130 protein-coding genes, 2 tRNA genes and 2 riboswitches (1 of these 134 running past the window's edge) are annotated in these 112517 nt (G+C 53.5%); of the genes, 94 read left to right on the top strand and 38 right to left on the bottom strand.

Annotation, left to right across the window (positions count from 1 at the left end; genetic code table 11):
• The first annotated feature begins 1 nt into the window (after window position 1).
• From KNO58_RS12040 to KNO58_RS12140, 21 genes are all read left to right on the top strand, one after another.
• Window positions 2-76, top strand: a tRNA-Gly gene (locus KNO58_RS12040).
• 15 nt (window positions 77-91) lie between these two features.
• Window positions 92-167, top strand: a tRNA-Ala gene (locus KNO58_RS12045).
• A gap of 199 nt (window positions 168-366) precedes the next feature.
• Entirely contained in the window at window positions 367-1269 is a 903-nt protein-coding gene (gene rocF / locus KNO58_RS12050; RefSeq protein ID WP_214754206.1) for an arginase, read from the top strand.
• A gap of 141 nt (window positions 1270-1410) precedes the next feature.
• The gene (gene sigW / locus KNO58_RS12055) at window positions 1411-1986 is read left to right on the top strand and encodes an RNA polymerase sigma factor SigW (RefSeq protein ID WP_021065187.1); all 576 of its coding nucleotides are present in this window, start codon (window positions 1411-1413) and stop codon (window positions 1984-1986) included.
• Complete coding sequence (locus KNO58_RS12060; protein WP_214754208.1) at window positions 1983-2618, top strand: hypothetical protein; 636 nt, start codon at window positions 1983-1985, stop codon at window positions 2616-2618. The genes sigW and KNO58_RS12060 overlap by 4 nt, the downstream gene beginning before the upstream one ends.
• 135 nt (window positions 2619-2753) lie before the next feature.
• Entirely contained in the window at window positions 2754-3614 is an 861-nt protein-coding gene (gene cdaA / locus KNO58_RS12065; RefSeq protein WP_024372448.1) for a diadenylate cyclase CdaA, read from the top strand.
• On the top strand, window positions 3615-4895 hold the full coding sequence (locus KNO58_RS12070) for a CdaR family protein (protein ID WP_214754210.1): 1281 nt from the start codon (window positions 3615-3617) through the stop codon (window positions 4893-4895).
• Between the two features lie 35 nt (window positions 4896-4930).
• Entirely contained in the window at window positions 4931-6289 is a 1359-nt protein-coding gene (glmM, locus tag KNO58_RS12075) for a phosphoglucosamine mutase (protein WP_021065183.1), read from the top strand.
• 359 nt (window positions 6290-6648) lie between these two features.
• Window positions 6649-8445 (top strand): glutamine--fructose-6-phosphate transaminase (isomerizing), encoded by a 1797-nt coding sequence (gene glmS / locus KNO58_RS12080; RefSeq protein ID WP_214754212.1) that lies wholly within the window; start codon window positions 6649-6651, stop codon window positions 8443-8445.
• A 217-nt stretch (window positions 8446-8662) separates the two neighbouring features.
• Window positions 8663-9844, top strand: a complete 1182-nt coding sequence (locus tag KNO58_RS12085; RefSeq protein ID WP_214754214.1) for an MFS transporter — start codon at window positions 8663-8665, stop codon at window positions 9842-9844.
• 143 nt (window positions 9845-9987) lie between these two features.
• A complete protein-coding gene (locus tag KNO58_RS12090) occupies window positions 9988-10548 on the top strand; it encodes a YdhK family protein (RefSeq protein ID WP_214754216.1) in 561 nt (186 codons plus the stop codon).
• A 113-nt stretch (window positions 10549-10661) separates the two neighbouring features.
• The gene (locus KNO58_RS12095) at window positions 10662-11141 is read left to right on the top strand and encodes a DUF2975 domain-containing protein (protein ID WP_214754218.1); all 480 of its coding nucleotides are present in this window, start codon (window positions 10662-10664) and stop codon (window positions 11139-11141) included.
• Between the two features lie 10 nt (window positions 11142-11151).
• Window positions 11152-11358, top strand: a complete 207-nt coding sequence (locus tag KNO58_RS12100; RefSeq protein WP_214754220.1) for a helix-turn-helix domain-containing protein — start codon at window positions 11152-11154, stop codon at window positions 11356-11358.
• Window positions 11359-11453: 95 nt separating this feature from the next.
• Complete coding sequence (locus KNO58_RS12105) at window positions 11454-12143, top strand: DUF975 family protein (protein ID WP_214754222.1); 690 nt, start codon at window positions 11454-11456, stop codon at window positions 12141-12143.
• A gap of 68 nt (window positions 12144-12211) precedes the next feature.
• Window positions 12212-13141: an NAD(P)/FAD-dependent oxidoreductase gene (locus tag KNO58_RS12110; RefSeq protein ID WP_251026240.1), complete on the top strand. Its 930-nt coding sequence runs from the start codon at window positions 12212-12214 to the stop codon at window positions 13139-13141.
• 72 nt (window positions 13142-13213) lie between these two features.
• Window positions 13214-13687: a YfbM family protein gene (locus tag KNO58_RS12115; protein ID WP_214754226.1), complete on the top strand. Its 474-nt coding sequence runs from the start codon at window positions 13214-13216 to the stop codon at window positions 13685-13687.
• Window positions 13675-14178, top strand: a complete 504-nt coding sequence (locus tag KNO58_RS12120; RefSeq protein WP_214754228.1) for a GNAT family N-acetyltransferase — start codon at window positions 13675-13677, stop codon at window positions 14176-14178. The genes KNO58_RS12115 and KNO58_RS12120 overlap by 13 nt, the downstream gene beginning before the upstream one ends.
• Window positions 14179-14264: 86 nt before the next feature.
• Window positions 14265-14708, top strand: coding sequence for a MarR family winged helix-turn-helix transcriptional regulator (locus KNO58_RS12125; RefSeq protein ID WP_214754230.1), 444 nt, complete (start codon window positions 14265-14267; stop codon window positions 14706-14708).
• A 3-nt stretch (window positions 14709-14711) separates the two neighbouring features.
• Window positions 14712-17366 (top strand): MMPL family transporter, encoded by a 2655-nt coding sequence (locus tag KNO58_RS12130; RefSeq protein ID WP_214754232.1) that lies wholly within the window; start codon window positions 14712-14714, stop codon window positions 17364-17366.
• Window positions 17367-17465: 99 nt separating this feature from the next.
• A complete protein-coding gene (locus tag KNO58_RS12135) occupies window positions 17466-17750 on the top strand; it encodes a putative quinol monooxygenase (protein WP_214754234.1) in 285 nt (94 codons plus the stop codon).
• 14 nt (window positions 17751-17764) lie between these two features.
• Complete coding sequence (locus tag KNO58_RS12140; protein WP_214754236.1) at window positions 17765-18649, top strand: VOC family protein; 885 nt, start codon at window positions 17765-17767, stop codon at window positions 18647-18649.
• Window positions 18650-18668: 19 nt separating this feature from the next.
• Here the strand turns inward: KNO58_RS12140 and KNO58_RS12145 are convergent, their stop codons facing one another.
• Both KNO58_RS12145 and KNO58_RS12150 read right to left on the bottom strand, forming a co-directional pair.
• Window positions 18669-20498, bottom strand: coding sequence for an LTA synthase family protein (locus KNO58_RS12145; protein ID WP_214754237.1), 1830 nt, complete (start codon window positions 20496-20498; stop codon window positions 18669-18671).
• A 112-nt stretch (window positions 20499-20610) separates the two neighbouring features.
• Window positions 20611-21009, bottom strand: a complete 399-nt coding sequence (locus KNO58_RS12150) for a VOC family protein (protein WP_214754239.1) — start codon at window positions 21007-21009, stop codon at window positions 20611-20613.
• 176 nt (window positions 21010-21185) lie between these two features.
• On the opposite strand from KNO58_RS12150, the gene KNO58_RS12155 reads away from it, so the two are divergent.
• Entirely contained in the window at window positions 21186-21665 is a 480-nt protein-coding gene (locus tag KNO58_RS12155; protein WP_214754241.1) for a GNAT family N-acetyltransferase, read from the top strand.
• Here the strand turns inward: KNO58_RS12155 and KNO58_RS12160 are convergent.
• The 3 genes from KNO58_RS12160 to KNO58_RS12170 all read right to left on the bottom strand — a co-directional run bounded on the left by KNO58_RS12160 (window position 21660) and on the right by KNO58_RS12170 (window position 22987).
• Window positions 21660-21926 (bottom strand): hypothetical protein, encoded by a 267-nt coding sequence (locus KNO58_RS12160; protein WP_214754243.1) that lies wholly within the window; start codon window positions 21924-21926, stop codon window positions 21660-21662. The genes KNO58_RS12155 and KNO58_RS12160 overlap by 6 nt on opposite strands.
• Window positions 21927-21989: 63 nt before the next feature.
• Window positions 21990-22478 carry an energy coupling factor transporter S component ThiW gene (gene thiW, locus KNO58_RS12165; protein ID WP_128123693.1) on the bottom strand — a complete coding sequence of 163 codons (489 nt, stop codon included), beginning with the start codon at window positions 22476-22478 and terminating at the stop codon, window positions 21990-21992.
• Window positions 22479-22543: 65 nt separating this feature from the next.
• Window positions 22544-22642, bottom strand: a riboswitch (TPP riboswitch).
• 24 nt (window positions 22643-22666) lie between these two features.
• Window positions 22667-22987, bottom strand: coding sequence for a hypothetical protein (locus tag KNO58_RS12170; protein ID WP_214754244.1), 321 nt, complete (start codon window positions 22985-22987; stop codon window positions 22667-22669).
• Between the two features lie 42 nt (window positions 22988-23029).
• Between KNO58_RS12170 and KNO58_RS12175 the strand changes: the two genes are divergently transcribed.
• Entirely contained in the window at window positions 23030-23998 is a 969-nt protein-coding gene (locus tag KNO58_RS12175; RefSeq protein ID WP_214754247.1) for an aminoglycoside phosphotransferase family protein, read from the top strand.
• Between the two features lies 1 nt (window position 23999).
• Here KNO58_RS12175 and KNO58_RS12180 read toward each other — a convergent pair whose 3' ends face one another.
• Together KNO58_RS12180 and KNO58_RS12185 are read right to left on the bottom strand one after the other, a co-directional pair.
• The gene (locus KNO58_RS12180; protein ID WP_214754249.1) at window positions 24000-24746 is read right to left on the bottom strand and encodes a hypothetical protein; all 747 of its coding nucleotides are present in this window, start codon (window positions 24744-24746) and stop codon (window positions 24000-24002) included.
• Window positions 24747-24838: 92 nt separating this feature from the next.
• On the bottom strand, window positions 24839-25534 hold the full coding sequence (locus KNO58_RS12185; RefSeq protein ID WP_214754251.1) for a hypothetical protein: 696 nt from the start codon (window positions 25532-25534) through the stop codon (window positions 24839-24841).
• Window positions 25535-25632: 98 nt separating this feature from the next.
• Between KNO58_RS12185 and KNO58_RS12190 the strand changes: the two genes are divergently transcribed.
• The 11 genes from KNO58_RS12190 to KNO58_RS12240 all read left to right on the top strand — a co-directional run bounded on the left by KNO58_RS12190 (window position 25633) and on the right by KNO58_RS12240 (window position 34610).
• Window positions 25633-26553 carry an AAA family ATPase gene (locus tag KNO58_RS12190; RefSeq protein WP_214754254.1) on the top strand — a complete coding sequence of 307 codons (921 nt, stop codon included), beginning with the start codon at window positions 25633-25635 and terminating at the stop codon, window positions 26551-26553.
• 2 nt (window positions 26554-26555) lie between these two features.
• A complete protein-coding gene (locus KNO58_RS12195) occupies window positions 26556-27608 on the top strand; it encodes a DUF58 domain-containing protein (protein WP_214754256.1) in 1053 nt (350 codons plus the stop codon).
• Between the two features lie 64 nt (window positions 27609-27672).
• On the top strand, window positions 27673-28212 hold the full coding sequence (locus tag KNO58_RS12200; RefSeq protein WP_214754258.1) for a ribonuclease FAU-1 family protein: 540 nt from the start codon (window positions 27673-27675) through the stop codon (window positions 28210-28212).
• Window positions 28213-28261: 49 nt separating this feature from the next.
• Entirely contained in the window at window positions 28262-29389 is a 1128-nt protein-coding gene (locus tag KNO58_RS12205) for a tetratricopeptide repeat protein (RefSeq protein WP_214754260.1), read from the top strand.
• A 10-nt stretch (window positions 29390-29399) separates the two neighbouring features.
• Window positions 29400-29834 (top strand): GNAT family N-acetyltransferase, encoded by a 435-nt coding sequence (locus KNO58_RS12210; RefSeq protein WP_214754262.1) that lies wholly within the window; start codon window positions 29400-29402, stop codon window positions 29832-29834.
• 131 nt (window positions 29835-29965) lie between these two features.
• A complete protein-coding gene (locus KNO58_RS12215; RefSeq protein WP_214754264.1) occupies window positions 29966-30400 on the top strand; it encodes a MarR family winged helix-turn-helix transcriptional regulator in 435 nt (144 codons plus the stop codon).
• 35 nt (window positions 30401-30435) lie between these two features.
• Window positions 30436-31428, top strand: coding sequence for a ring-cleaving dioxygenase (locus tag KNO58_RS12220; RefSeq protein ID WP_214754267.1), 993 nt, complete (start codon window positions 30436-30438; stop codon window positions 31426-31428).
• Complete coding sequence (locus tag KNO58_RS12225) at window positions 31425-32054, top strand: NADPH-dependent FMN reductase (RefSeq protein ID WP_214754269.1); 630 nt, start codon at window positions 31425-31427, stop codon at window positions 32052-32054. The genes KNO58_RS12220 and KNO58_RS12225 overlap by 4 nt, the downstream gene beginning before the upstream one ends.
• Before the next feature lie 129 nt (window positions 32055-32183).
• Window positions 32184-33251, top strand: coding sequence for a saccharopine dehydrogenase family protein (locus tag KNO58_RS12230; RefSeq protein WP_214754271.1), 1068 nt, complete (start codon window positions 32184-32186; stop codon window positions 33249-33251).
• Complete coding sequence (locus KNO58_RS12235) at window positions 33248-33748, top strand: NUDIX hydrolase (RefSeq protein ID WP_214754273.1); 501 nt, start codon at window positions 33248-33250, stop codon at window positions 33746-33748. Before KNO58_RS12230 ends, KNO58_RS12235 begins: the two co-directional genes overlap by 4 nt.
• Before the next feature lie 67 nt (window positions 33749-33815).
• Window positions 33816-34610: a GNAT family N-acetyltransferase gene (locus KNO58_RS12240; RefSeq protein ID WP_214754275.1), complete on the top strand. Its 795-nt coding sequence runs from the start codon at window positions 33816-33818 to the stop codon at window positions 34608-34610.
• A gap of 32 nt (window positions 34611-34642) precedes the next feature.
• Here the strand turns inward: KNO58_RS12240 and KNO58_RS12245 are convergent, their stop codons facing one another.
• Complete coding sequence (locus KNO58_RS12245; RefSeq protein WP_214754277.1) at window positions 34643-35428, bottom strand: SDR family oxidoreductase; 786 nt, start codon at window positions 35426-35428, stop codon at window positions 34643-34645.
• A gap of 85 nt (window positions 35429-35513) precedes the next feature.
• Window positions 35514-35828 carry a hypothetical protein gene (locus KNO58_RS12250; RefSeq protein ID WP_214754280.1) on the bottom strand — a complete coding sequence of 105 codons (315 nt, stop codon included), beginning with the start codon at window positions 35826-35828 and terminating at the stop codon, window positions 35514-35516.
• Between the two features lie 147 nt (window positions 35829-35975).
• On the opposite strand from KNO58_RS12250, the gene KNO58_RS12255 reads away from it, so the two are divergent.
• The 4 genes from KNO58_RS12255 (at window position 35976) to KNO58_RS12270 (ending at window position 38630) form a co-directional block, all read left to right on the top strand.
• Window positions 35976-36281: a hypothetical protein gene (locus KNO58_RS12255; RefSeq protein WP_214754282.1), complete on the top strand. Its 306-nt coding sequence runs from the start codon at window positions 35976-35978 to the stop codon at window positions 36279-36281.
• A 66-nt stretch (window positions 36282-36347) separates the two neighbouring features.
• A complete protein-coding gene (locus tag KNO58_RS12260; RefSeq protein ID WP_214754284.1) occupies window positions 36348-37361 on the top strand; it encodes a S66 family peptidase in 1014 nt (337 codons plus the stop codon).
• A complete protein-coding gene (locus KNO58_RS12265; RefSeq protein WP_214754286.1) occupies window positions 37358-37951 on the top strand; it encodes an NUDIX hydrolase in 594 nt (197 codons plus the stop codon). Before KNO58_RS12260 ends, KNO58_RS12265 begins: the two co-directional genes overlap by 4 nt.
• Window positions 37952-38042: 91 nt before the next feature.
• Window positions 38043-38630, top strand: a complete 588-nt coding sequence (locus KNO58_RS12270; protein WP_214754288.1) for a GNAT family N-acetyltransferase — start codon at window positions 38043-38045, stop codon at window positions 38628-38630.
• Here KNO58_RS12270 and KNO58_RS12275 read toward each other — a convergent pair.
• Window positions 38611-39075 (bottom strand): GNAT family N-acetyltransferase, encoded by a 465-nt coding sequence (locus KNO58_RS12275; RefSeq protein WP_214754290.1) that lies wholly within the window; start codon window positions 39073-39075, stop codon window positions 38611-38613. The genes KNO58_RS12270 and KNO58_RS12275 overlap by 20 nt on opposite strands.
• A gap of 72 nt (window positions 39076-39147) precedes the next feature.
• Between KNO58_RS12275 and KNO58_RS12280 the strand changes: the two genes are divergently transcribed.
• The 3 genes from KNO58_RS12280 to KNO58_RS12290 all read left to right on the top strand — a co-directional run bounded on the left by KNO58_RS12280 (window position 39148) and on the right by KNO58_RS12290 (window position 41299).
• Complete coding sequence (locus KNO58_RS12280; RefSeq protein WP_214754292.1) at window positions 39148-39945, top strand: GNAT family N-acetyltransferase; 798 nt, start codon at window positions 39148-39150, stop codon at window positions 39943-39945.
• Window positions 39945-40124: a hypothetical protein gene (locus tag KNO58_RS12285; RefSeq protein WP_214754294.1), complete on the top strand. Its 180-nt coding sequence runs from the start codon at window positions 39945-39947 to the stop codon at window positions 40122-40124. Before KNO58_RS12280 ends, KNO58_RS12285 begins: the two co-directional genes overlap by 1 nt.
• Window positions 40125-40306: 182 nt before the next feature.
• Complete coding sequence (locus KNO58_RS12290; protein WP_214754296.1) at window positions 40307-41299, top strand: M23 family metallopeptidase; 993 nt, start codon at window positions 40307-40309, stop codon at window positions 41297-41299.
• Between the two features lie 17 nt (window positions 41300-41316).
• Here the strand turns inward: KNO58_RS12290 and KNO58_RS12295 are convergent, their stop codons facing one another.
• Together KNO58_RS12295 and KNO58_RS12300 are read right to left on the bottom strand one after the other, a co-directional pair.
• Complete coding sequence (locus KNO58_RS12295) at window positions 41317-41796, bottom strand: helix-turn-helix transcriptional regulator (protein ID WP_214754298.1); 480 nt, start codon at window positions 41794-41796, stop codon at window positions 41317-41319.
• Window positions 41797-41935: 139 nt separating this feature from the next.
• The gene (locus tag KNO58_RS12300) at window positions 41936-42478 is read right to left on the bottom strand and encodes a TraR/DksA C4-type zinc finger protein (RefSeq protein WP_214754300.1); all 543 of its coding nucleotides are present in this window, start codon (window positions 42476-42478) and stop codon (window positions 41936-41938) included.
• Window positions 42479-42632: 154 nt separating this feature from the next.
• Between KNO58_RS12300 and KNO58_RS12305 the strand changes: the two genes are divergently transcribed.
• Genes KNO58_RS12305 through KNO58_RS12320 form a run of 4 tightly spaced genes read left to right on the top strand, consistent with a single transcriptional unit; the run spans window position 42633 to window position 44358 of the window.
• Window positions 42633-43157 (top strand): GrpB family protein, encoded by a 525-nt coding sequence (locus KNO58_RS12305; RefSeq protein WP_214754302.1) that lies wholly within the window; start codon window positions 42633-42635, stop codon window positions 43155-43157.
• A 56-nt stretch (window positions 43158-43213) separates the two neighbouring features.
• Window positions 43214-43531 carry a hypothetical protein gene (locus KNO58_RS12310; protein ID WP_214718957.1) on the top strand — a complete coding sequence of 106 codons (318 nt, stop codon included), beginning with the start codon at window positions 43214-43216 and terminating at the stop codon, window positions 43529-43531.
• Window positions 43531-43995: a GNAT family N-acetyltransferase gene (locus KNO58_RS12315; RefSeq protein WP_214754304.1), complete on the top strand. Its 465-nt coding sequence runs from the start codon at window positions 43531-43533 to the stop codon at window positions 43993-43995. Before KNO58_RS12310 ends, KNO58_RS12315 begins: the two co-directional genes overlap by 1 nt.
• A gap of 60 nt (window positions 43996-44055) precedes the next feature.
• Window positions 44056-44358 carry a hypothetical protein gene (locus tag KNO58_RS12320; protein ID WP_214754306.1) on the top strand — a complete coding sequence of 101 codons (303 nt, stop codon included), beginning with the start codon at window positions 44056-44058 and terminating at the stop codon, window positions 44356-44358.
• A 25-nt stretch (window positions 44359-44383) separates the two neighbouring features.
• On the opposite strand, the gene KNO58_RS12325 is transcribed toward KNO58_RS12320, so the two are convergent.
• The 3 genes from KNO58_RS12325 to KNO58_RS12335 form a co-directional block, all read right to left on the bottom strand.
• Window positions 44384-45241, bottom strand: a complete 858-nt coding sequence (locus KNO58_RS12325; protein ID WP_214754308.1) for a pirin family protein — start codon at window positions 45239-45241, stop codon at window positions 44384-44386.
• 124 nt (window positions 45242-45365) lie between these two features.
• Window positions 45366-46640 carry a hypothetical protein gene (locus tag KNO58_RS12330; RefSeq protein ID WP_260570847.1) on the bottom strand — a complete coding sequence of 425 codons (1275 nt, stop codon included), beginning with the start codon at window positions 46638-46640 and terminating at the stop codon, window positions 45366-45368.
• Between the two features lie 286 nt (window positions 46641-46926).
• Window positions 46927-47823 carry an aldo/keto reductase gene (locus KNO58_RS12335; protein WP_214754310.1) on the bottom strand — a complete coding sequence of 299 codons (897 nt, stop codon included), beginning with the start codon at window positions 47821-47823 and terminating at the stop codon, window positions 46927-46929.
• 153 nt (window positions 47824-47976) lie between these two features.
• Here KNO58_RS12335 and KNO58_RS12340 point away from each other — a divergent pair, with 153 nt between their 5' ends.
• The 4 genes from KNO58_RS12340 to KNO58_RS12355 all read left to right on the top strand — a co-directional run bounded on the left by KNO58_RS12340 (window position 47977) and on the right by KNO58_RS12355 (window position 50026).
• Window positions 47977-48588 (top strand): protein kinase family protein, encoded by a 612-nt coding sequence (locus tag KNO58_RS12340; RefSeq protein ID WP_214754312.1) that lies wholly within the window; start codon window positions 47977-47979, stop codon window positions 48586-48588.
• Between the two features lie 81 nt (window positions 48589-48669).
• On the top strand, window positions 48670-48996 hold the full coding sequence (locus KNO58_RS12345) for a four-helix bundle copper-binding protein (protein ID WP_021065908.1): 327 nt from the start codon (window positions 48670-48672) through the stop codon (window positions 48994-48996).
• Between the two features lie 112 nt (window positions 48997-49108).
• A complete protein-coding gene (locus tag KNO58_RS12350) occupies window positions 49109-49621 on the top strand; it encodes a GNAT family N-acetyltransferase (RefSeq protein ID WP_214754314.1) in 513 nt (170 codons plus the stop codon).
• A gap of 66 nt (window positions 49622-49687) precedes the next feature.
• Complete coding sequence (locus tag KNO58_RS12355) at window positions 49688-50026, top strand: zinc ribbon domain-containing protein YjdM (RefSeq protein WP_214754316.1); 339 nt, start codon at window positions 49688-49690, stop codon at window positions 50024-50026.
• A 44-nt stretch (window positions 50027-50070) separates the two neighbouring features.
• Here the strand turns inward: KNO58_RS12355 and KNO58_RS12360 are convergent, their stop codons facing one another.
• Complete coding sequence (locus tag KNO58_RS12360) at window positions 50071-51528, bottom strand: aldehyde dehydrogenase family protein (protein ID WP_214754318.1); 1458 nt, start codon at window positions 51526-51528, stop codon at window positions 50071-50073.
• A 170-nt stretch (window positions 51529-51698) separates the two neighbouring features.
• Here KNO58_RS12360 and KNO58_RS12365 point away from each other — a divergent pair, with 170 nt between their 5' ends.
• Genes KNO58_RS12365 through KNO58_RS12380 form a run of 4 tightly spaced genes read left to right on the top strand, consistent with a single transcriptional unit; the run spans window position 51699 to window position 54144 of the window.
• Window positions 51699-52052, top strand: coding sequence for a PadR family transcriptional regulator (locus KNO58_RS12365; protein WP_029594492.1), 354 nt, complete (start codon window positions 51699-51701; stop codon window positions 52050-52052).
• Window positions 52027-52782: an HAAS domain-containing protein gene (locus KNO58_RS12370; protein ID WP_214754320.1), complete on the top strand. Its 756-nt coding sequence runs from the start codon at window positions 52027-52029 to the stop codon at window positions 52780-52782. The genes KNO58_RS12365 and KNO58_RS12370 overlap by 26 nt, the downstream gene beginning before the upstream one ends.
• Window positions 52782-53138, top strand: a complete 357-nt coding sequence (locus tag KNO58_RS12375; protein WP_214754322.1) for a hypothetical protein — start codon at window positions 52782-52784, stop codon at window positions 53136-53138. Before KNO58_RS12370 ends, KNO58_RS12375 begins: the two co-directional genes overlap by 1 nt.
• Before the next feature lie 58 nt (window positions 53139-53196).
• Window positions 53197-54144: an alpha/beta hydrolase gene (locus KNO58_RS12380; protein WP_214754323.1), complete on the top strand. Its 948-nt coding sequence runs from the start codon at window positions 53197-53199 to the stop codon at window positions 54142-54144.
• 12 nt (window positions 54145-54156) lie between these two features.
• On the opposite strand, the gene KNO58_RS12385 is transcribed toward KNO58_RS12380, so the two are convergent.
• Window positions 54157-54999: a GNAT family N-acetyltransferase gene (locus KNO58_RS12385; RefSeq protein WP_214754325.1), complete on the bottom strand. Its 843-nt coding sequence runs from the start codon at window positions 54997-54999 to the stop codon at window positions 54157-54159.
• Between the two features lie 71 nt (window positions 55000-55070).
• Here KNO58_RS12385 and KNO58_RS12390 point away from each other — a divergent pair, with 71 nt between their 5' ends.
• Window positions 55071-55781, top strand: a complete 711-nt coding sequence (locus KNO58_RS12390; protein ID WP_214754327.1) for a YjjG family noncanonical pyrimidine nucleotidase — start codon at window positions 55071-55073, stop codon at window positions 55779-55781.
• Here KNO58_RS12390 and KNO58_RS12395 read toward each other — a convergent pair.
• Complete coding sequence (locus KNO58_RS12395) at window positions 55752-56198, bottom strand: NUDIX hydrolase (protein WP_214754329.1); 447 nt, start codon at window positions 56196-56198, stop codon at window positions 55752-55754. The two genes, KNO58_RS12390 and KNO58_RS12395, sit on opposite strands and share 30 nt — an antisense overlap.
• 53 nt (window positions 56199-56251) lie before the next feature.
• On the opposite strand from KNO58_RS12395, the gene KNO58_RS12400 reads away from it, so the two are divergent.
• The 17 genes from KNO58_RS12400 (at window position 56252) to KNO58_RS12480 (ending at window position 72414) form a co-directional block, all read left to right on the top strand.
• Window positions 56252-56854, top strand: coding sequence for a pentapeptide repeat-containing protein (locus KNO58_RS12400; protein WP_214754331.1), 603 nt, complete (start codon window positions 56252-56254; stop codon window positions 56852-56854).
• Window positions 56851-57690 (top strand): aminoglycoside 6-adenylyltransferase, encoded by an 840-nt coding sequence (locus KNO58_RS12405; protein WP_214754333.1) that lies wholly within the window; start codon window positions 56851-56853, stop codon window positions 57688-57690. Before KNO58_RS12400 ends, KNO58_RS12405 begins: the two co-directional genes overlap by 4 nt.
• A gap of 48 nt (window positions 57691-57738) precedes the next feature.
• A complete protein-coding gene (locus tag KNO58_RS12410) occupies window positions 57739-57891 on the top strand; it encodes a hypothetical protein (RefSeq protein ID WP_214754335.1) in 153 nt (50 codons plus the stop codon).
• A 220-nt stretch (window positions 57892-58111) separates the two neighbouring features.
• A complete protein-coding gene (locus KNO58_RS12415; protein WP_260570907.1) occupies window positions 58112-58939 on the top strand; it encodes a glycoside hydrolase family 191 protein in 828 nt (275 codons plus the stop codon).
• A 160-nt stretch (window positions 58940-59099) separates the two neighbouring features.
• Window positions 59100-60269 carry a GAF domain-containing protein gene (locus tag KNO58_RS15475; protein WP_214754337.1) on the top strand — a complete coding sequence of 390 codons (1170 nt, stop codon included), beginning with the start codon at window positions 59100-59102 and terminating at the stop codon, window positions 60267-60269.
• Window positions 60270-60273: 4 nt separating this feature from the next.
• Complete coding sequence (locus tag KNO58_RS12425) at window positions 60274-61212, top strand: tetratricopeptide repeat protein (protein ID WP_214754339.1); 939 nt, start codon at window positions 60274-60276, stop codon at window positions 61210-61212.
• Window positions 61194-63041, top strand: a complete 1848-nt coding sequence (locus tag KNO58_RS12430; protein ID WP_214754341.1) for a DUF2194 domain-containing protein — start codon at window positions 61194-61196, stop codon at window positions 63039-63041. The genes KNO58_RS12425 and KNO58_RS12430 overlap by 19 nt, the downstream gene beginning before the upstream one ends.
• On the top strand, window positions 63038-64456 hold the full coding sequence (gene pelF / locus KNO58_RS12435; protein WP_214754343.1) for a GT4 family glycosyltransferase PelF: 1419 nt from the start codon (window positions 63038-63040) through the stop codon (window positions 64454-64456). The genes KNO58_RS12430 and pelF overlap by 4 nt, the downstream gene beginning before the upstream one ends.
• Window positions 64437-65885, top strand: coding sequence for an exopolysaccharide Pel transporter PelG (pelG, locus tag KNO58_RS12440; protein WP_214754345.1), 1449 nt, complete (start codon window positions 64437-64439; stop codon window positions 65883-65885). The genes pelF and pelG overlap by 20 nt, the downstream gene beginning before the upstream one ends.
• A gap of 61 nt (window positions 65886-65946) precedes the next feature.
• Window positions 65947-66051: riboswitch (TPP riboswitch) on the top strand.
• An 80-nt stretch (window positions 66052-66131) separates the two neighbouring features.
• The gene (gene tenA, locus KNO58_RS12445) at window positions 66132-66806 is read left to right on the top strand and encodes a thiaminase II (RefSeq protein WP_214754347.1); all 675 of its coding nucleotides are present in this window, start codon (window positions 66132-66134) and stop codon (window positions 66804-66806) included.
• Window positions 66803-67591 (top strand): hydroxyethylthiazole kinase, encoded by a 789-nt coding sequence (gene thiM, locus KNO58_RS12450; RefSeq protein ID WP_214754349.1) that lies wholly within the window; start codon window positions 66803-66805, stop codon window positions 67589-67591. The genes tenA and thiM overlap by 4 nt, the downstream gene beginning before the upstream one ends.
• Complete coding sequence (gene thiD / locus KNO58_RS12455; protein ID WP_214754351.1) at window positions 67591-68427, top strand: bifunctional hydroxymethylpyrimidine kinase/phosphomethylpyrimidine kinase; 837 nt, start codon at window positions 67591-67593, stop codon at window positions 68425-68427. The genes thiM and thiD overlap by 1 nt, the downstream gene beginning before the upstream one ends.
• On the top strand, window positions 68399-69037 hold the full coding sequence (thiE, locus tag KNO58_RS12460) for a thiamine phosphate synthase (RefSeq protein WP_214754353.1): 639 nt from the start codon (window positions 68399-68401) through the stop codon (window positions 69035-69037). Before thiD ends, thiE begins: the two co-directional genes overlap by 29 nt.
• Before the next feature lie 23 nt (window positions 69038-69060).
• Complete coding sequence (locus KNO58_RS12465; protein WP_214754355.1) at window positions 69061-69696, top strand: SDR family oxidoreductase; 636 nt, start codon at window positions 69061-69063, stop codon at window positions 69694-69696.
• 134 nt (window positions 69697-69830) lie between these two features.
• Window positions 69831-71396, top strand: a complete 1566-nt coding sequence (locus tag KNO58_RS12470; protein ID WP_214754357.1) for a diguanylate cyclase domain-containing protein — start codon at window positions 69831-69833, stop codon at window positions 71394-71396.
• Between the two features lie 45 nt (window positions 71397-71441).
• Window positions 71442-71891, top strand: coding sequence for an OsmC family protein (locus KNO58_RS12475; RefSeq protein ID WP_214754359.1), 450 nt, complete (start codon window positions 71442-71444; stop codon window positions 71889-71891).
• Window positions 71892-71976: 85 nt separating this feature from the next.
• Window positions 71977-72414 (top strand): GNAT family N-acetyltransferase, encoded by a 438-nt coding sequence (locus tag KNO58_RS12480; RefSeq protein ID WP_312845868.1) that lies wholly within the window; start codon window positions 71977-71979, stop codon window positions 72412-72414.
• Between the two features lie 3 nt (window positions 72415-72417).
• Here KNO58_RS12480 and KNO58_RS12485 read toward each other — a convergent pair whose 3' ends face one another.
• A complete protein-coding gene (locus KNO58_RS12485) occupies window positions 72418-72864 on the bottom strand; it encodes a DUF4385 domain-containing protein (RefSeq protein ID WP_214754362.1) in 447 nt (148 codons plus the stop codon).
• A gap of 67 nt (window positions 72865-72931) precedes the next feature.
• On the opposite strand from KNO58_RS12485, the gene KNO58_RS12490 reads away from it, so the two are divergent.
• The 7 genes from KNO58_RS12490 to rbsB all read left to right on the top strand — a co-directional run bounded on the left by KNO58_RS12490 (window position 72932) and on the right by rbsB (window position 79228).
• The gene (locus KNO58_RS12490) at window positions 72932-73483 is read left to right on the top strand and encodes a GNAT family N-acetyltransferase (RefSeq protein ID WP_214754364.1); all 552 of its coding nucleotides are present in this window, start codon (window positions 72932-72934) and stop codon (window positions 73481-73483) included.
• A gap of 100 nt (window positions 73484-73583) precedes the next feature.
• Window positions 73584-74567 carry a LacI family DNA-binding transcriptional regulator gene (locus tag KNO58_RS12495; RefSeq protein ID WP_214754365.1) on the top strand — a complete coding sequence of 328 codons (984 nt, stop codon included), beginning with the start codon at window positions 73584-73586 and terminating at the stop codon, window positions 74565-74567.
• The gene (rbsK, locus tag KNO58_RS12500; RefSeq protein ID WP_214754367.1) at window positions 74564-75448 is read left to right on the top strand and encodes a ribokinase; all 885 of its coding nucleotides are present in this window, start codon (window positions 74564-74566) and stop codon (window positions 75446-75448) included. The genes KNO58_RS12495 and rbsK overlap by 4 nt, the downstream gene beginning before the upstream one ends.
• Window positions 75448-75837, top strand: coding sequence for a D-ribose pyranase (gene rbsD, locus KNO58_RS12505; protein WP_214719034.1), 390 nt, complete (start codon window positions 75448-75450; stop codon window positions 75835-75837). The genes rbsK and rbsD overlap by 1 nt, the downstream gene beginning before the upstream one ends.
• Window positions 75838-75848: 11 nt before the next feature.
• A complete protein-coding gene (locus tag KNO58_RS12510) occupies window positions 75849-77327 on the top strand; it encodes a sugar ABC transporter ATP-binding protein (protein WP_214754369.1) in 1479 nt (492 codons plus the stop codon).
• 1 nt (window position 77328) lies between these two features.
• A complete protein-coding gene (locus tag KNO58_RS12515; protein ID WP_021065942.1) occupies window positions 77329-78294 on the top strand; it encodes an ABC transporter permease subunit in 966 nt (321 codons plus the stop codon).
• Window positions 78295-78316: 22 nt separating this feature from the next.
• Window positions 78317-79228 carry a ribose ABC transporter substrate-binding protein RbsB gene (rbsB, locus tag KNO58_RS12520; protein WP_214754371.1) on the top strand — a complete coding sequence of 304 codons (912 nt, stop codon included), beginning with the start codon at window positions 78317-78319 and terminating at the stop codon, window positions 79226-79228.
• A gap of 39 nt (window positions 79229-79267) precedes the next feature.
• On the opposite strand, the gene KNO58_RS12525 is transcribed toward rbsB, so the two are convergent.
• Window positions 79268-80665 carry a 6-phospho-beta-glucosidase gene (locus KNO58_RS12525; RefSeq protein ID WP_214754373.1) on the bottom strand — a complete coding sequence of 466 codons (1398 nt, stop codon included), beginning with the start codon at window positions 80663-80665 and terminating at the stop codon, window positions 79268-79270.
• Window positions 80666-80868: 203 nt separating this feature from the next.
• On the opposite strand from KNO58_RS12525, the gene KNO58_RS12530 reads away from it, so the two are divergent.
• Window positions 80869-81738, top strand: coding sequence for a MurR/RpiR family transcriptional regulator (locus KNO58_RS12530; RefSeq protein ID WP_214754375.1), 870 nt, complete (start codon window positions 80869-80871; stop codon window positions 81736-81738).
• A 30-nt stretch (window positions 81739-81768) separates the two neighbouring features.
• On the opposite strand, the gene kynB is transcribed toward KNO58_RS12530, so the two are convergent.
• Genes kynB through kynU form a run of 3 tightly spaced genes read right to left on the bottom strand, consistent with a single transcriptional unit; the run spans window position 81769 to window position 84535 of the window.
• Window positions 81769-82392, bottom strand: coding sequence for an arylformamidase (gene kynB, locus KNO58_RS12535; RefSeq protein ID WP_214754377.1), 624 nt, complete (start codon window positions 82390-82392; stop codon window positions 81769-81771).
• Between the two features lie 14 nt (window positions 82393-82406).
• Window positions 82407-83246: a tryptophan 2,3-dioxygenase gene (gene kynA / locus KNO58_RS12540; protein WP_214754379.1), complete on the bottom strand. Its 840-nt coding sequence runs from the start codon at window positions 83244-83246 to the stop codon at window positions 82407-82409.
• An 11-nt stretch (window positions 83247-83257) separates the two neighbouring features.
• Window positions 83258-84535 carry a kynureninase gene (gene kynU, locus KNO58_RS12545; protein ID WP_214754381.1) on the bottom strand — a complete coding sequence of 426 codons (1278 nt, stop codon included), beginning with the start codon at window positions 84533-84535 and terminating at the stop codon, window positions 83258-83260.
• Between the two features lie 192 nt (window positions 84536-84727).
• On the opposite strand from kynU, the gene KNO58_RS12550 reads away from it, so the two are divergent.
• Together KNO58_RS12550 and KNO58_RS12555 are read left to right on the top strand one after the other, a co-directional pair.
• Window positions 84728-85582: an HAD family hydrolase gene (locus KNO58_RS12550; protein ID WP_214754383.1), complete on the top strand. Its 855-nt coding sequence runs from the start codon at window positions 84728-84730 to the stop codon at window positions 85580-85582.
• A gap of 777 nt (window positions 85583-86359) precedes the next feature.
• Window positions 86360-86521, top strand: coding sequence for a hypothetical protein (locus KNO58_RS12555; RefSeq protein WP_214754385.1), 162 nt, complete (start codon window positions 86360-86362; stop codon window positions 86519-86521).
• A gap of 17 nt (window positions 86522-86538) precedes the next feature.
• On the opposite strand, the gene abc-f is transcribed toward KNO58_RS12555, so the two are convergent.
• The gene (abc-f, locus tag KNO58_RS12560; RefSeq protein WP_214754387.1) at window positions 86539-88386 is read right to left on the bottom strand and encodes a ribosomal protection-like ABC-F family protein; all 1848 of its coding nucleotides are present in this window, start codon (window positions 88384-88386) and stop codon (window positions 86539-86541) included.
• 326 nt (window positions 88387-88712) lie between these two features.
• On the opposite strand from abc-f, the gene KNO58_RS12565 reads away from it, so the two are divergent.
• Window positions 88713-89630 carry a DMT family transporter gene (locus KNO58_RS12565; protein ID WP_214754389.1) on the top strand — a complete coding sequence of 306 codons (918 nt, stop codon included), beginning with the start codon at window positions 88713-88715 and terminating at the stop codon, window positions 89628-89630.
• Window positions 89631-89667: 37 nt separating this feature from the next.
• Here the strand turns inward: KNO58_RS12565 and KNO58_RS12570 are convergent, their stop codons facing one another.
• The 5 genes from KNO58_RS12570 to KNO58_RS12590 form a co-directional block, all read right to left on the bottom strand.
• The gene (locus KNO58_RS12570) at window positions 89668-89853 is read right to left on the bottom strand and encodes a hypothetical protein (protein WP_021065953.1); all 186 of its coding nucleotides are present in this window, start codon (window positions 89851-89853) and stop codon (window positions 89668-89670) included.
• A 15-nt stretch (window positions 89854-89868) separates the two neighbouring features.
• Window positions 89869-90780 carry a Gfo/Idh/MocA family protein gene (locus tag KNO58_RS12575; protein ID WP_214754391.1) on the bottom strand — a complete coding sequence of 304 codons (912 nt, stop codon included), beginning with the start codon at window positions 90778-90780 and terminating at the stop codon, window positions 89869-89871.
• 84 nt (window positions 90781-90864) lie between these two features.
• On the bottom strand, window positions 90865-91578 hold the full coding sequence (locus KNO58_RS12580) for an anti-sigma factor (protein WP_214754394.1): 714 nt from the start codon (window positions 91576-91578) through the stop codon (window positions 90865-90867).
• Complete coding sequence (locus KNO58_RS12585; RefSeq protein WP_214754396.1) at window positions 91575-92135, bottom strand: RNA polymerase sigma factor; 561 nt, start codon at window positions 92133-92135, stop codon at window positions 91575-91577. The genes KNO58_RS12580 and KNO58_RS12585 overlap by 4 nt, the downstream gene beginning before the upstream one ends.
• Window positions 92136-92248: 113 nt before the next feature.
• Window positions 92249-92500 carry a hypothetical protein gene (locus KNO58_RS12590; protein ID WP_214754398.1) on the bottom strand — a complete coding sequence of 84 codons (252 nt, stop codon included), beginning with the start codon at window positions 92498-92500 and terminating at the stop codon, window positions 92249-92251.
• A 64-nt stretch (window positions 92501-92564) separates the two neighbouring features.
• Between KNO58_RS12590 and KNO58_RS12595 the strand changes: the two genes are divergently transcribed.
• Window positions 92565-93353, top strand: a complete 789-nt coding sequence (locus KNO58_RS12595) for an HAD family hydrolase (protein ID WP_214754400.1) — start codon at window positions 92565-92567, stop codon at window positions 93351-93353.
• Between the two features lie 6 nt (window positions 93354-93359).
• Here KNO58_RS12595 and KNO58_RS12600 read toward each other — a convergent pair whose 3' ends face one another.
• Both KNO58_RS12600 and KNO58_RS12605 read right to left on the bottom strand, forming a co-directional pair.
• Window positions 93360-93632 (bottom strand): RNA polymerase sigma factor, encoded by a 273-nt coding sequence (locus KNO58_RS12600; RefSeq protein ID WP_214754402.1) that lies wholly within the window; start codon window positions 93630-93632, stop codon window positions 93360-93362.
• Between the two features lie 165 nt (window positions 93633-93797).
• Window positions 93798-94013: a hypothetical protein gene (locus KNO58_RS12605; protein WP_214754404.1), complete on the bottom strand. Its 216-nt coding sequence runs from the start codon at window positions 94011-94013 to the stop codon at window positions 93798-93800.
• Between the two features lie 129 nt (window positions 94014-94142).
• Between KNO58_RS12605 and KNO58_RS12610 the strand changes: the two genes are divergently transcribed.
• From KNO58_RS12610 to KNO58_RS12625, 4 genes are all read left to right on the top strand, one after another.
• Window positions 94143-94376 carry a hypothetical protein gene (locus KNO58_RS12610; protein ID WP_214754406.1) on the top strand — a complete coding sequence of 78 codons (234 nt, stop codon included), beginning with the start codon at window positions 94143-94145 and terminating at the stop codon, window positions 94374-94376.
• Window positions 94373-94573 carry a helix-hairpin-helix domain-containing protein gene (locus tag KNO58_RS12615; protein ID WP_214754408.1) on the top strand — a complete coding sequence of 67 codons (201 nt, stop codon included), beginning with the start codon at window positions 94373-94375 and terminating at the stop codon, window positions 94571-94573. Before KNO58_RS12610 ends, KNO58_RS12615 begins: the two co-directional genes overlap by 4 nt.
• Before the next feature lie 155 nt (window positions 94574-94728).
• The gene (locus KNO58_RS12620) at window positions 94729-96189 is read left to right on the top strand and encodes a UDP-N-acetylmuramoyl-L-alanyl-D-glutamate--2,6-diaminopimelate ligase (RefSeq protein WP_214754410.1); all 1461 of its coding nucleotides are present in this window, start codon (window positions 94729-94731) and stop codon (window positions 96187-96189) included.
• A gap of 96 nt (window positions 96190-96285) precedes the next feature.
• A complete protein-coding gene (locus tag KNO58_RS12625) occupies window positions 96286-96630 on the top strand; it encodes a YflT domain-containing protein (RefSeq protein ID WP_214754412.1) in 345 nt (114 codons plus the stop codon).
• 60 nt (window positions 96631-96690) lie between these two features.
• Here KNO58_RS12625 and KNO58_RS12630 read toward each other — a convergent pair whose 3' ends face one another.
• The gene (locus tag KNO58_RS12630) at window positions 96691-97686 is read right to left on the bottom strand and encodes an MDR family oxidoreductase (RefSeq protein ID WP_214754414.1); all 996 of its coding nucleotides are present in this window, start codon (window positions 97684-97686) and stop codon (window positions 96691-96693) included.
• A 146-nt stretch (window positions 97687-97832) separates the two neighbouring features.
• Between KNO58_RS12630 and KNO58_RS12635 the strand changes: the two genes are divergently transcribed.
• A complete protein-coding gene (locus KNO58_RS12635; RefSeq protein WP_021065966.1) occupies window positions 97833-98264 on the top strand; it encodes a hypothetical protein in 432 nt (143 codons plus the stop codon).
• A 19-nt stretch (window positions 98265-98283) separates the two neighbouring features.
• Here the strand turns inward: KNO58_RS12635 and KNO58_RS12640 are convergent, their stop codons facing one another.
• From KNO58_RS12640 to mgtE, 6 genes are all read right to left on the bottom strand, one after another.
• A complete protein-coding gene (locus KNO58_RS12640; protein ID WP_214754416.1) occupies window positions 98284-98490 on the bottom strand; it encodes a hypothetical protein in 207 nt (68 codons plus the stop codon).
• Window positions 98491-98628: 138 nt separating this feature from the next.
• On the bottom strand, window positions 98629-99282 hold the full coding sequence (locus KNO58_RS12645) for an SDR family NAD(P)-dependent oxidoreductase (protein WP_251026241.1): 654 nt from the start codon (window positions 99280-99282) through the stop codon (window positions 98629-98631).
• A gap of 11 nt (window positions 99283-99293) precedes the next feature.
• On the bottom strand, window positions 99294-99680 hold the full coding sequence (locus tag KNO58_RS12650; RefSeq protein ID WP_214754418.1) for a GNAT family N-acetyltransferase: 387 nt from the start codon (window positions 99678-99680) through the stop codon (window positions 99294-99296).
• Window positions 99677-100705, bottom strand: coding sequence for a serine hydrolase domain-containing protein (locus KNO58_RS12655; RefSeq protein WP_214754420.1), 1029 nt, complete (start codon window positions 100703-100705; stop codon window positions 99677-99679). The genes KNO58_RS12650 and KNO58_RS12655 overlap by 4 nt, the downstream gene beginning before the upstream one ends.
• Before the next feature lie 107 nt (window positions 100706-100812).
• The gene (locus KNO58_RS12660) at window positions 100813-102594 is read right to left on the bottom strand and encodes a solute:sodium symporter family transporter (RefSeq protein ID WP_031199960.1); all 1782 of its coding nucleotides are present in this window, start codon (window positions 102592-102594) and stop codon (window positions 100813-100815) included.
• 144 nt (window positions 102595-102738) lie between these two features.
• Window positions 102739-104097 carry a magnesium transporter gene (gene mgtE, locus KNO58_RS12665; protein ID WP_214754423.1) on the bottom strand — a complete coding sequence of 453 codons (1359 nt, stop codon included), beginning with the start codon at window positions 104095-104097 and terminating at the stop codon, window positions 102739-102741.
• 342 nt (window positions 104098-104439) lie between these two features.
• On the opposite strand from mgtE, the gene arcA reads away from it, so the two are divergent.
• From arcA to KNO58_RS12695, 6 genes are all read left to right on the top strand, one after another.
• Window positions 104440-105669: an arginine deiminase gene (arcA, locus tag KNO58_RS12670; RefSeq protein WP_214754569.1), complete on the top strand. Its 1230-nt coding sequence runs from the start codon at window positions 104440-104442 to the stop codon at window positions 105667-105669.
• A gap of 16 nt (window positions 105670-105685) precedes the next feature.
• Complete coding sequence (argF, locus tag KNO58_RS12675; protein WP_214754425.1) at window positions 105686-106714, top strand: ornithine carbamoyltransferase; 1029 nt, start codon at window positions 105686-105688, stop codon at window positions 106712-106714.
• A 54-nt stretch (window positions 106715-106768) separates the two neighbouring features.
• Window positions 106769-108244 carry an arginine-ornithine antiporter gene (gene arcD, locus KNO58_RS12680; protein ID WP_214754427.1) on the top strand — a complete coding sequence of 492 codons (1476 nt, stop codon included), beginning with the start codon at window positions 106769-106771 and terminating at the stop codon, window positions 108242-108244.
• 15 nt (window positions 108245-108259) lie between these two features.
• Window positions 108260-109222 carry a carbamate kinase gene (arcC, locus tag KNO58_RS12685; RefSeq protein ID WP_214754432.1) on the top strand — a complete coding sequence of 321 codons (963 nt, stop codon included), beginning with the start codon at window positions 108260-108262 and terminating at the stop codon, window positions 109220-109222.
• A gap of 179 nt (window positions 109223-109401) precedes the next feature.
• Window positions 109402-111744, top strand: a complete 2343-nt coding sequence (locus KNO58_RS12690; RefSeq protein WP_214754434.1) for a glycoside hydrolase family 31 protein — start codon at window positions 109402-109404, stop codon at window positions 111742-111744.
• Window positions 111745-111876: 132 nt separating this feature from the next.
• Window positions 111877-112517: the 5' portion of a Crp/Fnr family transcriptional regulator gene (locus tag KNO58_RS12695; protein ID WP_214754436.1), read on the top strand. 46 nt of this gene lie beyond the right edge of the window; 641 of the gene's 687 nt are visible here — the first part of the coding sequence; the start codon lies at window positions 111877-111879; the stop codon falls past the right edge of the window.

Below are 112517 nucleotides of genomic sequence, written 5' to 3' on the forward strand. Positions count from 1 at the left end.
TGCGGAAGTAGTTCAGTGGTAGAATACGACCTTGCCAAGGTCGGGGTCGCGGGTTCGAATCCCGTCTTCCGCTCCATATTATTCCCTTGACGGGGCCTTAGCTCAGCTGGGAGAGCGCCTGCCTTGCACGCAGGAGGTCAGCGGTTCGATCCCGCTAGGCTCCACCATTTGTTTTTTTCTTAAGTTACTTATGACTTAAGTTTTTTTTTGCCTAAATCCATGAACCATTCACTTGAGAGTACAGAGAAAGGCAGCCTGCCACCATTCAGGCTGCCTTTTTGTATGTTTATTCATCATTGTGTGAAGTTGAACCACGAGTTTGGTAGCGTTTACAATGGAAGTATAAACGTTCAAGGGGGAATGGGGATGAATTGGTCATATATTGAAGTACCGTTACGTTATGGACAGGGGAAACATGGCGTAGAGCAAGGTCCATCAAAATTACGGGCGCTCGGTTTGGAAACACTGTTGCCAGCAGAAACGAAGCAACAGACGATTCGTGTCTTACCTGAATCTGAAATGATTAACAGTGAAGAGCATTTGAAGCGGGCAGATGGGGTCTTATACACCGTCCAAGAACTCGCGGAGGTCGTCGATGCAGACATTCAAGCGAAGCGATTCCCGTTGATCGTTGGGGGCGATCACAGCATGGCAATCGGAACGCTAGCGGGTCTTGCTAAAACAGGACCATACGGCGTCATCTGGGTCGATGCGCATGCTGACTTGAACACAGGTGAGACCTCACCGTCGGGCAATATTCACGGGATGCCACTTGCTGCGGCGATGGGGATGGGGGATATCCGTTTGACCGAGGTCGGTGGACGTGAACCGAAACTCGCGCCCGAACATTTGGTGTATATGGCACTTCGGGATATCGATGAAGGTGAGATGCGAGAAATCAATCGACTCGGCATTAAAGTGATTACGGTCGAAGAGATTCGGACACGGGGCGTCGACGTCATGATGGACGAAGCGCTCGCTTATTTGCGTGCACGTGTGGATCGCTTCTATCTCAGTTTTGATATGGACAGCTTGGACGCGAAACTGGTTCCAGGTACCGGCACACCGGTCGATCAAGGGTTGACCGCTGAAGAAGGCAAAGCCATCTTGGCTGAAGTGATGAAGGCTGACGATTTGATTGCGATTGAACTCGTAGAATTAAATCCGTCGCTCGACCATGATAACACAACGGCCCAGCTGGCGTTCGAGTTATGTAAGACAATTTTGAAATCCAAAGAAAACCTGTTATTGGAAAGTGAAACTGTCTGACGACCTTACAGTTTCCAAGTCTGTTTGCTACAATGGACTTGGAAACTTTTTTTATTGTCGTGCGATTTTAATGAAACCTACATAGAGATCAATCCGTATAGAAGGATGACCGCATAGGTTGCGGAGAGGGGAAGTGGACTGATGGAACGGCTGACCACCCGTTTAGTCGACGAATTAAGGTCGGGGAATCATGATTCGTTTGCTGAGCTGGTAGAACTGTACAAGGATGGTGTCTTTGCTGTCGCTTATAAGATATTATATGATCGAGGCGAAGCAGAAGATGCTGCCCAGGAGACGTTTATTCGGGCATACACCCGAATCGATACGTACGATCCCCAGTACAAGTTCAAGACGTGGATTTACCGGATTGCGACAAACGTGGCAATCGACCGTCTGAGAAAGCGAAAGCCGGAGTACTCAATGGATGCTGAGATTGCGGGCACCGATGGCTTGACCTATCAGGACCACTTGGCTGATGAAGCACCCCAACCCGACGCCCAAGTCGTTCATCGCGAAATTCGAGGCGAGATGCATGAAGCGATTAAACAGCTGCCCGACAAGTATCGGATCCCATTGCTGTTGAAATACGTGGATGACTTATCGCTTAAGGAAATTAGCGTCATGATCGATATGCCGGTTGCTACGGTTAAAACAAGGATCTTCCGGGGAAGAGAAATGTTAAAGACAATCTTTCAAAACAGGGAGGGGTTCAATTGACTCCTGAAGAAAAAGTACAACAATATTTGGAAGATGGCATCCTGCCCGAAGAATCTGACGAACTACGTCAATTGTTGGAGGACGACGAATTATATGAAGCATACCTCCACTACGAACGAATAGATGCCGAACTGAAGGCCTTACCACGGCCTAAACTATCCGATGATTTTACAGCCCGTGTCATGGCGTCCTTGCCGGATGCGAAAGCACGGGTCGAGGTCATACCGGTGACTCGATTTGAAGACAAAGTCCGGACAAAACGAAAGCCACAATCCAAATGGATGACGTGGTTCCGTAAGCACCCAGGATTGATGGCGGCCGCTCTCTTTTTTAGCTTGATGTCGAGTGCGACACTCGGTCTATGGAACGAATCGACGGAAACGATGACGTACACGAAAGTGCCGGGCATCGTTGTAACATCGAACGAAGTGGTCGTCCCACAAGGCGTTACCGTCGAGCGGGATATCACGGTCCAAGGCGGTGACCTTCGGATTGAAGGGACAGTCAACGGGAACGCGACGGCCGTACATGGTCGGGCTTATCTGGCTAGTGCTGGCGAAGTCACAGGAGAACTCGAGCAAATCGATCGGATGTTTGAGTGGATGTGGTATTCGTTCAAACAAATCTTCTAAAAGAAGGCGCCGGAGACGGCGTCTTTTTTGTTCGTTTCAATCTGGTTTCGTTTTATCGTCTGGCGATGCGCGGTTTCGGAAATGTGATATAATGTAACTTGCACGAATTGGCTAGGTAGTTGAGGAGGGGAGCATTTGCCGCTACTTGAACAGGTTTCATTCTTATCATTCTTTAGTCTTTCAGAGAACGTACATTGGTACGATTATTTGAATGACGTTTTAGATATTGTCGTCGTCACGTATGTCATCTATAAGTTGATGATGATTGTACGCGGGACAAAAGCGGTCCAATTGATTAAAGGGATATCCATCATCCTTGTCAGCTGGTTCCTCAGCGGATTCTTTGGGTTGAAGACGTTACAGTTCTTATTGAACCAGGTCATCACCTACGGGTTACTTGGGATTATCATCATCTTCCAACCGGAACTGCGACGTGGGCTCGAGCATCTAGGACGAACGAGTAACTTGTTCGGTCGCACGAGCACGAGTGACGAGGATAAACAGCGTCAAATGATCGAGGCGATTGTCAGCTCGGCACAATATATGTCAAAACGTCGCATCGGTGCGCTGATTGCGATTGAACGCGATACGGGCTTGAATGAATATGTCGAGACCGGGATCCGGATGGATTCACACATCACGTCACAACTGATTATCAACTTGTTCATTCCGAACACCCCGCTCCACGATGGGGCGATGATTATCCAAGACGGGAAAATTGCGGCAGCCGCCTGTTATTTGCCATTGTCGGAAAGTCCACATATCGATAAAGCGTTAGGCACCCGACACCGGGCCGCCATCGGGGTCAGTGAAGTGACGGATAGCGTGACCCTCACCGTCTCTGAGGAAACAGGTGCCGTGTCGCTCGCGATTGCGGGTCGTCTGTATCGAGAGTTGGATGAGGAGGCGCTTCGCAATAAATTGATCCAAGAACTCGTTATTGAAGAAAAAGAGACGACACTCTCGTTCTTCAATAAAAAAGGGGGGGACAAGTAAGTGATTGATCAGTGGTTACAACATAAATGGTTTCTCCGCGTCATCGCACTTGCTTTAGCCATCCTGCTTTATTTCATGGTCGCCGAGACGAGCTCGTCGACCAACTCCACGAACGCGCTCCCGATTGTCGGACAAAGTTCGATGACGCTCGACGTTCCCGTCGAAGTGTTTTTCGATGAGGTGCAGTACGTGGCATATAATGTCCCAGAAGACATGAGCGTCGAGCTGCAAGGTCCGTCCAGCAGTTTGACGATGACTAAATTGGTGAAAGATTATCAAGTCTTCGTCGATTTAACGAACCTGGGGACAGGCTTCCATCGCGTTCCGGTCGAAGCACGCGGCTTTGGCGGAGACGTCAACGTCGAACTCGAGCGGGATACGGTGGAAATCTATATTGACCGCAAACAGACGGTCGAAGTCCCAGTCTCGGTCAACTTATTGAATAAAGATCAATTGCCGGAAGGCAAAGTGGTCGGCGACGCCGACATCGAACCGACGACGGTGAAAGTGTCGGGCGGTGCCAGCCGGATTCAAAACGTTCAAGAAATCACGTTGAACGTCGATGTCGCCAATCAAAGTCAAACGTTCACGCGGGAATTGACGCCTACGATTTTAGACGCCAATGGCAATCCGCTCAACGTGACCGTCGAACCGAACATCATCAGTGTGTCGGTCCCGGTCTATGAACAGAGCGCCGTCTTCCCGATTGAAGCGGTGACGACGGGTGACGTGGCCGATGACTTCAGACTCGTCGACACGTTGCTCGAAGAGACGGAGGTCCGTGTCTTTGCGCCGCAAGACGTGCTCGATGCGATTGACACCGTGGAAACGGAGCCAATCGATTTGGACGGCATCGATAAGACCGGAAAAGTGACCGCGACGCTCGCTGTGCCGGACGGCGCCTCATCGCTTGAGACGAAGCAAGTAGAAGTCCAATTGCTCGTTCGAGCGGCGGATGAGACGCGAGACGACACGGGTGAATTGACGGAACGGGTCCGTTTGACCGTGCCTGTCACCGTACGAGGGTACGACCGGACGAACTTTACGCTCCAAGCGCCTGAAGTCATCGGGGTCACCTTGTCCGGAAAACGTTCCCTCTTAGAGAGCATCACGTCGAACAGTGTGCGCGTCACATTAGATTTGACGGGCCTCCCGAGCGGGTTACACGGGGTCGACGTCGACTATGAAGTACCAAAAGGTGTGACTGTCATCTCACCGAAGACAATCGACATCGAGTTAACGAGCGTCGATGAACAAACCGAAACGTCCTCGATTCAATGAGGCGTTCAATCATACAAAAGTGAGGAATTGAATTTATGGGTAAATATTTTGGAACTGATGGAGTCCGCGGTGTCGCGAACTCAGAATTGACAGCAGAATTAGCTTATCGCTTAGGTCGTGCGGGCGGTTACGTGTTATCGAAACACTTGCCAGCCGGCGAACAGCCAAAAGTATTGATTGGCCGTGACACACGTATTTCAGGTCATATGCTTGAAGGCGCGCTCATCGCGGGTCTCTTATCAATCGGAGCCGAAGTGATGCGTCTCGGCGTCATCTCGACGCCAGGTGTCGCTTATTTGACGAAGTCGCTCGATGCGACGGCCGGTGTCATGATCTCGGCGTCACATAACCCGGTCGCGGATAACGGCATCAAGTTCTTCGGTAGCGACGGCTTCAAACTCGACGACGCAACAGAAGCGGAAATCGAAGCGATTTTGGATGCGGCGGAAGACACGTTGCCACGTCCGGTCGGCAAAGACCTCGGCTTCGTCTCAGACTACTATGAAGGCGCACAAAAATACCTTCAAATGTTGAAACAGACGGTCGACGAAGATTTCGACGGTCTCCATATCGCCCTCGACTGCGCTCACGGTGCGACGAGCGGATTGGCAGCACGTCTGTTTGCTGACCTCGAGGCGAACGTCTCGACGATCGGTAACTCGCCGAACGGCTTGAACATCAACGAAGGTGTCGGCTCGACACATCCTGAGCACTTGGCACAGTTCGTTCGTGAAAAAGGAGCGGACATGGGTCTCGCCTTTGACGGCGACGGCGACCGCTTGATTGCGATCGATGAGAACGGTGATATCGTCGACGGCGATAAAATCATGTACATCTGCGGGAAGTACTTGAGCGAGAAAGGCCGTCTTAAAGACAACACGATCGTCGCGACGGTCATGAGTAACCTCGGCTTCCATAAAGCGGTTGAAGATGCTGGTATGACGGCGCTTCAGACGGCGGTCGGTGACCGTTATGTCGTCGAAGAGATGAAGAAACACAACTACACACTCGGTGGTGAACAGTCGGGTCACTTGATCTTCCTCGACCACTCGACGACAGGAGACGGCATGCTCTCTGGCGTTCAACTCGCCCAAATCGTGAAGACGACAGGCCGCAAGCTGTCAGAACTCGCGGCTGAGATGCCGGTCTACCCACAAAAACTCGTCAACATCCGTGTCACGGACAAAAACGAGGCGATGAACGGCGACCGCGTCCTCGCGACGATTCAAGAAGCGGAAGCTGAAATGAACGGCAACGGCCGCATCCTCGTCCGCGCTTCTGGTACGGAGCCGCTCGTGCGTGTCATGGCGGAAGCACCGACATCAGAAGAGTGTGACCGTTATGTCGAACGAATTGCACAAGTTGTCCGCGAAGATTACGGCGTAGAAGGATAATTTTGTCGAAATAGGGAATAAAACAAGGGAATCCGTCTGCGGGTTCCCTTTTTGTTTCCGTTTTGTCACTGTGAAATTATGTGATTTTCTTGACGAATGGAGGTGTGATTTGTACTATTAAGAGCGTGCCCTTAGAAACGGAAGGACACCAAGTACGAAACAAGCGCCAGAACTCTTCGGAGTTGACGAGGTTGGAGGTTATCGAGTTTTCGGCGGATGCCTCCTAGTCGCCTGTCACGACTACAAGCAAACCCTAAAAACGCCTGGGCGACCGGACGGCCAAAGGGGAGCGCGATGACAGCTCTTAGAAAAAGCCCGTTTCCTTTTTCGAGAAATCGAAAATAAAGGGAGAATTTTGTATGTGTGGAATTGTAGGAATGATTGGGAACACCGGAGCGAAGGAAATCCTTCTCAAAGGTCTTGAAAAACTCGAGTACCGTGGTTATGACTCGGCAGGTCTTGCTTTGATGCATGATAACGTGAACGTGCATAAAGAAGTCGGCCGGATCGCCGCGCTACGCGAAGTCGTCCCAGCAGAAGTAGATGGCACGATCGGAATCGGTCACACACGTTGGGCAACACACGGCGTGCCGAGCGTCCCGAACGCACACCCGCACCAGAGCACGACGGGCCGTTTCACGCTCGTCCACAACGGTGTCATCGAGAACGACGAGCAAATCAAAGCGACACTCGACGTCCCGTTCTTGTCAGAGACGGACACGGAAGTCATCGTCCAGTTGATGGAGAAGAACTTCGTCGAACTCGGCGACGTCGAGGCGGCGTTCCGCAAGACGTTGGCTGAGCTCCACGGCTCGTATGCGATTGCGATGATCGACTCAGAGGACCAAGAGCGCCTCTACATCGGTAAGAACAAGTCACCGCTCCTCGTCGGACTCGGCGACGGCACGTTCAACGTCGTGGCGTCTGACGCGATGGCGATGCTCCAAGTGACGGACCAGTACCTCGAGCTCCACGACGGCGAAATCGTCATCTTGACGCGCGAATCTGCGACGATCAAGACGCTCGACGGCGAGATCCTCGAGCGTGCGCCGTACACGGCCGAGATCGATGCGTCAGACATCGAGAAGGGCACGTACGCGCACTACATGTTGAAGGAGATGGACGAGCAACCGGCCGTCATCCGCAACATCATCCAGCACTACCAGAACGAGAACGGTGACATCGAGCTCACGGAAGGCGTGCGCTCGCTCGTCTCGGAAGCCGACCGCATCTATATCGTCGCCTGCGGTACGAGCTACCACGCCGGTCTCGTCGGCAAGCAATTGATTGAGCGCGTCGCAGGTGTGCCGACAGAAGTACACGTCGCTTCGGAGTTCGGTTACAACATGCCACTCCTCACAGAGAAGCCGTTGTTCCTCTTTATCTCACAATCAGGTGAGACAGCGGACAGCCGTGCCGTCCTCGTCGAAGTGAAGAAGCGCGGCTACAAGGCGCTCACACTCACGAACGTTGCCGGTTCAACGCTCTCGCGTGAAGCGAACGAGACGATGCTCCTCCACGCCGGCCCGGAAATCGCGGTCGCGTCGACGAAAGCATACACGGCCCAAATCGCCGTGCTCGCGATTCTCGCCTATGACATCGCACGTGCGAACGGCAAGAAGCTTCCGTTTGACCTCATGACAGAGCTCGCGCGCATCGCGACAATCATGGACTCGGTCATGGCTCAAAAAGAAATCTTTGAGCAGTTGGCGGACAAGTTCTTAAAAGAGTCACGCAACGCGTTCTTCCTCGGTCGTGGTATGGATTCATACGTCGGTCTCGAAGGAGCCCTCAAGCTCAAAGAGATCTCGTATATCCAAGCAGAAGGCTACCCAGGTGGAGAGCTCAAGCACGGACCGATCGCCTTGATTGAAGACGGTACACCGGTCATCACACTCGTCTCGCAACCGAACACGCACCTCAACATCCGTGGAAACATCAAGGAAGTTGTCGCTCGTGGTGCCGTTGCCTGCACGATCTCGATGGAAGGCATGGAACACGAGAGCGATGCTTTCGTCTTGCCACGTGTTGAACCACTCCTTACACCGCTCGTGACAGTGTTACCACTTCAGCTCATCTCGTATTACGCGGCACTTGCGCGTGATTGCGATGTTGACAAGCCACGTAACTTGGCGAAGTCGGTTACAGTCGAATAAATGACAGGCCAAGATCTTTCGGGATCTTGGCCTTTTTTGTTGTGATTTACGTCATGCGAACCGGCTTGTATACTGAAGGTATTACGACTAAGGAGAGAACGCCATGCAAATCCAACTACTTGACACATTCATCCTGCCGGAGGACGTGCGTTCATAAGTTGGCCACCTCCTCCGATGATGCACTGTATCGGAATAAACTATCGGAGGAACCATACCATTGAAGATTCAACAGCTGTATTATGCGGTCACGAGTTCGCGCTCGCTCATCATTCAGATGGTGTTCACGTTGAACGCAATCTATTATGTGACAACCGCCGAGTTGAATGCGTTACAACTCGTCTTGATTGGAACGATATTAGAAGTATCGATTTTACTATTCGAGCTGCCGACCGGGCTCGTCGCCGATTTATACGGGCGGAAACGGTCGATGGTCATCGGCATCGGGTTGATTGGACTGGCCCACTTGCTAGAAGGAGGCATCCCTGATTTTTGGGCCATCGCGGTCGCGTCAGCGCTCTGGGGAATCGGCTGGACGTTCATCAGCGGGGCCGAACAGGCATGGATTGCCGATGAGATGGGGAATGACGGATTAGAACAAGTTTTTTTGCGAGGCGCTCAATATAGTTCGCTCGGTCGCTTCGTCGGAATCGGGCTCGCCGTGCTCCTCGCCGAAGTCACGTCCGTCCAAACGACGATCGTGCTCGCCGGGGGGATGTTGGTGATGCTCGCCATCATCGCATGGCGTGTCTTGCCAGAGACGCGATTCGAACCAATCACACGGGCCGATACATCGAACCTCGTGCAAGCGAAACGGACGGTTCGGGACGGATTCATCCATATCCGGGGCAATTCGATTCTCGTCGGCTTGGCTGCCATCACGCTCGTCTGGGGACTTGCCAGTGAAGGATTTGACCGGTTATGGGGCGCGCATTTGATTGAGACGTTCCAGTTGTCGGAACAGGCGGCCGTCTATTGGTTCGGCTTGTTTTATGCCGTCGCGTTCCTACTCAACATGCTGGTGTTGAAAGGTGTCGAGATTTACGTCAAAGGACGCTACGCGACGACGCTATTTTGGTTCAACGTGTTGCTCATCATCGCGATGCTTGCGTTCGCCTCAATCGGACAGTTCTGGCTGGCGGTGCTCCTCTATTGGACGATTGCCGCACTGCGTAACGTACACTATCCGCTCATGAGCGTCATGACGAACGAACGGCTCCCGTCGAAAGGCCGCGCGACGATTTTATCGATGTTCGGTCAAGTCGACGCGTTCGGTCAAGTCGCCGGGGGTCCGCTGATTGGACTGCTCGCCTTGTACACGTCGATTCAAGCAGGGCTCGGGGCAGCAGCGCTCTTGCTCCTCCCGATGTTGGTTTTCTTGAGAAAAATCAAGCACCATTGAGGCACAGACCGTCCCGTGATTCGTTCGGGGACGGTCTTTTAATGTGTCAAAGCGATAACAAATCATCGCATCGGTCTCAAAAACGTCTCATCATCTCGATAGCAGGGTAACGTATAAAGATAAAGACGTAAGGGAGAGATTCGATGAGACAGAAAAAATGGATGACCGGTTTGAGCGCGATATTGCTCGCTACGACGTTGGCAGCTTGTGGGGATGCCGCGGAGGAACAGACGAGCGATTCGACAGAAGAACATTCGGACCATTCGATGATGGACCATTCGGGATCTGGGGACGTGCCGAGCGGATTAAGTGAAGCGACAGATCCGACGTTCCCGGTCGGGTCGACCGCGATGATGACGGCCGACCATATGCCGGGCATGGATGGCACCGAGGCGACAATCGTCGGCGCCTATGACACGACCGTCTATTCGGTCTCTTATACCCCGACGGATGGGGGCGACCCGGTCGAAGATCACAAGTGGGTCATTCACGAAGAACTCGACAATCCAGGCGAGGCACCGTTAGAAGAAGGGACCGAAGCCACGTTGGCCACGGACCACATGGACGGAATGGACGGCGCCGCGGCGACGATCGATTCGGCCGAACAGACGACGGTGTATATGGTCGACTTCACGACGAACGATGGGGAAAACGTCACGAACCACAAATGGGTCACAGAGGATGAACTCGGAGCCGTAAAATAAAGATCAGCCTCAGGATATCCTGAGGTTTTTATTTATTTACGATGATTATTTATTGATAAACGATAAAAATGAGATTATGATGAAACTATCAAATGAAGTGAGGTGGTGTCATCATGAAACGAGAGACGGTTTTTTTACGGTTGGCCGTATTCGTTCTGGCTGTCCCGATTGTGGCGGCCTGCTTGTTTTTGCTTCCGTACATTTGGCGCGAGGCGGTCGAGAGCGGGAGTTGGATTGAGGACTCGATTCGTCCGATCGTGATTGGCATGTACGCATCGGCCATCCCGTTCTTTATCGCCCTGTTTCAAACGTTCAGACTGCTCCGGTTGATTGACCGCGACGAGGGGTTCTCGTATCGGGCTGTCCAATCACTCCGCGCCATCAAGTTTTGTGCGTTGGCGATCACGGTCGTCTATATCGCGACGCTCCCGTTCTTCTTCTGGTTCGCCGATCGGGATGATGCACCAGGCTTTCTCTTGATCGGACTCGTCCTCGTGTTTGCCGCGTTCGTTGTCGCCGTGTTCGCGGAACTGTTACAGAAACTATTGAAGCGTGCCATCGACATGAAGCAAGAAAATGATTTGACGGTTTGAGGTGAGAGAGATGGCGATTATCGTAAATCTTGATGTGATGTTGGCGAAACGAAAGATGAGTGTGACCGAGTTGTCCGAAAAAGTGGGCATCACGATAGCAAACTTGTCGATTTTAAAGACGGGTAAAGCGAAAGCAATCCGCTTCTCGACGCTCGAAGCGATTTGTCAGGCGCTCGACTGTCAGCCGGGCGACATTTTAGAATATCGGGAAGATTGATGGACAGGGCGAACGCCCTGTTTTTTGTGGAGTTTGAAACATTTTCCATCACGTTGCGTATAAGATAGGAAAGACGAATGAAAAGGGGAAACAAGATGGTCCAGACATGGAATGAACGGGCGTACGAAGCACTGAAAGGAAAGAACTTGACGTTACTTGGATGGTCATTTGTCTGTGCGTTCATACTGGAGGCAGGAACAATAGTGGACCCGACGTTATACGGGATGACGACAGACACACTGTTCGCTAGTGGCATTTGGTTAATCGGCAGCGCGGTCGTTTCCTTCATGCTGTATCCGATCATCATCGGTTACCACTGGGTGTTACTGGGGACGGTACGAGGAGAGGAAAGTCAGTTCAAGCACGTGTTTCGACCGCTTCGTCAGCGGTATGACAAACATGTGGTGGCCACGATTGTCGTGACGGTATATCAACTGTTATGGACACTTCTCTTTCTCGTACCAGGCATCATCAAATATTTTTCTTATGCGTTCACGTTTTTTATTTTGCGCGATGAGCCTAATTTGTCCATCCGTGAGTCCATCACTAAGTCGCGCGATTTAATGCGGGGGCGAAAAGGCGAGGCGTTCAAGTTGATCTTGCCGTTCATTCCCGTATATGTGCTCGGATTGACGCTGTTCTTCTACTTTAATACCGTTTTTCTCGCTGCATTGTCTTTATTCGTAGCGACCGCCCTCATCCGCCCGTTCATCGTCAGCCGTTTCGCCGTCATGTATGAAGACGCACGCCACGAGTATGATGAGCAATGGAATCGGTCGGCGTGAAGCGCATCGGTTCCGGCGTATAAGTCCTCGGTCATGATACAATCTTCCTGACAGAAGGGGGAATGGACATGAACATCGGCATTATCGGAGCGGGATTGAGCGGGATTGTCGCAGCACGCGACCTCGCCCGTCACGGTCATACGGTTGAATTGATTGAAAAAAGTCGGAGCGTCGGGGGACGCTTGGCGACGAGACGAATTGGAGACGGCAAAGCCGATCACGGGGCGGTCTATTTCACTGTACGCGGGGAAGTACTCAAACAAGATGTCGCCGACTGGCAGACGAGAGGTTGGGTCAACGTGTGGTACGCCGATCCGTATCCGCGCTACGTCGCCGTTGATGGGATGAACGCCTTGGCCAAACGGTTGGCTGACGGGTTGACCGTCCAGTTGAACGAGCGGGCCGAGACGACCACGACCCGAGACGGTCAGGTCCGCGTCCAGACGGATATGACGACGCGACAGTATGACCGTCTCCTCATCACGTCGCCGCTCCCGCAGACGCTCGACTTGCTCGCGGATTTTCCAGTCGATGCGGCTTTACGTGAATTGACGTATGCCCCGACGTTCGTCGGTTTGTTCGAGTTCGGGAGCGAGGCGCCCATCGGTCCGGACGGGCTGCTCGATACAGGTTTGACGCCGGGTTTGCTGAAAATCATCAACAACCGCCAAAAAGGCATCTCGGCGACCGAACTCGTCAGCGTCTATATGGACGAGTCGTGGAGCGAGAAGTGGTATGAACGGGCGGACGAAGACACGCTTCGTGAGATTGAGCGTCTGTTGCAAACGGTGACGGGGTCGGCCGTGATTCAATCGAGACAGTTGAAACGATGGCGCTATGCGCAGGCGACCGACGTCTGGCATGAGCCGTACTATCAAGTGAACGACCACATCTATTTGGCCGGTGACGTCTTCCTCGAGCCGGACGACGCCTCAGGTCGAACGCGATTTGAGAGTGCATACATCTCAGGACTCCGCGTTGCGGAAGCGATGCGCTAAACCTTCTTCGGAAGGTTTTTTTCATGACTGTGCCGAATAATCAGACATACGAATTGGAGAGGGGAATCAGACATGGGCATGGTTGGCGCATACATGCGGGTATCGAGCGAAGAGTTGACAGAACTGCTTCAAGAGCCGGATCGCTTCGAAGAACTGTTGGAAGACGAAGAACGGCAGACCGATATCGATAAGGCGTGGCATGGCCTTTATTTTTTATTGACCGGGGAGACCGATTTGGACGAGATTGACCGTCATTCGCTCGGGAAGGCAGTCTTCGGTGGCGATGTGATCGACGACGAGACGGGCATCGCCTATTTGACACCGGGAGAGGTGGAGGACTTGTCGACCCGGCTTCAGTACATCGAGCTGGATGCGCTAGAAGCGCGTTACGATGTCACGACGATGAACGAGCAGGAACTGTACCCGTTTGAACGCGAGTGGGGACTCGAGGAAAAAGAGTACTTATTGGACCAGTTCGATGAGTTGAAACGTGTCTTCGCCCAGGCGTCGAGACAGCGGGAGGCGCTCGTCACATGGATCGGGTAAGCGTAAAGGCGTTACGCCTTCAAGATGAGGCGTTGCTGTACGCGTTCGAACGTGCGAATCGCACACATTTCGAACGCTCGGTCCCGAGCCGAGGCGACGCCTACTATGAGCCGAAATCGTTCCATCAGGCGTTGCAGCAACTATTGAGCGAGCAGACGAATGGGGACGGATGCTATTATTTGATGTGGTGTGATGACACAATCGTCGGGCGTCTGAACGTCCATCACACCGATGCCAACACCGGCGAGGTCGGGTACCGGGTCGGAGCGGAGCATGAGGGACGCGGGTACGCGACGGCGGCCCTGCGCCAATTTCTGACGTTCGAGTTGCCTGGATTCAAACGATTGAGAGCCGAGACGACGAGCGACAACGTGGCGTCCCAGCGCGTATTAGTGCGTGCCGGCTTTAGACGTGATGGCGAGGCGCGACAGCTGGAATGGGCAGGACAAACGCTGACGTTTTATGAATATGTATATCAATTTGACCGATGAAGGAGCGACTTCATCGGTCTTTTTAGTTGACCACCTTTAGTTTAGGGCATAAACTATATTTATCTAGTTTAGGGGGTAAACCAAAAATGAAAGAATTGATGCGGGAAGCCGTCCAGTTATTCGAGGAGGTCATGTTCCAAGGTGCGGAGCATGTCATCGAGGCGATGGACGGGGACGTCTGGCGCGACTATTCGCGGGAACAACTGCAGTTGCTCAAGTTGCTCGAACAGTTCGGACCGATTCAAGCCGGCCAATTGGCCCAAAAACAAGGGGTTCATAAGAGCGCCGTCTCCAACCGTTTAAAAAAGCTCGTCGACAAAGACCTCGTCGTCAGTCGACGCGGGCATGATCAGCGTGAACGGTTGATTGAATTGACGGAAGCCGGTCACCGTGTCGTCGAAGAAGCGGATGCGGCCGTTTACCGTTACGTCGAATCGTTACTCGACGGCAACATCGAAGAGACAGAAATCGAACAGTTCGTCCGGACGTTCCGGAAAATCAAACAGCTGCTTCGAATTGGGGAGGAATAACACGTGCATAAAATCATCCAATGGCGCTGGGGTATCTTGATCGGTCTCATCGTCTTGACGGCCGCCTTATTTGTGGCGGCCCCGAACTTGACGAAGCAGGCCGAACAAGCCGGTAGCTTCCAATTGTCAGACGATATGGACTCGCAGCGGGCGCAGGACATCTTGAACGCCGCCGGAAAGAGCGATAAGACGATTTCGCTCGTCTATGAGTTCGAAACGCTCGGTGACGCCGAACGGGCCGATATTTCCCGGGTTATCGCTGAGATAGAACAAACCGACACGGTCGTCAAAGACGTACTCAACCCGTTTGAAAGTGAAGAGACGGAAGCACAGCTCGTTTCGGAGGACGGCCGCATCGTGCTCGTCCCGATCACGGTCGAAGGATCGATGGAAGACATCAACGCTTTCGCGGACGACGTGCGGGCGAACATCCTCCCGGAAGACGAGACGGTCTACATCACCGGTGAGGAAATCATCAACAACGATGTGAACTTGAGTGCGCAGGAAGGCTTGAAGAAGACGGAAATCATCACGGTCGTCCTCATTTTCGGACTGCTCCTACTCGTGTTCCGCTCCATCGTGACGCCGTTCATCCCGCTCATCGCGGTCGGATTCACGTATTTATTGAGCCAATCGTTCGTCGCATTCTTCGTCGATTGGTTTGGTTTCCCGGTCTCGAACTACACGCAGATTTTCCTCGTGGCGATTTTATTCGGGATTGGAACCGACTATTGCATCTTGCTCCTCAGCCGGTATAAAGAAGAGCTCGGCGCGGGTCACGCGATTGAAGATGCCATCGTCAACACGTACAAAACGGCAGGGCGGACAGTCCTCATCAGCGGTCTCGCCGTGTTCGTCGGCTTTGCGGCTATCGGTTTCGCCGATTTCCCAATCTTCAAATCAGCCGTCGCCGTCGCGGTCGGGATTGCCGTGCTCTTACTTATTCTCTTCACGGTCGTGCCGTTCTTTATGGCGACGCTCAAGCATCGTTTGTTCTGGCCCTCGAAAAAGGCGGGCGAACATCACGACAGCCGCCTCTGGGCCGGATTCAGCCGCATCTCGGTCAATCGACCGTTCGTCTCGATTCTCGTCGTCGCGTTGATCACTGTACCGGTGTTGTTCACGTATGACGATGCCCGGTCATTCAATACGGTCGATGAGATTGGTGACGATTATGATTCCGTACGCGGCCTCAACTTGATTTCGGAAGGATTCGGGCAAGGGGAGTCGCTGCCGGTCCAAGTCATTTTAAAACAAGACGGTGCGCTGTCTGAAGCAGAAATCCCATACATCGAGAAATTCTCGAGTGAACTTGAAAACATCGATGGGGTGAGTGGCGTCCGTTCGGTGACGCGTCCGACCGGCGACGTCATCGATGACTTTTACGTGGACACCCAACTTGAGCAAGTGAGCGCCGGATTGACGGAAGCCGAGTCTGGCCTCGGTGACGTCCAGGATGGACTCACGCAAGTACAAACCGGTCTTGACGCCGTCGTCGGGCAACTCCCGTCCGGTTCAACGAACGCCGGTGCCCCGCTCGCGGAAGCGGCAGCGGGACTTGGCCAATTGAACGCGCAGCTCGGTCTGATTGGACAAGGACTCACGGTAACGCAAAATATTCCGGCGACCGTAACGCAGCTCGGGCAAGTGTCGGCCGGTCTCGGTCAAATCGAGGCAGGCATTGACGAGGCAGCTACGGCATTGACGGCACAAGGTGCCCAAGCCGGGGAACTCGGAACGGGTCTCGGCCAACTCGCTACCGGTGTCGGCGAAGCGAACGCAGGGCTCGCTCAAATCGAGACAGGTCTCAATGACGCGGCAGCATTCCTATCAGATGTGAGTAGCTCGGACAGCCTGCGCGATACGGGCGTCTATCTACCGGAAGGGACGCTCACGTCAGATGAGTTCGCCCCAGCTGTCGAGCGCTACGTGTTTGACGACGGGACGGCGACACAGCTCGAGGTCATCCTCGAGATGGACCCATATTCGCCGGAAGCGATTGACACGGTCGAGACCGTGAAAGCGACGATGGACCGGATCGTCACGGATACACCGTTCGCGGAGGCAACGATTGGGTATGCCGGTATCTCTAGCATTAACAGCGACTTGAATGAGACGTCGACGAACGACTTCAATCGGACCGTCGCCATCATGCTCGTGACGCTGTTCATCGTCTTGACGGTATTGTTCCGGTCGATGATCATGCCGCTCTATATGATTGGCTCGCTCTTACTGACGTATTACACGTCAGCGGCCATCACCGAGCTCATCTTCGTCGAAGGACTCGGCTATGACGGCATCAGTTGGGCCGTTCCGTTCTTCGGGTTCGTCATGTTGATTGCCCTTGGCATCGACTATTCGATTTTCCTGCTCGACCGATTCCGCGAGGAGTCGATGAACGGGATGACGGTGCGTGACGCGCTCGTCCATTCGATGACGAAGATGGGGACGGTCATCATGACCGCAGCCGTCATCCTCGCCGGAACGTTCGGGGCGATGATTCCGTCAGGCGTGCTCAGTCTCGTTCAGATTGCGACAATCGTCATCACCGGGCTATTGCTATACGGATTGATTGTGTTGCCACTGCTCATCCCGGCCATCACCGTCTCCTTCGGGGACGGGGTATGGTGGCCGTTCAAACCGAAACAAAAGAAATAATCGCAAGCGGGCGTCTTATCGAGATGCCCGCTTTTGGGATAGATTTGTTTCGTTTAGGGAACAGATGAACGAACAGAAATTTAAAAGGAGGAATCGCGTATGGCCATTACAATCACTGCGATTTTGAAGGCACATCCAGGGAAAGAGGAGGCGTTACGGCAAGCGCTTGACGAGGTCATCCCCCCGTCGAGACAAGAAGCAGGATGTTTGACGTATGTGCTCCATGAGTCAATCGACGCCCCAGGGACGTTCGTATTTTATGAACAATATGAAGACGAGACGGCGCTTGACCATCACATCAACTCACCACATTATCAAGCATACCGAAAGGCAGCAGAGACGCTGCTCGCCGTCCGTGAGGTGTATCGTCTGCGTGAAGTCTGAAAGGAGTCAATCCGATGATTACCCAATCGATTATCCCGTGCATTTGGTTTGAAGGTGACGTCGAGGCGATTGCGGAGTGGTACGTGTCGAAGTTCCCGGATTCGTTCGTCGACTATACGACGAAACTGACGGACACGCCATCAGGTGAGACGACGGTTGTGACCGTCTCACTGGCGGGACAGTTCTTTCAGCTGCTCGGGGCGGGTCCGTTGAAGAAACGCAACCCGTCCATCTCGTACATGGTCACGTTTCCGACGTCGGAAGAAGTGGAGACGCTGTGGAGCGAGCTTATGGAGGGGGCAGAGGTGCTCATGCCGCTCGACACGTATGACTTCAGCGAGCGCTACGGCTGGCTGACAGACAAGTACGGTGTCTCCTGGCAAATCATGCATAGCGGCGGGATGGATATCCAGACGGTGACCCCATGCTTTTTATTCGTCGGGGACGTCTTCGGCCGCGCTGAGGCGGCGATGAACGACTGGATTTCTATCTTCCCGGATTCGTACGTGCTCGAAGACCATATGATTCGTTACGAGGCGACAGACGGTCCCGAGTTGGAAGGGAAGCTCAATTACGCCCGCTTCGTCTTGTCCGGACGCGAGTTCGTCGCCATGGACAGCGCGGAGAATCATCAATTCGCCTTCAATGAGATGCAGTCGCTGATCGCGTTTTGTGAGACACAATCTGAGATTGATGACTACTGGTCCAAACTGTCGGCTGTCCCGGAAGCGGAACAGTGCGGCTGGCTCCAAGACCGGTATGGCGTCTCCTGGCAAATCGTGCCGTGGGAGATGGAAGAGATGTTGATGACCGGTACAAAGGAGCAGTTGGCGCGCGTGACCGAGGCGTTCTTGCCGATGAAGAAAATCGATGTCGCCGTGTTACGAAACGTCTACTGACAAAAACAAGCCGTCCCGATTACTTCGGGGCGGCTTGTTTGTCGTTTGCTGTGAAGTCGGACAGCGCGTCCTTCTCAATCACTGTATCGGATAAGCGAAGCTGTTCGGCGGCCTCGTCAATATACGGTTCACATCCTTGAAGCGGTAACTGATCACCGGTCTCGACCGAATAACACATGCCGCTGCCGACCGACTCCGTCAAGTCCGGGACGAAATAGAGGTCGTCGTAGCGAAAGGAGCCGTTCCGGAACACGGTCAAATTGGGCTCATCATCGAGGAGCGAATTTCCAAGCATGTACGTCGGTGTCATCCCGAGCAAATCGAGGATGGTCGGGGCCAGGTCGACTTGACCGCCGCTCGCCTGCACCGTCTGACCTCGTTCGAGTCCGGCCGGTTTGATGAACAACGGCACGGAGCGGTCAAGCTGGAACAAATCGACCGTGGAGTCGGCATCTGCTTTTACGGCCATCTCGCCACCGGCAACGGTCAACCCGCTGTCGTGGTCGCCGTAAAAGACGACGAGGGTGTTGTCCCACTTCTCGTCTGCTTTTAATTGTTCGACCATGAGACCGACGGCGGTATCGCTGTAGTGGACAGTATGGTAATAGTCCTCGAGGAGCGGGTCGTCGTACCCCGACAAATCCAATCGTTTTTCCTCGTCCGGAATCTCATATGGCGTATGGCTCGTCAACGCGACCATGAAGGAGTAGAACGGCTCGTCCAACGTGTCTAGAAGGTCGACCGATGTCGTCAGGAACTCCTTGTCGCCGACGGCCATGCCGATGACAGGCTCGGCCGGGTAATCGTCTTGATGGAAGAAGTGGTTGTAGCCGATTTGTTCATAGAAGTTGGCGCGGTTCCAAAACTCCTTATCAAACGCATGCATCGCGGCCGTGTCATAACCAGCGCGCCGTAATTGCTCAGGCAAGGCGTCAAACGTATTCGTCGCATACTGCGTGTATACCGAGCCCGATTTGACAGGGTATAGCGAGGCGTTGACGGTAAATTCCGCATCCGACGTCCGGCCCTCGTGTGTCTGATGATAAAAATTTGGAAAGTACAGCATCTCATCGCGAAGCGCATTCAAATTCGGGGTCAGTTCTTGGCCGTTGACGGTCTGGCCGATCACGGACGTTTGGAATGACTCGAGCTGGACGACGATGACGTTCGTGTCGGCTGTAGCCTCGACCGGTTCGGTCACCAACGCTTCGATTTGGTTGTGCTCCCGTTCCGTCAGGTCGTCACCTAGGTTCAGTGCGTCGCGAAGACCACGGAACGTATCGAGCCCGTGATAGCCCCAAAATCCGAGCTGATAATACTCGCGCATGTTCGAAATGGGACTCTTCCGATTGTCTGCTTCCGCATAATGCATGGTGGTCGGAACGGTAAAGACGATGAGTCCGACAAGAAAACCGGCTCCCGCCAAACGGCGGCCAAGGCGTTTCGATTCTGTGACCGGGTGTCGTTTCATATAGACGAGGACGGCGGAATAGATGAGCAAATCCGTGAACAAGATGAAGTCGGGTGCTTGAATCAATGTCAGAAAGCCGCCGCCGACGTCGCCCATCTGGCCGATGTCGGAGAGCAAAGCGACCGACAGCAAGTTGCCGAAATAGCGGTAATACCAGACGTCCGAGATGAGGAGCGTGCTGTGCAGAAATAGCGACGCGAGTAAAATCCAACGGCGTGTCTGCGGTTTGACGAGTAGCGCCCAACTCGTCATCATCAAAATGGTCGCTAGGTTGATGAATAAAAAGCTGACATCGAACGCGCTCGCGGTCAATAAGCTGAAGAGGAACAGCTTGGCGAGGGAAAGCGATAAGTAACTCCAATAATCAAGATATTTCATGAAAGGCCTCCAAACGGTACGGACAAAGTGTGTTCTCTGTCTTGTACCTGTTCGAAGACGGCGAAAAACATGAGGGTGTGCGAATCCAATAAAAAAAGTGAGGCGCGTGGCCTCACTTGATGACAAACGTGTCCCGGAGCTCGATAATCGTGCCTTCCGGGGCTTTCAGTTTACTTAAGTGCCCATCGACGACGAAGTAGATGTTCCCGCCGTGTTTCGGTAAGAACGTCACACCGAGGTCTTCGAGGCGCCGCACTTCGGTTTCGAGATCATCGACGTACAAAGCGAAGTGGACCGGACCGGCCACATGCTTCGAATACGGTGACAACGTCTCATCGACTTTCGCCGTCTGGAGCTCGATGTAAAAGTCGCCAAGTTTGAGCCAGCTGTTGTAAGCGCGCGTATGAAAGTCGGGCGACTCCTGAACGAGCTCGAAGCCGAGCGCCTCATAAAATCGTTTGGACGCCTCATAGTCGGGCGTCTGGATGCAAAGATGGTGGATTTGTTTCATTGTGTCACTCCTTTGCTTCATTTTACTGAATCGACGTCCGGAACGAAACTTTTCTTTACGTGAGACGTATCGAACATCGAGGAGGGAATAATGATGAAGATGCAATTCGAATTGATGGAAGAAGATAATGACAAAACCTTGCCGAAACACAGGCAGGACATGGAAGGGGTGCGCCGATGACTAACGATACGCTGACGATTCAACTTGTCGATGACACGAACCGGGAGGCTGTTGTTGCCTTGACCGTCGCCTCTGATCAAGCCCGATTTATTGAAACGAACACCGAATCGCTCCGCGAGATGGAAACCGATCTTAAATACGCGTGGGAGTGCTATGCGCTTTGTCGCGATGCGCATCCCGTCGGCTTCATGATGATTGGGGCCGAGAATAAAGAGGAACGTTACGTCTGGATCGACCGATTTATGATTGATGTGACAGAACAAGGGAAAGGCATCGGTTCAACATGTTTACAACTTGCGATTCAGTGGATGCAAGAACGCTTTGATGTTGATGACATCGTCCTCAGTCTGCATCCGACGAATGAACCAGCGAAGCGGTTCTATGCGAAGGTTGGATTTGTCGACAGCGGCCTGATTGATGAATGGAACGGAGAAGAAATTTGGGTGTATCACGTCAAACAGGGACAGCCGTCATAAGTCGGCCGTCCCTGTGTTTGTGGACGTTGTGTGTTGGGCAGCATTGCCCGCCATAAAAAAGAGGATAATCGCGGCCACTCCGAAAATCGAGATGAACACGTTTTGAAGCAGCACATCGACGATCAACGGCTCGCTCGGGAACGTACCCGTCGCGACTTGAGCATTCCAGCGGGTGAATGTGGCAATCCGTTCGAGCGTATACAACAGACCAGACATAAATAGGCAAGCGGTGGCAGCCAGTAATCGCGTCAATCGATTCAAGAAATGACCTCCTAATATTTGATATCCTGATTTTACCATTTACTATCGGTAGGAGGGAAGGACTTATCGCTTCACCGTGAGCGGTCGCAATTGCTTGACCCGAGCCAACACGATCCAGCCGAGCACGGCCCCGGTCACACTCGAGGCGAGGAAGGCCGGGAAGAAGAATAGTGCGCCGAACTCCGTCCCCATCAATAACTTGGCGTATGGAACGGCGACGAGCGAGGCGATGATTCCCGTCCCGATGACTTCACCGAAGGCGGCGAAGGCGACACGGTTCGTTCTCATATAAAAGATACCGGCGAGCAGTGCGCCAATCATGCCACCCGGGAACGCGAGGAGCGACCCGGTGCCGGTCATGACGCGGACGAGTCCGGTCACGAACGCGACGAGAACGGCTCCAATCGGGCCGACGGTGACGGCGGCGATAACGTTCACCATATGCTGAATCGGATAAGCACGGGCGACACCGGTCGGAATCGAGATGAACAGGGAACCGATGACGGCGATGGCGACGAGCATCGCCATCCAAGTGAGTTGTTGAATGCGCATGAATAAGTCTCCTTTCAAAATGAAAACGCCACTTCTCCAAGTGGAAAAGTGGCGTGGAAAGACAGACGAATCCCACACCACTTCCCTACGCTGGTATGAGCCAGATCAGGTTCGAAGGGTCCGGCGTATGCCGTCTCAGCCCGAAGGCTCCCCTAGTGGTCGTTTATTAACATGAGTATAGCATATCGTCATTGGACGCGGTCGAGCTTTCGCGGTCGGAACGTGACATAGATGATGCCGACGAACAGGCCGTACAACAAAAGGGAGAAGACGAGATTGATTAACCATGGGAGTGTCCCCATGAACACGGCGACGGAAGCGTTTTGAAACCAGACGAGCGCGAGCGACAGCCCGATGAAGCTGATGACAAGCGTTGTCCAAAAGCCGATGTCCCGGCGCTTGAACAGACGCCAGACGAGCAGCCCGATGAGGACACTGACGACGGCCGTCGCCCCTAAATACATATACAAGATGGCATCGACCGGGTATGAGTAATACACAACGTCCATATCGTTTCCTCCTAGGAGATGATGAAAGAAAGGGTGAACAGGATGAGACAGGCAATCCCATGGCGTGACCGAGCGTTTCGTGAACGGTTCGATCGATGGATTGACGCAAACGTGCCGAGTGCGACGTGGCACGTGATCAAGGACACCGATTTGACGTATTTGGTTGTTGGCCAGGTCGACGCAGAACGTTACTTCGCCAAAGCGGTGACCGACATCAGCCGCGGCGAGGCCGGGCTGTCGGCGTTTCTTGCCGAGCGGCATCCGGGTGTCGTCCCTGACGTCATCGCCATCGATTCAGCCCGGAATTGGTTGCTCATGCGCGACATCGGCGGAGTGGCGTTACGTGAACGGCCGGACGTGAGTCGATATGAAACCGCGTTGCGCCAATACGCACAGTTGCAGCGGCAGGAGATCGACCAAATCGAGACCTATTTGTCTTACGGCCTCCCGGACCGGCGACCGGCCAAGTTGAAGGATGAAATTCAAACGTATCTGCCTGAGCTCTGTGCCGGGCTCGAGCCATACCAAGCCGAGGCCATACTTGTGCTTGAAGACGAACTGATTGCCATGTGTGACGAGCTGGCGACCGGGATGCCGATGAGCCTCGAGCACGGTGATTTGCACGGTGGCAATATCTTCTGGCGGGAACGGACGAACGATTTGTGTATCCTCGACTGGGGCGACGCGACGGTCACGCATCCGTTTTTCAGCGTGCGCGTGTTCTGGAACGCGTTGTACGATCTATTGCCGGAAGAGGACGAGGTCGCCTGGTATGAACAGATTCAAACGATGCGCGCGGTTTACTTAGAAGCGTGGAGCGGCGTCGCGTCCGACGACGTGCTTTGGCGTCACCTGTTGATTGCCGAAGAGCTCGGTTGCGTCTACCGGGCCTTGTCGTGGCACCTATACGTGACAAAATATCGGCACGATGTAGCTGAGTCGAGCGATAAGCCGGCGCAATGGCTCAACTTGTTACTCGAGTACCGGGACTTGAAACGAAGTGTCCGATAAGTCATTCATACTTCTGAAGTAAGGTTTCGTAATCCGTCTCGTTCCAAAACAGCGGGGCAATCGACTCCGGCCCTTTGAAGATTTCACCGTCTTGGTCGTAGACGATGGCGTAACCGCCCTCGACTTCAAAGACGATTAAATCGGCCTTCACTTCCTTGACCCCGTTCCCAGCGATGATGATATCTTCGAGCGGGTCGCGCGCCACTTGTACGCCCCATTCGTCGAGCTCGACGATGAGCGCGGACGTATAGGCGTGGCGGTTATAAAGCGCCTGGAACTCGTCTTGTGTCAAGACGACGTCCGTCGGCGGGGCACTCGTTCCGTATTTTCGTTTCTCAATCTCTTCGACGAATTGAAGGAACGACGCTTCTTGCCAAAACAGCGGCGCGACCGACTCGGGACCGTTGGCGATGTCTCCATTTTCACTCTCATAGACGGTAGCGTACGTGCCGTCGTCGAGTTTGAACGGATGGATATCGGCGTATGTATGATGGATGCCGTCGCCGGCGATGACGACGTGCTCGAACGTCTCGCGGAACGGGGTGATTCCATCGTTCTCGAGGGCCTTCAAGAGCGGCGGGACTTTTTCGTATTGGTCGAACACGTCCTTGAAGTCTTCGCGCGTCCATGTGGTGATTTCTTCGGGCGATGGCTCGTTTGTATCAGCCGGGACGATTGGTTTCTCGACTGGATCCGTGCATCCGGTAAGCAAGAACACACTGAATCCGAGCAAGCCTAGGCGTTTCATTAATCAAACCTCCTAAGAAAGTTACATTTTTTCCCTATTATCAATGAGCGTAGCACGTTTACGTCTTTGTGAGAACCTGGGTACTTTCTCGTTCAGGGGTGTCGCTGTAAGTAGCGGTCGAGTGCCTCGTGAAACCTTTGTTGCTGCTCGACCGGGATGTCATGCTCGGATGCGGCCCCATAGCGAATCAGATGATAGAGCGAGGCGTCGATGTCCGTCAGTTCGATGCGCTCGAACCAGTCGATGAGCGTCTCATTCGTCCGAAGCTTTAGCTCAGGGGCGAGCGAGGCGTTGAACGTGATCAGCCAATCTCTCAGTTCGATATTCGTGAGCAGCGGGAACGTCTGTGCCTCGATCGAGGCGTCCGCGTTGAGAGACAGTGGCGCAAAGGTATTCTGTCTAGTAGAGAATACGAATCCTTTTCCCCGTCGACGACGCAGCCATCGACGCACGCCATAGACGGTCAACCCGATGGCGGCAAGGAAGGCGAACAATGTGCCGAGTCCGCCGGGGGCATCACCATTCCCGCTACCAAATTTGAATTTGAGCATGTCTTGCTTCTCTTGCCGTTCTCCAGCTTTTCCAGGCTCATCGGTCGAACCTAAATCAATACCATCTTTTGGTGGAGGATTCTCATCTTCTTCTCTGCCCATCTCGGTCACGCTAACTGGAGACGAGGTGTTAATCGTTTGAAACCAACTGAACGTCTCCTTACTGACGAAGACGAACGTCACGACGAGACAAGCTGTCACAATCAAGAACCCGATAAATCGAGACGACCACTTCATATTTCCCCTCCTAACCGGAATATTCAGACTATTCATTGTCTATATTACCATAAACAGGTAAAATTCGAATAAGACATCTACCAACGGAGGGGAACGAAATGGGAATCGAAGCAGTCATTAAACAGTTGAATGAAGTGTACTTAGGAAAAGAGGAGGTCGTCCGGCTCTGCTGCACGGCGCTTCTCGCCGAAGGGCACATCTTGCTTGAGGACGTTCCGGGCACGGGGAAGACGTTGCTCGCCAAAGCGATTGCCGGCAGTTTTGACGGATCATTCTCGCGCATCCAATTCACTGCCGACTTGCTCCCGTCCGACGTCATCGGGACCGACTACTTCAATATGCAGACGCAAGGCTTTGACCATCGGCAAGGTCCGATTTTCGCGAACATCGTCCTGATTGATGAAATCAACCGGGCCGTCCCGCGCACCCAGTCCGCGCTGCTCGAAGCGATGGAGGAACGACAAGTCTCGATCGGCGGGAAGACTTATCCGATGCCGAAACCGTTTTTCGTCATCGCGACGCAGAACCCGATTGAATCGGCCGGGACGTTCCCGCTCCCGGACGCGCAACTCGACCGGTTCCTCATCTCGATTCCGGTCGGCTATCCGGACGCCGCCGAAGAGCGGGAGCTGTTGCTGCAAGTATTGACCGAGACGCGCAAACACATTGAAGCCGTGACGTCACTCGCCTCCCTGCAAGAAGCACAAGCCGAGACGAGACAAGTCGCGATTCAAGACGATGTGCTCGATTATATGCTCGGTCTCGTCCATGCGACCCGGGCGCATTCGTCTGTCGAGGTCGGGGTCAGCCCGCGCGGCGCGATTGCGTTGCTCCGCGCGTGTCAAAGCTATGCCTATTTGGCCGGCCGACTATATGTCATCCCGGAAGACGTTAAAGCCGTGGCGCCGTACGTGCTTGCCCATCGCATCAGCTTGACGCTCGAAGGCGGCATCAAGTCGACCAAAGCGAACGTCATCGCCCACATTTTAGACACCGTGCCCGTTCCGGTCGAGGGCTGACAATGATTCTGTCCACGCACGCTTGGTTGCAGCGCCGGCTCCTCCCTATATATCTCGTGAGCGGAGCCATACTCGTGTTCTTCCCGTACGTATACGGATTCGGTTACATATGCTTCATTGTAGCGAGTGCGATTTGGATGCTCGAGCGGACGCGGCAACAACTTGAGCGGCACATCGATCTCCGGTTCACGCAATACGAAGAATTGCTGTTTGTTGGAGATGAGAGCCGGCTCGTGTTGGTGGTTGATGGGGTTGACGAGTTGGACCGGCTCGGACTGCCGCTACGGATTCGCTTGAAAGCGAGCTCAGGAATCAGCTTTCCGGCGCATGAGCGCCTTCCGAACGTGCTCGACTATGTGGTCGATGTCAGTCGGGCTCGGCATGAATTGGTCGTGCGCGCTGAGTATCGCGGACCAGCCACGTTCGAGGAATGCGTCATCGCCGTCACGCTCCCGTTCCGACTCGGGACGTATTTATATGAACGACCAGTCGATACAGAGTGGACCGTCCTTCCGTCGCTGCTGTTGCATCCACCGGTCGGGACGAAACGGTTAGCGCTCGGGGACCGGCCGCTCTTGGCGTCACCGCTCCGAAATCCGTTGCAACTAATCGGGGCGAAACCGTATGAAGGGGAACCGGTGAAGGAAATCGATTGGTATGCGACGGCGAAACTCGGACGCCTGCAGTCGAAAGTGTTTCAACAGACGACGCTCGATACGTTCACGTTCGCCTTGGATTTGAATGGTCCGTCTGGTTATACGCTCCATCACGACTTCGAATCGCTCATCAGCCAAACCGCCTTCGTCACGTCACGCCTGTTAAAAGAGGACTGCAAAATCGAATTGTTCTTGAATCGATTCAATGAGGATGGGACGATGCTCCACGTCCCGCTTCAGGAAGGGGAGCGCGGCATGCGATTCATCTTGCTGCAGTTGGCGACCATCCACCCCGGCAATCACTTCATCTCGACCGATGCCTTTACCCGGATGGTCGAGCGAAAACGATTAAAGCAAAGCCACCTCGTCTCGTTCAATCAACACAATCTGTACGATTGAACAGGGGAATGTCGGATTTTGGCGAACTCTTTACGTATGAATTGGGTCAAAAGGAGAGAGACATATGCCAAAACGGAAATTTGCCAATCGTCGAGACTGGGAACGCATCTTACAACATCGCTACGCGCAAATGGAGGTCCATGATGACCGTTTCTCCGGGACCGTCGCCTTGTTTCAAATCGACGCGGTCCGCGCCCCTCAATATAAGATGCACAAAGGAGAAGAGTTCATCGTCGCCGATGCCGGTTACGGCTGGCTCCAATATTTCCCGGACGACGAGCCGTTCGGTGTGACCGTCATGTTTAATGAGGAAGGGCAAATCGTTCAATGGTACATCGATATCGTCGAAGCGATCGGATATGAGGATGGAATCCCGTATATGGACGACTTGTTGCTCGACATCCTCATCTTCCCGAACGGGGACGTCGTCCGTAAAGACGAGGACGAGTTCGAGGAAGCGACGGAGGCCGGAGAACTGACGCCGGAGCTCGTCGAACAGGGCTGGCGTGACTTCCATGCGACGCTCGACCGGATTGAACGTCGGGACTTCGTCTACTTCGACTTGGCGAACGGACATTACACCGAGTTGAAGCAAAAGCTGTAAAGCGTTTGCTCCCTTTGGTACAGTGAAAGAAAAAACAGGGGGACGCATTATGAAAATCATCAATACCGAGACGTGGTCGCGCAAGAAGCACTACGAATTCTTCAAGGCGTTCGACGCTCCGCATTTCAACGTGACGGCGAGCGTCGATGTGACGAAGTTACATACACACGCCAAACGGACCGGCCAGTCGTTCTTCAAACTGTTCTTGTACGGTGCCGTCAAGACGGCGAATGCCGTGCCTGAGCTTCGCTATCGGATTCGCGGGGACGAGGTCATCGAGCACGACGTCGTGCATCCGTCGTTCACCGTCATGATGGATGATGACGTCTTCAACTTTTGCACGGCGACGTATAAAGAGGCGTTTCCAGACTTTCTTGAAGAAGTGACGGATCGGATGAGCGGGGCAAAACAAGAAGTGGCCGTTGGTGACGATGAGCCGGACAGCCTGCTTTATATCACGAGCGTGCCTTGGGTCACGTTCACGAGCATCAGTCATCCGACGAACGACCAGCAACACGATACCGTGCCGCGCATCGCCTGGGGGAAATTCACCGCAACCGGCGACCGGATGACGATGCCGCTCTCGGTCCAAGCCCACCATGCCCTCGTCGATGGCGTCCATGTCGGCCGCTATTACGAGTTGTTGCAAGCGTGGCTCGATGACTTGAGCGACTTGGAAGTCCAAACCCCAGTAGAGGAAGGACTCGACGAGGCGATTCGTCTCCGTGAGAACGGTGAGCTCGAACGGGCGAAGCAGCTGTTGCTCATGTTACTCCGTCAAGACGAGAAGAATCCGCGCCTGCACGCCCATTGCGCCTGGTGTTATGACTCGCTCGGGGAAGAGCGTCAGGCCGTCCCGCATTACGAACGGGCAATCCGGCTCGGACTCGCCGGAGACGAGCTCCGTGAGACGTATATCGGACTCGGCAGCACGTATCGGGCGCTCGGCCGCTACGAGGATGCCGAGGCGTTGTTCGCCAAAGCGATTGAACAGTTCCCCGACATCGGGGCGCTCAAAGCGTTCCAAGCGATGACCGATTACAATCTCGGGCGTCACAAGGAAGCGATTGGCACGTTGCTCGAGCTGCTCGCCAGCCCGGAGCCAGATGACAGCATCAAACGGTATCGTCGCGCCATCGCGTTCTATGCGCGCAATCTTGACGAGACGTACGACTAAGGAGAACCGAATGATCACAGTGCAACCAATCACAGACCAAAACTGGTATACGTGCTGTCAGCTCACACTGACTGACGCACAACAAACGTATATGGAGCCGAACGCGATCTCATTGCTGCAAGCGGTGTACGAACCGACGCTCGAGGCCCGCGCCATTTATGAGGACGAGACGATGGTCGGTTTCCTCATGTACAACACCGCACTCGAGGAGTTGGACGCACGCTGGGTGTATCGCATCATGGTCGATCACGCGCACCAAGGGAAAGGCATTGGCCGTCAGGCGACCGAACTCATGCTCGAAGAGATGGGGCAGTTCGGTGCCGAACCGATCGTTGTCGGCTACCATCCTGACAATATCGGCGCGCATCGCTTATATGAAAGCTTGGGCTTTGTCGATGAAGGCGATCGCTTCGGGCGGGAGATGGCGGTCATTCGCCGTGCATGACAAGACGAGGCAACTCGTCTTTTTTTAAAGACAAATTGATTGACCCATCAAAGTTACCGTGTTATATTTATCTCGAATTAAAGATAATGAAATTTAAAGTATAGTTTTCTCTCGGCAGAGGAGGGGAACACATGGAAGAACGACAAACGTTGAAAGCCATCACGGTGTTGCTTCGAGCCTCGCAATCGATTCAAGACGTGGTCAAGCATGAAGTCGCCGAGTACGGGCTGAATCCGACCGAGTTCTCGGTCCTGGAATTGCTGTACCATAAAGGCGACCAACCGATTCAAACGATCGGCAAAAAGGTGTTATTGACGAGTGGGAGCATGACGTACATCATCGACCGGCTCGAAGCGAAAGGCTATTTGATCCGCAAAGCCTGTCCGAGCGATCGGCGCGTCACGTATGCGGCGCTGACTGAAGAAGGGCAGGCACTTATGTCATGCATCTTTCCAGCCCATGAACGACGAATGGACGAGCTGTTCGACGGACTCGATTTAGCAGACACGATTACTCAATTGAAGACGGTCGGCAAACGCGCCGAGGCGTCAAAAAAATTTAATTAATTATCTCGAAATCAAGATTTTAAGGAGCGATTATGATGAACCATGTAAAAGGCATTCACCACGTGACGGCGATTACGAGCAGCGCCGAGAAGAACTACGACTTCTTTACGAACATCCTTGGGATGCGTCTCGTCAAAAAGACGGTCAACCAAGACGACATTCAGACGTACCACTTATTTTTTGCCGACGACAAAGGTAGCGCCGGAACGGATATGACGTTCTTCGATTTCCCAGGCATCCCGAAAGGTGTGCACGGGACGAACGAAATCGCCAAGACGTCGTTCCGCGTCCCGACCGACGAGGCGCTCACGTATTGGGAACGTCGCTTCAACCGCCTCGGCGTGAAGCATGAAGGGATTCAAGAGCAGTTCGGCAAGAAGACGCTCGCGTTCGTCGACTTCGACGAGCAGGCGTACCAGCTCATCTCGGATGAGTTCAACGTCGGCGTCGCCTCAGGCGAACCGTGGCAAAACGGCCCGGTCCCGCTCGAGTACGCCATCACGGGTCTCGGTCCAATCTTTATCCGCATCGCGGACTTTACGTATTTCAAACAAGTGATGGAGCAAGTCATGTTGTTCGAAGAAATCGGACAAGAAGGCGACGCGCATCTCTTTGAAGGAGGTGAGGGTGGAAACGGAGCGCAAGTCGTCGTCATCCATGACGAGACGTCACCAGTCGCGCGCCAAGGGTTCGGAACCGTGCACCACGTCGCTTTCCGTGTCGATGACCGCAGTGTCCTCGATGAATGGACGGCACGATTGCAACAGTTCGGGTTACCGACATCAGGCTATGTCGACCGCTTCTTCTTTGAATCGTCTTACGCACGCGTCGCGCCGCAAATCCTGTTCGAATGGGCAACGGACGGACCAGGGTTCATGGGCGATGAGCCGTATGAGACGATCGGTGAGAAATTGTCACTCCCGCCGTTCTTAGAGCCGAAGCGGGAACAGATTGAAGCGATGGTTCGACCGATTGATACGGTCAGAAGTACAAAAACGTTTGAGAAAGAATATGAGGGAATGAAATGAACTTTTTAAATCGTTTGTTCGGTAAACAAGAAGAACCAACCAACTCACAAGGAGGAACTAACATGTTGAAAATTGGAATCGTACTCGGATCTACTCGTGAAGGACGCGTCAGCCCACAAGTCGGAGAATGGGTGAAAGAACTCGCGAACAAACGCGGTGACGCTAACTATGAAATCATCGATATCGCAGACTACAGCCTTCCGCTTCTCGGCGAACCAGGCGGCGACGCATCAGGTGCTGCGGCATGGTCTGAGAAAATCGCAGAGATGGACGGCTTCGTCTTCATCGTCCAAGAATACAACCACTCAATCACAGGCGCGCTCAAAAATGCTCTCGACTACTTACGCAACGAATGGCATAACAAAGCAGCCGGAATCGTCTCGTACGGTTCAGTCGGTGGCGCACGTGCGACAGAACACTTGCGCGGCGTGTTGAGTGAACTCTTGGTCGCTCACGTCCGTGTCCACCCAGCGCTCTCGCTCTTCACAGACTTCGAGAACGGGACACATTTCGCACCGAAAGACGTTCAAGTTCAATCGGTTAACGATATGCTCGACCAGCTCGTCCCGTGGACAGAAGCGATGCAGACGGTCCGCACGAAAGCGGCAGAAGCTGCAAACAACTAATCGACAAACGATCGCCTAAACGAGGGCGATCGTTTTTTTTGGCGTTTCTTTTCAATGAAGGGGACGTCGTGTATCGTGGGTAAAAGAAGGGAAGAGGAAAAAATACATATGATTGAAGGAGGAATCGTGATGAAATGGATGATTTATGGGGCGAACGGCTATACGGGTGAACTGATTGCCCGCCAAGCGCTGAAACAAGGGATGACACCGGTGCTCGCGGGTCGGCGTGCGGATGCAATCGCCAAGCTCGGGGAGGAGCTCGGATGCGAGACGCGCGTCTTCAACTTGTCGTTTGATAAGGCGACACGTCAATTGGAAGACATCGACCTCGTGTTACATTGCGCCGGCCCGTTCGCTGATACGAGTCGGCCGATGGTCGAGGCGTGTCTCGCCTCGAAGACACATTACTTGGATATTACCGGGGAGATTGAGGTGTTCGAATACATCCACTCGAAAAAACGGGCCAAGCTCGCGCAAGAGGCGGGCGTGTTGCTCTGTTCGGGTGTCGGCTTCGACGTCATTCCGACCGACTGTGTGGCCCGGAAGCTGAAAGAGTTGATGCCGGACGCGACGAATCTCGCACTCGGCTTCTCGGCCGCCGCCGGAATCTCGCGCGGGACGCTGAAGACGGCCATCCGCGGACTCGGCTCGAGCAGTGCCGAACGAAAAGATGGCGAGTTGACACCGTTCCCACTTGGGGCGAAGCGTCGTCACATTGATTTCGGGCGCGGCAAGAAAACGGCCATCGCCATTCCATGGGGCGACGTCTCGACCGCCTATTATACGACGGGCATCCCGAACATTACGACGTGGGTCCCGGTTCCTACGGTTTACGCTTACGGGGCGCGTTTGTTGTCGTGGTTCGGTCCAATCCTCGGCAGCGACGCGGTGCAAGGTAAACTGCTCCGTTATGTCGATGAACATGTGAGCGGACCGAACGAGTCAGAACGGGAACGCTCCTCGACATATGTCTGGGGCGAGGCGACGAATGCCTCAGGACGTAAAGTGATCGTCCGCATCAAGACGGCGAGCACGTATGCCTTCACAGTGTACGGGGCGCTTGAAGTTGTGTCACGACTTGTCGGTTCAGGCCGTGTCATCCCTGGCAGTTTCACACCGGCGATGCTGTTCGGATCACACTTCATCGAAGAGATTGAAGGATCATCCTCGTTTGTCGTCGACGAGGTCCGACTTTGAGTGAGCAGTGGGATTTAGTCGACGGAGAGCGGCGTCCGCTCGGCAAGACGCATGTGCGCGGCGAACAGTTGGCCGCAGACACGTACCATACGGTCATCGAAGTGTTCACGTTTGATGCGGATGGACGCGTGTTGCTCTCGCAACGTCATCCAGACAAGACGTACCCACTCCTTTGGGAAGGAACAGGGGGCTCCATCCTTGCCGGTGAAACGAGCCGAGACGGTGCTGTTCGTGAACTTGGGGAAGAAATCGGTCTCTCGATCGAGCCTGACCAGTTGGAATGGGTGGCGACGTTACGTCGTGAGACATATTTTCTAGATTTGTATCGATATCGAAGTGAGACGCCCCTCGACCTTGAGAGATTGATGCTGCAGACAGACGAAGTCATCGCGGTCCGTCTCGTCGAGTGGTCGGACATGATGGCCATGGCTGATCTCGTCCCATCTGTCCGGGAACGATTGCTTCGCTTTGAATCAGACTTACGCCTTGCCTTGTAACGGAATCACAATCTGTTCGCAATCGAAGTGTGGTAAACTCAGGGGAGATTAGTGGGGAGGGAACGAGATGAGACGCTTAGAACTAGCCAGGCGGATCGAACGCATCAAAGCGGAAGGGACGTCTGCCTATATTCGGCATCGAAAGCAGGCCCCTCCCTATGAAGGTTCGGAATTGATTGTCGAAAACAAGGGCCACGTCTTCCGGATGGGCACGACGAGCTTCGCGGTCGGCTTCGGCTTGAACCGACCGACCAGCTTTTACGATTTGCACCAGATGGAGAAATGGGTACGTGGCAAGAACGTGTCCCGCCTACATATTGAGGTCTGTCCGCTCGCGGACATGTCACTCATCCGGTTGCTCCAAGAGCGAAACTATACGCTCGACCACTTCCTGGACGTGTGGTTGCTCGACGTGAATACGTTCGTGTTTCCAGATATGGAGCATGCGGTCGAACGCGTGCACGCCGATAACGTGAACGAATGGGCCCGGGCCATCGCGGCCGGCTTCGCCGAGACGGGGACGGTCATGCAAGAGACGATTGATACCGCGAAAGGGTTCTATGCGCTCCCCGAAAACGAGGCGTTTCTCGTCCGCGAGGGCGAGACGGCCGTCGCCGGCGGGATTCTAGCCGTCCAGGACGGGATGGGTGAACTGTTTTTGACGAGCACGATTCCGGCTTATCGGGGCAAAGGCTATCAGAAGCAACTCATCTTGGAACGGGTCGCGGCTGCGAAAGCAGCCGGATGCGAGTACGTGACCGTGACGACAAAAGTCGATACGGCCTCGGGGCGGAATATGGAGCGCTTAGGGTTCATTCCGTTTTATCAGAAAGCGGTCATGAAAAGTCCAATCCTCAAATAAACAGGTCGCCCCGCGGGGCGACCTGTTGTCCGTTAAAGTAATGATTCGGCACCGTCGACGTACACCTCGGAGCCGGTGACGTGACTCGACATGTTGCTCGCGAAGAACAATACGACGTCCGCGACTTGTTTGGCCGTGCCTGACTTGCCGGCAAGCGGTTGATTCCCTTCCGGATACTCAATTGGGATGACGACTTCTTCAAGCAAGGCGTCATCGCGGTTTGTCGAGTCATCGATGTTCGTATCGATGGCTCCCGGGCAAATCGAGTTGACGCGAATGCCGAATTGGGCAAGCTCGGCCGCCGCCATTTTGGCGAATCCGGTCTGGCCAGCTTTCGTCGTTGCATAGCCGCTAAACCCAAAGTTTTTGAAGTAACGGTTCCCGTTGATGGACGACGTGATGATGACACTGCCGCCTCGTTCTTTTAAATGAGGAATGGCATGTTTCACCGTCAAGAATGTACCCGTCAAGTTTGTCTCGACGACACCGTTCCAATCTTCGAGCGACAAGTGCTCGATTGGTGTGATGGTACCGTTCCGTCCTGCGTTCGCAAAGACGATATCGACACGGCCGAAGCGTTCAACCGTCTGCTCATACGCTCGTTTCATCTCGTCTTCGTTTCCGACGTCGGCACTGATACCGATGGCCCGCTCTTCTCCAATCAGACTCGCGAGTTGCTCCGCGTCCTCTAAATTCAAATCGACGATGGCGACTTTCGCCCCGGCTTGAACGAACCGGATGACGGTGGCACGTCCGATTCCAGATGCCGCGCCAGTGATGAATGCGACCTTACCCGATAACAATGTATTTGAAATCATTCAATTCGCTCCTTTCAGCTTCCTGTTCTCATATTCCACCGTTCTATGAAACCTAAGCCCGTTTTCTGAAAAAAGGTGAAATGGCTCAATCAGGTTGAACGTGAATCGATACCGCGATTTTTAACTTGGCGTCGCGATCGAGTTCGACCGTGACGATTTGTCCGACACGAAGTTGTTGCACATCGTTCGCGTCCCCGGTCACTTTCGTTCGTTCGTTGATTAAAACCGTATGCAGCGTCAACTCGTCATCTGACAAGTCTTGGGGTCCAATCATCAGCTGTGGGATGTCAATCTGCTCAATCCGTCCTTCGATTTGATGGTCGTCCCATGTGCTGACCCAATAAACAGCAACTAAAAAAAGACCGATAAATGCCAGAGCAAAGATGAGTCGGGTTCTCATGGTGTTCCTCCTCTGTGCGATTCCGGTACGATGGTTTCCAGTAGTTATTTACCCGGATTTCAGGAATTGTATAGGGTCTTTTTTACAGGATTTTGAATTGTTCGTGATGAATAAGACAAGACAATTTGAAGAGCGGAGGGGCTGGGAATGGTGTTAATCGGGATGATTGGGTTAATCGTTTTAAGCTTGGTGGCATTCGGCTGGTGGACAATCGGGTTTCCACGGCGACGGATGTGGGGCGGTGCGTTGCTGCTCGTTGTCGCGTTTCTGTTTTCACCATTGTTGCTCGTCGTGAGCGGTGAACGCTTCGGATTTGATGGTGTCGTCGCGGGACTGGTCGGATTATCTTGTGTCGTCGGGGGCGGGTTCTTCTTTCTCACACTCGGATGGACCGGCCGACCGCAGAAAATCCGCAAGGTACGGACTCTGTCAGAGGACCCTGATTTGTTTTGAACCGGGTTGTCATCCGACTTCTGAAACCCGTACAGTGAAGGCATCGAACTTGATGGAGGAATGACTATGTTGACGAAGAAGCACCCCCCGGCGTTACGTCCGGGAGACACGATTGGCATCATCACGCCGTCGTTCCCGGCACCGGTACGGTTTCCGGAACGATATGCGCGCGGAATCGAACAGTTGAAACGGATGGGATTCATCGTTCGGGAAGGTTCATGTACGTACCGTTCAGAAGGATATCGCTCAGCCTCGATTCGAGAACGGGCCGAAGAGGTCAACGCGTTATTGCGTGACCCGGACGTCAAAGCGATCATCAGCACGATTGGCGGGACGAACTCGAACTCGCTTTTGCCGTATATCGATTATGAGACGTTGCGACGACAGCCGAAAATCATTATGGGTTATAGCGATGTGACAGCCCTTCTCCTCGCTTGTTATACACAGACGGGAGTGACCACGTTTTACGGTCCGGCCATCGTGCCGTCGTTTGGGGAGTACGAGACGATGTTTGCCGACGGAGAACGGTATGTGCGAGAGGTGCTCAGTTTAGAACGGACGCCACCGTATACGCTCGATGTGCCCCGAGAGTGGACCGAAGAGATGATTGATTGGTCGACCCAAGACCGGGAGAAGACGTTTCGTCCGAATGAAGGCTGGCTTACCTTGCGCGACGGGCAGGCCCGTGGCAAGCTGATAGGCGGGAACATGAACACGATGACCGGCTTTTTAAAGTCTGATTATTTTCCTGATGTGACCGGGGCGATTCTCTTTTTAGAAGACTCGTTCAAGACGATGGCGGACGAGGAACGTTCCCTCAGCATGCTCAAGCTCGCCGGGGTGTTCGACGTCATCAGCGGTCTCGTCATCGGGAAGCATGAACATTTCGATGCGGCCGGCGCACCGTTCTCGTTTGAGGACTTGCTGCTCGAAGTGCTCGGAGACGTCGACTTCCCGATTTTGACGAACGTCGATATCGGGCATACGTTCCCGTCCCATGTGTTTCCGATTGGCATCGAGGTCGAACTCGATGCGACGAAGGGGACCATCACCTTTTTAGAGAACGGGGTGACACCATGATTGAGTTCATCACAATCGTCGACCACCGTCGGAAGAAAATCGGCTTGAAATCACGAGCAGACGTCCATCGGGACGGGGATTGGCATGAGACGTTCCACTGCTGGATGACCGATCGCGACCGCCTCCTGTTACAGCTTCGCAGCGACACGAAGGCGGACTTTCCCGCGCTGTTCGATATCACGGCCGCCGGGCACTTGAGCGCCGGGGAGACCGTCCGTGACGGGGTACGCGAGATTCAAGAAGAGTTAGGACTCGAATTGACGCTCGACCAACTGACCCCGCTCGGCGTCTTCGAAGACATCATCGAGACGGATACGTTTTTAGACCGCGAGTTCGCGCACACGTACGTCTATGCGTATGATGGCGAAGCGTTCATGTTGGACGAAACAGAAGTAGCCGATGTCGTCTCGGTCGAGATCACGGCGCTACACGCACTGATTGACGAGACGCGCGCTGAGGTAGAGACGACCTCGGTCATCTCGGGAGAGACGAGGTCGGTGACGAAACAGCATCTCGTTCCACATCCGATGAGTTACTGGAAGCAAGTGCTGGCAGGTGTAAAAGCCGCTCAAGAGGAACGCCATGATTGAAGTCCTATGGCAACTGCTTCACGTCTTACTCGTGGTCGGGGTGGGCGGATTGCTCATTTGGTGTTTTCGTAAGTAAAGAGGGGGAAGAAAGATGGAGGCAGGACAAGACACGATTCCGCTCGCTTTAGAGACGGAACGTCTGTATTTACGGGCACCGCTCGCCGAGACGGATGCGCGGGTCGTCAACGAGTCGATTCGTGGCTCGCATGAAGAGCTGAAGCGATGGCTCCCGTTCGCGCAAGAAGTACCGCTATTGTCAGAGACGGAAGCGAATTTACAACAGGCGCAAAACTTGTACGCAACAGGTGAAAGCTTCCGGTATCTCATCTTTTTACGGGAGACGGGGACGTTTGTGGGGACGGTCAGCCTGTTCGGAATTGATTGGGATGTCCCGAAAGCGGAAATCGGATATTGGCTCGATTCGACGCATACCGGTCGTGGTTATATGACGGAAGCGGTCGAGACGGTCGTCCGCTTCGGTTTCGCCCAGTTCGATTTCAAACGGATCGAGATTCGCTGCGAGTCGACGAACGAAGGCAGTCGCTTGATTCCGGAACGGCTCGGCTTTCAGCTAGAAGGCATACTCCGGAACGAAGACTTGTCCGCCGATGGGATGCGGCTGACGGACACGGCTGTGTATGGTCTGTTACCGGGCGAGCTTATACCGCTAGCGACATGATGTGTTGCGGGCCGATGGGGCCGTCGATTCGACGACCTGTGTCGACGAACCCGACCGCTTGATAGAGGGAAAAGGCGGCCTCGTTCTTCAGATTGACCGATAGCACGACCTCGTGTTTATGAGGAAAGTGCGCTCGTACATAGTTCGGCAACTGATGGAGTGCCGCTTTGGCATGGCCGTTTCCTTGCGCCGAATGGGTGATTGAGAACATCGAGAGCAGCAATGCGTCGTCTGCCTCCGTATATGACGCGACCCGTTCCGTATCGTGGAGCAAAAAGAAACCGACGGGCTCTTCAGCCACTATGACGATGGGATGAATCCCGTCTGCGAGCGGGGACTCGAGATCGATCGGGAGCGTCGTATACTTTTCTTGTTCGAGCGGTAACGTGAATGTGTTCAAGACGGGCCAATGGGCCTCGCGAAGTGGTTCAAGTCTCGTCGTCATGATAAATCCTCCTCCAAAATCAGCTGTCTCCACCAGTATACCGAAATATAAAGTGAAGGGAACGAACGCGTGATGCATCCAGTGATTACTTATGTCCAACATCCACCGCTCCAAGATTTGTATCGAGCCTTCATGGACGGTTTTTCCGATTACATGATTCGCTTTGATATAGATGAAGCTCAGTTCGAGGCCGTCTTCCTCGTCCGCGACCAAAACCAGCCGACGCGTTCCATCGTCGCCTATGCGGACGGGCGGCCCGTCGCCGTCATGTTGAGCGGTGTGGCGCACCTCGATACGGGATGGGTCACTCGTTGCGGCGGCTTGGCCGTTGCCCCCGATTATCGGCATCTCGGCATCGCTTATGAATTGATGCGACAGTTCGATGAACAGGCGACGGGGAAGCGTCTGCTTGAGGTCATTCAAGGGAACGATCCCGCGCTCGCCCTCTATGACCGACTCGGGTACCGTGTCGTCCGAGAGATTATGTACTTTCAATCCGTACCGACCGAGACGAACGCGACACGGGAACCGGCACCGATCCTTGAACTGTTCGATACGTATTATCCGGCAGCGGGGCACACACCGATTTGGCAAGTCGATGTCCGCACGACGCAACAACAGACCGAGCTCGTTCGAGTGAGCGAAGGCGAGACAAGCGGAGCACTGCTCTTCCGGGGCAATTTGTTGCTTGATGTGTTTGGTCGCGACGAGGACGCCGAATGGTTATTGCGTGCGGCCGCGGCTGAAGGACCGATTCGCCTGACGTTGACGTCGGACCGCTCGGCGCTTCTCACGGCAGCACGACAGCTCGGGTTCGTCCAGGACAAAATTGCTCAATTCGAGATGAGTAAACCCGGGGTGGAGACGTGATGCGCGTCCTGTTGCCTGTCCTCATGATTGGTCTGATCGTCGGGAACTTGTTCACGATTCTCGGCCTGACGACGAACCTGCCCTCGGGCCTTGATCGTCTATTTTTGTTCGGCGGACCGGCATTGACCATCCTGGCCGCCGTCAGTATCGTCGTCATCGTCCTGCAACGCAGGCGATGATGCCTGACAGCACATATGAAATTTCAATGAAGTTTATGGATGGGGAGTTCACGGTTTTGATACGTTCGACATACAAATGAAATGCTTCATATATTGAACTTTTCAGGCGTGGATGCTATATTCGCACTTGTAGCTTTTTAATCAAGCTAGCGAATCATCCAATCTGGAGGTTTTATCAATATATGTGGAAACAACTACTCGTCACCGTCGGTACAGGCGTCCTGATCCTATCAGGGACTTCAGCCGTATCCGCGGATCAAATTACCCCGCAAGACCTCGTCAAAACGACGAAATCGCTTCAACAGACCGAACAACGGATTCAAACGTCGAAACAATCGGTCGCCAAAGCCAAGCGTCAAGTCGAAACGATTGATCAGAGTGCGAAAGCAATCGATCAAAAAATCGAGCAGACCAAATCAAAACTCGCGTCATATGAGACGGCCTTGAATCCCGAGACGGCTGACAAGTCTCTGTTCGAACAAGTGTTGTCGAACGTCCTGCCGAGCGCAAAGGCAGAGGCGGCCGAGTCTGAAAAGACGAAGAGTGATTTGCAAGCCAAACAAGCCGAGACGAAACAATCGTTAAAGGCGCTTGAGACGAAACAGGCTGACGTGAAAGCAGAACGACAAAAAGCCCGCTCGGCTCACGTGGCTGCATATAAGCAGCTGAAAGGGCAAGCGGCCCAATTGAAAGACTTGAAGCAACAAACGGCGGCGCTTGCGCCTGACAAGTTTATGATGCCGGCGACAGGACGTCTGTCACAAGGTTACGGACCGGCGAGCGGCCAGTTCGGATATACGTTCCATAACGGGCTCGATATCGCGGCGAACGTCGGCACACCGATTTATGCAGCGGCGGCTGGAACGGTCACGGACGTCAAATCGGGCGGCCCTTATGGGAAGCACGTCTTCATCGAGCATGAAATCGATGGAGAGAAGTGGACGACGGTCTACGCCCATATGCATAAAATCGAAGTGAAGACAGGCCAGACGTTGCTCCAAGGCGAAGGCATTGGCCAAATCGGCAATACGGGCAACTCGTCAGGTCCGCACCTCCATTTCGAAGTGCATCAAGGAGAATACGCTTATTCATCAAGTTCGGCCGGCAACACGGTCAACCCGATGGACGTCGCCGAAGTGCTCGGTGGCGCGTCGCCCATCAAAGCGACATATTGACGCAACGATTCGTTGCGTCATTTTTTTGTGTCTCCCGGCTCGTCTTGGCTCGTCCGCAGTTCAATCAATTTTCGGAACGCCTCATCGCGGTCGAACGTGCTGAACCAGCGGAAGTCGTCGTGGTCGAGAATCCGGTAATGTTGACTGACCATATTCTGTTGAATCCGGTATTTCCCTTGGTGCTCGATCGTCGTCCACCAGACGTGTCCGCCCAACGTTTTCGTCGCCAGGCTCGGGTCGGTATGGGCGACGAGTCGAATGAACTCGATCGGTTGATCCCCAATCAACGAGTGGAGGTAGGGACTTTGATTGAAAAGGGCGCAGATGGCGACCGTCGTCGTCCAGTTGGCGTTCAGACGTCGCTTCTCGATTTGAATCAATGTTTTTTTCGAGATGCCGACAAGCGTACATAGTTCTTCTTGGGATAATCCTTGCTCGGTGCGAATCAGTTTGAGCTTGCTAGAAATCAGTTCAGAAAACGTCTCTTTTGTATGCATACCTGCTCCTAAAGTGTATTTTTACACAGTGTATCATGCGGTATGGAAAGATGGAAGATATCGGATGAAGAAGGCCGCCTCCTCGACCATCAAAAAAACGAAAGGAGATGGACTCCTTTCGTTCGTTCACTGACTGTTGTTATTCACGTGTCGGGTCGTGATTGCCTTCACTATCGGCAATCGTATCCGAACTCCCGAAATCTTCGACTTGGCTGAACGCATCCGTGCTTTGCCCCGGTTCGTCCGTCCCGTCGAGTTGCTTCCGGGCGGCCGTCTCAGACGGGTTGAGCACATCCTCTTCGACCGGACGTTCGCGGTCGGTCAAGTGCTCGTTCTCTTCTTGTTCGCGCGCGTGCTTGATACAGAGTGTCGCCTCAGGGATGATTTCAAGACGGTCCAACTCGATATCTTCGCCGCACACCTCACATTTGCCATACGTCCCGTTCTCGATGGCGAGCAACGCCTTGTCGACGTCGCTCAAGAACTCTTCATCGAGCTCGGTGAGCGCTTGATCGCGCTCGCGTAAGAAGAGTTCTTCTCCTGAGTCGGCCGGGTGGTTATCGTAGTGTGACAATTCCCCTTCGTCATACACTTCTTCCCGATTTTCCATATATCCTTCGGTCTTCGCTTTCTCTTTTAACAGACGTTCCTTAAACGTATCAATCTGCTGTTGTGTCAACATGCGGTCCACTCTCCAGTTCTGATTTCATTAATATTAGCATTTCCCATTTTACGTCGGGACAAACCTTTCGATTGGCAAAGGCGATTTCTAAACGCTTTGGAAAACGGGTATGATAAAAGAGACGGAACGATGATTGTGAAGGAGGGAATGGACCATGAGAAAAGTGGAGGTCGTCCCGTATGATCCGATATGGGAGACGACATTTAAGGAAGAGGCGGCCAAGCTCGAGCACTTGTTTGAAGGGGAAGTCGTCGCCATCCATCACATTGGGAGCACGTCGGTGCCGGGACTCGATGCGAAACCGATTATCGACATCATGCCGGTCGTGCGGGACATCGAGCGGATTGACGATTGGGTCGGGCACATGGAAGCGCTCGGATACCGAAGTTTCGGCGAACATGGGATTCCGAGACGGCGTTTCTTTGCCAAGGGAGAAGACGTGCGGACGGTTCACGTCCATATGTTCGAGGACGGGGATGAAGGCGTGACGCGCCATCTCGCGTTCCGAGATTACTTGATGACGTTCCCGGACGTACGAGACGAGTATGCGGCCCTCAAACAGCAATTGGCGACCCAGCACCCAAAGGATATCGAGAGCTATATCCAAGGGAAACAAGACTGGGTGTCCGCGACCGAGCAAGAGGCGACGATTTGGTATCTGTCCCGCCAACAAGTTTGAAACGTTTTGCCGTTTCATCTCGTAAAGAAAGTTAATCAGTTAAAGGGGGTCATGAGATGAAACGATTTCTCGGGAAATGTATTGAGTATGCGTTTGTCGCACTCGTGTTTGTCGGCTTGTTTTTAGGATTGCGCTACGGGGTCTCGCAGTACGTGGGGAGCGCTGATGAACTCCGTTACTACGGATTAGTTTTCCTCGGCACCGCCTTTCTCGTCTTCCCGGCGTCGCTGTTTGGAGGCTATTTCTTGGCCCGTCCGATTCAACACCGTTTGAACGGGAAAGATTCCACTTATGCAGGCCATACGCTTCGCGGAAATGAAAAACCGCACGGGGTCACGGAAGATCGAAATCATCCGTTTGGCGGAGGCAGCTGATGGTCCGCCTGCAGCGGACCGAGAATGCGGCGTTAATCGCGGCATTGAATCAGCCTATCCATGAACATCATCTTCAGTTGGCGCCGGCTTTCTTTGCGGCGTACGATCACGCCTCGATGGAAGCGGCGTTTTTGGAGATGATGGCGCGAGACGATTATCATTTCTTCACAGCAGAGGTCGATGGGGACACGGTCGGCTACGTCTGTTTTCAAGAGCGGGTAAGTGAGGCGAACGCGTTTCGGCAAGCTGTCCGGACACTCTACGTGCATCAAATTAGCATTAACCCGGAGGCAAAGCGGCGAGGGTATGGACGCTTGGTCATGGAAGAAGTGGAACGCTATGCCGTCGCGCACGGATTCCCATCGATCGAACTGGATTATTGGTCGGTGAACGAAGCGGCGGCAGCGTTTTATAGCCAAATCGGCTTTCAACCGAAGCGACAGTTCGTCATCAAGCATCTCTAAAGTAGAAGATTAGTCTTGGCGTAACATAATGGCGCCACATATGTAATAGAGGAGGATTTGATGGAGACAATCATTTTGATTATCGGGATCGTTGGGACGATTTCGCTCATGCTGTTCATGTCGAATCAATGGATGGGGTATGGCAAAGGCAATATCATCATGACGCTCGATGAGCACTACACAAACTTGAACGAATATGTGCCGGCGATTTTGACGAAGCTGTATGAAGACGGGAAGTCGGCCCATTATCTCGGCGATCGGAAGTTCGAGGTGGACGGGAAACCGTACGTCCTCGTCGAACGCACCGTCCCAATCGGTCGCGTCCCGACCCAGCAGACCGTGCTCATGCCAGACAAAAAATAAGCCACGCCTTCAGGCGCGGCTTATTTTATTTGACGGCCGGAGGACCGAACGCACCGGCATGATAGTCGCGGAACGCCTGGCGAATCTCCTCTTCGGTATTCATGACAAACGGACCGTGGGCGATATAGTCTTCGCGAATCGGCTTGCCCGAATAGACGAGCAGTTTCGCGCGTGATGTCGCTTGAAGGCGGACCACACTCTCGCTGTCGGTCGTCTCGTCATACGTGAGCGTCGCCACGTGAGTCTTCGAGAGCGGTGTCGCCGACGTCCCGACTTTGACGGAGCCGGCGAGGATGTAGACGAACGCGTTATGATTCGTCGGGATGACATGCTCATAGGCGGCCCCGTTTCGCAAGCTCACCTCGCTCATCGTGATGGGTACGAGACTGTCCATCGGTCCGGTCACCCCGGCGATGTCACCCGAATAGACGCGTACATGTCCTCCGTCAATCGGCACGAGTGGTGCCTCTTCGACATATACGTTTTGGTAAGACGTCGTCGTCGTTTTAAGTGCTTTCGGCAAGTTGAGCCATAGTTGAAGCGTATGAATCAAGTCGTCGTCGACGGCCTCCTCGGCATGCCGTGCCGCCCAGCCGGCATTCATATATTGGACGTCACCCGCATCCAAAATCGAATGTCCGCCATGGTTATCGATATGTTCAAGTCGTCCGTCGATCACGTAGGTGATGGTCTGGAAGCCGCGGTGTGGGTGGTCTGAGAACGTCCCACGTTTGAACCAGTCCTCGGCCATCAAGATGAACGGATCGAACTCGTCTTTTCGTTCCGGGGGCAAGACCCAACCTTGCTGCACGTGCGGATATCCGTTTTGTTTATAGGCGACCGGCCAATGGCTGGCGACGTCGCGCTCGAATCGTTTCGTCATCACACTGTCTCCTTTGCACCGTTTGCTGTCATTGTCGCATAGCGAGCCAAGGAGGCTTTCTGATTTTGCCTATACAACGTGCAAAGCCAGACCGGCGTGAGCTGGTCTGGCTTTGAAAGTGAAGTCAGTTGTTTGCTTTTCCGATGGAAAGGTCGTGCCAACGTTCGGCGTCGGCGCGGAGCAATTTGAAATGTGAGCCTGTCTTCGTGTTTGTCAAAATCACATCGTCTTCCGTATAACTGATATCGAACGTTTGGGCGCAAATGCCCTCGAACACCGTCAAATAAGGGGTCGGCGCCGGAGTTCCGGCCGTCGCGACGGCTTTTGAGCGTTCGATAGCTTGGAACACGAACTGGACGGTCTCGGCGTTGGCATGATGTAAGAATGGTGCATCTTTTGCCTCTGTGCCAATCAAAGCCAGTTCATGGGCAACGACGTGACGGCGATGCGCGAACTGTTGCCGCATTTTTGTTTTCAAGCGATCCCCCTGCAATAACGTCTCTTCTTTATAGGTGATGGACACGACTTGTTTAAAAGGCTTGCCATCGCGGACGAAGGAGAAGCTGAACAATGGATAACGTTCGTTCGGCACGAGCTTGTTCGGGAGCGTGCTTGCCTGTCGTGCCCCGAGCACCCGATCGTAGCTAGCGTCCTTTGGTCGCAGGACGTCTTCGTACAACGTTTGATCGGATGACAGGTGAATCCCGTACTGTCGTGCTTCTTGAGACACTTCGGTCCCTAGACCAAGGGACAGGAACGGTTGACGTGACGCTTCGTTGATTGGCAACGTGACGGTCTCACGTGATTCAGGTGATTCGAACGTGAACTCGAATGAGCCGTTGAACGGCATCGTCACATGGACGAGCGTCTGCTCGAACCCGTGTCGTTTCGGATAAGGCTCATTGCCGACCGGTTTTTTCATCTCCTCGGTGAAATGGACCTGTTCGTGCGGTTGCGCGACGCGAAGCTTCGATGTCGCAGAAGAGGAGACAGCCTGGTCGCGGTACGGAACGAGGCTATCCGGCAACGTATCGATTTGTTTCATATAGGTAATGGAATCGGCTTGGCATTGGACATAGGTTTGATTTTCCACTTCAAAAAATGTGGCGGTCGGAAAGACTTCGGTCGAGGCCGTCGTCGTGAGTGGTTGGCTCAATTTGACGGTGCCAATCAAGAGACGCTCTCCGTCAGGTACACGGGAGATGGCGTCCTCCGGGTAACAAGCATCCAGGACGTTCGTCCGGTCGGACTCGGTCATCTCGATTTGTTGACCAGAAGGCAGAGTGGCGCGACCTTGATAGTACTCTGGAGCCGTATGTAAACGAAATGCATGTTCTTCTTCGCATCCGAACAGGACGAACAACATGGCGAGCGTACAAAGAATCAGGTACTTTTTCACGGGGTGCACTCCTTTTAATGATTAACTTTCATCATTTTAGCACCATTTTTTGTGACTTTAGTCTTAGGAAAATTAATGCGATTTTTTTAAAAAAAATCAAAAAACCCGCTCAACTTGAACTGAGCGGGCTTGTTTTACACTTATGGATATGAAATGGAATTTCTTAATCTGACACGTGTCGATTTTTGACGAATTAACGTTGTAATGACGACATTCTCGAAAATACCGAAAATCTTCGAAAATAATGAAGTGGGATTAAAAAGGTTTTATTTGTTTATTTTTACCTTCAATCTACGTCACGACCGCGAGCTGCCTTCAAAATTTCGAACCATTCTTCTCGCGTCAGGTCAATCTGCAGGGCGTCGACGGCAGTCCGAACTCGTTCAATTTTCCCAGAACCGACGATTGGCATGATTTTGGCCGGATGCTTCAAGAGCCATGCGTAGACGACGGCATCGATGCCGTCTGCTTGATGCCGCTCGCTGATTTCCTCTAATTTTTCACGCAACGGTGCGTAAGCGGCCTCGGTGAACAGTTGTCCGCCGGCGAGAGGACTCCACGCCATGAGCGGCATCCGTTTCTCGTGACATAGGTCGACAGTACCATCTTCAAAATGCTTCAGTTGCATCGGCGAGAGCTCGAGCTGGTTCGTCACAAGTTGGAACGGTAAGCGTGATTGCAATAACTGTTGGGTCGCCGGCACGTGGTTCGACACACCGAACGTACGCACTTTTCCGCTTCGTTGCAACGTGATGAACGCCTCAGCTACTTCGTCCGGGTCCATGAGCGGGTCGGGACGGTGAATCAAAAGTGTGTCAATCTGGTCGATGGCGAGCTCTTGTAGCGAGCGCTCGGCTTGACGGATGATATGTTCTTTCGTCGTATCATAATGGTTGATGGATTGGCCAGGGTTGAAAGAGCCTGTCAGCTTGATGCCGGTCTTCGTCACGATCTCGATTTGATCGCGGAGTGATGGCTTGAGACGAAGCGCTTCGCCGAACAATCCTTCACACGTATAACCGCCGTATATATCGGCATGATCGAACGTCGTGATGCCGAGTTCGATACATTGTTCGATGAAAGCGAGGCGTTCCTGCGGGCTCATGTCCCATTCGGCCAAACGCCACATGCCGTGAATGATTCGTGAGAATGATAAGTCTTCTGTCAGTTCAATGCGTTGCATGGTAAATTCCTCCTCATTGTTTGTCGCTTTCATTATAAGGATAAAACAGGGGGGCGTCACTTTTGGGGCGTATTGGAAGGACATTAACCGAGTCAAACTGAAGCGATTTCAGTTATGATGAGACAGAGATGATCAGAAAAAGAGGAGTGACTTATGAATCATTACGAACAATATGCGGACGTCACGTTTGAGCAACAAGGTCAGGAAACGTACGTGACCGCCGCTCATGCCGATCTCGAACTGCACGGGATCGGGCGCAGTGCCGCCGTGTTTCGCATAAAAGACACGCGACTCGTCATCAAAGTGTTCTTTCCAGATTATACGCATATCGCGGCCGAAGAGGCTGTGATTTACCGAACGCTCGAAGGATTGCCTCAATTCCCACGTTTGTATGAAGCGGGTGTGAATTATATCGTCATCGACTACATCGAGGGCAAGACGCTATTCGAATGTTTGACGGAAGGGATTTGGATTGATGCGTCGTATATTCAGCAAGTCGATGCAGCGCTCATCGCGGCACGAAACCTCGGGCTGACGCCGTCGGATGTTCATTTGCGCAATTTGATTTTGACGCCGGAAGGCCGTATTTATTTAATCGACTTGGCCCGCTTCCGCCAAGGACAGCACGTCGATCACCAATGGGAAGACTTGAAGCGGATGTATCGGTTATATCGGCTCCGTTTCATGCCGAAGCGCTATTCAGAGCGTTTGTTGAATGGAGTTGCCTATTTATACCGGACGTTTGTGAACGACCCGAGACACTAGTCGACGGTCGTTTTTCTTTTGAAGATTAGGGAACAAACAGGGTGTGACTGTCACTTCGTTTTGGAAAAGGAGGCTATTTGTATGCATCGGATTTATGCAAATGAATTGGAGACGTTACGTGACTGTGTGGAGACATGTAATTACTGTCTCGAGTCGTGCCTGGAAGAACATGACGTCAAGATGATGGTTGATTGCATCCGGCTCGACCGGGAGTGCGCCGCCATCTGTTCGTTTCTCGCCGAGGCGATGACGAGAGATTCGGCGTTCGTGCCCGAACTCGCCCGGGCTTGTGCCGTCGTCTGTAAGGCATGTGCCCAAGAGTGCGAGAAACATAAGCATGCCCATTGCCAAGAATGTGCGCGCGTCTGTGTCGAGTGCGCCTCGATGTGCGATCGTTTGGCAGCATAATATGAAAAAGTCAGTCAAAACGGCTGACTTTTTTTATGTGGGAGCGAATCGTCACGTGTATTTTGAAATCGAGATAAGTATAATGAAGAAAACGTATGAAAGTGGTGTTCTCATGATTCGCAATTGCCGACGCGACGACCTTCAAGCCGTCCTACATATTTATAATGATGCCATCGTCAACAGTACCGCCGTCTATCACTACGAGCCGGTGACGCTTCAAAATCGAATCGCTTGGTACGAGGAGAAAAAAACATCTGGACTTCCAATCATCGTATGGGAGGAAGGGGACGTCGTGATGGGCTTTGCCACGTTTGGACCGTTTCGCCCGTGGCCGGCCTATCATTATACGGTCGAACACTCGGTGTACGTGCATCCGGGCTACCGCAGCAAAGGCATCGGTAACAAGCTGCTCCGAGAAATCATCCGCATCGGGGAAGAGCGGGATGTGAAGACGATGATCGGTGGCATCGATGCCGCCAATATCGCGAGCGTCAAAGCGCATGAAAAGTTAGGGTTCGTCCATTCCGGCACGATTAAAAAAGCCGGTTACAAATTCGGGAAATGGCTCGACTTATCGTTTTATCAACTCGATTTGAAAGGTCCCGAGGCGCCGCAAGAAGGCTGACCGCTAGCTGTCGATGTTCTGAAAATACGATATACTGGGGACAGTGAATCGAATGGAGGAATCGGCATGACAGAACTACCAAATTGCCCGAAATGTCAATCAACATACGTGTATGAGGACGGGAGCTTGCTCGTCTGTCCGGAATGTGCGTACGAGTGGTCACCGAGCGAGGCGGCCGAGGCAGAAGCGGACGCGCAAATCAAAGACGCGAACGGAAACGTGCTCCAAGACGGGGACACGGTCACGGTCATCAAAGATTTGAAAGTGAAAGGGACGTCGCTCGTCGTCAAACAAGGCACGAAAGTGAAGGGCATCCGTCTCGTCGACGGGGATCATGACATCGACTGCAAGATTGACGGCTTCGGCGCGATGAAGCTCAAATCGGAGTTCGTAAAAAAAATCTAAAAAAAGCGTGTTGATCCGCGAAGGATCAACACGCTTTTTACTGTTCATGAAAAGAATGGTTTGTATTCGCGACGTTCGTGCATGACGGATACCCATTGGAGCGTCGTGAACTCCTCGAGCACCCATTCGCCGTTGAAACGGCCAAGACCAGAATCTTTCTCACCACCGAATGGCAAGTGCGGCTCATCGTTTACCGATTGGTCGTTGACGTGAATCATCCCCGTCTCGACTTGGCGGGCGAACTCGGTCGCGCGATAGATTGAACCGTGGACGGCACCGCTCAGTCCGTACGGGAGTTCGTTCGAGAGTTTCAGCGCCTCGGCGTCGTCTTTGAATGACAGAATGACGGCGACCGGCCCGAAAATCTCATTTTTCGCGAGTGGCATGTCGTTCGTGACACCGCTCACGACGGTCGGTTCGAGCACGTTCCCGTCAGCGTTGCCGCCGATCTGGAGCGTCGCACCGGCGTCGACCGTCTGCTTGATTTGATCGAGAATACGGTCGACTTGATCATGATCGATGAGCGGTCCGACTTGTGTATCCGATTCGTTCGGATTGCCGAACTTCAAGGCGCGAACTCGCTCGACAAATTTTTCGAGGAACGCATCATGAATCGACTCGGCGACGAGAATCCGGTTCGTCGACATACAAATCTGCCCTTGGTGATAGAACTTCGAGTAGACTGCTGATTCAACGGCACGGTCGATGTCGGCGTCGTCTAACACGACGAAGACGTTATTCCCGCCGAGTTCGAGCGCTGTTTTCTTCAACAGGCGTCCGGCCTTCTCGGCGATGCCTTTGCCGACCTCGGTCGAACCAGTGAACGAGATGAGTTTTGGTACCGGGTGCTCGACGATTGCGTCCCCAATCTCCGAACCGCGACCGACGACGACGTTCAAGACGCCTTTCGGAAGGCCTGCTTCTTCAAATAACGAAGCGAACAGGAGACCGCCCGTGACCGGTGTCGCCGTTGCCGGTTTGACGACGACGGTATTGCCCGTCGCGAGCGCGGAGACGATGGAGCGGACCGCGAGGTGGAACGGGAAGTTCCATGGGCTGATGACGCCGATGACGCCGAGTGGTTTCCGGTAGACCCGGTTCTCTTTGTTCGGGACAATCGACGGCTTGATGAGGCCGTCCATGCGGAACGGGAACGTCGCCGCTTCCTTGATGATTGCCATCGATGCTAAAAATTCACCTTCTGCTTTAATGCGCGTGCTTCCCGACTCTTTGACGAGCCACTCGATGATGTCTTCTTTATGTTGTAACGTCACTTCGGCGAACTTCTCAATCAAGGCGCGTCGGTTTTGTGGGAGCATCGTCGCCCATTCGGCTTGTGCTCCTTTGGCGACATCGTACGCTTTATCGAGATCAGATTCGTCGGCCGACCGGATGGAGAATAACGTTTCGTCCGTGAACGGATTGGTGTTATCAATCGATTTGTCGCTCGATCCCTCGACCCACTGGCCATCAATGTACATCTTCGTAAAATCAGTATGCATGTTCAAACACTCCTTTATGTTTTTGCTTCACCTTAAGAAGTATTCACCTGATTTGAAAAATTAAACCTATCGATGCGCAACTAGCTTGTTTTACAAAGTAGTTGCATCTGGTAGTACCTTCCATTACTATTATGTATAACAAGTTAGTTTGATGAAAGTGAGGTCACGCCATGGCGATGAGTCAGATGTTGAAAGGATTGCTCGAAGGGTGCCTGTTGGCCATCATCGATAAAGGAGAGACGTACGGCTATGAGATGTCGGAGAAGTTGCAGGCGTACGGATTCACGATGGTGAGCGAGGGCAGTATCTATCCGGTGTTGTTGCGGATGAAGAAAGACGGCTGGGTCGAGACGATTCAAAAAACACTGCCGTCCGGAGGGCCGAAGCGAAAGTATTACATCTTAACGGAGGCGGGGCAGCAAGAATTGCTCGCCTTCAAACAACGTTGGGCGGAAGTGTCAAGCGGCGTCGACCGCGTACTCGGAGAGGGGAATGAAGATGGAACTTTCAAAAAAGAGTCGTGATTTTTTGGATGACTTGGCGGTATATCTCATGTCGAGCGGGAAATCGGAAGGAGAAGTGCAAGAAGTTGTCGCCGAACTGAAAGATCACCTCGAGGAAGCGGAGCGAGCAGGCAAAAGCGTGGACGATGTCGTCGGCCAAAGTCCGAAAGCCTACATGCAGCATCTCGGCCGTGAGATGGCGTTTGATGGGAAAGGGTTTTTCAAAATCATCGCCATGATTATCCCGAACGTGTTCGCGTACATCATCATCGCCAACTTCATTCAAGGCGAGATGACGTTCTCGACGGTCCAGTTGATTGGCTTCCCGCTCGTCGCCGTCCTGTTCTTGCTGGCCGCCGCACAAGCGTTCCGTAATCTGTCGGTCCGTTCGAAAGCAAACCCATTCAAAAACGGGGCGACGTACATCGCGCTCGCCGCGATGCCGATGACGTTGTTCCTTGGACTGATGGTACTCGACATCTTCGTCGAGACCCCGACGATCGTGTTCGGCCCGACCGGTCAACTCGTGTTGTTCGGACTGGCCGTCGTCACGTTGCTCACCGTCTCGGTATGGACGAAGACGTGGATCAATCTGATTATTCCGCTGCTCTTATTCGGGCCGCAATACGCGTTGGCGCAGACGAGTTTACCGCTCGAGCAACAGTTGATCTTCTCGATGCTGATTCTGTTCGTCGGGATGGGAATCTTCTTGTTCGTCTGGTGGAAAAAGAATCAACAGGGGCAAGCCTGATGCTCGGACGAATCATCTTCATCATCCTGTTGTGTCTGCCGTGGGGCTTTTTCGTGACAGCGGCAGACTTTCTCTGGGGGAATGCGCTCGGGTATGTCGTGATTCCGGTTGTTATGTGGTCGGGTGTGTGGTGGTTTGGTCGGCGTGGGGTGTTCCTATGGCTCGCATGCGGGCTCGTCGTATCTTATTTCATTTCCACGGCGATGGTTTGGCGTGTCGACGGGGCGTGGGATTACTTCTTTAAGCCGTTCAATCAGTTCATCGTTATGAACATCTGGACGATGGTGTTCGCGATTGGTGTTGGCTTGGCGTCCTTTTATCGTTGGGTATTTCGAAAAACACGCGAATCCGCTTAATCTCGGACACGGTTGGGAATAGGCAACTGAACGCCAATAGAGAAAGAAGGGAATTCCGTTGCCAGTCAATCCGACGATTCAATTTTACTTGAACCAGTTTCAAAATCAGCTCCCGGCCGCATATGACCAATTGGATCCGCTCGAATTAAGACGACAAGAAGACGCAATGATGACCCGGTTTCAACATAGAGAGCATGTATATCACGTCGAGGAGCGCTCGATTCCACTTCCGAATCGTTCACTGCCAATCCGCATCTATCGGTCGAGTCGGACGCTTGGCCCGGCCCTCATCTATTATCATGGGGGCGGTTATGTCACGGGAAGTCTCGACACGCATGATGCGATTTGCCGGACGATCGCGAACGAAGCCGATTGTACCGTCATCTCGGTTGGTTACCGACTCGCGCCAGAACATAAATTCCCGACGGCCGTCTACGACAGTTATGAGGCGCTCGTGTGGATCGCGGATCACGCCTCGGAGCTTGAAATTGATGCCGAGCGCATCGCCGTCGGCGGTGACAGCGCCGGGGGGACGCTCGCCACGGTCAGCGCTTTGATGGCCATCGAGCAAGGCCGTCCCCTCGCCATGCATCAGTTGTTATTTTATCCGGTGACGGGGACCGAGGAGAATCTGCCGTTATCGTTAATCGAGTATGCGACCGGCTATTTGCTCGACGAGGCGTTGATTCGTTGGTTCCAACACCAATATTTTCATGACGAGACTGAGTTGACCCACCCATACGCCTCGCCGATTGTGTCGCCACATTTGGCGAAACTGCCGCCGACGACGCTGTTGACGGCCGAGTATGACCCGCTCCGTGATCTCGGACGAGCGTACGCCAACAAGTTAATCAGTCTCGGTGTCCCGGTGACGTATCAAAATTATGGGGGCTTGATTCACGGATTCGTCAACTATTACACGTACGTGCCGGAAGCGCGACGAGCCGTCAAAGAAGCGGCACAGTCGCTCAGACATGCCTTCTATACACAAAAAACTCGCCCCTAAGGCGAGTTTTTCTCATGCTTTCGATAAATAAGGGAAGCGACAACCTTCCGGGAAAAATTGTCCTTCGTTCATGCGAATCATCCATTGGCCGTCGCGGGACGGACGTTGCTCCACACCGTCCAGGTCCGGCGTGAATTTAAAGACGATTTCGGTGATGCCTTCAAATGAGAGCAGGGCCACGACGTCACGCATATCGACAGGCCGCGGCGACAGCACGGCATACAAGTTTAAGCGCGAGCGCTCAATCATATAAATGACATGGACGTCATCGAAACGATACACGTCCTCGTCCATCCCTTGATAGTAATGGAACATCCAAATGTGCATGTCGTCTGTCGTATACAGACGCGGTGAAAACGGGAGTGACTCCAGTTTGAAACGACGCCACTGTTCGGCATCGACGTCGACATGTTCGAGTGGGGAAGCCGATCCCGAGACTGAAACGAATAGCTCCGGTTCGGGTTGGACGGAGAACCCCTGTTGCTCGTAAAACGGTGCAACCCCTTCGTCACAAGCCAAAAAATAAGGTAACCCATCCGTGTCATGCTGCTTGAACAAGTGTTTAAAGATGCGGGTGGCGAGTCCTTGTCCTTGTCGGATCTCGTCCGTCATGACCGTTCCGATTTGATACGCTTCGCGCGCGGTTCCGTCCATCATCACTGTCATTCGGCTCATCCCGACGTTCGAGATGACATTCCGATAGAACGTCAAGGAATAACAGCGATAGTGGTCAGTCCATTCGCCAGCGTTGTACCACTCGCGAAAATCGATGCCGAACGTCTCGTCGGCTAAGTAAAAAAACGATTCGAGTTCTTTGTTCGAATATTCGAGGTTGGTGATTGGTTTTTTTGGCATATGGCTCGCTCCTTTTTTGAACTTCTATGTCTGTTCCTGTACATTAGAGGCAGAGAGGGGTAATACAGATTATGAAACGATATGACGCTATTTTATTCGATGTCGACGACACGTTGTTAGACTTTAAACAGAGCGAGCACGTCGCTTTGGAGCAGTTGCTCGCGGCACATAACGTTCGGATGACCGATGAACTGAAACAACAGTATGTGACAATCAATAACGGATTATGGCGCGCGTTCGAGCGCGGCGAGGTCGGACGGGAAGACGTCTTGATGGGCCGCCACACGCAACTGTTCGACACGCTCGGCATCACCATCGATGCCCATGAAGTTGAACAGCGCTATCGCGATCATTTACACGACGGCGTGCACATCATCGATGGGGCACTCGAGCTCGTGCAAACGCTAAGTGAGCAGTATCCGCTCTATATCGTCACGAACGGTGTGACGGAGACGCAGTTCAAGCGGCTCGAAGCGTCGGGACTGCTCCCTTATTTCAAGGACGTGTTCGTCTCCGACGCGACCGGATCGCAAAAGCCGATGAAACCGTTCTTCGATTACGTGTTCGACCGCGTGCCGAACGTGGCACCGGAACGAGGGCTCATCGTCGGTGACTCGCTGACGGCCGATATCGCCGGCGGACGTATGTATGGGCTCGACACGTGCTGGTACAACCCGCACGAGATTGCGGCGTCGGTCGAGACGACGTATGAGATTCAAGACTTGCACGAGTTGACATCGATTCTATCCGGCTCAGCGGTCGATAAAGTGGGGCGGCAATGATTGCGGCAACGCGTAGAGCGTCTCTGGGAAGAGCGGCAAATCACGAAGCGCGTCGAGTGGCTGCCAACGATAGATGAGGTGATCCCCTTCCGGGCCATGGAAGTCTCCATGACGGAGTGGGAGGTCACCCGATACATAAAAGTACATGCCGATCTCATGGACCGTGCGCTCCAAATACGTGAAGAAGTTTTCGGACACGAACGCGAACGTCGTTCCCGTCAGTGTCGCTTCGAGTTCTTCTTGCAGTTCACGTGTCAATGCGTGTTCGGCCTCTTCACCGATGCCGACGCGGCCGCCCGGTAACGCCCAAAAGTCATCGTTCACGTTCCGATGAACGAGCAAATGACCGTCCTGGACCCAGATACCGGCGACGCGATAATTGAACGTGCCGTGCTCGGTCGGAAATACGATATCCATGTTCATCACTCCATTCCATAAGCTACACCTAGTATACGCCAAGGAGGAAGGTCATGTTTCAATCACATGCAGTCTATGAAGGAGAAGATTTTCGGGATGAGACGCTCCGTGACGTTCAACTCACGCAAACGACGTTCGAGAACTGTCGCTTCACCTATATCGATGCGACCGAGTTCGAGAGCGAGCAGTGCCGTTTCATCAACTGTGACTTCACCGATTCAAAGTGGAACGCCTCACGCCATAGCGGTAGCTCGTTCTTGAACTGTCAGTTCAACGGGGCGAATCTGTTTTTGAGCGAGTTCGACCAGTGCAAGATGACGGGGTCGTCGTTTGAGTCAAGCACGTTTGAAGGGGTCATCGTGCGTGAGGGGGATTGGTCGTTCGTCAATCTGCGTCACGCCCCGCTCCGGAAGATGGATTGGTCCGGTGTCCGGTTGACCGAGGCCGATTTATACGGTGCGGATTTGAAAGAATCACGCTGGACGAACGCTGTCTTGTCCCGCGCCGTCTTGCAGCATGCCGACTGCACTGGTGCCGATTTTGTAGGGGCCGAGATGGATGGGGTCGATTTCTCGGACGTCATCCTGAAGCAAGCGACGATTGACGTGATGCAGGCCGTCCAAATCGCCCGCTCGCTCGGGGCGAACGTCATATGACCAATGAGCAAGTGGTCGAACAATTGACGTCCGTGGCCAAGCAACGGGAAGACGTCCGTGTCCTTATCTTGAACGGGTCGCTCGTCAATCCGAACGTGTCGACGGACCGGTTTCAAGACGTCGATGTCACCTGCTTTGTCGAAGATGTGGACACGTTCATCGAAGATCGCTCATGGATGATGCCGCTCGGGGAAGTGTTGATTATGCAGACGCCAGATGAGGTTCCGGGCAAGGGAAACTACGACCGATTTGCTTTCCTCGTCCAGTTCGCCGCCGGTCATCGCGTCGATTTGACTGTCCGCCCGCTGCGTGACGTGCAAGCGACGATTCAAGCGGATTCACTCAGTCTCGTCCTCATCGATAAAGACGGGATTGCCGGGCGACCGGTCCCGTCTGACGACACGTACCGCATCAAGCCTCCGAGTCGATTCGACTATGAGCAGTGTTGGAACGAGTTTTGGTGGGTGTCGCTTTACGTCGTCAAAGGCATCAAGCGGGGACAGTTGTTATATGCATACGACCATGTGACAATCATGCGGGCGATGCTCCGTCAGATGCTGTCGTGGGAAGTCGGATTCGAGACGGGTTTCACCGTGAACGCCGGGAAGGCCGGTGACGCTCTGGCCCCATATATGGATGCGGCAGAGTGGGACGACTATCTTCATACATTTCCGACAATCGAGACGACTTCTATTGAGGCAGCACATACAGCGTTGGTCGAACAGTTCGAACGCACGAGCAGGCGGGTCGCCGAACGAGCGGGATATTCGTTTCGTGCAGAGGAAGCACGCCGAATTCGTGACGCCTTTTCGACGCTTTGGGGTTCGAACGATTAAGTTTTGGTCGAGTCGGGAAAAGCCCCTCTATAGAAGGGGGAATGACGCTTGAATCCGTATACGACGTTCATCGCGCTCCTAGTAGGGAGTTTACTCTTATTTGTCGGCATCCGGACGAAAAAATGGCCGATTGTTGTCGTGGCCTTATTTCCGCTTGGACTCGTGGCCTTCAACTTATTTTTACTCATTACTGGACGCTAGAAGACTGTTTTCATCAGTCTTCTTTTTTGTATAGTCGATTTTTTGCGAGCGAGATAAACGAGATACGTTTAGATTGTGCCGGGACCGGGCAATCTTCAATAAAATCGATTTACATCCATTTTCTCCCTTCTAAAGAAACAATTAGTATGTTTACGCGTTGCTCACCGTCAAACGGACCAATTCACACCAAGATAGATTTGCTCACCAAGGAGGTGTCCGAGTGCGACGATTGTGGCTTACCGGCTTATTGCTCATCTTCTATTTGGGAGGATGTACGACGCGAGAGCCGTTTGATTTTGATGAGATTCACTCTTATAAGATTTTCTACAACATGCCGACCGAGGCGATTATCGAGGATATGGCGCGCTACGACCTCGTCATCATCGAACCGATTTGGTATACACCGGAACAGATCGAGACGATTCGGTCAAATGGGACGAAAGTGCTCGGGTATATCAACGTGATGGAGGCAGATTCGTGGAATCGAGCGCTGATCGGTCAAATGGACAAGGACGACTACTTTTATCGGGACGGGGAACGGATTTACTTTCCGAAGTGGGACTCGTATTTGACCGATATTAGTTCGGCCGACTTTCGCAAAATTTTAATCCGTGAGATTCAAAAACAAGTCATCAACAAACATCTGGACGGTATTTTCCTTGATACGGTCGGGGACATCGATGACGTCCATTTGGACTATCCAGAAGACTTAGCAGAACAGTTGGCAGGGCTCGAGAAATTCTTACAGGCGATTGAGCGTACGTATCCCGGCGTCCCGGTCGTTCAAAATTGGGGAATCGAGACGCTCGAACGGACGAGTGCCCCGTACGTGGAAGGCTTCATGTGGGAAGGCTTCAACTACACTGAAATCACATCTGATTCGTGGTCGATGGAGATGCTCGACCGGATGAACGTGATTCAAGATGAGTATGGGATTGCCGTCCTCACCGTGTCTGATCAAGAAGAGGCGACGAGTCGTGATTTGGCCGAAGCGAACGGCTTTATCCATTATCATGAACCAACGTATTACAATACGTGGGATTTTTAGGTGTTGATTAGGGTATGGGGAAATAGAAGATGTCGTGATCCGTTACTTAAGTTCGACTGGCTAGTTGCTAAACTGGTCCAGATGAACCAATCGCGAGGAGGGGATTATCATTTTATACGCTCAAGACCGTCCATGGCTAAAATGGGTTGAGATTCTTGTCGTGTTCGCGCTATTGATCGGAGTCGATTTATTCTTTAATCTAGGCACGATTCAAAATGAGTTGAACTTGTTTTATGCGGCCGCCATCTTATTTGCTTTACGATACGGCACCATCTTCGGCTTAATCAGCTTTGGCATTTTGCTCCTCTATAAAGTGTTATACACAGGTTTAATAGGAGGGGATATCTTCCTCTTGTTCTACGATACAAACTCACTTCTTACACTGTTTTATTACTTCGCCATCACTGTCATCGTCGGGTTGTTCAGCACCTCATTTCGAGAGCGTTATGAAATCAGTCAGTTCCGAAATGAAGAACTGAAAGATGAGAACACGTATTTGAAAGAGACCGTCGATTTACTCAACACTTCGCAAACCACACTCCGTCAAAAACTACTTCAGTCCGAATACAGCTTGAACCAATTATATGAACTTGCCGTCTCGCTCGACTTGCCGCACCCGGAACTAATTCGGAGCGAAACGATTCGTCTGTTGAAAAAGACGTTCTTAGCGACCGATGTCGCGATTTATCACGTCGACCGCTCGCAAAAGTCGATGCGCCTCTTGATTCGCCAAACCGAAAAGAAAGAGTTCCCGCAAACAATTTTCCTCGATGAGGCGTCGAGCATGTTCAAACGATTCTTCCAAGTCCAAGAGACGACACTCCGTCAACTCGATGACGAAGATTCGGATCCGATGTTGCTCGCACCAATCGTCGTGGACGGGCAGACGCGTGAAGTCGTCGTCATCAAGCGCTTGCCGCTCCGCAAATTGACGACCGATGACTTGCACGTCTTGAATATCTTGTTCTCTTGGATCGGGACACGCATTCAAAACGCCGAGAACCTGATTCGCAAAGAACAGCACGAGAAGATGCATAAAGGGACCTCGTTTTATAAGAAAGAGGCGTTCACGGAACTTGTCGCCATTCAAGAACAAAAGAAACTTCACCACGGGCAGCCGTATATCGTGCTCGATTATGCGCTCGGCTATGAACCGGTCTCACTTGAGAGTATCGAAGCCATCGTCCACTCGTATTTACGGGAAATCGATGTCGTCGGCTACGATCCGGAAGAAAACAAGCTGTTGTTGTTGCTCCCTGGGACGAGCGAAGAACACCGTCAACGGATTTATGATCGGATCGAAGGGATTTTGATCCAGAAGGGAGTGTGACGGTATGGAGCCGACCGTTCGTCTCGGATTGATTGTGATGTATGTCGTTCACGCCGTGCTCGCCTTCGTCTTGTTAATCGCATTGAAACGAAAGATGAAAGCAGCGGACTATGGGGTCGCGGTGGCGGCCCTCAGTTTCGGTCTGTTCCTCCCGTTCGTGGCTGAACTTGCCGTCTATGCGGTGTATCGTTTGGCCGAACGTTTTGGTCGGAGCGGTTTGATTGAAGACTATGACGACTATATCGACTTCAAAGTCGTCAACTATGAACAGATTCGACATGAAGCGAACAGTAGCACGAATTTGTTGCCGCTCACCGATGCCATCAATTCCAAAGATCCGGCCATCCGGAAACATTCGATTTTGACGCACGTCAATCAGTCAATTGACCAGCAAGGGAAGTATTTGCAGATGGGTCTCGAGAGTACGGACAGTGAGACCGTCCACTATGCGGCGGCGACGATGAACATCTTGATCGATCAGTATGAACAAGAACTGAAGCTGGCGAAACGCGAGTATGACTTAGGAAATCCTGAGACGATTCAACGACTCGCGACGATTTATAAACGGATGATTCATAGCGAACTCATCACCGAGGTCATGTTGAAAGACAAACAGACCGCGTGGCTCGAAGAATTGTTAAAAGTGAAGACGCTCTATCCGCCGGCCCCGTGGATTTACGAGGATTTGAACGAGATTTATGTCACGTTACAACGACCGAAAGAGCAATTGGACATCCTGAAGGAGTATGTCCATCATTTCCCGGAACGAATCGAGGCCCATCTCATGCTCATCAACTTTTATTATGAGCGGGAGCGTTGGAACGAAGTGAAGGCGGTCATGTTTATGATGCAGACCCAGTTCTCGCTCGACGATGTGCCGTATGAGTACCGACTGTTGTTTGAAGAATGGAGTGACACGACATCATGGAAAAACGAACTGTAATCTCATTCTCGCTCTTCATCGTCTTATTTCTAGTCATCGTCGGTGCGATTCAATACTTACGAATTCACTCGCTGCACACACTACTGCCGAACGTCGCCGAGCAACAGGTGAATATCGATCAATTGAAGAGTGAAGCGTCAGCGAAAGCAGGCGAGCACCAGCTTCAAATTTATCTCGTCCGGGATGAAGGTGATTTGGCGGTCGGGACGGCGGACAATCTGCTGCGAGGTTTGCAGTACGCGAAGCTCGAGGTCCGTGAAGTCAGCCCTGGCGCCGTCGGGTCGATTGCACCGTCCCCATACACGATTATCATCTTTACCGGAGAAGATTCATCGAGATGGCCGTTCGTCGCGATGAAGCGTTACGTCGAACAAGGCGGGAACCTTGTGTTCGCGAACCGGTTCAAAAATCCGGCGTGGAACGAGTTGACCGGGATTGAAGAAATCGGGGAATATGTGCCGGATGTATACGGCTTAAACTTTGAAGAGACGATTTTTCCGGGTTATGTCGATTTGAACCCCCCGGAAGATCTGTTCGTCCATAGCGTCGTCGACTTCGCCATTGCGGATGATGCCAACGTCATGTTGTCAGCTGAAGGCTTCCCCATCCTTTGGGAATACCGTGTTGGTGAAGGGAACGTCCTGTATTGGAATACGACAATCACGAACCAAAAGATGATTCGCGGCTTGTTCGTGCAGACACTCGGCACGATGCCCCCGGCGTTCGTCACGGCACAAGCGGCCATCAAACTCATGTATATCGATGATTTCCCGGCGCCGGTCATGGACGGGAAGATGAAAGATGTCTCCGCCACACCACTCGATAAATCGGTCAAAGACTTCTTCGCCGAGAATTGGTGGGAAGACATGGTCGATTTAGCGAAAGACGACGATGTGATTTATACAGGTGCGATGATTGGAACGTATGAGGAAGAAATGGAACTGGTTGATGAACAGTTGATTAAGCGCGGTGAGTTTCCGATGCTGTATTTTGGACGTAAACTGATTGCCCACGGCGGAGAAATCGGGTTACATGGTTATAATCACCAATCGCTCGTCACGGCCGATGAACCGATTGATCCGACGTATGGCTATATCCCGTGGAAAGATAAAGAAGAGATGAAGCGGTCGTTGTTACAGGCTGAATCCGTGTTCGCGAACTATTTCCCGGCCGAGACGCTTAAGTCATACGTCCCGCCATCGAATGCGCTCAATCGGACTGGTGTCGATGCAATCGCAGAGGCGTTACCTAACCTTCGCACGATTGCCTCCCTTTACACCGGGGAACCCGAGAATGGGGACTTCGTGCAAGAGTTCGAGTTTGATGCAACGCATCCAAACCTTTATCATTTCCCGCGCGTGTCGAGTGATTACGGGGAAGAGCGAGGTTCGATTTTCCAAATGGTCGACGCCATCGCCAACTTCGGTTTATTCTCACACTTTATTCACCCGGATGATGTCATCGACCCCGATCGGGCTTTCGGACGAGATTGGGACACGATGTTTGCGAGCCTGCGCAAAATCGTCCATGACGTGAAAGATCAATATCCGCATCTCGAGGCGTATACGCAACATTATGCAACCGAGAAGATGATCACCTACCAACAAGCTGATTTGAACGTCACGTTCGATGAGTCGACGGTCTATTTGGCCGGGGAAGGGCTAATCAACCCGTCTCATTTCACGATTCGCCTGAAACCGGGCCAGTCGCTCGAGACAGGAAAATTTGACTTCGGGACGGTCGAGCAATGGGAAGCCGACCGCCCACTCTATCTCGTCAAATTGACGTCGGCGAATGCTGAAATCGCCATCAAGGGGGAAGCGCAATGAAAATCGGACTTGTCTTAGAGGGCAGTTATCCGTACGTGAGCGGAGGCGTCTCAAGCTGGACGCAGACGTTGATCGAGGAGATGCCCGAGGTGTCGTTTGAAATCATTTCAATTCAACCGACCGAGAAACGACCGGAAGATATGAAATACGAGTTTCCCCCGAACGTCTCCGGCATCACCCATCTGTATTTAAACGACGTGGGCGAGCGAGCGAAGGGACGATTGAAGTGGGACGCCGACGACGAACAGAACGTGTCGGACTGGCTCATGTTAAGAAGTCCGAACCGGCAGGCGCTGCGCTTACTCGGGAAAGAAGTGCCTTCGAGCGAGACGTTTTTCGCGAGCGAGTTCTTTTGGCGCAACGTCAAGGCCGCCTATGCCGAAGAGATGAACGGCGGTTCGTTCATTGACTATTTCTGGATGTGGCAAAGCATGTATACGCCGATTTTACGGGTGCTCCATCAGCCGCTCCCGAAAGTCGACCTCGTCCATTCGGTATCGACAGGTTATGCCGGTGTGGTCGCTTCCTACATGAAAGAGACACAAGGAATTCCGTTCATTTTGACCGAGCATGGCATCTATTCCCGTGAACGCGAAGAAGAGATTTTACAGTCATATTGGATTCCGGCGCCGTATAAGCCGAGATGGGTGCGTTTCTTCCATCACTTATCCCGCGAAGCGTATAACGCGGCCGATGAGATTATCACCTTGTTCGAGCGGAACCGTGAATATCAGGAATGGATCGGCGCACCGAGTGAGAAGACGAAGATTATCGCCAACGGGATTGCCGACCGGCAAATCCAGGCGACGGTCGATCGGACGGAGCACGACCTCTTTCAAATCGGTGCCATCGTCCGCCTAGTCCCGATTAAAGACTTGAAGACGATGATATACGCCGCCAAGATTTTGCAGGAGCGGCATCGTCTGTTCAAACTGACAATCATGGGTCCGCTCGATGAGGATGAAGAGTATGCGGAAGAGTGCCGTCTGCTCATCGAACAGAGTGGATTGAACGATTATGTCGAACTGGCCGGGAAAGTGGACGTCCAAACGTATTTGCCGACCTTCGATTTACTGCTCTTGACGAGCATATCGGAAGGGCAGCCGCTCGCGATTCTCGAAGGGATGGCCGCAGGGATTCCGTGGGTCGCCACCGATGTAGGCGCCTGTTCCGAGCTTTTATACGGGAGAGCGGATGACCCGTTCGGTCCGGCCGGTTTCATCGTGCCTCCGGTTCATCCGGAAGCGGTCGCGGACAAGGTCGAATGGATGATGGATTATCCGCAGGAACGGATGCGGTTCGGCAAGAACGGACGGGAGCGGGTCCGCCAATATTATCGTCTCCAACAAGTCGTGGACCGCTATAAGGCTATCTATGAAACGAGGAGGGAACAGTATGGCGGGCATCGGGTTTAAGTTGCAGAAGTTGTTCCAAGAAGACTACTATTCGTCCCGGCTGAAGGCGTACACGTTCTCCGGCCTCGTCACGTCCGGACCGTGGTTGATCGTCATCTTGGTCGTCGGCACGATTCAATGGTTGGCGTTCCAAATGCCGACGTTGTCTCTCGCCGAACGGACGCTCTTCATGATTTCGGTCTCGTATGCGTTCATCTTCTCGCAAATCTTGTTCAGTTTTCAACAGCTCGTCGTCACCCGATACGTGGCGGACTTGTTTTATGAGAAGAAAGCGCATGAGATTTTCCCGGTCTTCACCGGGATGCTCAAAGTGACGATTCTCGCCGCAGCCCTGCTGTATAGTATTTTTTGGCTGTTATCGCCGCTCGATTTTCTGTACAAACTGACGTTGTTCGTTTTATTCATGACGATTAACGTCATCTGGGTCATGTTCCTGTTTTTAAGTGCCGCCAAGTATTATCAAGCGGTGGCCTATAGCTTCCTACTCGGCGGCCTCATCTCGGTCGGGAGCGTCTATGCGATTAGCCGTCTCATGACCGACCCGTCGAGTCTCGAGCTGTTACTCGGTTTCACGGTCGGGATGATTGTGACGCTGTTCGGGTTGTTTTTCGCGATGCTCCGGACGTTTCCGCTCCGTTACGCAGTGAAAGAGTTCTCGTACTTCAAGTACTTTGACCGCTATCCGGATTTGTTCGCCATCGGCGTGTTGTACGTGCTCGGGATTTGGGTCACGAACTTCATCATCTGGTTCGGTGAGGGACGTGTCATCATCGCGGACTCGTTCCTGTTCAACCCGTATTATGACACGGCCATCTTCTGGTCGTACTTGACGATTATCCCGACGCAACTGTTGTTCGTCGTCGCCGTCGAGACCCGGTTTTATGAGCGTTACCGCACGTTTTATGGATTGATCAACTACGGCGGGGCACTCCATCAAATCGAGAAGGCGAAACAGACGATGACGTCCGTGTTGAAAAACGAGTTGATTCGACTCGCGCGGAGCCAAGGCGTCGTGACGTTGTTCGCCATCTTGATGGCGGGCGCGTTCGTCGGCTGGATTGGTGTCCCGGACGAGATCGGTCAAATCTTCCGGATGACGACGCTCGCGGCGTTCGCGAATGCGATGATTCTCATCTTGACGCTGTTGCTACTTTATTTCGAGGACCGGCGCGGGGCGCTGTTCATCAATCTGTCCTTCTTCACACTGAACGCGTTGTTCACGTTGCTGCTCTTGCCGCGCGGCATCGATTGGTACGGCGTCGGCTTTGCCGTCAGCACGACCATCACGTTCTTCTTGGCCGGATTGCGTTTGATTTATTACATGGGCAAAGTCGATTATTACGTGTTCGCCGCCTCGAACCGTCGCAAGCTCGGCACCGAGCGGTTCTCACAAATGGGGACGTTGTTGAACCGGCGCTTCTCACGATAAAGGGTTTTCAGTACGAAGAAAGACTGGTATGATGTGGTCGTAGACGACCGAATTTCATAATGTTTACCACTAGGGGAGTCGCGTGACGCGGCTGAGATGGACGAGGTCCAGACCCTTTGAACCTGATCTAGTTCACGCTAGCGTAGGGAAGTGGGCGAACCGATTGTTCTCGTACACTTTGTGTAAATCCGACGCCGCTTCCGTTATGGGAGGCGGCGTCTTTTTCATCACAAAGGAGGAGAAACCATGACATTCACTGCACATTTACGACAAGAGGCTGATGCCTTGTTTCAAGCCAGTTTTGATCATCCGTTCGTCCGCGAGCTCGGAACGGGGGAACTCGACGAGGCGAAATTTCGGCATTACGTCATGCAAGACTCGTATTATTTGAATCAATTCTCGAAAGTACAGGCGAAAGGCGCGACCCTCGCCCCGAACATGGAAGTGGCGAGCCGTTTTTTGACCCACGCGCTCCATACCATCGAAGCGGAGCATGCGCTGCATCGTGAGTTTTTCACGTTGCTCGACGTGACGGAGGCGGAATGGGCGACGTTTGAGCCGGCCCCCACGGCTTACGCCTATGCGATGCATATGCAACAGGCCGGTCCGACGCTCGGCGATGTGCTCGCGTCAATCTTGCCGTGCTACTGGGTATATTACGAGATTGGGGAGCGATTGAAAGACACGACCCCGAATCATCCGATTTATGCGACGTGGATTTCGACGTACGGGTCGGAATGGTTCCGCGACCTCGTCGAGGAACAGATTGAACGGCTCGACGTGCTCGCTGGGCAGGCGACCGCGGAAGAACGATTCCGGTATCAACAACTGTTCTTGAAGAGCTGCTATTATGAGCACGCGTTTTGGGAGATGGCGTGGACGCTCGAGTCATGGAAGTTACCGACGGGGGTGAGACGATGAAACGCGACTTATGGGATAACGTCCGGTCCGCACGTCCGCTCGTCCACAACATCACGAATATCGTCGTCGCCAACTTTTCGGCGAACGGCTTGCTCGCTATCGGTGCGGCACCGGTCATGGCGTCCGCTCTCGAAGAAGTGGCCGAGATGGCATCTTTAAGCGATGCGCTCGTGCTCAATATCGGCACGCTCGATGCGATGACGGAACGTACGATGATTCGAGCTGGACAGGCGGCGAATCAAGCGGGTCATCCAGTCGTCTTTGATCCGGTCGGGGTCGGGGCGACCTCGTTCCGACGCGATGTTGCCGAGGCGATTCTGCAAAAAGTCCGCGTGACGGTCATCCGTGGGAATGCCGGAGAAATCGCCACATTGATTGGTCTCGACGCGGCGGCGCGCGGTGTGGATGCAGGCGAAACGCGAGACGATTTGAATCAAATCGCGCGTGAAGCGGCTAAGCGCTACAACTGTGTCGTTGCCGTGACCGGAGAGAAGGACGTCGTCAGCGACGGGGATGTGACGATTGAAATTAAAGGTGGCACCGAAGCGATGACGCGGACGACAGGGACTGGCTGTTTGCTCAGTGCTGTCGTCGGTGCGTTCCTTGCGGTCGAACGGGATGCGGTCACGGCCACGGCGACAGCGCTTGCCGGGTATGCCCGGTGCGGAGAACTCGCCACTGCTTTGGCCGACGGGCCGGGCGATTTCCCGATTCATTTCTTGAATGAGCTCGGTAAGATGACGGCCATCGAGCTGCCGAGTGATCGGATCGAGGTGGTGTCATGATGCGGCCCCAAGTACTGACGATTGCCGGTTCGGATTCGGGCGGTGGCGCTGGAATTCAAGCTGATTTGAAGACGTTTCAGGAGCTCGGTGTGTTCGGCACGAGCGTCTTGACGGCCGTCACGGCCCAAAATACACGCGGGGTGCACGGGGTCGAGGCGGTGTCACCGCAACTCGTGACGCAACAACTCGACGCGATCGGTTCAGACTTTTCGATTGCGGCGTGCAAGACCGGGATGTTGTTTGATGCGGCGCGCATCGAGGTGGTCGCTGCTGGGGTCCGGCGTCACGCGTATAAACGGCTCGTCGTCGACCCGGTCATGATTGCGAAAGGCGGGGCCTCGCTGCTTCAGGATTCGGCGGTCGAGGCGCTCAAGACATTCCTCTTACCTCTTGCGACCGTCGTCACGCCGAACGTGCCGGAAGCGGAAGTGTTGACGGGGATGACGATTCGGTCGTTCGAAGACCGGATCGAAGCCGCGGAACGGATCTTAGCATACGGCGTCCATGCCGTCATCTTAAAAGGTGGCCATCTCGAGGGCGCAACTGCGGACGATGTGGTCATGACGGCGTCTGAGACCTTCCTCCTGTCGGCCCCGCGCGTCCAGACGAGTGACACGCATGGTACCGGTTGTACGTTTTCGGCAGCGCTCACGGCAGAGCTGGCCAAAGGGCATTCCATCCTCGAGGCGACGGTGACCGCCAAGCGGTTCATTCAAAGTGCCATCACGCACGGGCTCGAGATCGGTGCCGGACATGGACCGACGAACCATTGGGCGTATGCGACGCACGGAGAGGCAGGTGTGACCATTGAATCCATCACGACGAACTATCGCTGAGCAGTTGCGGCTCTACTTTATTTGCGGAACCGCAAACGCGAAAGACATGCTCCAGACGGTGGAAACGGCACTTCAATGTGGCGTGACATGTTTTCAATTTCGCGAAAAAGGTAAACATGCACTGTATGGGGATAAAAAAGAAGCGATGGCGAGAGCGTTGCAAACACTCTGCCGCTCATACGATGTTCCGTTCATCATCAATGATGACGTCGACCTAGCAGAGCGCATCGATGCCGACGGCGTGCATATCGGACAGGATGATGCCGAGGCCGCACATGTTCGTGAGCGAATCGGCCCGGACAAATGGCTTGGTGTCTCGGTGCACACGCTCGAGGAAGTAGCGGCGGCCATCGAGCATGCGGATTATGTGGGCATCGGTCCGGTCCACCCGACGAATTCGAAAGAAGACGCCGGGGCAGTGAATGGGACGGTGCTCATCCGCCAAGTTCGAGCTTTGTATCGAGAGCTGCCAATCGTGGGGATTGGCGGCATCTTACCGGAACGCGTTTCGATGATTCGGAACGACGGGGCGGACGGCGTCGCCGTCATCTCGGCTATCGCTTCTGCACCGGATGTGGCCATGGCCACACGGCGTTTCGCTTGTCTCTGAATTCAACTTGAGGAGGAAGACAGATGAACGTATTTGTAATAGGCGCGAATGGACAGATTGGAAAACAGCTCGTGGAACGATTGCACGAGGAAGGGAAGCATCAAGTCACGGCGATGGTGCGGAAACAAGAGCAACTCGACGATTTTACATCGAAAGGCTATCAAGCCGTTTTAGGCGACCTCGAAGGTGACGTGTCGTCACTTGAACAGGCGATGTCTGGGATGGACGTGGTCGTCTTTGCGGCTGGTTCAGGCGGTAGTACCGGAGCCGACAAGACGTTGTTAATCGACCTTGACGGCGCGGCGAAAAGTGTCGAAGCGGCTCAGGCGAACGGGAATGTAAAACAGTTCGTCATGGTCAGCGCCTTGAAGGCAGAAGAACGTTCGGCATGGCCGGAAGAGATGAAGCCATACTATGTCGCGAAGCATCACGCCGATCGTTTGCTTGAGGAGAGCGGACTGACGTATACGATCGTCCGTCCGGGCGCCCTCACGGACGACGCCGGCACGGGCAAAGTGAAGACGGGTGACGTCTCGACGGGTGAGATTCCACGTGCAGACGTGGCGGCCTTCTTGGCCCACCTCATCGGTCATGACGCGGCCTACAATCAAGCGATTGACCTCGTCAAAGGCGACACGGCAATCGAAGATACGTTATAAAAAGAAATGACGACTGCGAGCGGACTTGGTTCCGCTCGCTTTTTGTATGGATGTGTCCGCGCACTCGAGAAAGGATTCGCTGCGACCGATAGAGAAAGTAAGAGATGGATTTGTTTGAAGAAAGGGGTCTATCCGTGACCACATTATTTCTCTATATGGCTGTTTATTTACTTCCGGCTTTCTTATTGAGCCACCTTGCCCTTGATGTCTTGCTCCGGAATCCGCGCCAAGTCGAGCATCGACTACTCAGCCTGTTCGTATTTGGTTACGCAATGTTGTTCTTGGCTGAGTTCGGGCGGCATCTGTCCCCCATCGAAGCCAGTCCCGCTTTTGTCACCTATTGGTTTGGCAACGCCGGCATTTTGATTTTTGTGTGTTCCGTCCATTTCATCATCAAAGTGACGGGAGTTGGGGCGAAACTGCCGAAATGGATGTATCCGTATGTCATCTATTTGCCGCTCGTGCCGGTCGCGTTGACGTTCATCCGTCAAGAGAACATTTTGAACAGTCAGCGCTTCGATCAAGTCGGTCCTTGGATTTATCCGGAGTTCAACTTGTCCTATTTGACGACGATGACGGTCGGGAACGTGTTTCATTTCCTCATCATCCTGTTACTCGTCTATGCACTCAAACGCGCCGATCGGACCGAGCATCAACGTGTCCTGCGCATGCTCATATGGACCGCCGTTGCCGTCCTCATCTGGGACGTCATCTTCGGCTATTTCCAGTTCCGTGGGGTCATGCCACCGTATGCGTATATGTATGGCGGCCTTGTCTGGACGGTCGCCCTCGTCGTGGCGATGAACCGACTCGATTTCCTCGCGTCTTATGCGAAACGATACGGTACGCTCTACAATTTGAACCCGTCGGCGATTCTGCTCGTCGATGACACTGGTCGCATTGAGAGTGCGAATCCGGCCGCGCGTATGTTGTTTCATACCGTCCGAGTCGTCAATGAGCGTTTTGTCGATTTGTTGCCCGAGAAAAAGCGGGACGAGTGGTGTGAGCACTACGCCCAACATTTTAACGCGCAAAAGAAGTTTCTCGAGTTCGAGACGAAGATTCAAACAAAGTCGGGACAAGAGCGGTACGTCGTCATCGACGGGGACTTCGTCTATATCGACCAGAAGATTCATGGCATGATTTTGATTCGGGACGTCCATACGTTCAAAGAAGCCGAACAGTCGATTCGCTTCTTTGCCTATCACGACCCGCTGACGAAACTCGCGAACCGTCGCGCATTTTATGAACAGGCCGACCAGGCGTTACTGCAAGCGGAAACGCTCGCGCTCGTCATTCTCGATCTCGATGGTTTTAAAGGCATCAATGACACATACGGCCACCAGGTCGGTGATGAATTCCTCATCCACCTCGGCGTCCTGCTCGAAGCGGTGACGCCAGAAACGGGACTGGCCTCGCGCGTCGGCGGGGATGAGTTCTATATGTATTTGACAGACGTTGCAGCGGACGAAGTCGTCACGTTCGTCGAACGGTTGCAATCCGAATTGGCCGAACGGCCGTTCCGACTCGGACGGGAGACGATTCCGATTCGAGCGAGCATCGGGGTCAGCGTCGCACCGGAGCAAGGGTCAGATTTAGACACGCTCATTCATAAAGCCGATCAGGCGATGTATCAAATCAAGCAACACGGCAAAAACGACTATGCGATTTATGACGAGGTGTTACACGGACCGAAATAACGGGAACGAGAATGAAGATGGCAACTTGATAGAGGAGGAGACGATATGACTGAAAAACCGTTAGTGACGATGCGCGCCGAAGGGGAAGCGACGAGTGTGAAGACGACGGTGCACGTGCGTGACCTCGAGCCGTTCGTCGTCGATGAGCCGGAGCGACTCGGCGGTACGGATGCCGGTCCGAATCCGCTCGAGTATTTGCTCGGGTCACTCTCGGCATGTACGACGATTATGATCGCTTACGTGGCGCAAGACCAGGACTTCAGTTATGACGGGGTGACGTTCGTGACCGAAGGGACGCTCGACCCTCGTGGTTTCCAAGGGGTCGAGGGCGTGCGAACGTATTTCGAGGCGGTGCATGTGAAAATCGTCCTCGATACGATTGAATCGGATGAACGGATTGCGGCGCTACAAAAAGGCGTCGAAGCACGTTGTCCGATTACAAATTTGATGCATGCGGCCGATGTCGACCTCACGGCGACGTGGACACGGAAATGAGGATGGGGCAACCCATCCTTTTTTTGATGCAGACAGGAATGTTTGCCGGCGAGCACGAACAAAAGGAGACGTGAGAAAGGAGGACATGATGGACATTCGCCCGATGACGCCACAAGACGCCCGCGCGATTCAAGCGTGGACGTACGAGTCACCATATGATTTTTATAATCAAGAAGCTTCAGCGGAAGGGCTGGATGAACTGATGGCATATCAGGCTATCCATGACGGTACGTTGATCGGTTTTTACTGTCTCGGCAAATATGCCCAGGTGCCGAACGATACATACGTTTACGATGACACATACGTCGACCTCGGTCTCGGCATGCGACCGGACCGAACGGGGCGAGGATACGGTCGGACGTTCGTCCGGTTGGTGATGCAAGAAGCGGCGCGCGAAGGCAAACCGCTCCGGCTGACGGTGGCCGCGTTCAACGAGCGGGCCATCCATCTCTATGAGCGGCTTGGGTTTCAACAGGTCACTTCGTTTGAAAAAGGGGCGACCCGTTATCTCGTCATGATTTAATAATCAACCGTACTGTTTTTGATGGGCTTTCTTTCGTTTCAAATAGTCTTCATCTGCTCGAAGTTGATCCCATCGCTCCTTGAAGATGCGGGCCGATTCCGCCTTTTCTTCATCGATTTGTCGGTCGTGGATGTCGCCGTCGTCCTTATATTTTCGTCCGCCTTTATAGTTGGCGTAACGTCTCGCCCGGGTATAGCCCATCTGGATGAATTTGCGGGCCATATCCATCCCGACGAAGTCATCGGCGGCCCGATACGCCTCGAACAGCTCCATAATCTCATCGGCGGACTGTTTGGCGATGTCGGGCGTCTTGAAACGCCAATGGGGGAGAATCTCACTTTTATACGGTTCGACGAGCAGGACCCCTTGTTCGCCTCGTCCGACCCGATACAGCTCCGGTTGTTTACGGAAATCAATCGTTTTAAAATCTAAATCATAATCAAATGGCATCGTCATCCCTCCTCATGGACTCATTCCCGGAACGAATCCGAGGGAAACGACAGAAAGGAAGAACACCATGATTCAACTTGATACAGATCGGCTCCAGTTGCGGGCGTTTCAACTCGAGGACGCTGAACAGATGTTTCGATACGCGCAAGACGAGCGGGTCGGACCAAAAGCCGGATGGGCACCGCACCAATCGGTCGAGGAGACGCGTGACGTCATCCGGCTGTTCCAACAAGACGAAGACGTCTGGGCCATCACGTTAAAAGAGACAGGCGAGGTCATCGGCAGCCTCGGGCTGCACGACCGCCGGCCGGACCCTGAGATTCAGCATGACCGCCAACGCGAAATCGGGTATGTCCTCAGCCCGGAGCACTGGGGGAAAGGGTACATCCCGGAGGCTGTTCATGAAGTGATGCGCCACGGATTTGATGATCTAGAGCTCGAACGCATCTGGTGCGGTCATTTCGACTTCAACGACCAGTCGCGCCGTGTCGTCGAAAAGACGGGCTTCACGTACGTGTTCACGACATCCCAACAGTTGACGCGCTTGGATGGGCGCACGGTGCAGAGCCTCATTTACGTTGTGACGAAAGACGAGTATGAGGAACGCCGGGCTCAATGATGAGCTTGGCGTTTTTTGGTGCGGAAAAATAAATACTTGATATGTAACCGGTTACACATTATGATGTGTTTGTAAGCGTTACCAAAAAAGGGGGGTCGAGATGGCAACAATCAAACAAGTGGCCAAACGGGCGAACGTTTCTGTCGCGACCGTGTCCCGTGTCATGAACAATAACGGCTATGTGAGCGCCGAGGCGAGGGAGGCCGTCGAGCGGGCCATCGCCGAGCTCGACTACGCCCCGAACCGGGTCGCGCGTTCGTTATTCACCAAAACATCCGGGCTGATCGGATTGATTATGCCAGATATCACGAACCCGTTCTTCCCGCAGTTGGCCCGCGCGATTGAAGACGTGGCCAATCAGCACGGCTATCAAGTCGTCTTGTGCAACACGGACGAGCAACTGGCGAAAGAACAGTCGTACTTGGTCGCGCTTCAGACGATGCATGTTGACGGCCTAATCATCACGACGAACCACTCGGACAATCCGAACTATGAAAAGTTAGAGGTGCCGATGGTCGCGCTCGACCGAATCGTCAAGTCCGGCATTGACGCCGTCATTTCAGACGGATATGAAGGCGGTCGGCTGGCGGCAGAGACGCTGTTGAATTGTGGCGCGACAAGGCTCGCTCACATTGGCGGACCGGAACAGCTGCAGACGGTGAAGCGACGGACGGATGGGTTCCTTGACGTCGCGGGAGATCGTCTCGTCGGCATGACGCATTCGAGTTTCACGTTCAAAGAAGCGCTCACGGCGGCGCAAACGCTGTTTGATGAGCATTGGCCGTTCGATGGATTGTTCGCCGCCAATGACGTCATCGCGGCCGCGGTGTTGCAGGAAGCGGTGCGTCGGAATGTTCGTGTGCCGCAAGATTTGCAAGTCATCGGTTACGACGGCATCGAGCTCGGGGAGATGACGTCGCCGCCGCTCACGACAATCTCGCAACCCATCTATGAGATGGGACGCCGAGCGACCGAGCGACTCCTCGACTTGATTGAGAAGAAAGATACCGTTACGAAAGAAATCTTGTTGCCCGTCACGTTGACGGAGCGACAGACGACGATCCGAAAGGGGCATGACACATGAAGCGAATTGTGGTCATCGGTAGTGTATCGATGGATTTAGTGGTCACAACAGACAAACGTCCGCAGGCAGGAGAGACCGTCATCGGGCAGGCGTTTCAGACGGTGCCCGGAGGAAAGGGTGCCAACCAAGCGGTCGCCGCCGCTCGACTCGGAGGACGAGTCGAGATGGTCGGATGTGTCGGCTCCGATGAATTCGGACAGCGTATCCGCCAAAACTTTGAACAGAATAAAGTGGGGACCCAATACCTGCGGACGATTGACGGCGAAGTGACCGGGACGGCGCATATCGTGCTCGCCGAAGGTGACAACTCGATTGTCGTCGTCCAATCGGCGAATAAACAAGTCGTCTTCACGGAAGCCGAGCTCGAACAGTTGATTGATAACGAGACACTCGTCTTGCTTCAACTCGAGATTCCAATTGCAACGGTCGAGCAAGTGAGTGCGTACTGTCGCGCCCGACAAATCCCGGTGTTGTTAAATCCGGCTCCGTCGCAACCGCTCACGGATGAACTGCTCGAGCATGTGACCTACGTGACGCCAAACGAGCACGAGTGCCGTGATTTGTTCGGAGCCATCCCGCTCGATGAGGTGCTACGCCGCTATCCGAACAAACTGATTGTGACCGAAGGGGTCAACGGTGTCCGCTTCTTTGATGGCGAGATGATTCAGCACGTTCCAGCCATCCGAGCCGATGTCGTCGATACGACGGGAGCGGGGGACACGTTCAACGGGGCCCTCGCGGCCGCCTTGATGGAAGGAAGCGAGTTACGTGAAGCGGTACGCTTCGCCGTCGTCGCTTCAGGATTGAGTGTGGAAGGGTTCGGAGCCCAAGGCGGCATGCCGAACCGGAACGACGTCATGAGACGATTGGAGCGAGTGTGATGAAGAAACATGGGATTTTGAATAGCCATTTGACTAAAATCTTTGCGGACTTGGGTCATACGGACACGGTTGTCATCGCGGACTGTGGACTACCGATTCCAAATGGCGTGGCGCGAGTCGATTTGGCGCTTCGTCTCGGTGAACCGTCGTTCCTCGATGTATTAGATGCGGTCGAGTCGGATATGGTCATCGAACAGATCACCGTAGCCGATGAGGTGTTCACGGCGAACGAGCCAATCGCCAAAGCGTTGACCGATCGATTTGACACGGTGAAAACTTGTTCGCATGAAGCGTTCAAACGCGAGGTCGAACAAGCGAAAGTCGTCATCCGGACAGGAGAAGCGACTCCGTATGCGAACGTCATTTTACATGCCGGCGTCATCTTTTAAGGAGGGGTTCGATGCACATCCAGTTGAAGCGCATCCATAAGTCGTTTGGTCCGGTCAGTGTATTGAAAGGCGTCGACTTCGAATTGTTACCCGGCGAAATTCATGCGTTGATGGGCGAAAACGGGGCCGGTAAATCGACGCTCATGAAAGTGATGACCGGGCTGCATCCGCTCGATGAAGGAGAAGTCGTCATCGATGGGGCCGTCCGGCAGTTCAAACATCCGAAAGAAGCCGAACGGGCGGGTATCGCGTTTATCCACCAAGAGTTGAACATACTACCGGAGCTGACCGTGATGGAAAACTTGTTCCTTGGACGGGAATTGACCGGTCCGTTCGGTGTCATCAAGCAGCAAGAGATGAAGCGTCGGGCGCGGGAATATTTGGCCGAGTTGAACGTGTTCATGGAAGTCGATCAGCTCGCCAAACAATTATCTGTCGGACAACAGCAGATGATTGAGATTGCCAAAGCGCTCATGACGGATGCGAAAGTCATCGTCATGGACGAACCGACCGCCGCACTCACCGACCGCGAGATTCGAGCGCTGTTCTCGGTATCGCGGGCATTGCGTGACCAAGGCGTGTCGATTATCTATATCTCGCACCGGATGGAAGAGATTTTTGAACTGTGCGACCGCATCACCGTCCTCCGCGATGGCGTATCGATTGGGACACACCGCATCAATGAGACATCGTTCGAAGAAATCGTCAAAGAGATGGTCGGGCGAGAGATTGGGGAACGCTATCCGGATCGGAACGCCACGATTGGCGACGTCGTACTTGAAGTCGATGGATTGATAGGTAACCGGTTCCACAATGTCTCGTTCGATGTTCGGGCCGGTGAAATCGTCGGTTTCTCGGGGCTCATGGGAGCTGGACGCACCGAAGTGATGCGTGCCTTATTCGGAGCCGACCGGGCCAAAGGCGGAATCGTCAAATTGAATGGGAAAGAAATCCGAATCAAGCAACCGGCCGACGCGATCCGGCACGGCATCGCCTTCTTGACGGAAGACCGAAAAGGCGAAGGGTTATTGCTCGACTTCACGTTACGCGAGAACTTATCGCTGCCGACGCTCGATAAACGAGCGAAAGGGACAATCATCTCACGGCAAGCGGAAGAACAGTTCGCGGACGGCTATTTGAAAAAACTGCGCGTCAAACACCACTCGATGGAGCAGAAAGTGAAGTCGCTCTCGGGTGGGAACCAACAAAAAATCGTCCTCGGCAAATGGCTCGGCGCCGAGCCGGACGTCTTGATTCTCGATGAACCGACGCGTGGTGTCGATGTCGGGGCGAAAAAAGAGATTTACACGATCATGAGTGAGCTTGCCGAGTCGGGCGTCGCCATCATCATGGTGTCGTCGGATTTACCCGAGGTACTCGGGATGAGCGATCGGATTGTCGTCATGCGAGAAGGTGTCGTCACCGGAACGTTGGCCAAAGACGAGGCGACGCAAGAAAAAGTCATGACATATGCGACAGGAGGACAATGATATGGAATTGAAAGCAGCGACTGCATTAGGTCGGCCGCAAAAGCTTGGTTGGGGACAAAAGCTCGGACCGTTATTCGGATTGCTCGCCATCATCGTTGTGGTGACGGCGCTCGAACCAGGTTTTCTCTCGTTGAACAACATCTTTAACGTCCTGCGCCAAGTGTCCATCAACGCCTTGATTGCGTTCGGAATGACGTTCGTCATTTTGACAGGTGGCATCGACTTATCGGTCGGTTCGATTCTCGCCTTGTCTTCGGCATTCGTCGCCGGCATGATGGTCGATGGGCAACACGCGGTCATGGCAATCGCGCTCGGATTGATTGCCGGTGCTGTGCTCGGTGCGTTCAACGGCGCCGTCATCACATACGGGAAAGTCGCACCGTTCATCGCGACGCTCGCGACGATGACGATTTATCGGGGCTTGACGCTCGTCTATACGGACGGCCGTCCGATTACCGGGCTAGGCGACTCGACGTGGTTCGAACTGCTCGGACGCGGTTACTTCTGGATTATCCCGGTGCCAGCCGTGACGATGTTGATTGCTTTCGGTGTGTTGTACTTCATTTTGAAAAAGACGACGTTCGGTCGTCATACGTACGCGATTGGCGGTAACGAGGAAGCTGCCAAACTGATGGGCATCGGGGTCAACAAAGTCAAAGTCTTGATTTACTCGTTGTCGGGTACGTTGGCGGCACTCGCCGGCATCATTTTGACATCGCGTCTCAACTCGGCCCAACCGACGGCTGGGACGTCTTATGAACTTGACGCCATCGCAGCGGTCGTTCTCGGGGGAACGAGTCTTGCGGGTGGACGAGGCTGGATTGTCGGGACGCTGATTGGGGCGCTCATTATCGGCACGTTGAACAACGGTTTGAACCTTCTTGGCGTCTCATCGTTTTTCCAACTCGTCGTCAAAGGGGCCGTCATTTTATTCGCAGTATTGCTCGATCGAAAACAAAACGCGTAATCATCGAAAGGGGAAACGGAAGATGAAAAAATGGACAGCTTGGCTACTCGTATTGACAATGGTCGTCATGGCAGCTTGTTCGACGGAACAACCGGGGACAAGTTCGGAGCAAGAGACGAAAGACGGGGACTTCAAAATAGGGCTCTCGATTTCGACACTAAACAACCCGTTCTTCGTCGCGTTGAAAGACGGTGCGGAAGAGCAAGCAACTGAACTCGATGCGACACTCACGGTCGCCGATGCGCAAAACGATGCGGCCAAACAAGTGAGTGACGTCGAAGACATGATTCAAAAAGGGATGGACTTGATTCTTATCAACCCGACCGATTCGGAAGCAGTCGGAGCAGCCGTTCAAAGTGCGAACGATGCGGGCATCCCGGTCATCACGGTCGACCGTAACGCCGAGTCAGGCGACGTGGTCGCGCACGTGGCGTCAGATAACGTCGCTGGTGGGAAGCTCGCAGGTGACTATATGGTTGAACTCGTCGGCGAAGGCGGGAAAGTCGTCGAACTCGAAGGGATTCCAGGAGCGTCAGCGACACGTGACCGTGGTCAAGGATTCAACGAAGCAATCGATGGAAAACTTGACGTCGTCGCGAAACAGTCGGCTAACTTTGACCGCGCCCAAGGGTTGACGGTCATGGAGAACATCTTGCAAGACAATAAAGACATCGTCGCCGTATTCGCTCATAACGATGAGATGGCGCTCGGTGCCGTTCAAGCGTTGAACAGTGCCGGCTTGAACGATGTCAAAGTCATCGGCTTTGATGCGACGGATGATGCCGTCAAGGCGGTCGAGGACGGAACGATGGCTGCGACGGTCGCGCAGAAACCGACAGAGATTGGAAAACTCGGTGTCGAGGCCGCTGTGAACCACTTAAAAGGGGAGACAGTGGAAGAAAACATCCCGGTCGACCTCGAATTGATTAAATAATATGAACAGCCGACGCATTCGAGGTGCGTCGGCTGTTTTTTATGCTTGTTTAATGAGTTGGAGTGCTTGAACGACTTCATCTTTGATGGTGACGCCGCTCGCTTCGAGTTCGGCGATTTTATCGGCGAACTGCGGCAAGTAATCTTTATGGGCGATGAGCAGTTCTTCGAGCACCCGTTTCGCGGTCTCGCCGCTCGGGATGAGCGGATTGATGATGAACGCTTGAAGGGCGAGTCCGTAGTCACCGGTCACGGCCGCTTCTTCGACGCACAGCTCCATGTTCTTCATCACTTGGAGCCATCCTTTTTCAGCGGGGGCGAGTGCGCCGAACGCGATTGGTTTCGCACCGGTCGCCCCAATATAGGCTGATACTTCGACGACGTCGTCGGGGGCGAGGTCCGGGACGGCCCCGTTGTTCTTCGTCGAGACGACGATATGTGTGTTCTTATTGGCGTAAATCGAGGCGATTGTCTCACACGCTGCATCCGAGTAGTGGGCACCGCCGCGTTTAGACAGTTGCTCCGGTTTATGGTCGAGGTTCGGGTCTTTGTACAGTTCGAACAGCTCGGCCTCGGTCTGCTTCACTTGCTCGGCCCGTGTGCCGACGGCCGGGTCCCGATATTCCTCGAGCATGTGGGCGAGCATCTCTTCGGCACGGTAATAATATCGGTGATAGCCGCAAGGAATCATGTTCATCTGTTGCAGTTGTTCTTTGAAGAACGGCATGTCATGAATATTGGCGGGGATGCCCGAATCGCCGTCATACATCTTGTCGATGATGTCGCGCGTGACGTCTTGACCATGCACGTCATGAACCCGGTGCCAATGGAAGTGGTTCAATCCGGCGAACGAGTAAATCAACTCTTCCGGTTTCTTACCGATCAGTTCCGGTTCTGCCATCATCGCATTGACTGGCACGTTGCATAGGCCGATGACTTTGTCCCATTTGCCGTAACGGATGACCGCATCGGTCACCATTCCGCTCGGGTTCGTGAAGTTGACGAGCCAGGCGTCCGGACAGAGTTGTTTCATGTCTTCGACGATATTAAGGATGACCGGAATGGTACGGAACGCCTTCAAGATACCGCCGGCCCCGTTCGTCTCTTGGCCGACCATACCGTACGAGAGTGGAATCCGTTCATCTTTGATGCGGGCGTCGAGCAAACCGACACGGAACTGGGTCGTAACAAAGTCGGCGTCTTGTAACGCTTCTCGACGGTCGAGCGTCAGATACACTTTAACGTCATACGGAGAAGCGTCCCACATTCGCTGCGCCATTTGTCCGACGATGTCGAGTTTGTCTTGACCGGCCTCGATGTCGACGAGCCAAATTTCGCGAATCGGTAACTCTTCATACCGTTTGATGAACCCTTCCATCAATTCTGGTGTATAGCTGCTGCCGCCCCCAATGGTGACGAGTTTAATTCCGGTTGTCATACGAATCTCCTCCTTGTTTGTTCACAAAAAAAACAATCGCGTGTAAACGAAATGTGATACTCCAACTGTATCCGTTTGTCCATTTCAGTATAGAATAGAGAAAAATGAATACAATAGATTTCAATAGAACTCAGAAAGCGTTTACAAAATAAAACAAAATCAAGTTATTTTTTGTGAACGTCATTCACGTGAGGAGCTGGCTTATGCTGTTAACTGAAAAAATGAAGCAGGATGGATTCTCGCCGTCGGAACGAGACGTGATCGACTATTTATTTGCCGAGCGGGAGCGGATTCACGATCAGACGATGAAGCAAATCGCTGCGGCGACGTATACGCACCCGTCCATCCTTAGCCGAATCGCTGCGAAATTGGAGTTCACCGGTTGGGTCGAGTTGAAGGAACAGTTTTTGGAGGAGATCGAGTATTTGAACCGTCATTTCTCGGACATCGATGCGAACGAGCCGTTTGCTGCCGGCGACCAGTTGATGGTCGTAGCGAACAAGCTAGCGGCGCTCAAACAGATGACGATTGAGGATACGTTGTCGTTGCTCGATCATGAGGCGTACGAGCAGGCCGTAACGATGTTGAGTGAGGCGCGGCACATCAAAATCTTCTCTGTCATCCATAATTTGTTGCTCTGTCACGACTTCAAGTCAAAGATGAACCGAATCGGCAAACAAGTCAGCCTCTGTGAATTCGATGCCGAGTTCGAAGCGGCCAACTCGGATGAAACGACGTGCGCGCTCCTCATCTCGTATACGGGGGAGAGCGATTACACGCTCGGGCTCATCCCTTACTTAAAGAAACAATGTGTGCCGGTGCTCGCCTTGACGAGTCTCGGAGAGAACGCGATCTCGAATCAGGCAGACTGCACGCTCCGTTTGACGACTCGTGAGCGCCTCTACTCGAAAATTGGGAGCTTCACGACGAACGATTCGATTCATTGTCTGCTCGACCTGTTGTACGCTGGTGTGTTCTCGAAAGACTATGAGGCGAACATGGCTTACAAAGTGCAAATTTCGAAACGGTTCGACCATCGAAAGATTTCAAGTGAGGTCATGCAAGAAGACTGAAAACACCCCTTCGGCTGAAGGGGTGTTTGTTTAGTCGAGCGAACGCAACAGTGCGCGCACCGGACTGCCATCTCCTTTGACGATGGGGAGCGGCACGGCGTTCAATTCATAATCACCAGGGGCGATATGGTCGAGGACGAGTCCTTCGAGAATATGGACCCCGTTGCGAGCAAGCGCATGATGCGCCGCCATCTCTTTACTGTCGATTGCATCGACCGACGGCAAATCGAGACCAATCAAATAAATCCCAAGTTCGCCGATCCGGTCGGCGAGTGAAGGCGTGAGTTCAGGGATATGGCTCGGGAACTCCTGCTTATTCGGCCAGCCGTCCGTCTTTAAAATCAACCGTTCGACGCCGGTCAAGTCAAAGCCGTCCAAGTCCGTCGCCTCGATGCGTTCGCGACCCGGGAGATGGATGACCCGGGCCGGGCCGATATAGAGACCGGGATCAAGGTCGATGACGCGCTGTCCGGCGTCGTCGAAATGGAACGGGGCATCGATATGCGTCCCCGTATGCAGGCTCATCGTCACTTTCCCGACGTTGACCGAACCGCTGTCGGCCATCGGCCAGGCGATTTCGTAACGGAACGCCGTGTCGCCTGGCCATGTCGTGATTGAATCGTCGAGCGGTTGCGAAACATCAATCCATGTCATCGTGTTCGTCCTCCTCACAGTTTTGTCCGGACGGTCCAGAGTTCAGGGAAGAAACGGTGATCGAGGACACGTCGCAAATAGTTGACGCCGGACGAGCCGCCGGTTCCCATCTTTTGACCGATAATCCGCTCGACCGTGCTCATATGGTTGAAGCGCCACATCTGTTGTTGGCTACCGATATCAAGCAGTTTCTCTCCGAGCTCATACAAGTCCCAGTACTTGTTCACATCGCGATACACTTCGACCCAAGCCGCTTCGACGCTCTCGTTCCATTCCCAGTCGTTCGTGACGTCACGGTTGAGCACGGCGTCATCGATGGCGAGACCACGGCGATGCATCTCGCGGACGGTCATGTCATAGATGCTCGGTGCCTGTAGCGACGACTCGAGAAGCGGATACAATTTCTCGTCATGGGCATAGACGCTGAGTGTGCGCGCGTTCTTAAAGCCGAGCGCGAACTCGATTTGGCGGTTCTGATACGATTGGAAACCAGAAGACGAACCGAGCTTGTCCCGGAACTCCAAATATTCAGCCGGAGTCAACGTCGCGAGGACGCTCCACGACTGGATGAGCTGTTGTTGAATCTTCGAGACGCGGGCGAGCATCTTGAACGAACGCTCGAGGTCTCCGGTTTTGATTGCGGTCGTCGCCGCCGTCAGCTCATGTAAAATCAGTTTCATCCACAGCTCACTCGTCTGATGGATGATGATGAACAGCATCTCGTCATGATGGTCCGAAAGACGGTGTTGGCTCGATAAAATCGGGTCGAGTTGCAAATAGTCACCGTATGACATGTCTTTTGAAAAGTCTGTCTGAATCGATTGCTCGACTTTATGTTCAATCCGTTCACTCATATCGATTCTCCTTAGGCCACGACTTCGCGGACGTTCTCAAACGCCTCGTATTCTTTGTTTTCCATAATCGTCTTCAAAATCATCACGACGTCATACACATCGGTGAACGTGTTATACAGCGCGACCGGTGCCAAACGGATGATATTCGGGGCTCGGAAATCCGGAATGACGCGATGCTGTTTGAGCGCTTTACAGATGCGGGCCGCATCCGGATGCTCGAGGCTCAAGTGGGCACCGCGTTGCGTCTCGTTGCGCGGGCTGCCGATGACGAAACCGTACGGGGCGAGCACTTCATCAATCAGTGCGGTCATATACGACGTCAACGCGAGCGATTTCTCACGGATGGCGTCCATCCCGACCTCGTTGAACATCTCGAGGGCGCCGAGTTGCGGGGCTAGGCTCAAGACGTGCGGCGTCCCGATTTGGAACGCTCCGGCGTCATCGGCCGGCGTCATCGTGTGATCCATATCGAACTGTTTGTCTTTGCGTGAACCGAACCAACCGGCAAGGCCAGGTGTCGTCCCGAAATGACGTTCATGGACGAACAGGCCGCCGACACTGCCCGGTCCGCCGTTCAAATGCTTATAGTTGCACCAGTAGGCAAAATCGACGCCCCAGTCGTGGAATGCGTGCGGGATGGCGCCGACCGAATGGCAGGCGTCAAAGCCGATCAAGATATCTCGTTCATGCGCCGCCTTGGCGAGACGGGCCATATCGAGAATCTGTCCGCTGCGATAGAGGACGGTCGGCAAGACGATCAAAGCGATCTCGTCCGTCATTGCTGCGATGATGTCTTCTTCCTTCAAGTAGCGTCCGTCCGGGCTTGAGACTTGGACCAAATGTTCGCTCGGGTCGAGTCCGCGGAGCTCAAGTTGACTCTTCAAGGCGTAAATGTCGGATGGGAAGGTGAGCGTGTCGGCTAAAATCTTCGTCCGCTTGCCTTTCGGTTCAAAGAACGAGGCGACGAGTTGGTGCAAGTTGACCGTCGTCGACCCGGTGACCATCACTTCCTCGGCTCTGGCTCCGATGAGCGGGGCGTTGAGCGCGGCCAACTGTTCCGATAAGTTGAACCATGGGTGGCGTCCCGACATCCACCCATCAATCCCGAGCTCCTTCCAATCGCTCAGTGATTCGAGTAACGTCCGTTCGGCCCGTTTCGATAACAGGCCGAGCGAGTTACCGTCCATATAAATGCCGTCTTGCGGCAAATAAAATTCTCCCCGGAATGGTGCGAGCGAGTCGCTGGCGTCGCGTGTTTCCGCGTACGCCCGTGTGAAATCTTGAGCCATATCATTTCCCCCTTTGACTTGCGTGTCATACTGACAAAAGCGTAGCAATCAGGGCATGGCGTGTCAACACGAATGACCGCAGTTCAGGCATGGTTCGCACGTGCTTCTCGCGCGTGTATATGTGATGATGAAATGGAGAGAGTCAATCTGAGGGAATTGGGTGATCAGACCCACGTGAAAGGAGAAGAGGACATGAAACTAATTGCCATCGATTTAGACGGGACGTTATTATCGCGGACAGGTGTCATCACGGAGGCGAACCAAGAGGCGATTCGCCGGCGTCAGGCCAAAGGGGATTTGGTCTCGATTTCTTCCGGACGTTCGATTCATGATATTGAGGAGTTGTTGAAGCGGAGCAATTTGTCGTGCCCGATTTTGTCAGGGAACGGTGCCATCGCTTTCTATGAAAATGAGCGGATTTATTACCATGCGCTCCCGAAAGATGTCGTGCAAGAGTTGTGGGATGTGGCCCACGAGCACGGGGCGTACGTTGAATTTTATACGAATGCCGGAGTAAAAGTACTTCGTTCGGGCACCGATTTGTTGAAGGGCGAGCTCGATGAGGTGTTGCCGCATGACCAATCGTTCACGCGGGAGTGGGGCGAGCGGGAGATTGAGATTCAAAACGAGCAGTTCGGATTGACATATGTCGATACAATTGAGGACATCGACTTCGAGGCCGACGAAGTGTATAAAGTGTTCGTCTATTCGTTCGACCGGCGCAAGCTGCATGAGCTCCGGAAATTGTATGAACCACGGACCGATATTTTAATCACGACGGCGGGCTGGACGAAAATTGAAATCGGGCATCCGAACGCTAGCAAAGGGATGGCGTTGACGCAGTTAGCGGAGCATCATGACATCCCACAAGCAGACATCGTGGCCATCGGCGACAACTTGAACGATATCTCGATGTTTGAAGTGGCGGAAACCCGGATCGCGATGGGGAACGCCGTCGATCCGTTAAAAGACATCAGCACCCATATCACGAAAGACGTCGAAGCGGACGGTGTCGCCTATGCGCTCGACCACTATATCGACAACTAAATTTTGGAGAAATGGTGAACAAGGATTCGTCAATCGATAAAACGGTTAATGTATCTGTGTAGTCCTCATTCCACATGTTGAGCTGAAAGGGGGCAACGGATGAACCAAAAATTCCATCGTTGTTTGACTGAGGCCGGCTCGGTGAAATGAGAGACGTATTGAATGAAGCATCGGCTAACTAGGCGGTTCTCCTCGTTCAAGCTGTCGTCCACCTGACCTCGCGTAAGGGGTGAGGGGCAGACAAAAGGGAATCGGTGGGAGACTAGACGTTTAGGCAAATCGGTGTTTCAAAAAAGGTGGGCCCGATGAGGTTCATGATGATTTCAACCACATCCGTCAAAACGTAGTCAGGATCATTGTGGAGACGAGATCTCTGTCCAAGACTTGATTGCTGTGCAGACGAACGTACGCCCCGAAATCACGTTCTGAACCACGTCCGTTTTCTAGTTTATATTCATGTACCGCATGGGACGGTCGGCCGGGAAGGTTCCGGTCGGTTGAAAGTCCGCTTTGCTAGAAACGCTCACCGGTAAGCGCCACGTTTGTGGCGCTTTTCTTATGGGCGAATGTTGTGACGCGGGCCGGTCGTTCGCCGTCCGGCTTGTCTTTGAATCTCAATTCGGTACAGCTAACTGCCTTGGAAGAGCGTGCCGTCAATCAAATACGTGTCGGGTGAAATGGTATAATGAGTCGCAAGCTGTGGCTGCAAGGCGCGTTCGCTTTCCTTGATTTCAATCGAGCAGCGGATGTAAAAGAACGTGGTAGAGGAGTGATCATATGCCGAAACTGTATTGGCTCGGGACGTTCGTGAGCGGAGTGATCCTGACGACGATGGGGGAAGTGGCCGGAGTCCCGCGGGTCGTGCCCTATTTTTTGATGGCGCTCGGCGTGACCGGGTTTCTCGTTCAATCTTGGTTCGAACAAAAACGACGCCGTTAAGCCGGCGTCGTTTTTCATTACATCGATTCTAGGAGTTGGTCGAGCAACGTGTCGATGTCAGTTTGGAGGATATCGGCTTGTTGTTGCAACATCATCAGCTCGGTGAGGTCGTTCGTTTCATTCATCTGACGAAGGAGTGCCTGATGTGCGGCCTCGAACTGTGACAGACGAGCCTCATCCGCCGAGATGTCTCGTGCATCGACGGTTGTCGTGGTCGATGTTGCTGATTTCATCTTCTTAGGTACAGTTACGACTGCCTCCGGTTCGTGCTGGCGCTTTTCGAGCGCATACGTGACGTTTCCCGGGAAACGTGTCGCTGTCCCATCGAGCCAATAGGTGATCGGGAACAGTTTGTTCAAGAAGTAGCGGTCATGCGAGACGGCGACGAGCGTCCCGGTGAAACGGTCCAGTGCTTCTTCGAGCGCTTCGCGGGCTTCGATGTCGAGGTGGTTCGTCGGTTCGTCCAAGACGAGCACGTTCACATCCTCATGCATGAGGATGGCAAGCATGAGCCGCATCTTCTCGCCGCCGCTCAAATCTTTGACCGGTTTGAAGACGCTCGCCCCATAGAAGAGGAATTGGGCCAGCAGTTGACGGGCCTTCCCTTCGTCGACGGCAATCCGGTCGCGGAACGCCTCGATAAGCCGGTGGGAATCATCAAAATGGATGTGTTGGGACAGATAGCCGATGCGGGACCGCTCCGCTCGTCCGACAGTGCCTGAGGTCGGTTCGAGTTGACCGAGCAACACTTTCAACAACGTCGATTTACCGCTCCCGTTCGGACCGACGATGGCGACACGCTCCCCGTGACCGGTGTAGAACGACACATGCTCGAAGACGGTCCGATCGAAGCGGACGGTCATATCGGTCGCCTCGAACACATCGCGGCCAGTCCGGCCGTTCGCTGTGAACTGGATGTCAGGTTGCACGGCTTCGAGGCGTGGCCGTTTAATCGTCTCGATGCGAGCGAGCGCCTTCTCCATCGATTTGGCACGGCGATAAAACTTCTCGTTCGGCGGATTGCCTTCGTTCGCCCATTGCCGAAGCTGGCGAATCGTTTCTTTCATCTTCTTGATTTTCTTTTGTTGCTCCGTATAGGCGTGAAACTGATCGAGCAACCGTTTTTCTTTTTGGGCGACGAAGGCACTATAATTGCCGTCGAAGCTCGTCAGTTCACCGTCTTCACACTCGACGATGCGCGTGGCGACCGCATCGAGAAAGACGCGGTCGTGCGAGACGAGAAGTAACGTAGACGGACTGTCGCGCAGGAACGCCTCGAGCCAAGCCATCGCCTCTAAATCGAGGTGGTTCGTCGGTTCATCGAGGATGAGCAGCTCCGGCTCTTGGAGCAATGCCAAGGCGAGACCGACTTTGGTCCGTTCGCCGCCGCTGAGCGTATCGAACGGTCGGTCGACGAAGCGGGTCAGGCGCAACCCGTCGATCATCGCGTTCACTTTGGAATCGATGACGTACCCGCCGCCGTTCTCATAGCGTGTCTGCAAGGCGCCGTACGTCTCGAGTAGCGCGTCGATGTCGTCACTTGAAGCCATATTTGCTTCAAGCTGTCGCATCTCGTCGCCGAGTCGCGTCAATTCGGCGAATGCGGTATAGAGTACGTCTCGACCGGACTTGCCGGGGTGGGCCGGGATTTGGGCCAGATAGCCGATGTGTAACCGTTGCTTGCGGTAAATCGTTCCTTCGTCTGGCGCATCAGCACCGACGATCAGACGCAGAAGCGTCGTCTTGCCGCTCCCGTTCCGTCCGACGAGTCCGATTCGTTCGCCGGCGTTCACATGAAGATTGGCATCGATTAAGACGGCATGGCCGCCGAATTGTTTTTGGATGTGTTGTAATTCGATTAACATGAGTGGTTCCTCCCAGAGTAGAGGCCTATCAAAAAAGCCGAGCGCAAAGAAGCGCTCGGCAAGAGAGAGAGGCGCTTTGTCGTATTTCAGCAATGTCTAAAAAAGGACAGACGGGTCCTGTGATTATGCGACATCGTGAAAAATCGCACGCAAAATGTACAAATGTTCTGTTGACCAATGCGTACGTCCGACAAAGTTCACCTTTCTCCCTCCTTTCAATACATCATTACGGTAAGTGTAAGCGATTTCGGTCGGTTCGGCAACTAGGATACAGGAATATTAGGAACCGATGTCGTATTGGTTAGACATCAGGGAGGAGGGACGCTATGCGCAAGGAATGGTTAGGTGCCATCAGTTTAACGCTCGCCGCCAGTATTTGGGGCGGGATGTACGTCGTCAGTAAATATGCGCTCGGCTATATCGAACCGTTCACGCTCATCTGGATGCGCTATGCCGTCGCGTTTGTCGTCCTGCTCACGATGTGGTGGGTCTTCGGACGCGAGCGAATCGGTCGGCGTGACTGGAAATGGATTGCGCTCGTCGGCGTCATCGGGTACGTCGCCTCGATTTCGTTTCAGTTCATCGGCACGAAACTATCCGACGCCCATACGGGATCGCTCGTCACGGCGGCGACACCGGCGTTCATGGTGATTTTTGCCCGAGTCATCTTGAAAGAACGGCTCACGCCTGTCAAAGTCGGGTCACTCCTGTTGGCGACGCTCGGGGTGATCATCGTCGTCGGCTGGCACGTCGAAGGCACGTATTTCATTGGGAGCCTCGTTTTGGTCGGTGCGGCCATCACGTGGGCGCTCATGTCCATCTATGTGAAAATCGCTTCCGCGACGATGTCGTCGTTGACGATCACGACGTTCGCCATCGGTATCGCCTTCGTGTTGATGACGCCGCTCATGGGAATGGAAGTGGCCGCATCCGGCTTACCGAATATGACCATGGTATTGTGGATGAGCGTATTGTATGTCGGCATCATCTCGACAGCCGGGGCGTTCTTCTTTTGGAACAAAGGGCTCGAGCTCATGGATGCGAGTGTCGGATCGTTATTCTTCTTTTTCCAACCGCTCGTCGGGGGTTACCTCGGCTGGCTCGTCCTCGATGAACGACTCGACCGCAACTTCTTTGTCGGCGCCGCCTGTATCGTCACGGCCGTCACGTGGTCGACGATTGTCGAACGTCGGCAAAATCGTGTCCGCGAGACACGTCAAGCTGAGGAGCGCCATATCTTATAACCAAAGACGACCGACCCGCTCTGGGCCGATCGTCTTTTTAAAATCCGTGATGATCGAGTTTGTCTTCGTCGCGCTTCATCTCGAGCTCGAGCCGCTGAATCGCAAGTTTTTCTTGCTCGATTTTGAGTCGAAGTTCTTCTAAACGCGCCTTCCGTGTCTTATTAAATGTATCTGCGGCGATGGACACGACGACGATGACCATGATGTAGAAAAAGAAATCCATTTGATACGCCTCCCTTTAGTGTGAGCCGAACAGTTCCGTCACCAGCTGTTGTGCGAGGAGCGCCTCACGACCGTCCGTCATGATGGCCGTATCCTCGGTCAGTGCCGAGATAAAGTGGTCGATCGCCCCTTGGAACCCGCGTTGGGTCAGGAGCGTGTCCCATGACCCAAACGTCTTCGTCGAATGGGTGCCGTGCTCGAAGCGGTTGAGCGTCACCATCTCGTCGACGGTCATGCGAAGACCGTCTCGGATGGCGCTCAGCCCTTCGTGATTCGTCCCGGCTTTCCGGTGCATCGACGTCGTGTGCAGTCCGTGCTCGTCTTGCCAGACGTGGCGCGCGAAATGGAGACCGTTCGTCTCGGTCTTCTCCAAATGCCCTGTGACCAGGCGCAACTCGCTTCCGGTGAAGTACCGGAGCGTGTCGACGACATGCAAATAGTCATCGAGCAACGTGAACTGATAGTCGTGGCCACGCAATCCGTCGCCACGATGCTTGACGAAGTCGAGCGTGTGGAATGGGGCTACTGCTTTCACGTGCTGATACATCGGGGCGAACCGGCGATTGAAGCCGACCATGAGCTTACGGTTCGTCTGCTCGGCCAGCTCGACGAGATGTTCCGCTTGTTCGATCGTCGCGGCGAGTGGTTTATCGACATACACATCGACACCGTGTGCGAGCAGATAGGAGACGACGTCGAAATGTGTCTCGGTCGAACTGTGGACGAACGCCGCGTCGACGGACGACGCGAGCTCGGGAAGTCCCGTGAACGATTCCATCCGATGGGCCCGGCAAATCGCCTCACGTTTGGCGACGGTCGGGGAATAGGCACCGACGAGTTCGAACGACGTGCTGTTCGTCAAAATAGGTAAGTACGCTTTTTGAGCGATGCCGCCGAGACCGACGACACCAATTTTAGGCTGACGCATATGTACCACTCCTTTTCTATCATCATAACGAAAAAAGAACCGAATGACACGTACGCGTGGTGCGTCAGGTCATTCGGTCCTTACTTATAGGCTGGCACTGAGTACGATGTCGCCCTCGGGTGCCGTGTTGCCGCGTTCGGGTTCTTTCGTGACAGCAACGGTATCCCAGTCCATCTCTGATTCGGTCGAATCGAGCGTGTAGATGACGGTCCCGTTGCCTTTGTCGTCCGTGACGAACGCCCCGGTCGGAATCGGAGAGCCGTCTTTTAACAACCAAACTTGATACACTTCGTTCGCTTCGAGCGCATCGAGTCCGTTCGTCTGGACGATGAGCTGGCGCTGGCCGTCCTGTTCGGCGAGGTAAGCCACGCCTTCCGATTCGCCTTCGAGCGGGACGGTCTCGGTCAAGGCGATTCCGCTCGGATCATCTTGGTTCAATAGCAGATAGCCGTTCCCGATCAAGGAGAGCATGAGTGCGGCCGCGAGAGCGAGCGCTCCCCATGGCGTCTTCTGTTTCTTCTTCGTGGCTGTAAACGGTGTGATCGGGGTCGGTTCGTCTTGCTTCGACTCCGTCTCCGTCTTGTCTTCCGCGAACACGTTGTCGAGGATGCGTGCCTTCATCCCGCTTGGCGGTTCAGCCGGTTCAGAGAGGAACGCGACGCCGCCGACGAGGGCCTCGAGTTGTTCGAGCTCTTCTTGACACGTTTGACATGTCGCGAGATGCGCTTCAAACCGGATGCGTTCGTCTTCTGTCAAATGCTGGTTGAAATAATCAATCAATTGGTCACAAGCGTTCATCGTTCCACCTCCTTATCATTCAAATCTTGGGATAGATGCCTTCGTAACTGTTTCAATGCTAATCGAATCCTTCCTTTTACAGTACCGAGCGGGATACCGCACGTATCGGCAATCTTTTGTTGGCTGAGCCCTTGGAAATACATGAGGCGGACGACTTGTTGTTGCTCGGCCGGCAGTTCGGCCATAGCCGTCTCGATTTGAGTCCGCTCTTCTTGCCATTCGACCTCGGTCTCGACGGACGGGGCCGGTGACGGAATGGCTTCCGCATAGGACTCATCCAATTGCAGGTCAGGTTTTCGTTTGCGAATCAAGTCGATCGTGACGTGACGGCTCATCGTGAACAGCCACGATTTGAATTTTCCTTTTGTCTCATCATACACGCCGCCACCGCGCCATAGTTTAATGAATACTTCTTGCATCGCTTCTTCGGCGAGGTCGCGGTCCTTCGTCAATTGCATGACGAACGCATAGAGGATTCGTTCATAGCGGTCATAAAGTGTCTCGAGCGCTTGTTTGTCTTTTTGCCTGACACGCTCGTACAATTCGATATCAGTCATGGCTTGCTCCTTTACACATAAGGGAATCCCTTGTATTGATCTAACGGATGAAACCGTGAAATGGATGCCTATTTGACGTGACTATTTTGTGAACAGTCAAGATTTTCCCGCAGCTAACGGGAACAACTGGACGCCATCCTTCCGATACGGCGGAACAGGTATAGATTCAAGGCGCTGAGCAGACGGTACGTCACGTAACTGAACAATATTGCCGTGATCAGCGTGACGACAAGCGCCGAACCATTCGGAAGCCATAGTTGCCAGACCGAATAGGACCGGACCCCAAACAAAAAGGTGAAGACGAGCCCGAACCCGATCACGATTCCGCTATACTGACAGTAATAGCGGCTCAATCGATTTTTCATGATGCCACGTCCTTTCTCTCTTTTACTATACGAGATGGGGTATGACGACACAAGGAGGATGACTATGAAGCGATTCACCGACGAGGGACGAACGCTCATTTGTTTTGATTTTGATGAGACGTATTTCCCGCACGCTTGTACCGTGGAGCAGTTGGAACGATTACGGCACCTCGAAGACTTTCTCGATGCACACTCGTCTCGGTTGTCGACGATGTGGGTGACGGGGAGTTCACTCGAGACGATCCGAGATAAAATGGCACGGGCAGACATGCGTTACTTCCCGCACCGGATTGCGGCGAGTCTCGGGACGGAGCTGTATCAAGTGACGGCGTCCGGGCAACTGGAGCTCGATTCCGGTTATTCGTCCCGGTTCCCCTATGATTTTTCAGACCGCGTCACCCAAGTCGTCGACAGGATAGGGCGAACGCTCACGATTGAGCCACAGACGAATCTTGGCACAAGCGATTGGATGCACAATTATTACTACTTCGGCGAGCGCTCGGACGAGATCGAGCACATCCGTTGTATTGCCCATGACTTCGGGATTGCAGTCAACGTCAGTCGGTGCAATCCGCTCGCCGGGGATCCGGCAGACGCCTACGATATTGATTTCATCCCACAAGGGGCAGGGAAAATTGCTGTGGTCGACTACGTGTGCGACCGATATACATTTCAGACCGAGCACGCCTACGCGTTCGGTGACAGTGGGAACGATTTAGGAATGTTGCGATATGTCGGCAACGGTTATGTACTCGGCAACGGGACGGAAGAAGCCAAACGAGAACATGGTCGTGTCACCGAGGGCATGTATGCGGATGGGATTCTAGAAGTGTTACATCGAGCGGTGCGGTAGACAGGTTTAAGCGCTCGTAACTAAACGTAGCGCTGCGGTCTCCACACGTTCGAACAAATACGTTTTCAGCCGATGGGTCGTCAAATCGAGCGGCAGACGATGCTTCCAAAGCTCGGTGAACACCTCGGAGAGGACGGCTTCGGCCAAGTCGGCTCGCGTCGTCAAGCGGAGGGCAAGCGAATATAAGATGCGCTCATAGCGGTCGTAAAGCAGTTCGAGCGCAGACGTGTCGCGGTTTACGATGCGTGCGTATAAATCGTGATCGGATATGAATGACATGGTGGACTCCTTCAGAATGAGACTATCTCGTGGTTGGGTTGCGGGCAAATGCCGTAACCTTCTTATTTCACTTATGGGGTGAACGTAAACGGTTACTTTCCGATTCGAGCACATTCAAAAACAGCCAACGTTCCGCTGATGAGCGGAATGTTGGCTGTTTTGTAGTTAAAACGACGTATAACAGTGCGGGCACGTCTGTGTGTTCCCACCGGACCGTTTGAACGTTTTTTTACAGTTCGGACACGTGACGGTCTCGGTGTCTTGGCCGAACAGGCTGCCGCGATTGAATAAAACATTTCGTAAATTCGGCAAGGCTTTAGCCGCATAAATCATGGAGAAGAATAAGACGATGGCCAAAACGGCCAACAGCAAATAGGTCATATCGGGTATCTCCCTTTCGCGAAACATTCGTTTCTTCTAGCATACGTGAAATTGTTCAAATACACACCTCCAGACTGGAACTGCGAACAGATGTTCTGTATACTAAAAGTAACAAAGGAGGGAGATCAGATGAGGCAAGAAGTCATGCGTTGGATGCGGAACGGGCGGGTCGTGGAAATGATGTATATCGATCGGAACGGAGTTTTTTCGAAGCGGCGGGTCAAACTGATTAAGTTGCAAGGCAATCGACTCGTCGCCTGGGACGTGAACAAACGGGCGCGTCGGACGTTTTGTATGGACCGTGTTCTCGCCTGTCTCCCGACGATTGAACGAACCACCGGACGAGAGGAGGGAATCGGATGACACCACTTCCGAAATGTTCGGCGCCGGCCGAACGGGCGCTTCAGGCCGCCTATATCGATACGCTCGAACAGTTGGCGACGTATACGAAACGAGAGATTGCGGCCTTGCATGGGGTCGGGCCAAGTGTGCTGCGAATCTTGGAAACCGCGCTTCACGAGCAAGGACTTCAGTTCACCGACAGCGAAATAAATTCCTAGTCCCGTCCTGGACTAGGAATTTTTTGGTTGGGCGATTGCATTGCGCGTAAAAAGGGAAGTAATATATTTGTCATCTCCATTACAGCCTAATATCTAGTACCATGACGATAAGGTTTGCGAACCTAGCGACACCCATGAGAAAGGAAGTACACAGCATGAGGACGAAACGTTTATCCGCCATTCTAGGAAATGAGATGGATGACATCGAACGCGATCCATGGGTGACCGGAATTGAGACAGATTCCAGAAAGGTCAGTCCAGGGAATTTATTTATCTGTATCCGCGGCTATACGGTGGACGGACATGAATTCGCTGAGGACGCCGTCTCCAAAGGAGCGGTTGCTGTCATCTCGGAATACCCGCTTGACCTTGAGGTGCCGAACCTTGTCGTCGCGGACACGAAACGGACAGCCGGCGTGGTGGCCAGTACTTTTTATGACCACCCCTCACATCGGATGCGCATTTACGGTGTCACCGGTACGAACGGGAAGACGACGACCGCGACATTGACATATGATTTATTTCGTCTGTCCGGCCGACCGGTCGGGATTGTCAGTACGATTGGAGCACGTTATAAAGATCAAACATTAAACACACCAAATACGACGCCTGAAGCCGTCGTCTTACATCGTTTGCTGGCCGAGATGGCCGATGCCGGCGTGACCGATTGTGTCGTCGAGGTGTCCTCGCACGCGATGATGGAAGGACGCGTCGAAGGTGTCCGGTTTCACGCGGCGGCATTCACCAACTTGACGCACGACCATTTGGATTACCATCGCTCGATGGATGAGTACGCCCGAGCCAAAGCCCGATTGTTCGAACAAGTCGAGACGACGGACGGGGATGCCATCGTGTTGAACGCCGAAGACCCGGCTAGCAAAACGATGGCCGCGTTTGCGCCGACTCGTCGGCGCATCATGTACAGCACGCATGCGGACGTACCGGCTGATATTCAAGTCATTTGGCATGACCAGACGGTGCTCGTCAAAATGAACGCCTTGACGATTGAGGCCCCGGTCCGCTTTATGGGTGCGTTCAATGCGGCCAACTTGGCCGCAGCGATCGGTCTCGTCTCTACATCGGAACTGATGTTGCGTGCGATCATCGCCAACGTGCCGGGACTCACGCTTCCGAAAGGTCGGCTCGAACGACTCGATACGGAAGACGCCGAGATTTATCTCGATTATGCCCATACGCCTGATGGTCTTGAGAAGTGTCTATCGACGCTTCAGCAAGGAGAACGTGAACTCGTTGTCGTCTTGAGTGCGGCGGGCGACCGCGATCCGACCAAACGGGCGGAGATGGGTCGCATCGCGAGCCATTATTCGAACGATTTAATCGTGACGGTCCACGACGTGCGTACGGAAGACCCGAAACAAATCATCGACGGGCTACTTGAAGGGATTGACGCGAACACACACTATGTGACGTTCGAGGAACGACGGGACGCCCTCCGGCACGCAGCGCAACAAGCGCTCGACGGCAAACGAATCGTCGTCGTCGGAAAAGGACATGACCACGTTGAACGCGTCGGTCGCGAGTCGATTCCGTTCAATGAATCAGACATCTTGCTCGATGAATTAAAAAAATTGAAGGGCCAAGAACCGGCCGTTTAACGAAACGATGACAATTGTCATCGTTTTTTAATGTGTCATTTTAGGAAAAAAAGGTAATAACTATTCATGTAACGCTATCGAAGGAGGAGAACAGACATGTCAGTTTTGTACAAAGAGTTTACAAATGATGAAGAAGTCGTGACCGCCATTCAATCGATGAAAGCGAAAGGGATTGAGGACAAGCACATTTATGTCGTCACCCACGATGATGACCGGACCGACCGCGTGGCCGATAACGCCGATGCGAATACGGTGACGGCATCAGACGTCGGCCTGGGAACGGCCGCGAAAAACTTGTTCCGTAAAAAAGGGGATGAGCTTCGAGCCCAATTCGAACAGCTCGGTTTCTCATCGACCGAAGCCGATCAACTCGAGAAGAAATTAGACCAAGGCAAGGTGATTGTCGTCGTCAAAGACGCACCAGCCGGATTCACGTTATAAGTCCACCACCATGGAGAATACAGAGACAGGGCTGAATCGATGGATTCAGCCCTGTTTATTTTAGTCGTGGATGCGGACGACGGTCCGGCCGCTCAATTCACTGCGCATCATCGCCTCGGCGTGACGAGGGACGTCGTGCAGCGGAATCTCATGGACCATATGGTTCAGCACGCGAGTGTCGACGAGCTCATGGAGCCGCTCCCACGCTTTCACGCGACGGGCGATCGGCTGCATGACCGAATCGATACCGATGAGCCGGACGCCTCGTAAGATGAACGGATATACGGTCGTATGAAGCTCATGGCCACCGGCAAGCCCACACGCGACGACCGTCCCTTCATAGCGTGTTCGGCTGAGGATATTCCCGAGCGTCTCGCCTCCGACCGAGTCGATGGCAGCGTCAAACCGCTGTTCATCCAGCGGACGGGCCGGTCCTTCGAGTTCACTTCGAGCCATTACGTTCTCGACACCGAGGTCGCGCAAATACGCTGGGTCTTGTTTGCCGGTCGAGGCAATGACGTGATAGCCGAGCTTGTGGAGCAAGGCGATGGCAAAACTGCCGACCCCCCCGGAGGCACCGGTTACGAGCACTTCTTGACAGGGATGCACGCCCTCGTGTTCAAGCGCCTCGACAGCAAACATGGCGGTAAGTCCTGGTGTCCCAATCGTCATCGCATCTCGCATCGCCATGCCTTTCGGTAATTTGATGAGCCAGTTGCCTGGGACTTGGGCGTAACGGCTGAAGCCACCGAAATGTCGTTCGCCGATGCCGAAACCGGTCGCAATGACATCGTCACCGGCTTTGAAATCGAGATGGTCGGATTCAATGACTTTCCCGACGAACTCGCACCCGGGGATGAACGGATAATGACTGACGATTTTGCCGGATCCGGTCAGCCCGAGAGCGTCTTTGTAGTTGAGCGCTGAATAATGGACTTCGACGAGGACGTTGCCGTCTTCTTCTCTCGGAAGGGCGTCGAATTTGACGTCGGTCACCGTGGAATGGAGACGGTCGTCTTTTTTGTCGAGGACGAGTGCTTGAAATGATTCGTTCATGGTCAATGGGCCCCTTTCGCTGATACGTATTCTATTCCTTTGTTATCATTCCCCACCTGCCAAAATATATACACGAATGTTTCGTTCTAACAGGGAGTGGAATGGTACAATGAAAGAGATTCAACTAGAGTGAGGAGGAATGAAGCATGCGGCACGACGACTATGAGTTTGATGAAGAAGTAGAAGAAGGCGAATTGTTTAACGTATACGACATTCTGCCACCGGATGGAACCATTCTTGAGATGGCTACGGCCGAAGAAATGGTCCGTGCGGCGGAGCTCGAGGCGACGCATAATGCGCTTGAGCGAATCCAAGACTCAAACTTCCAGTTGTCAGGAATCACTTTTAAAGAGTTGCTGGCAGAGTTCGAGCGATATGAGCAAGAATCGATGGAATTCTGGACAGGCGTTTATAGCCGATTGCGCATTCCATGGGCATGGACGATTCGAATCGATGTGGCCAACGGTCCGATTCACGTCGTCAATGACCGCGACATCTTCATCGACGAAGCGGACTTCGAAGAATATGATTTCGAAGAATACGTAGATGATGATTACGAAGACGAAGACAATCAATGAATCCAAAAACGTCTTTCCCTCATTCAGGGAAAGACGTTTTTTTGTGGTCGAGGAATGAGGCGTGGAGGCGTGTCAGTTCCGTCGCGCCGAACCAAAGCCCGACCCCGCACAGGACGGCGACACCACTCACTAACGCACCGACGATGGCGGTATCTCCAATCATCGTGAACGACAGCGCCAGGCTGAACAATCCGAAAAATAATAATCCTCCTGCAATCGTCTTCATGACCAAGTCACCCTTTCTTAGTTCGTCTGCCTTTAGTGTAGGCGGTTCAGCGAGAAAAGGGTGACTGAATTTTATACCGGGTCAAAAATCAAGCAAGGTCGTATACCGAATATGTCTTGCCATTCTCGAGCGGATCGTCTAGCAAGTGTTCCGCCAAGATGCGGGCGACCATCTCCGGGGTGCGCAGTCGTCCTCCGTCACGTAAGAACGGAACTGTTCCACGTCGCGGAACGCGTCTTCTGACGAGGCCCGGATGCTTGCCTGCATTGCGGTGTCCATCACGCCCGGATTGAACAAGGCGACCTTATCGTTCGTACCGGTCAATTCAAGGGCGACCGTCTCCGTAAAATGGTCGAGTCCGGCTTTCGTCGCACAATAGGCACTCCAGCCCGAAATGGGGCGCTTGGCGGCCCCAGAGGTCACGTGGATGAGCGAGACGGGCAGATCGTACGCGAGCACTGCGTTCGTCAAGAGCATCGGGGCGAGCAGGTTGGCTTGGACGTGGGCGATGAGCTGCGCGGCGTCCAATTGGCCGGCCCGATGAATCGGTTCAATCAAGGCTGCGTTTTGGACGACGAGCAAGGATGTCGCCGTCTCGATGAGTGGCTTCACTTGTTCGAGCGCGGCCAGTGTACTTGTCGGATCAGATAAATCGACCTCGACGTGACGGAACGAGGCATCGATCGCCTGCGTCCGTGAAAAATTGACGACCTCGTAATCCCGCTTCAATAATTCCTCGGCGATGGCACGGCCGAGACCGCGCGATGCACCGGTCACGATGGCTAGTTTCATGACAGTTCCTCCTATTCGTGAATCGTCTTCCGATATCCGTAAAACGGACGGAAATTCAATTTCTCGTAGTACGTGTGGGACGAAGCGCTCGCGAGCATCTCGAGGCGCGTTTCGGGGTAGAGCGCATGGACGTGTGACAGCAACCGCTCGCCAATCCCGAGGCGACGGTGCGAGGCCGCGATGAGCAGTTCGCATACGTACAGGCTAACGGTCGTGTCGGTCAATCCACGCAAGTAGGCAATCACATGTCCTTCTGACTCGACGACATAGGCGACGTTCGATTGCTGCCACGCCTGTTTCGTCAACTCGTGTTGTCGGACGAGTTGGCTCCAACCTTCCGCTTCATTCAACGCTTGAATCTGTTCGAAGTCACGTTCATCGTATGGACGGATGTTCAAGAAGACACACCTGCTTTCTGTTCGATGACTTTCATGAGGTCGAATGCCCCGTCTGACTCGTTCGAACAGACGACCGAGACGATGTCTGTGGCCGGGTAATAGGCGGAATGAAAACTGACGCCGGGGTCATAGCCCATGACATGATATTTGAACACGTGTCGATTCGCATCCAGTTGAATCCACAGACCATAGCCGTAATGTACGCCTTTGTCGTTTACCTTCACATGAGGAGTCAATAGCCGTGATGTCATCTCCTCACCAAATAAGCGATGATCGAGAAGGGTGCTCCAAAGTTTGGCCATATCTTGTGTCGTCACGAACGCACCGCCGTCCGAGCCGCCTTTTACGGGAATCGAATAGTGGTTCGTCCGCCACGAGCCGTCCGGGTTGTCGATATACCCGAGCGCTGTGTTCGCCGGCAAGGCATCGAGGGAGAAGTACCCCGAATCGGTCATGTCGGCCGGCTTGAACACGAACTGTTCGATATAGTCTGAGAACGACAACCCGCTCGTCTGTTCGACGATGAGGCCGAGCACGATGTAGCCGGCATTATTGTATTGAAACACGCCCCGTTCTTGTCGCATCGGCTCGTGTTGGAACATCGGAAGAAAGTCACGTAACTGCCTGATGTGATACATCGGACGTTGCCGCCACAATTCCTCGAAATCGTCCATGACAGACTCGTCAAAATAGTCGGGGATGCCGGATGTGTGGGTAAGCAACTGTTCGACTGTCACGCCCGGGTCAAATCGGGGGAAGTCGATGGCTAAACACTCGCGGAGTGTCGACGTGAATGCCAATTTGCCTTGTTCGATGAGCTGGCAGACGGCAATGGCCGTGAATAGCTTACAGCCCGAAGCGATGCCGAATCGGGTCGACATTCGATGCTCGATTCGTTCCGCCCGATTCGCATAACCTTGTTGATGGTCGAACAGGATTTCATCCTGTCGTATGACGAGCGCCGATCCGGAAAAATCAGATTTGATGGGAAGGTCAGTAAAGGGGTCGTTCAACAGCTTGTTCATCGGACACCTCCTAAAGATTGTCTAGTGTGTCAAGCATAGCACACGGCCGATTAATCCCTAACCAGGCAAAAAAATGTCTCCTCCGTCAAAGGCGGAGGAGACATTGGTTATTCACCAATCGCTTCTTCACGTTCGGTGTCTGTCGTACCAAGATTCGTCAAGTAAGCCTCATATTTCGGGAGCCAGTAGCGATAGGACGCCCAAACGAGGCCACCCGTCACAACGAACAAGGCGATGGTCGCCGGCCAGAACCAGCTCGAGACGATCCCGTCCGCATAGGCGAGACCGATCGGTGAGAAGACGAAGTAGACGAAAATCATCGACGCGACAAGGATGATGGAAGTCGAAATTGCATGACGCCATGGCTTGACGCGGCCAAGATCGATGCGAATCGGATTGATGTGTTGCATCGGTCGAACTTTTGCGAACACGAGCATGATGGTCGTTTCGAGGACGAACAAGATCCCGTAAATGTGAATGAAGTTGATGCCAAGGTCGAAGCCGAACCACTGCTCCGTTCCCCAGACGAGGAAGTAATACGTGACGACGTGGAAGCCGATGACGAGTTTCGCGGCAATCGGCGGTACGCGCTTCACGAGCATCCCGATTAAGACGATGACAAGAATCGGGATGTTGAAGAAACCGGTGAAGCGGCGAATCAAGTCCCACAGTCCGTCCGGTGCGTACATCAAGTTCGGAGCGACGAAGAACGAGACGAGCGCGACGAACGTCCCGAACCATTTGCTGACACGAATCAAATCTTTGTCAGACGCGTCCGGTTTGAACTTCGGCTTATAAATATCGAGCACGAATAAGGTGGCGATACTATTGAGCAACGAGTTGAACGAGCTGAACACGGCACCGAGCAAGACGGCGAGGAAGAAGCCCATGAGCCACATCGGCAACAAGTCGGCAATCAAGCTCGGATAAGCGAGGTCGGCCTTATCGACGTTCGTGCCATACAAATGGAACGCGATAATCCCTGGAAGCAGCATGAAAATCGGGACGAGCAACTTCAAATAGCCGGTGAAAAGCACCCCTTTTTGACCCTCGGCCAAGTTCTTCGCCCCGAGTGCCCGTTGGATGACGTATTGATTGAGTGCCCAATAAAACAAGTTCGCAAAAATCATCCCCGTGAAGATGGACAAGAACGGAACGGAATCGTTCTCTGAACCGATCGCGTTCAGTTTCTCTGGATTCTCGGTTGCAATCGTCTTCATCCCATCGACGAGGTTGCCGTCACCGAGCGCGATGAAGCCGAGCGTCGGGACGAGGAAACCGATGATGATTAATCCGATCCCGTTCAACGTGTCGGAGACGGCGACGGCGCGGAGACCACCGAAAATGGCGTAAACGGCTCCGATAATCCCGATGAACCAAATGACGAGCCAGAGCGACTGCTCGAAGCTGATGCCAAGCAATTCCGGTACGTCAAACAGTTGCAAGACGGCCAAACCGCCGGAATAGAGCATCGATGGAATCGTGACGCACATATAGCCGAACAAGAACAAGAGGACCGTCAAGCGGCGGACGTCCTCATCATACCGTTGGCTCAAAAATTCAGGAATCGTCGAAATACCGATGCCGAGAAAACGTGGTAATAAAAACAGCGCCATGATGATGGCGGCGATTCCGGCTGTGACTTCCCAAGCCATGGCCGACATATTGCCGGCGAACGATTGCCCGTTCAAGCCAATCAATTGCTCGGCTGACAAGTTCGTCAACAGGAGTGATCCGGCGATAAAGATGCCGGTGAGCCCCCGTCCGGCCAAGAAGTAGTCGTCGGCACTCTCGACTTTCCCTTTCGTCATGCGATAAGACACGTAAGCGACGAGCCCCATGAATAAGGCCCCTGTGATCAATATGTAAACAACTTGTTGAATGGTCAACGACGTTCCCTCCCTCAACTTCTTCTTATTTATAAGTACTTTTGATAATTACCCTTCACGAAGTACGATTATTTCCCGTTTTCTCTTTTGTAAAAGAACTGTAACAAACATCACAACAAAAAAAGACACCTGAGAGGTCAGGTGTCAAAAAAAGCGAAGCAACGAAGTCGCGACCGTGAAATAAATGATTAAGCCGAGATTATCGACGACCGTCGTGATGAACGGACCCGACGCGACGGCCGGATCGAGTTTCAATCGATTGATGAGGAGCGGCACGAGCGTCCCGACGATGGTCGCCACGCTGAGCGACGCAAAAATCGACAGACCGACGATTATGCCGATCAAGGCACTGTCATAGAGGACGGTGATGACGCCGAAGATGACGATCATACACGCGAGACCGAGTAACAGTCCCGTCCCGAACTCACGGCGAATCATCTTCAACACGTTCTTCCGATTGATTGTGCCGAGCGCGATTGAGCGGACGGCGACGACGAGCGATTGGGTGGCCGCGTTACCGGCCGAACCCATGACGAGTGGCATGAAAACGGCGAGCAAGACGATCGTTTCGAGCGTGTCCTCGAAACCACCAATCGTCGACGCCGTGATCATCCCGAGAAACATGAGGCTAATAATCCACGGTGCCCGCTTCATCGCCGCCTCGACCGGTCCCATGTTGATGTCGGACGAACCTTTCGTCGCCGACAGCTCTTCGAAATCCTCGGTCGTCTCTCGTTCGATGACGTCCATGACATCGTCGACCGTGATGATTCCAAGCAGATGGTCCTCGCTATCGATGACAGGCAGGGCCAATAGGTCATATTTCTGAACGGTCCGGGCCAAGTCTTCCTGGTCGGCGAGGACGTGGGCCGACACGACGCGCCGGCCCATGATGTCCGCGATTTGCACGTCGAGCGGGGAGACGATCAAGTCGCGTAGCGAGACGACGCCGACGAGCCGGCGATCAGTATCGATGACATACAAGTAATAGATTGTCTCAGCTTCCGGTCCAAGTTCGCGCAAGTCTTCGAGCGTCGCACCGACGGTCTTGTCCGCTTTCAACACGATAAATTCGGTCGTCATGATGGCACCGGCCGTATCGTCCGGATAACGCATCAAATCTTTGACCTCGGTCGCCTCGGTCTCGTCCATCAACTCGAACAGTTCGTTCATGAAATCATCGGGGAGCTCAGTCATCAAGTCGGCGGCGTTATCCGAGAACATGTCGTTCAACACACGCACGGCGAACGGACGGGGCATCTCTTGAATGAACTGTTCCTGCTCATCCAGTTCGAGTTTTTCAAACAGGTCAGTGAACTCTTCCGGGGACAGCGCCTCATAGACGAACTCACGGGCCGGACGTTCAAGTTCGATGAACAGGTCGGCCTGTTCACCAGGGTGGAGGGTGAGGAACACGTCGCGGAAATCGACCGGGTCCCCTTTTTGAATAAGCGCTGTCACTTGGGCTTCATGACGGGCGCGTTCTGTACGTTCGATTGCCATCGACTCACTTCCTTTTCACATCATGTGTCTATATTATGTCACGAGTTTGAGCGGTCTCAAACAAAATCCAAAAAATACTATGAATTTTTTTCACAATCTATACAGCGTGTATACGTCACTTTCTCTCGATTCGAGGGACCACACCGTTTCTCGAGTGATTGTTCATTCATGTCACGTCATAATCTATGCACTTTTCTGTGGAATCTACCACAGTCCAAACGTCGGACTTGCCCATCGTGGAAATGGGTAAGTTGATAATGTAAGGGTAGCAACACACCCGAATCACAAGGAGGAAGCGAGATGATATCGATGACGGATCAACAAACCGCTCGGGATACTATGCTGAAACATCCGATCCACGTGTATTCAGAAATTGGTGAACTCAGGACCATCCTTTTGAAGCGTCCAGGACGCGAACTCGAAAATTTGACCCCGGAATATTTGGAACGCCTTTTGTTTGATGACATTCCCCATCTTCCAGTCATTCAAAAAGAACACGACTACTTTGCGAGCGTGCTCCAAAATCGTGGCGTCGAAGTGCTCTACCTCGAAAATTTGATGGCCGAGACGTTGTCGTTGCCCGGTGTGCGCGAACGTTTCGTCGCCGATATCTTGTCAGAGTCCAAATCAAATATCAACGGCTCATACGAGACGCTGAAAGAATATTTGCTCGCCTACGACAATGAAAAGTTGATTGAGACCGTCATGGCCGGGATTCGGAAATCCGAGATTAAGCCCGAGAAACGACGTCACTTACACGAGATGATCGAGGACACGTATCCGTTCTATCTCGATCCGATGCCAAACTTATACTTCACCCGTGACCCGGCCGCAGCCATCGGCAGCGGGCTATCGATCAACCGAATGAAAGAGCCGGCTCGGCGCCGTGAATCGTTGTTCACGCAATATATAATGCGCTACCATCCGCGATTCGCGAAACACGACATCCCGATTTGGTCGGATCGTGACTACCGCTTCGCGATGGAGGGTGGGGATGAGCTCGTCTTGTCCAAAGAAGTCGTCGCCATCGGGATTTCTGAACGGACGACGGCCCAAGGGATTGAGCGGGTCGCCCTCAACTTATTGAAGAACGGCGGCACTTTCAAGAAAGTCATCGCCATCGAGATTCCGAAGTCGCGTGCGTTCATGCACCTCGACACGGTCTTCACGATGGTCGACCATGATAAGTTCACGATTCATCCGCTCATCCAAGGTCCAGGGGGCAAAATGAATATCTTTGAACTGACGTTAAACGCTGAAGGCGAACTTCACATCACGCAACATACGGATCTATTGAACGTGTTGAAAGCCGCACTCGGTCTCGATGAAATCGTCTTAATCCCATGTGGGGGCGGGGACCCGATTGCCGCTGCCCGCGAGCAATGGAACGATGGGTCGAATACGCTCGCCATCGCCCCAGGCGTCGTCGTCACGTATGACCGCAATTACGTCTCGAACGAGTTGCTCCGCTCTGAAGGTGTCGAAGTCATCGAAATCATGTCGAGTGAACTGTCGCGTGGCCGTGGGGGCCCACGCTGTATGAGCTGTCCGATTATCCGCGAAGACATTTAACGAGGAGGAAACGAGCATGTCCACAACGTACAACTTTGATTTGAAAGGCCGTCATTTTCTATCATTGAACGATTTTTCAGGAGACGAGTTGAACTATTTGATCGAATTATCGGCCGCCTTCAAGCGTCAAAAGCAACAAGGCGTCCCGCATCGAATCTGTGAAGGCAAGAACGTGGCGCTGTTGTTTGAAAAACCATCGACCCGGACGCGTTGTGCGTTCACCGTGGCGGCCATCGATCTCGGCATGCATCCGGAATACCTCGGGAAATCGGATATCCAGTTCGGCAAAAAAGAATCGGTGCGCGACACGGCCATCGTGCTTGGACGCATGTTTGACGGCATTCAGTTCCGTGGCTTCGCCCATGAGACGGTCGAAGGTTTGGCCAAAGATGCCGGTGTGCCGGTATGGAACGGGTTGACGGACTTATATCATCCGACCCAAATCTTGGCCGACTTCTTGACCGTCAAAGAACAGAAAGGCGAGCTGTCTGGCATCCGTTTCGTCTATGTCGGCGATGGACGCAACAATATGGGCAACACGCTCTTGATTGGTGGGGCCAAAGTCGGGATGGATATGCGCATCTGCGCGCCGAAATCGCTCTGGCCGTCAGAGGAGGTCGTCGATTTTGCCCGCTCGGTCGCGGCCGAGACGGGGGCGAAAATCACGTTGACCGAAAGTATCGAGGAAGCGGTCGCCGACGCCGACGTCATTTACACCGATGTGTGGGTGTCGATGGGCGAAGAGGCCGAGTTCGCCGAGCGGATCAAGTTGCTCCGGCCTTACCAAGTGAACATGGACATGCTCATGAAGACGAACAATCCGGACGTCATGTTCCTTCACTGTCTGCCAGCCTTCCACGACTTGGAGACCGAGGTCGGCCGAGCCATCCATGCCGAATATGGTTTGACCGAGATGGAAGTCACGGACGAGGTGTTCCGGAGTCGTCATTCCTTCGTCTTTGATCAGGCGGAGAATCGGATGCACACGATTAAAGCTGTGATGGCGGCGACGCTCACCGACACGAACGAATGGCTTGAACGCTGACGGACGGGAGGGGAATTCCCCTCCGGTTCGTACTAAACGAAAGGGATGAGTTCAATGTCTACGAAAATAGCGCATGACTCAAGTGGAACGGCTGGCGTACAACCGGAGAAAAAGGATCGACGATTAGGGCTCGGGGCGTTGACGGCACTCGTCGTCGGTTCGATGATTGGCGGTGGCGCCTTCAACTTGGCGGCCGACTTGGCCCAAGGCGCGAACGCGGGGGCGATTTTAATCGGGTGGGTCATCACCGGAATCGGGATTATCGCACTTGGTCTCAGTTTTCAAAATTTGACGATGCGTCGCCCCGACCTCGACGGCGGGGTGTACAGTTACGCCCGGGCCGGCTTCGGTCAGTTCATGGGGTTCAACTCGGCGTGGGGCTACTGGCTCTCCGCATGGCTCGGTAACGTCGCCTATGCGACGCTGCTGTTCAGTTCGGTCGGTTATTTCTTCCCAATCTTCGAAGGTGGTCAAAACATCGCCTCCATCATCGGCGCCTCGATTATGCTGTGGCTCGTCCATTCGCTCATTTTACGAGGCATTCATGAAGCATCCATGATCAACATCATCACGACGATTGCGAAACTCGTACCGATTTTTGCTTTCATCACCATCACCTTATTCTTCTTCAACCTCGATAATTTCACGTTCGATTTCTGGGGTCAGGGTGGTTTCTCATGGGGTAGTGTGAGAGACCAGGTCGTCTCGACGATGCTCGTCACACTATGGGTGTTCATCGGTGTCGAAGGGGCGGTCGTCTTGTCCGGACGGGCTCGCAAACGCTCGGACGTCGGGAAAGCGACGGTCATCGGGTTGCTCGGGACACTCGTCATCTATCTGCTCATCTCGGTCATGTCGCTCGGTCTCATGAATCCAGAGAACGTGGCGAACGCCTCGCAACCGGCGATGGCGTACTTGCTCGAATCTGCGGTCGGACCGTGGGGCGCGATGCTCATCAACGGCGGTCTCGTCATCTCTGTCCTCGGGGCGTGGCTCGGGTGGACGTTACTCGCCGCCGAGATTCCATTCGTGGCGGGGAAAGATGGCGTGTTCCCGAAATGGTTCACGAAAGAGAATCAAAACAGCGCGCCGGCCAACGCGCTCTGGCTCACGAACGGGTTGATTCAATTGTTCCTCTTCACGTTCCTGTTCTCGGATGCGGCGTATAATTTCGCCTTCTCGCTCGCCTCGAGCGCTATCTTGATTCCGTACGTCTTTTCGGCCTTCTATCAAGTCAAAGTCGCGAAGAACGGCATCGGCTACAACGCCGGTGAACGCCGGACCCGCGACCTCATCATCGGGGCCGTCGCCTCGATTTACGGCATTTGGCTCATCTATGCGGCCGGAATCGACTATTTGCTCTTGACGACCTTGCTGTACGCACCAGGGACGCTACTCTATATCAAAGCGCAACGTGAGAACGGCATCAAGACGTTGACGAAGACGGAATGGATTGTGGCCGGAATCTTGACGGTGCTTGCCATCTTGGCCGTGGTGCGCATCGTCTCAGGAAATATCTCAGTCTTTTGATCGGGGGAAACCAATATGCGGAATAAACGAGTAGTCATCGCACTAGGTGGAAATGCGATTCAACAAGGAAAAGATGCGACGGCCGAGGCTCAAATTCGAGCCGTCGAGGCGACGGCTGAATCACTGGCCGCGCTTGTCGCCGAAGGCATTGAGGTCATCATCACCCATGGGAACGGGCCACAAGTCGGAAATTTGATGTTGCAACAGGTCGCATCGGACAGTCCGGCGACACCGGCCTTGCCACTCGACGTCTGCGGGGCGATGACACAAGGGATGATCGGCTATTGGTTCGAGAACGCCCTCACGAAAGCACTGAGAGCACGTGGTCTGGAACGCTCGGTCGCACCGATCGTCACGCGGTCGGTCGTCGACCCGAACGATAGCGCCTTCAGTCACCCGACGAAACCGATCGGTCCGTTCTATTCGGAGACCGAGGCGCAACAGATTGAACGGACGACCGGTTACGTCTTTAAAGAAGACGCGGGTCGCGGCTATCGCCGCGTCGTACCGAGTCCGTTTCCGGTCGCGATTCTCGAGCACGCGGTCATCCGAGACCTTGTCGCCCATGAGCACATCGTCGTCGCCGCTGGCGGCGGCGGGATTCCCGTCATCGATACACCAGAAGGCTACGTCGGTGTCGAGGCGGTCATCGATAAAGATTTCGCCGCGGCGAAACTCGCCGATCTCGTCGACGCCGACATGCTCCTCATCTTGACGGCCGTCGAGCACGTGTTCGTCGATTTCGGGACCCCGTCGGCCCGGGCGCTCGAGGAGACGACGAAAGAACAGCTCGAGACGTATATCGCCGAGGGGCAGTTCGCACCGGGCAGCATGTTACCAAAAGTTCGGGCCGCTCTTCAATTCGCCGAATCCGGCAACGACCGGGTCGCCGTCATCACGTCGCTTGAGCAAGCGCTGGCGGCGGTCCGAGGCGAGGTCGGGACGCGTGTCCGGCTCGCCGCGACGCTCCAACAATAAGCACGAAGCCGCAGATGGCCGCGTCTGCGGTTTTTTTAATGAATTGGCTGCACATCGTTTTTTATGGTCCGACATGGGGAAGGGATGTTGTATGTCGATTTAGACATTGTTATCATCATTAGTGTAAACGTTTGCACTATCTAGAAGGGAAGTGACGAAGAGCGGAAACGCTCGAGCTTATGCGTCTATTTGAAGAGGAGAACGTCTATACGCAACAAATGAAACCGCAGGCAGATGATCGGGCAATCGTTCAAGGGAGCTGTTACCGCTTCACGGTATTGACGAGCCAACTGATTCGGATGGAATATGCAGAGGATGGGATGTTCGAGGACCGGCCGACCCAAGTCGTGTTTAATCGGTCGTTCGAAGTTCCAGAGTATCGCGTCATCGAAGATGAGACGGAATTGCAAATCATTACGGAGCACGTCCACCTCTATTACACGAAAGGACCGTTCGCACCGAACACGCTCTACGTCGATGTGAAAGGGAATTTCAGCACATACTATAGCCGCTACACGTTCAACGGACCAGAACGGACGTTGAAAGGGACGGCCCGGACGCTCGACCATGTCGACGGGGCGATTGAGCTCGAGGAAGGCATCGCCTCAAAGCAAGGCTACGCTGTCATCGATGATTCGAACTCATTTATCATGACGGAAGACCGTTTCGTCGAACCGCGACGCAAAGGCATTCATGACTTGTATTACTTCGGTTACGGACACGAGTATAAACGGGCGCTTCGAGACTTCTACCAATTGACGGGGCCAACGCCGCTGTTGCCGCGAAAAGCACTCGGCAACTGGTGGAGCCGCTATTGGCGTTATGATGAGACGGAATATAAAGAGCTCATGCGCCGTTTCAAGACAGAAGACATCCCGTTCTCGGTCAGTGTCATCGACATGGATTGGCATGTCACCGATATCCCGGAAGAATACGGGAGCGGATGGACGGGCTATTCGTGGAATAAGAACCTCTTTCCGGACCCGAAAGGCTTCTTGACGTGGCTGAAGGACGAAGCGTTGCTCGTCACGTTAAACTTGCATCCAGCCGACGGCGTACGGGCGTTCGAAGATCAATACGCGGCGATGGCGGAAGCGATGGGACTCGATCCATCTCACGGCGACCGCATCCCGTTCGACTTCTCCGATAAACGTTTCATTCAAGCGTATTTTGAGCAGATGCATCATCCGCATGAAGTCGACGGCGTCGATTTTTGGTGGATTGACTGGCAGCAAGGCTCGACCTCTAAAATGGAGGGGCTCGATCCGCTCTGGATGTTGAATCACTATCACGCGGCCGACATCGCCCGGGATGGCAATCGTCCGCTCATCTTCTCCCGTTATGCGGGGCCGGGCAGTCATCGCTATCCAATCGGATTCTCGGGGGACACATTGATTTCGTGGGCGTCACTGGCGTTCCAACCGTACTTTACAGCGACGGCGACTAATATCGGTTATGGCTGGTGGAGCCATGACATCGGCGGTCATTATCGTGGCTCGAAAGATGACGAGCTGGCCGCACGCTGGGTCGCCTTCGGTGTCTTCAGCCCAATCATGCGGTTGCACTCGACGTTCAGTACGTTCAACGGCAAGGAACCGTGGCGCTTCGGCCTCGAGGCGGAGCGGTCGATGAAGACGTTCCTACGTCTGCGTCATCAGTTGATTCCATACATCTATACGATGAACTGGCGCAACCATGCTAGTGCCTTGCCGCTCATCTTACCGATGTACTATGAGCATCCAGATGAAGACGCGGCATATGAGGTGCCGAATGAGTATTACTTCGGAAGTGAACTCATCGTGTCCCCGATTGTCGAACCGATGAACCGACAGCTACACGTGGCGGCGACGAACATCTGGCTACCGAAAGGCGACTGGTTCGACTTTTTCACGGGTCATCGCTACAGCGGGGACAAATCGGTGCGCGTGTTCCGCGGGCTCGAGGAGCAGGCGGTGTTCGCTAAAGCGGGTGCCATCATCCCGATGGCACCGCATCATTCGGGTCGAAACGACACCGACAATCCGGCCGATTTGGAAGTGCTCATCTTCCCGGGCGCCTCGAACACGTTCACGCTCTACGAAGACAATGGGACGGACCGCGACTATGAGACAGGAGCCTACGCCGAGACGACGTTCACACTCGATTGGGAGGAACGAAGCCTTCATATCCAGGTGACGGGGGATCGGTCGGTGTTGCCGGATGAACGGAACGTCACACTGCTCCTTCGAGGAGTGACGGGATCCGGCGAATATAAACGGGAGACACAGACGCTACGCCTTGAGCTCGGTCCAATCACGGACGAGCTGACCGTCGAGCTCCCGGTCGACGTGACGGCGAACGACCATCGTCTTGATCGGCTGTATCGTTTCTTGGACCGTGCCGAGATCTCATACGATTTGAAAGATCGGTTGTACCGCTCAGCCGCCGCGAAGACACGGCTTGAGGCATGGCTGTTCGATTTACACGCGCTCGAACTCGATCGCGACCTGCAAGACGCGATCATGGAATTGATGCTCGACTGAATAATTTGTTGTGACGGAGAGGGGCAATCATGCCCTTCTTTTTTTGTCAGAAAATCGTCGGATTTTGTAAGCGTTTTCACAAAGGGGTGTTTTATACTAAAAAGAGAGGCAAGACGGATTGGAGGATGCGACATGAAACCAAAATGGACGGTAGACGAGTTGAGACAGCTTGATGTGTTCGCTAAATGTGCCACACGAGAGCTCGAGGCGCTGTTGCCGCATGTGTATTGCCGCGTGTATCGGAAAGGTCAGCTCTTGTTCATGGAAGGTGACCCTCGGGAACGGGTCTATTTCTTGATTAGCGGGTATGTGAAGCTCGAGCGTTGCAACGAGACGGCGACCCACCAATATGCGGACTATTTGAAGCCGAAGCAACTGTTCCCGTATCGCGGTTTGATGACGGAACCGTATTATCAACATTCAGCCGAGGCGTTGACCGATATCGAGGTCATCTACATGCCGACCGATCGTTTCGAACAGCTCGTCTCGCGGAACGCCTCGATGTTGCTCCATATCGTCGGACAGATGAATCGGATTCTCGACTTGCACGAGCGCCGTGTCCAGGACATCATCACACCGAATGCGACCGACCGGGTGCTCAATACGATTCATTACTTGATTGAAGACCTAGGGGAGCCGGAAGCGATGGGCGTCCGTGTCCGTTGCCCCTTCACGACGGTGGAGATTTCGCGGTTGTCGGGCACGTCACGAGAGACCGTGTCGCACATCTTATCGCGCTTGCGAAAAGAAGACGTGCTCCAATTCGATGCGCG

The organism is Exiguobacterium sp. J17977, from assembly GCF_018616375.1.
Lineage (GTDB): Bacteria > Bacillota > Bacilli > Exiguobacteriales > Exiguobacteriaceae > Exiguobacterium > Exiguobacterium mexicanum.

Coding starts and splice junctions, on each gene's coding strand:
- KNO58_RS12300 (WP_214754300.1), bottom strand. CDS start 42,478: ATGTTGACACAACAGCAGATTGATACGTTTAAGGAACGTCTGTTAAAA.
- sigW (WP_021065187.1), top strand. CDS start 1,411: ATGGAACGGCTGACCACCCGTTTAGTCGACGAATTAAGGTCGGGGAAT.
- pelF (WP_214754343.1), top strand. CDS start 63,038: ATGAAAATCGGACTTGTCTTAGAGGGCAGTTATCCGTACGTGAGCGGA.
- kynU (WP_214754381.1), bottom strand. CDS start 84,535: ATGGCTCAAGATTTCACACGGGCGTACGCGGAAACACGCGACGCCAGC.
- thiW (WP_128123693.1), bottom strand. CDS start 22,478: ATGCGCATTCAACAACTCACTTGGATGGCGATGCTCGTCGCCATCGCC.
- KNO58_RS12320 (WP_214754306.1), top strand. CDS start 44,056: ATGGAGACAATCATTTTGATTATCGGGATCGTTGGGACGATTTCGCTC.
- KNO58_RS12280 (WP_214754292.1), top strand. CDS start 39,148: ATGCATCCAGTGATTACTTATGTCCAACATCCACCGCTCCAAGATTTG.
- KNO58_RS12315 (WP_214754304.1), top strand. CDS start 43,531: ATGGTCCGCCTGCAGCGGACCGAGAATGCGGCGTTAATCGCGGCATTG.
- KNO58_RS12400 (WP_214754331.1), top strand. CDS start 56,252: ATGTTTCAATCACATGCAGTCTATGAAGGAGAAGATTTTCGGGATGAG.
- KNO58_RS12360 (WP_214754318.1), bottom strand. CDS start 51,528: ATGCATACTGATTTTACGAAGATGTACATTGATGGCCAGTGGGTCGAG.
- thiD (WP_214754351.1), top strand. CDS start 67,591: ATGCGGCCCCAAGTACTGACGATTGCCGGTTCGGATTCGGGCGGTGGC.
- KNO58_RS12180 (WP_214754249.1), bottom strand. CDS start 24,746: ATGAAACGCCTAGGCTTGCTCGGATTCAGTGTGTTCTTGCTTACCGGA.
- KNO58_RS12490 (WP_214754364.1), top strand. CDS start 72,932: ATGATTCAACTTGATACAGATCGGCTCCAGTTGCGGGCGTTTCAACTC.
- abc-f (WP_214754387.1), bottom strand. CDS start 88,386: ATGTTAATCGAATTACAACACATCCAAAAACAATTCGGCGGCCATGCC.
- KNO58_RS12640 (WP_214754416.1), bottom strand. CDS start 98,490: ATGAAGACGATTGCAGGAGGATTATTATTTTTCGGATTGTTCAGCCTG.
- KNO58_RS12355 (WP_214754316.1), top strand. CDS start 49,688: ATGACAGAACTACCAAATTGCCCGAAATGTCAATCAACATACGTGTAT.
- KNO58_RS12475 (WP_214754359.1), top strand. CDS start 71,442: ATGACTGAAAAACCGTTAGTGACGATGCGCGCCGAAGGGGAAGCGACG.
- tenA (WP_214754347.1), top strand. CDS start 66,132: ATGACATTCACTGCACATTTACGACAAGAGGCTGATGCCTTGTTTCAA.
- pelG (WP_214754345.1), top strand. CDS start 64,437: ATGGCGGGCATCGGGTTTAAGTTGCAGAAGTTGTTCCAAGAAGACTAC.
- KNO58_RS12135 (WP_214754234.1), top strand. CDS start 17,466: ATGGCCATTACAATCACTGCGATTTTGAAGGCACATCCAGGGAAAGAG.
- KNO58_RS12275 (WP_214754290.1), bottom strand. CDS start 39,075: ATGACGACGAGACTTGAACCACTTCGCGAGGCCCATTGGCCCGTCTTG.
- KNO58_RS12190 (WP_214754254.1), top strand. CDS start 25,633: ATGGGAATCGAAGCAGTCATTAAACAGTTGAATGAAGTGTACTTAGGA.
- KNO58_RS12285 (WP_214754294.1), top strand. CDS start 39,945: ATGCGCGTCCTGTTGCCTGTCCTCATGATTGGTCTGATCGTCGGGAAC.
- KNO58_RS12100 (WP_214754220.1), top strand. CDS start 11,152: ATGGCGATTATCGTAAATCTTGATGTGATGTTGGCGAAACGAAAGATG.
- KNO58_RS12430 (WP_214754341.1), top strand. CDS start 61,194: ATGGAAAAACGAACTGTAATCTCATTCTCGCTCTTCATCGTCTTATTT.
- KNO58_RS12310 (WP_214718957.1), top strand. CDS start 43,214: ATGAAACGATTTCTCGGGAAATGTATTGAGTATGCGTTTGTCGCACTC.
- KNO58_RS12290 (WP_214754296.1), top strand. CDS start 40,307: ATGTGGAAACAACTACTCGTCACCGTCGGTACAGGCGTCCTGATCCTA.
- rbsB (WP_214754371.1), top strand. CDS start 78,317: ATGAAAAAATGGACAGCTTGGCTACTCGTATTGACAATGGTCGTCATG.
- KNO58_RS12270 (WP_214754288.1), top strand. CDS start 38,043: ATGGAGGCAGGACAAGACACGATTCCGCTCGCTTTAGAGACGGAACGT.
- KNO58_RS12155 (WP_214754241.1), top strand. CDS start 21,186: ATGACTAACGATACGCTGACGATTCAACTTGTCGATGACACGAACCGG.
- KNO58_RS12585 (WP_214754396.1), bottom strand. CDS start 92,135: ATGACTGATATCGAATTGTACGAGCGTGTCAGGCAAAAAGACAAACAA.
- KNO58_RS12375 (WP_214754322.1), top strand. CDS start 52,782: ATGCTCGGACGAATCATCTTCATCATCCTGTTGTGTCTGCCGTGGGGC.
- KNO58_RS12200 (WP_214754258.1), top strand. CDS start 27,673: ATGCCAAAACGGAAATTTGCCAATCGTCGAGACTGGGAACGCATCTTA.
- KNO58_RS12480 (WP_312845868.1), top strand. CDS start 71,977: ATGATGGACATTCGCCCGATGACGCCACAAGACGCCCGCGCGATTCAA.
- KNO58_RS12325 (WP_214754308.1), bottom strand. CDS start 45,241: ATGACGAAACGATTCGAGCGCGACGTCGCCAGCCATTGGCCGGTCGCC.
- kynA (WP_214754379.1), bottom strand. CDS start 83,246: ATGAGTGAACGGATTGAACATAAAGTCGAGCAATCGATTCAGACAGAC.
- KNO58_RS12465 (WP_214754355.1), top strand. CDS start 69,061: ATGAACGTATTTGTAATAGGCGCGAATGGACAGATTGGAAAACAGCTC.
- KNO58_RS12105 (WP_214754222.1), top strand. CDS start 11,454: ATGGTCCAGACATGGAATGAACGGGCGTACGAAGCACTGAAAGGAAAG.
- KNO58_RS12485 (WP_214754362.1), bottom strand. CDS start 72,864: ATGCCATTTGATTATGATTTAGATTTTAAAACGATTGATTTCCGTAAA.
- KNO58_RS12405 (WP_214754333.1), top strand. CDS start 56,851: ATGACCAATGAGCAAGTGGTCGAACAATTGACGTCCGTGGCCAAGCAA.
- arcD (WP_214754427.1), top strand. CDS start 106,769: ATGTCTACGAAAATAGCGCATGACTCAAGTGGAACGGCTGGCGTACAA.
- KNO58_RS12255 (WP_214754282.1), top strand. CDS start 35,976: ATGGTGTTAATCGGGATGATTGGGTTAATCGTTTTAAGCTTGGTGGCA.
- KNO58_RS12145 (WP_214754237.1), bottom strand. CDS start 20,498: ATGAAATATCTTGATTATTGGAGTTACTTATCGCTTTCCCTCGCCAAG.
- KNO58_RS12120 (WP_214754228.1), top strand. CDS start 13,675: ATGGATCGGGTAAGCGTAAAGGCGTTACGCCTTCAAGATGAGGCGTTG.
- KNO58_RS12245 (WP_214754277.1), bottom strand. CDS start 35,428: ATGATTTCAAATACATTGTTATCGGGTAAGGTCGCATTCATCACTGGC.
- KNO58_RS12340 (WP_214754312.1), top strand. CDS start 47,977: ATGAATCATTACGAACAATATGCGGACGTCACGTTTGAGCAACAAGGT.
- KNO58_RS12370 (WP_214754320.1), top strand. CDS start 52,027: ATGGAACTTTCAAAAAAGAGTCGTGATTTTTTGGATGACTTGGCGGTA.
- KNO58_RS12555 (WP_214754385.1), top strand. CDS start 86,360: ATGCCGAAACTGTATTGGCTCGGGACGTTCGTGAGCGGAGTGATCCTG.
- thiM (WP_214754349.1), top strand. CDS start 66,803: ATGAAACGCGACTTATGGGATAACGTCCGGTCCGCACGTCCGCTCGTC.
- KNO58_RS12110 (WP_251026240.1), top strand. CDS start 12,212: ATGAACATCGGCATTATCGGAGCGGGATTGAGCGGGATTGTCGCAGCA.
- KNO58_RS12115 (WP_214754226.1), top strand. CDS start 13,214: ATGGGCATGGTTGGCGCATACATGCGGGTATCGAGCGAAGAGTTGACA.
- KNO58_RS12515 (WP_021065942.1), top strand. CDS start 77,329: ATGGAATTGAAAGCAGCGACTGCATTAGGTCGGCCGCAAAAGCTTGGT.
- KNO58_RS12690 (WP_214754434.1), top strand. CDS start 109,402: ATGCGTCTATTTGAAGAGGAGAACGTCTATACGCAACAAATGAAACCG.
- KNO58_RS12600 (WP_214754402.1), bottom strand. CDS start 93,632: ATGTCATTCATATCCGATCACGATTTATACGCACGCATCGTAAACCGC.
- KNO58_RS12220 (WP_214754267.1), top strand. CDS start 30,436: ATGAACCATGTAAAAGGCATTCACCACGTGACGGCGATTACGAGCAGC.
- KNO58_RS12565 (WP_214754389.1), top strand. CDS start 88,713: ATGCGCAAGGAATGGTTAGGTGCCATCAGTTTAACGCTCGCCGCCAGT.
- KNO58_RS12530 (WP_214754375.1), top strand. CDS start 80,869: ATGCTGTTAACTGAAAAAATGAAGCAGGATGGATTCTCGCCGTCGGAA.
- KNO58_RS12495 (WP_214754365.1), top strand. CDS start 73,584: ATGGCAACAATCAAACAAGTGGCCAAACGGGCGAACGTTTCTGTCGCG.
- KNO58_RS12590 (WP_214754398.1), bottom strand. CDS start 92,500: ATGAAAAATCGATTGAGCCGCTATTACTGTCAGTATAGCGGAATCGTG.
- KNO58_RS12625 (WP_214754412.1), top strand. CDS start 96,286: ATGTCAGTTTTGTACAAAGAGTTTACAAATGATGAAGAAGTCGTGACC.
- KNO58_RS12305 (WP_214754302.1), top strand. CDS start 42,633: ATGAGAAAAGTGGAGGTCGTCCCGTATGATCCGATATGGGAGACGACA.
- mgtE (WP_214754423.1), bottom strand. CDS start 104,097: ATGGCAATCGAACGTACAGAACGCGCCCGTCATGAAGCCCAAGTGACA.
- KNO58_RS12610 (WP_214754406.1), top strand. CDS start 94,143: ATGAGGCAAGAAGTCATGCGTTGGATGCGGAACGGGCGGGTCGTGGAA.
- KNO58_RS12645 (WP_251026241.1), bottom strand. CDS start 99,282: ATGAAACTAGCCATCGTGACCGGTGCATCGCGCGGTCTCGGCCGTGCC.
- arcC (WP_214754432.1), top strand. CDS start 108,260: ATGCGGAATAAACGAGTAGTCATCGCACTAGGTGGAAATGCGATTCAA.
- KNO58_RS12570 (WP_021065953.1), bottom strand. CDS start 89,853: ATGGATTTCTTTTTCTACATCATGGTCATCGTCGTCGTGTCCATCGCC.
- KNO58_RS12345 (WP_021065908.1), top strand. CDS start 48,670: ATGCATCGGATTTATGCAAATGAATTGGAGACGTTACGTGACTGTGTG.
- glmM (WP_021065183.1), top strand. CDS start 4,931: ATGGGTAAATATTTTGGAACTGATGGAGTCCGCGGTGTCGCGAACTCA.
- KNO58_RS12185 (WP_214754251.1), bottom strand. CDS start 25,534: ATGAAGTGGTCGTCTCGATTTATCGGGTTCTTGATTGTGACAGCTTGT.
- rocF (WP_214754206.1), top strand. CDS start 367: ATGAATTGGTCATATATTGAAGTACCGTTACGTTATGGACAGGGGAAA.
- KNO58_RS12095 (WP_214754218.1), top strand. CDS start 10,662: ATGAAACGAGAGACGGTTTTTTTACGGTTGGCCGTATTCGTTCTGGCT.
- rbsK (WP_214754367.1), top strand. CDS start 74,564: ATGAAGCGAATTGTGGTCATCGGTAGTGTATCGATGGATTTAGTGGTC.
- KNO58_RS12335 (WP_214754310.1), bottom strand. CDS start 47,823: ATGCAACGCATTGAACTGACAGAAGACTTATCATTCTCACGAATCATT.
- KNO58_RS12615 (WP_214754408.1), top strand. CDS start 94,373: ATGACACCACTTCCGAAATGTTCGGCGCCGGCCGAACGGGCGCTTCAG.
- glmS (WP_214754212.1), top strand. CDS start 6,649: ATGTGTGGAATTGTAGGAATGATTGGGAACACCGGAGCGAAGGAAATC.
- KNO58_RS12630 (WP_214754414.1), bottom strand. CDS start 97,686: ATGAACGAATCATTTCAAGCACTCGTCCTCGACAAAAAAGACGACCGT.
- KNO58_RS12125 (WP_214754230.1), top strand. CDS start 14,265: ATGAAAGAATTGATGCGGGAAGCCGTCCAGTTATTCGAGGAGGTCATG.
- KNO58_RS12575 (WP_214754391.1), bottom strand. CDS start 90,780: ATGCGTCAGCCTAAAATTGGTGTCGTCGGTCTCGGCGGCATCGCTCAA.
- KNO58_RS12595 (WP_214754400.1), top strand. CDS start 92,565: ATGAAGCGATTCACCGACGAGGGACGAACGCTCATTTGTTTTGATTTT.
- KNO58_RS12635 (WP_021065966.1), top strand. CDS start 97,833: ATGCGGCACGACGACTATGAGTTTGATGAAGAAGTAGAAGAAGGCGAA.
- KNO58_RS12260 (WP_214754284.1), top strand. CDS start 36,348: ATGTTGACGAAGAAGCACCCCCCGGCGTTACGTCCGGGAGACACGATT.
- KNO58_RS12655 (WP_214754420.1), bottom strand. CDS start 100,705: ATGAACAAGCTGTTGAACGACCCCTTTACTGACCTTCCCATCAAATCT.
- kynB (WP_214754377.1), bottom strand. CDS start 82,392: ATGACATGGATTGATGTTTCGCAACCGCTCGACGATTCAATCACGACA.
- KNO58_RS12605 (WP_214754404.1), bottom strand. CDS start 94,013: ATGACCTATTTGCTGTTGGCCGTTTTGGCCATCGTCTTATTCTTCTCC.
- KNO58_RS12170 (WP_214754244.1), bottom strand. CDS start 22,987: ATGGACGTTGTGTATTACTCATACCCGGTCGATGCCATCTTGTATATG.
- KNO58_RS12395 (WP_214754329.1), bottom strand. CDS start 56,198: ATGGATATCGTATTTCCGACCGAGCACGGCACGTTCAATTATCGCGTC.
- KNO58_RS12205 (WP_214754260.1), top strand. CDS start 28,262: ATGAAAATCATCAATACCGAGACGTGGTCGCGCAAGAAGCACTACGAA.
- KNO58_RS12580 (WP_214754394.1), bottom strand. CDS start 91,578: ATGAACGCTTGTGACCAATTGATTGATTATTTCAACCAGCATTTGACA.
- KNO58_RS12390 (WP_214754327.1), top strand. CDS start 55,071: ATGAAACGATATGACGCTATTTTATTCGATGTCGACGACACGTTGTTA.
- KNO58_RS12240 (WP_214754275.1), top strand. CDS start 33,816: ATGAGACGCTTAGAACTAGCCAGGCGGATCGAACGCATCAAAGCGGAA.
- KNO58_RS12140 (WP_214754236.1), top strand. CDS start 17,765: ATGATTACCCAATCGATTATCCCGTGCATTTGGTTTGAAGGTGACGTC.
- KNO58_RS12350 (WP_214754314.1), top strand. CDS start 49,109: ATGATTCGCAATTGCCGACGCGACGACCTTCAAGCCGTCCTACATATT.
- KNO58_RS12225 (WP_214754269.1), top strand. CDS start 31,425: ATGAACTTTTTAAATCGTTTGTTCGGTAAACAAGAAGAACCAACCAAC.
- KNO58_RS12230 (WP_214754271.1), top strand. CDS start 32,184: ATGAAATGGATGATTTATGGGGCGAACGGCTATACGGGTGAACTGATT.
- KNO58_RS12195 (WP_214754256.1), top strand. CDS start 26,556: ATGATTCTGTCCACGCACGCTTGGTTGCAGCGCCGGCTCCTCCCTATA.
- rbsD (WP_214719034.1), top strand. CDS start 75,448: ATGAAGAAACATGGGATTTTGAATAGCCATTTGACTAAAATCTTTGCG.
- KNO58_RS12250 (WP_214754280.1), bottom strand. CDS start 35,828: ATGAGAACCCGACTCATCTTTGCTCTGGCATTTATCGGTCTTTTTTTA.
- KNO58_RS12215 (WP_214754264.1), top strand. CDS start 29,966: ATGGAAGAACGACAAACGTTGAAAGCCATCACGGTGTTGCTTCGAGCC.
- KNO58_RS12385 (WP_214754325.1), bottom strand. CDS start 54,999: ATGCCAAAAAAACCAATCACCAACCTCGAATATTCGAACAAAGAACTC.
- KNO58_RS12620 (WP_214754410.1), top strand. CDS start 94,729: ATGAGGACGAAACGTTTATCCGCCATTCTAGGAAATGAGATGGATGAC.
- KNO58_RS12175 (WP_214754247.1), top strand. CDS start 23,030: ATGAGACAGGCAATCCCATGGCGTGACCGAGCGTTTCGTGAACGGTTC.
- KNO58_RS12365 (WP_029594492.1), top strand. CDS start 51,699: ATGGCGATGAGTCAGATGTTGAAAGGATTGCTCGAAGGGTGCCTGTTG.
- KNO58_RS12210 (WP_214754262.1), top strand. CDS start 29,400: ATGATCACAGTGCAACCAATCACAGACCAAAACTGGTATACGTGCTGT.
- KNO58_RS12295 (WP_214754298.1), bottom strand. CDS start 41,796: ATGCATACAAAAGAGACGTTTTCTGAACTGATTTCTAGCAAGCTCAAA.
- KNO58_RS12150 (WP_214754239.1), bottom strand. CDS start 21,009: ATGAAACAAATCCACCATCTTTGCATCCAGACGCCCGACTATGAGGCG.
- KNO58_RS12510 (WP_214754369.1), top strand. CDS start 75,849: ATGCACATCCAGTTGAAGCGCATCCATAAGTCGTTTGGTCCGGTCAGT.
- KNO58_RS12425 (WP_214754339.1), top strand. CDS start 60,274: ATGGAGCCGACCGTTCGTCTCGGATTGATTGTGATGTATGTCGTTCAC.
- KNO58_RS12090 (WP_214754216.1), top strand. CDS start 9,988: ATGAGACAGAAAAAATGGATGACCGGTTTGAGCGCGATATTGCTCGCT.
- KNO58_RS12550 (WP_214754383.1), top strand. CDS start 84,728: ATGAAACTAATTGCCATCGATTTAGACGGGACGTTATTATCGCGGACA.
- argF (WP_214754425.1), top strand. CDS start 105,686: ATGTCCACAACGTACAACTTTGATTTGAAAGGCCGTCATTTTCTATCA.
- KNO58_RS12265 (WP_214754286.1), top strand. CDS start 37,358: ATGATTGAGTTCATCACAATCGTCGACCACCGTCGGAAGAAAATCGGC.
- KNO58_RS12525 (WP_214754373.1), bottom strand. CDS start 80,665: ATGACAACCGGAATTAAACTCGTCACCATTGGGGGCGGCAGCAGCTAT.